Origin of the sequence: Mycobacterium asiaticum DSM 44297 (assembly GCF_000613245.1) — a bacterium.
Taxonomy (GTDB): Bacteria; Actinomycetota; Actinomycetes; order Mycobacteriales; family Mycobacteriaceae; genus Mycobacterium; species Mycobacterium asiaticum.
This window is the reverse complement of sequence record NZ_HG964937.1, coordinates 59,923-145,912: the sequence shown is the minus strand read 5'-3', so window position 1 is coordinate 145,912 and position 85,990 is coordinate 59,923. Positions and strand designations below refer to the sequence as shown.

Annotated in this window: 73 protein-coding genes and 3 pseudogenes; 33 read left to right on the top strand and 43 right to left on the bottom strand. The window is 66.7% G+C overall.

Going from position 1 to position 85,990, the window contains the following annotated elements; translation table 11 throughout:
• Positions 1-622: P-loop NTPase (locus BN972_RS11240; protein ID WP_036357641.1), on the top strand; the 622-nt coding region annotated here is incomplete at its 5' end.
• Between the two features lie 122 nt (positions 623-744).
• Here BN972_RS11240 and tatB read toward each other — a convergent pair.
• The 4 genes and pseudogenes from tatB to sigE all read right to left on the bottom strand — a co-directional run bounded on the left by tatB (position 745) and on the right by sigE (position 4,249).
• Positions 745-1,151 (bottom strand): annotated as a pseudogene (gene tatB, locus BN972_RS28220) (Sec-independent protein translocase protein TatB).
• A gap of 106 nt (positions 1,152-1,257) precedes the next feature.
• Entirely contained in the window at positions 1,258-2,772 is a 1,515-nt protein-coding gene (htrA, locus tag BN972_RS11230; protein WP_036357634.1) for a serine protease HtrA, read from the bottom strand.
• A 151-nt stretch (positions 2,773-2,923) separates the two neighbouring features.
• On the bottom strand, positions 2,924-3,316 hold the full coding sequence (gene rseA / locus BN972_RS11225; RefSeq protein WP_080696927.1) for an anti-sigma E factor RseA: 393 nt from the start codon (positions 3,314-3,316) through the stop codon (positions 2,924-2,926).
• A gap of 153 nt (positions 3,317-3,469) precedes the next feature.
• Complete coding sequence (gene sigE, locus BN972_RS11220) at positions 3,470-4,249, bottom strand: RNA polymerase sigma factor SigE (RefSeq protein WP_036357627.1); 780 nt, start codon at positions 4,247-4,249, stop codon at positions 3,470-3,472.
• A 203-nt stretch (positions 4,250-4,452) separates the two neighbouring features.
• Here sigE and BN972_RS11215 point away from each other — a divergent pair, with 203 nt between their 5' ends.
• Positions 4,453-5,142: an O-methyltransferase gene (locus BN972_RS11215; RefSeq protein WP_036357625.1), complete on the top strand. Its 690-nt coding sequence runs from the start codon at positions 4,453-4,455 to the stop codon at positions 5,140-5,142.
• 20 nt (positions 5,143-5,162) lie between these two features.
• Here the strand turns inward: BN972_RS11215 and BN972_RS11210 are convergent, their stop codons facing one another.
• Positions 5,163-7,277 carry a PPE family protein gene (locus tag BN972_RS11210; protein ID WP_036357622.1) on the bottom strand — a complete coding sequence of 705 codons (2,115 nt, stop codon included), beginning with the start codon at positions 7,275-7,277 and terminating at the stop codon, positions 5,163-5,165.
• A gap of 165 nt (positions 7,278-7,442) precedes the next feature.
• Between BN972_RS11210 and BN972_RS11205 the strand changes: the two genes are divergently transcribed.
• Genes BN972_RS11205 through BN972_RS11185 form a run of 5 tightly spaced genes read left to right on the top strand, consistent with a single transcriptional unit; the run spans position 7,443 to position 13,005 of the window.
• The gene (locus BN972_RS11205) at positions 7,443-8,081 is read left to right on the top strand and encodes a TetR/AcrR family transcriptional regulator (protein WP_036357620.1); all 639 of its coding nucleotides are present in this window, start codon (positions 7,443-7,445) and stop codon (positions 8,079-8,081) included.
• Entirely contained in the window at positions 8,071-8,994 is a 924-nt protein-coding gene (locus tag BN972_RS11200) for an ABC transporter ATP-binding protein (RefSeq protein WP_036357617.1), read from the top strand. Before BN972_RS11205 ends, BN972_RS11200 begins: the two co-directional genes overlap by 11 nt.
• A complete protein-coding gene (locus BN972_RS11195) occupies positions 8,991-10,628 on the top strand; it encodes an ABC transporter permease (RefSeq protein ID WP_036357614.1) in 1,638 nt (545 codons plus the stop codon). Before BN972_RS11200 ends, BN972_RS11195 begins: the two co-directional genes overlap by 4 nt.
• Positions 10,625-11,299: a methyltransferase family protein gene (locus BN972_RS11190; RefSeq protein WP_036357611.1), complete on the top strand. Its 675-nt coding sequence runs from the start codon at positions 10,625-10,627 to the stop codon at positions 11,297-11,299. The genes BN972_RS11195 and BN972_RS11190 overlap by 4 nt, the downstream gene beginning before the upstream one ends.
• Positions 11,300-11,325: 26 nt before the next feature.
• Positions 11,326-13,005, top strand: a complete 1,680-nt coding sequence (locus tag BN972_RS11185; RefSeq protein ID WP_036357608.1) for a CocE/NonD family hydrolase — start codon at positions 11,326-11,328, stop codon at positions 13,003-13,005.
• Between the two features lie 62 nt (positions 13,006-13,067).
• On the opposite strand, the gene glgC is transcribed toward BN972_RS11185, so the two are convergent.
• The gene (glgC, locus tag BN972_RS11180) at positions 13,068-14,282 is read right to left on the bottom strand and encodes a glucose-1-phosphate adenylyltransferase (RefSeq protein WP_036357605.1); all 1,215 of its coding nucleotides are present in this window, start codon (positions 14,280-14,282) and stop codon (positions 13,068-13,070) included.
• Positions 14,283-14,378: 96 nt separating this feature from the next.
• On the opposite strand from glgC, the gene glgA reads away from it, so the two are divergent.
• The gene (gene glgA, locus BN972_RS11175; RefSeq protein WP_036357603.1) at positions 14,379-15,542 is read left to right on the top strand and encodes a glycogen synthase; all 1,164 of its coding nucleotides are present in this window, start codon (positions 14,379-14,381) and stop codon (positions 15,540-15,542) included.
• Between the two features lie 23 nt (positions 15,543-15,565).
• Here glgA and BN972_RS11170 read toward each other — a convergent pair whose 3' ends face one another.
• The 7 genes from BN972_RS11170 to BN972_RS11140 all read right to left on the bottom strand — a co-directional run bounded on the left by BN972_RS11170 (position 15,566) and on the right by BN972_RS11140 (position 21,132).
• A complete protein-coding gene (locus tag BN972_RS11170; RefSeq protein ID WP_003406247.1) occupies positions 15,566-15,733 on the bottom strand; it encodes a DUF3117 domain-containing protein in 168 nt (55 codons plus the stop codon).
• A 177-nt stretch (positions 15,734-15,910) separates the two neighbouring features.
• Positions 15,911-16,492: a DNA-3-methyladenine glycosylase I gene (locus BN972_RS11165; RefSeq protein ID WP_036357598.1), complete on the bottom strand. Its 582-nt coding sequence runs from the start codon at positions 16,490-16,492 to the stop codon at positions 15,911-15,913.
• Entirely contained in the window at positions 16,489-16,851 is a 363-nt protein-coding gene (locus BN972_RS11160) for a DivIVA domain-containing protein (RefSeq protein ID WP_036357596.1), read from the bottom strand. Before BN972_RS11160 ends, BN972_RS11165 begins: the two co-directional genes overlap by 4 nt.
• A 37-nt stretch (positions 16,852-16,888) precedes the next feature.
• A complete protein-coding gene (locus BN972_RS11155; protein WP_036357593.1) occupies positions 16,889-17,842 on the bottom strand; it encodes a glucosyl-3-phosphoglycerate synthase in 954 nt (317 codons plus the stop codon).
• A complete protein-coding gene (gene folP, locus BN972_RS11150) occupies positions 17,839-18,663 on the bottom strand; it encodes a dihydropteroate synthase (protein WP_099051072.1) in 825 nt (274 codons plus the stop codon). The genes BN972_RS11155 and folP overlap by 4 nt, the downstream gene beginning before the upstream one ends.
• 107 nt (positions 18,664-18,770) lie before the next feature.
• Positions 18,771-20,549 carry a long-chain-acyl-CoA synthetase FadD6 gene (gene fadD6, locus BN972_RS11145; RefSeq protein ID WP_036357587.1) on the bottom strand — a complete coding sequence of 593 codons (1,779 nt, stop codon included), beginning with the start codon at positions 20,547-20,549 and terminating at the stop codon, positions 18,771-18,773.
• The gene (locus BN972_RS11140; protein WP_051545373.1) at positions 20,542-21,132 is read right to left on the bottom strand and encodes a TIGR00730 family Rossman fold protein; all 591 of its coding nucleotides are present in this window, start codon (positions 21,130-21,132) and stop codon (positions 20,542-20,544) included. Before BN972_RS11140 ends, fadD6 begins: the two co-directional genes overlap by 8 nt.
• Before the next feature lie 71 nt (positions 21,133-21,203).
• Here BN972_RS11140 and BN972_RS11135 point away from each other — a divergent pair, with 71 nt between their 5' ends.
• On the top strand, positions 21,204-23,327 hold the full coding sequence (locus BN972_RS11135; protein ID WP_036357584.1) for an AAA family ATPase: 2,124 nt from the start codon (positions 21,204-21,206) through the stop codon (positions 23,325-23,327).
• On the opposite strand, the gene dapE is transcribed toward BN972_RS11135, so the two are convergent.
• Complete coding sequence (gene dapE / locus BN972_RS11130; protein WP_036357581.1) at positions 23,324-24,388, bottom strand: succinyl-diaminopimelate desuccinylase; 1,065 nt, start codon at positions 24,386-24,388, stop codon at positions 23,324-23,326. The two genes, BN972_RS11135 and dapE, sit on opposite strands and share 4 nt — an antisense overlap.
• A 92-nt stretch (positions 24,389-24,480) precedes the next feature.
• Here dapE and dapD point away from each other — a divergent pair, with 92 nt between their 5' ends.
• A complete protein-coding gene (gene dapD, locus BN972_RS11125) occupies positions 24,481-25,434 on the top strand; it encodes a 2,3,4,5-tetrahydropyridine-2,6-dicarboxylate N-succinyltransferase (RefSeq protein ID WP_099051071.1) in 954 nt (317 codons plus the stop codon).
• A gap of 5 nt (positions 25,435-25,439) precedes the next feature.
• On the opposite strand, the gene BN972_RS11120 is transcribed toward dapD, so the two are convergent.
• The 4 genes from BN972_RS11120 to BN972_RS11105 all read right to left on the bottom strand — a co-directional run bounded on the left by BN972_RS11120 (position 25,440) and on the right by BN972_RS11105 (position 30,000).
• On the bottom strand, positions 25,440-26,705 hold the full coding sequence (locus BN972_RS11120) for an MFS transporter (protein WP_036357578.1): 1,266 nt from the start codon (positions 26,703-26,705) through the stop codon (positions 25,440-25,442).
• A 169-nt stretch (positions 26,706-26,874) separates the two neighbouring features.
• Positions 26,875-28,284, bottom strand: coding sequence for an acyl-CoA synthetase (locus BN972_RS11115; protein WP_036357575.1), 1,410 nt, complete (start codon positions 28,282-28,284; stop codon positions 26,875-26,877).
• A 13-nt stretch (positions 28,285-28,297) separates the two neighbouring features.
• Entirely contained in the window at positions 28,298-29,089 is a 792-nt protein-coding gene (locus BN972_RS11110; protein ID WP_051545371.1) for an esterase/lipase family protein, read from the bottom strand.
• Positions 29,090-29,091: 2 nt separating this feature from the next.
• Positions 29,092-30,000 (bottom strand): alpha/beta fold hydrolase, encoded by a 909-nt coding sequence (locus BN972_RS11105; protein ID WP_036357573.1) that lies wholly within the window; start codon positions 29,998-30,000, stop codon positions 29,092-29,094.
• Between the two features lie 133 nt (positions 30,001-30,133).
• On the opposite strand from BN972_RS11105, the gene BN972_RS11100 reads away from it, so the two are divergent.
• Positions 30,134-30,643, top strand: coding sequence for a DUF4232 domain-containing protein (locus BN972_RS11100; RefSeq protein ID WP_080696813.1), 510 nt, complete (start codon positions 30,134-30,136; stop codon positions 30,641-30,643).
• A gap of 3 nt (positions 30,644-30,646) precedes the next feature.
• On the opposite strand, the gene BN972_RS11095 is transcribed toward BN972_RS11100, so the two are convergent.
• Positions 30,647-32,122, bottom strand: coding sequence for an aldehyde dehydrogenase family protein (locus tag BN972_RS11095; RefSeq protein ID WP_036357570.1), 1,476 nt, complete (start codon positions 32,120-32,122; stop codon positions 30,647-30,649).
• 167 nt (positions 32,123-32,289) lie between these two features.
• Here BN972_RS11095 and BN972_RS11090 point away from each other — a divergent pair, with 167 nt between their 5' ends.
• Genes BN972_RS11090 through BN972_RS11055 form a run of 8 tightly spaced genes read left to right on the top strand, consistent with a single transcriptional unit; the run spans position 32,290 to position 39,001 of the window.
• The gene (locus BN972_RS11090) at positions 32,290-33,492 is read left to right on the top strand and encodes a cytochrome P450 (protein ID WP_051545369.1); all 1,203 of its coding nucleotides are present in this window, start codon (positions 32,290-32,292) and stop codon (positions 33,490-33,492) included.
• A gap of 4 nt (positions 33,493-33,496) precedes the next feature.
• Positions 33,497-34,684 carry an acyl-CoA dehydrogenase family protein gene (locus BN972_RS11085; RefSeq protein WP_036357567.1) on the top strand — a complete coding sequence of 396 codons (1,188 nt, stop codon included), beginning with the start codon at positions 33,497-33,499 and terminating at the stop codon, positions 34,682-34,684.
• A 17-nt stretch (positions 34,685-34,701) separates the two neighbouring features.
• Positions 34,702-35,244 carry an FAS1-like dehydratase domain-containing protein gene (locus BN972_RS11080; protein WP_036357564.1) on the top strand — a complete coding sequence of 181 codons (543 nt, stop codon included), beginning with the start codon at positions 34,702-34,704 and terminating at the stop codon, positions 35,242-35,244.
• Complete coding sequence (locus tag BN972_RS11075) at positions 35,244-35,642, top strand: Zn-ribbon domain-containing OB-fold protein (protein ID WP_036357560.1); 399 nt, start codon at positions 35,244-35,246, stop codon at positions 35,640-35,642. Before BN972_RS11080 ends, BN972_RS11075 begins: the two co-directional genes overlap by 1 nt.
• A gap of 5 nt (positions 35,643-35,647) precedes the next feature.
• Positions 35,648-36,754, top strand: a complete 1,107-nt coding sequence (locus tag BN972_RS11070) for an acyl-CoA dehydrogenase family protein (protein ID WP_036357558.1) — start codon at positions 35,648-35,650, stop codon at positions 36,752-36,754.
• Complete coding sequence (locus BN972_RS11065) at positions 36,751-37,221, top strand: MaoC family dehydratase (RefSeq protein WP_036357555.1); 471 nt, start codon at positions 36,751-36,753, stop codon at positions 37,219-37,221. Before BN972_RS11070 ends, BN972_RS11065 begins: the two co-directional genes overlap by 4 nt.
• Complete coding sequence (locus tag BN972_RS11060) at positions 37,218-38,387, top strand: lipid-transfer protein (protein ID WP_036357552.1); 1,170 nt, start codon at positions 37,218-37,220, stop codon at positions 38,385-38,387. The genes BN972_RS11065 and BN972_RS11060 overlap by 4 nt, the downstream gene beginning before the upstream one ends.
• A 5-nt stretch (positions 38,388-38,392) precedes the next feature.
• Positions 38,393-39,001 carry a TetR/AcrR family transcriptional regulator gene (locus tag BN972_RS11055; protein WP_036360629.1) on the top strand — a complete coding sequence of 203 codons (609 nt, stop codon included), beginning with the start codon at positions 38,393-38,395 and terminating at the stop codon, positions 38,999-39,001.
• 2 nt (positions 39,002-39,003) lie between these two features.
• On the opposite strand, the pseudogene BN972_RS31000 reads toward BN972_RS11055, so the two are convergent.
• From BN972_RS31000 to pruA, 3 genes and pseudogenes are all read right to left on the bottom strand, one after another.
• Positions 39,004-40,535, bottom strand: a pseudogene (locus BN972_RS31000) (PE family protein).
• 33 nt (positions 40,536-40,568) lie between these two features.
• Positions 40,569-41,528 (bottom strand): proline dehydrogenase family protein, encoded by a 960-nt coding sequence (locus BN972_RS11045; RefSeq protein WP_036357549.1) that lies wholly within the window; start codon positions 41,526-41,528, stop codon positions 40,569-40,571.
• Positions 41,528-43,159, bottom strand: a complete 1,632-nt coding sequence (pruA, locus tag BN972_RS11040; RefSeq protein ID WP_036357546.1) for an L-glutamate gamma-semialdehyde dehydrogenase — start codon at positions 43,157-43,159, stop codon at positions 41,528-41,530. Before pruA ends, BN972_RS11045 begins: the two co-directional genes overlap by 1 nt.
• An 83-nt stretch (positions 43,160-43,242) precedes the next feature.
• On the opposite strand from pruA, the gene BN972_RS11035 reads away from it, so the two are divergent.
• The gene (locus BN972_RS11035; RefSeq protein ID WP_036357543.1) at positions 43,243-44,817 is read left to right on the top strand and encodes a PucR family transcriptional regulator; all 1,575 of its coding nucleotides are present in this window, start codon (positions 43,243-43,245) and stop codon (positions 44,815-44,817) included.
• Here BN972_RS11035 and BN972_RS11030 read toward each other — a convergent pair.
• Genes BN972_RS11030 through BN972_RS11020 form a run of 3 tightly spaced genes read right to left on the bottom strand, consistent with a single transcriptional unit; the run spans position 44,779 to position 47,155 of the window.
• Positions 44,779-45,681 carry a sucrase ferredoxin gene (locus BN972_RS11030; RefSeq protein WP_036357540.1) on the bottom strand — a complete coding sequence of 301 codons (903 nt, stop codon included), beginning with the start codon at positions 45,679-45,681 and terminating at the stop codon, positions 44,779-44,781. The genes BN972_RS11035 and BN972_RS11030 overlap by 39 nt on opposite strands.
• 6 nt (positions 45,682-45,687) lie before the next feature.
• A complete protein-coding gene (locus BN972_RS11025; protein WP_036357538.1) occupies positions 45,688-46,902 on the bottom strand; it encodes a cupin domain-containing protein in 1,215 nt (404 codons plus the stop codon).
• 10 nt (positions 46,903-46,912) lie between these two features.
• A complete protein-coding gene (locus BN972_RS11020; RefSeq protein ID WP_036357535.1) occupies positions 46,913-47,155 on the bottom strand; it encodes a hypothetical protein in 243 nt (80 codons plus the stop codon).
• A gap of 205 nt (positions 47,156-47,360) precedes the next feature.
• Here BN972_RS11020 and stf0 point away from each other — a divergent pair, with 205 nt between their 5' ends.
• From stf0 to BN972_RS27700, 5 genes are all read left to right on the top strand, one after another.
• Positions 47,361-48,164 carry a trehalose 2-sulfotransferase gene (gene stf0 / locus BN972_RS11015; protein ID WP_036357532.1) on the top strand — a complete coding sequence of 268 codons (804 nt, stop codon included), beginning with the start codon at positions 47,361-47,363 and terminating at the stop codon, positions 48,162-48,164.
• Positions 48,161-49,078 carry a sulfate adenylyltransferase subunit CysD gene (gene cysD / locus BN972_RS11010; RefSeq protein ID WP_036357529.1) on the top strand — a complete coding sequence of 306 codons (918 nt, stop codon included), beginning with the start codon at positions 48,161-48,163 and terminating at the stop codon, positions 49,076-49,078. Before stf0 ends, cysD begins: the two co-directional genes overlap by 4 nt.
• On the top strand, positions 49,078-51,003 hold the full coding sequence (gene cysC, locus BN972_RS11005; RefSeq protein ID WP_051545367.1) for an adenylyl-sulfate kinase: 1,926 nt from the start codon (positions 49,078-49,080) through the stop codon (positions 51,001-51,003). The genes cysD and cysC overlap by 1 nt, the downstream gene beginning before the upstream one ends.
• A gap of 145 nt (positions 51,004-51,148) precedes the next feature.
• Positions 51,149-52,270: a YeiH family protein gene (locus tag BN972_RS11000; protein WP_036357527.1), complete on the top strand. Its 1,122-nt coding sequence runs from the start codon at positions 51,149-51,151 to the stop codon at positions 52,268-52,270.
• 45 nt (positions 52,271-52,315) lie between these two features.
• Positions 52,316-52,825 carry a PE family protein gene (locus BN972_RS27700; RefSeq protein ID WP_051545365.1) on the top strand — a complete coding sequence of 170 codons (510 nt, stop codon included), beginning with the start codon at positions 52,316-52,318 and terminating at the stop codon, positions 52,823-52,825.
• 22 nt (positions 52,826-52,847) lie between these two features.
• Here BN972_RS27700 and BN972_RS10990 read toward each other — a convergent pair whose 3' ends face one another.
• The 6 genes from BN972_RS10990 to fdxA all read right to left on the bottom strand — a co-directional run bounded on the left by BN972_RS10990 (position 52,848) and on the right by fdxA (position 59,456).
• Positions 52,848-53,366, bottom strand: coding sequence for a DUF4334 domain-containing protein (locus tag BN972_RS10990; protein WP_051545362.1), 519 nt, complete (start codon positions 53,364-53,366; stop codon positions 52,848-52,850).
• 235 nt (positions 53,367-53,601) lie between these two features.
• Positions 53,602-54,066, bottom strand: coding sequence for a hypothetical protein (locus BN972_RS10985; protein ID WP_036357524.1), 465 nt, complete (start codon positions 54,064-54,066; stop codon positions 53,602-53,604).
• A 244-nt stretch (positions 54,067-54,310) separates the two neighbouring features.
• Entirely contained in the window at positions 54,311-55,579 is a 1,269-nt protein-coding gene (locus tag BN972_RS10980; RefSeq protein ID WP_036357521.1) for an alpha/beta hydrolase, read from the bottom strand.
• A gap of 44 nt (positions 55,580-55,623) precedes the next feature.
• Positions 55,624-57,951, bottom strand: a complete 2,328-nt coding sequence (locus tag BN972_RS10975; protein WP_051545618.1) for an APC family permease — start codon at positions 57,949-57,951, stop codon at positions 55,624-55,626.
• A 60-nt stretch (positions 57,952-58,011) separates the two neighbouring features.
• Positions 58,012-59,106: a succinyldiaminopimelate transaminase gene (gene dapC / locus BN972_RS10970; protein ID WP_099051120.1), complete on the bottom strand. Its 1,095-nt coding sequence runs from the start codon at positions 59,104-59,106 to the stop codon at positions 58,012-58,014.
• A gap of 26 nt (positions 59,107-59,132) precedes the next feature.
• Positions 59,133-59,456 (bottom strand): ferredoxin, encoded by a 324-nt coding sequence (gene fdxA / locus BN972_RS10965; protein ID WP_036360621.1) that lies wholly within the window; start codon positions 59,454-59,456, stop codon positions 59,133-59,135.
• Positions 59,457-59,856: 400 nt separating this feature from the next.
• On the opposite strand from fdxA, the gene BN972_RS10960 reads away from it, so the two are divergent.
• On the top strand, positions 59,857-60,189 hold the full coding sequence (locus BN972_RS10960; RefSeq protein WP_036357510.1) for a hemophore-related protein: 333 nt from the start codon (positions 59,857-59,859) through the stop codon (positions 60,187-60,189).
• Between the two features lie 80 nt (positions 60,190-60,269).
• Here the strand turns inward: BN972_RS10960 and BN972_RS10955 are convergent, their stop codons facing one another.
• Entirely contained in the window at positions 60,270-62,804 is a 2,535-nt protein-coding gene (locus BN972_RS10955; RefSeq protein ID WP_099051119.1) for a bifunctional FO biosynthesis protein CofGH, read from the bottom strand.
• 271 nt (positions 62,805-63,075) lie between these two features.
• On the opposite strand from BN972_RS10955, the gene BN972_RS30995 reads away from it, so the two are divergent.
• Positions 63,076-64,023 carry a PE family protein gene (locus tag BN972_RS30995; protein ID WP_036357508.1) on the top strand — a complete coding sequence of 316 codons (948 nt, stop codon included), beginning with the start codon at positions 63,076-63,078 and terminating at the stop codon, positions 64,021-64,023.
• 12 nt (positions 64,024-64,035) lie between these two features.
• On the opposite strand, the gene BN972_RS10945 is transcribed toward BN972_RS30995, so the two are convergent.
• Together BN972_RS10945 and mshB are read right to left on the bottom strand one after the other, a co-directional pair.
• Positions 64,036-64,497, bottom strand: a complete 462-nt coding sequence (locus BN972_RS10945; protein ID WP_036357504.1) for a hypothetical protein — start codon at positions 64,495-64,497, stop codon at positions 64,036-64,038.
• A gap of 92 nt (positions 64,498-64,589) precedes the next feature.
• On the bottom strand, positions 64,590-65,489 hold the full coding sequence (gene mshB / locus BN972_RS10940; protein WP_036357503.1) for an N-acetyl-1-D-myo-inositol-2-amino-2-deoxy-alpha-D-glucopyranoside deacetylase: 900 nt from the start codon (positions 65,487-65,489) through the stop codon (positions 64,590-64,592).
• Between the two features lie 85 nt (positions 65,490-65,574).
• Between mshB and BN972_RS10935 the strand changes: the two genes are divergently transcribed.
• Complete coding sequence (locus tag BN972_RS10935; protein WP_036357500.1) at positions 65,575-66,204, top strand: TetR/AcrR family transcriptional regulator; 630 nt, start codon at positions 65,575-65,577, stop codon at positions 66,202-66,204.
• A gap of 203 nt (positions 66,205-66,407) precedes the next feature.
• On the opposite strand, the gene BN972_RS10930 is transcribed toward BN972_RS10935, so the two are convergent.
• The 8 genes from BN972_RS10930 to BN972_RS10895 all read right to left on the bottom strand — a co-directional run bounded on the left by BN972_RS10930 (position 66,408) and on the right by BN972_RS10895 (position 79,817).
• Positions 66,408-68,546 (bottom strand): PE family protein, encoded by a 2,139-nt coding sequence (locus tag BN972_RS10930; RefSeq protein ID WP_051545360.1) that lies wholly within the window; start codon positions 68,544-68,546, stop codon positions 66,408-66,410.
• A gap of 201 nt (positions 68,547-68,747) precedes the next feature.
• The gene (locus tag BN972_RS10925; RefSeq protein ID WP_036357498.1) at positions 68,748-70,661 is read right to left on the bottom strand and encodes an ABC transporter family substrate-binding protein; all 1,914 of its coding nucleotides are present in this window, start codon (positions 70,659-70,661) and stop codon (positions 68,748-68,750) included.
• 23 nt (positions 70,662-70,684) lie between these two features.
• Entirely contained in the window at positions 70,685-72,574 is a 1,890-nt protein-coding gene (gene typA / locus BN972_RS10920; RefSeq protein WP_036357495.1) for a translational GTPase TypA, read from the bottom strand.
• A gap of 77 nt (positions 72,575-72,651) precedes the next feature.
• Positions 72,652-73,383 (bottom strand): respiratory nitrate reductase subunit gamma, encoded by a 732-nt coding sequence (narI, locus tag BN972_RS10915; RefSeq protein WP_036357492.1) that lies wholly within the window; start codon positions 73,381-73,383, stop codon positions 72,652-72,654.
• Positions 73,380-74,027: a nitrate reductase molybdenum cofactor assembly chaperone gene (gene narJ, locus BN972_RS10910; protein ID WP_036357489.1), complete on the bottom strand. Its 648-nt coding sequence runs from the start codon at positions 74,025-74,027 to the stop codon at positions 73,380-73,382. Before narJ ends, narI begins: the two co-directional genes overlap by 4 nt.
• Complete coding sequence (gene narH, locus BN972_RS10905; protein ID WP_036357486.1) at positions 74,024-75,616, bottom strand: nitrate reductase subunit beta; 1,593 nt, start codon at positions 75,614-75,616, stop codon at positions 74,024-74,026. Before narH ends, narJ begins: the two co-directional genes overlap by 4 nt.
• A gap of 1 nt (position 75,617) precedes the next feature.
• Positions 75,618-79,310 (bottom strand): nitrate reductase subunit alpha, encoded by a 3,693-nt coding sequence (locus BN972_RS10900; protein WP_036360615.1) that lies wholly within the window; start codon positions 79,308-79,310, stop codon positions 75,618-75,620.
• A gap of 111 nt (positions 79,311-79,421) precedes the next feature.
• The gene (locus BN972_RS10895) at positions 79,422-79,817 is read right to left on the bottom strand and encodes a (deoxy)nucleoside triphosphate pyrophosphohydrolase (RefSeq protein WP_036357483.1); all 396 of its coding nucleotides are present in this window, start codon (positions 79,815-79,817) and stop codon (positions 79,422-79,424) included.
• Between the two features lie 26 nt (positions 79,818-79,843).
• Between BN972_RS10895 and BN972_RS10890 the strand changes: the two genes are divergently transcribed.
• The 3 genes from BN972_RS10890 (at position 79,844) to BN972_RS10880 (ending at position 83,246) form a co-directional block, all read left to right on the top strand.
• A complete protein-coding gene (locus BN972_RS10890) occupies positions 79,844-80,128 on the top strand; it encodes a 4a-hydroxytetrahydrobiopterin dehydratase (RefSeq protein WP_036357481.1) in 285 nt (94 codons plus the stop codon).
• Between the two features lie 86 nt (positions 80,129-80,214).
• Positions 80,215-81,765: an alpha/beta hydrolase gene (locus tag BN972_RS10885; protein WP_051545358.1), complete on the top strand. Its 1,551-nt coding sequence runs from the start codon at positions 80,215-80,217 to the stop codon at positions 81,763-81,765.
• Between the two features lie 62 nt (positions 81,766-81,827).
• Positions 81,828-83,246, top strand: a complete 1,419-nt coding sequence (locus BN972_RS10880) for a serine hydrolase domain-containing protein (RefSeq protein WP_051545616.1) — start codon at positions 81,828-81,830, stop codon at positions 83,244-83,246.
• Positions 83,247-83,317: 71 nt separating this feature from the next.
• Here BN972_RS10880 and BN972_RS10875 read toward each other — a convergent pair whose 3' ends face one another.
• On the bottom strand, positions 83,318-84,592 hold the full coding sequence (locus BN972_RS10875) for a mannosyltransferase (RefSeq protein WP_200869744.1): 1,275 nt from the start codon (positions 84,590-84,592) through the stop codon (positions 83,318-83,320).
• Positions 84,593-84,751: 159 nt separating this feature from the next.
• On the opposite strand from BN972_RS10875, the gene BN972_RS10870 reads away from it, so the two are divergent.
• A complete protein-coding gene (locus tag BN972_RS10870; RefSeq protein ID WP_036357478.1) occupies positions 84,752-85,564 on the top strand; it encodes a hypothetical protein in 813 nt (270 codons plus the stop codon).
• Positions 85,565-85,581: 17 nt separating this feature from the next.
• Positions 85,582-85,990, top strand: a pseudogene (locus BN972_RS30305) (hypothetical protein); the annotation flags it as partial.

Here is an 85,990-nt window from a genome sequence, read left to right as displayed (position 1 = left end):
GTCGATGATCCTGCCGCCGATCGCGCACGACGTGAAGGTCATCTCGATCGCCCAGTTCACCCAGGACAACTCCCCGGTGGTGTGGCGCGGACCGATGTTGCACCGCGCGCTGCAGCAGTTCCTGGCGGACGTCTATTGGGGCGACCTGGACGTGTTGCTGCTCGACCTGCCGCCGGGTACTGGTGACGTCGCGATCTCGCTGGCTCAGCTACTTCCCAACGCCGAGATCCTGGTGGTGACGACACCGCAGGCGGCCGCCGCCGAGGTCGCCGAGCGGGCGGGCAGCATCGCCATCCAGACCCGTCAGCGCATCGTCGGCGTCGTGGAGAACATGTCCGGCCTCACGCTGCCGGACGGCACAACGCTCCAGGTATTCGGCGAGGGCGGCGGCCGGCAGGTGGCCGAGCGGCTGTCCCGGGCGGTTGGCGCCGATGTGCCGCTGTTGGGTCAGATTCCGCTGGATCCCGCGCTGGTGGCGGCCGGCGACGCCGGCGTACCCGTGGTGCTCAGCACCCCCGACTCGCCCGTGGGCAAGGAACTGGCCCGCATTGCCGACAGCCTGTCCTCGCGGCGTCGTGGTCTGGCCGGCATGTCGCTCGGTCTGGACCCGACCCGCCGTTAGGTCGCGCGAGCGCTGGCTCGCCCACGCTGGCTCGCTCACGCTGGTCGCCGAGCGTGAGCCCTACGTACCAAAAGTGCGCCGCAGGAGTACATAACCCCCACGCTCGGCGCGTAGCCGTGCGCTCAGGTGGCGTCGGTGTCGAACGGCGTGCGTTCGGGCGGCGGGGCCGGCGTGGACGGGGTGCTATCGGTAGCGGGCTCCTGGGCCGGGGCGCGGGAGTGTTACTGGTCGGCTTGTCGAAGTTGCCGGTGAAAATCGAGTCGTCCCCGTCGAGCAGGTGCTTGGTCAGGGCCGCGCGCGGCGTCATCCCCCGCAGCTTTTGCAGCTCACCGAGCTGGCCACGGAGGTCGTCGAATTCCGGGCCCATGTCCTCACGCAGCTGATTGGACACACCACTGAGGTAGTCGCGCGCCTGCCGCAGCGCACCCGCCGTCCAACGAATCGCCCCGGGCAACCGCTCCGGCCCAAGCACTACCAGCCCGACCACGACGAGGACGAGCATCTCCCCCCAGCCGATGTTGGCGAACATCAGGTCAACTGGTGATGACCCGCCGCGCCCGGTTGCGCCGCGCTTGCGATCATCAGGGTCCGATGGTGATGACCCGCCGCGCCCGGCTGCGCCGCGCTTGCGATCATCACGGGCTCGTATCGGGGTCGGGTTTGACCGTCAGCGTCACATGCCGACCGTCGCGGACCACCTCGATCGGGGCGTCCTGGCCGATCGTCAGCTGCCGTGTCGCCACGACCGCCTCGTCGGAGTCGGCGACGTTGCGGTTGCCGATCTTGACGATCACGTCGTTCTCCAGGATCCCGCCCTTCTGAGCGGGCCCACCCGCCTTCACGTTGGCCACCTGCGCACCAGAGGCGATCGCGTTGCTCACCGAACGAGTGCTGATGCCCAGCGTCGGGTGCAGGATCTTGCCGTCCTTGATCAGCGTCTGCGCCACCAGCTTCATCTCGTTGACCGGGATCGCGAAACCCAGCCCGCTGGCGCTGTCGGACAGCGACTTGCCGGCGGTGTTGATGCCGATCACCTGTGAGTCCATGTCGATCAGCGGACCGCCGGAGTTGCCGTGATTGATCGACGCGTCGGTCTGCAGGGCGTCGATGACGGTGTCGGTGTCCGACCCTTCGCCGGACAACGGGACCGGCCGGTGCAGCGCGCTGATGATGCCATGCGTGACCGTACTGCGCAGTCCTAACGGAGCGCCCGCAGCCAGCACCTCGTCACCGACCCGCACCTTGTCCGAGTCACCGAGCCGGGCCACGCTTAAGTTGTTGACGTTGTCGACCTTGAGTACGGCCAGGTCGGTCTTCGGGTCGCGACCGACCAAGCTGGCCGGCACTTCCTTGCCGTCGTTGAACACCACCGTCGTCTTGAACTGGCTGGGATTGTTGGCGGCTTCGGAGATCACGTGATTGTTGGTGACGATGTAGCCGCGGCCGTCGATGATGACGCCCGACCCCTGCATGCCTTCCTGGTCACTCTTGGACTCAACGGTCACCACCGAGTCCGCTACCGCGGCCGCGACCCGGGTAAACCGGCCGGCCGGCTCCTCGGCGTTGCCCGCGGTCGACAGCGTCACCTTCGAGGTGGTGAACGCTTCCACCACCTCCGCGGTCTTACGGCCGATCACTCCACCAATCACACCGATGACCAGCGCGATCAGCAGCAGCACCGCCAAGGCCAGGTAGGAGACCTTGCCACCGAACAGCACGTCGCGAACACCGAGTTTGCCGCTGTGCCTCGACTCGCCGTGGCCGACCTGCGGGGGTAGCGCCGGGGTGCCCAGGGCGGCGGCGGCGCCGGGGTCGCGCCACGGATCATCGGGTTCGTCGTGCTGGTCGCCGTTCTTCTCGGCTGCCAGCGCGCTGGCGTCAATGGGATGGCGTTGCAGTGTCTCGGTGCCACCGAACGGGCGGCCGAAGGCCTCCTCCAACACTGGGTCGGCCGGTTTGTCGTGCGGCCGAAATTCGGACTGTTCCTGGAACTTCTGCGGCCGCACCCGCTCGGCCACGAAGGAGCCTTGCTGTCCGGCCGGACGCCCGAACGCTTGCCGCGAGGCGGGATCGACCGGCGGACGATAAATGGGCCGCGGCGCCAGCCGTTCGGTTTCCTGGCCGCTGTTGTTGCCTTCGTCGGAGGTCACGGTTCCTCTTCTAGATCCATTTCGAGCCCAATACCGGGCCATGTGCCCAGCGACACACCGGCACGAGGTTGTTCGTCCACCCTAGTATCCACGGATCCCGGACGGTCGACATGAGCGCGCGCCCGGGCCGCCGGGGATAGCAAAACTCAAGCTAGCGGCGCTTCCGCTGATCACGTGCGTCGGACTCGGAAAAGGCATCCGACAGCGAGGGCGCGTCGTCGTGCGGGTGATGCGGAATCTCGGACAGCAACCCGAGCAGCGAGCTGGGGATCCGGATGGGATGGGAGTCGCGCAGCGCGGCGCGAGCACGGGTGTGGTCCTCCACCTCGGCGGCGCACTGGGGGCACAAGGACAGGTGGTGCGCGGCCCGCAGGTGCGCATTCATCCGCAGCTCGCCGTCGACAAAAGCGGCGATGGCCTCGATGGACAGATGCTCGGTGGACCCGAAGCGGCGCGGCGCACCTATCGGCGCATCACTCTGGGAGGCGAACTGGGTCGGAAGCCAGGAGAACGCGCGCCGAAACACCTGCCCCCGGTCGGCCATCATCAGCTCCCTTCGCGCCTTTTCGAGCCATGGATATTTCGAATGTAGCGCGGCGTTGTGCCTGATAACCATGTTCTGCCTTCAAAACCCCGGTATTTGGGACCAGTTGGCAACCATGCAGTGGCCATTCGATTATTTGGCCACGCAGGTTGCTTAGCTGGCGGACCTCAGCACGCGGTCATCGGGACGCAGCCCGTGTTCGGGGTGGGCGGCCAGGTAATCCCGCAGGGCCTGACGCCCGCGGTGGATGCGGCTGCGGACGGTGCCGAGCTTGACCCCCAGCGTGGCGCCGATCTCCTCATAGGACAGGCCCTCGATGTCACACAGCACGACCGCGGCGCGGAACTCCGGCGGCAGCGAGTCAAGTGCGGCCTGCAGGTCCGGCCCCAGCCGGGAGTCGTGGTAGATCTGCTCGGGGTTCGGCTCGTCGGCCGGGACCCTGTCGTAGTCGTCGGGCAGCGCCTCCATCCGGATACGTGCCCGGCGGCGGACCATGTCGAGGAACAGGTTGGTAGTGATGCGGTGTAGCCAGCCCTCGAATGTGCCCGGCTGGTAGTTCTGGACGGACCGGAAAACCCGGATGAACGTCTCCTGTGTCAGGTCCTCCGCGTCGTGCTGGTTGCCGGAGAGCCGGTAGGCCAGCCGGTAGACGCGGTCGGCGTGCTGGCGCACCAATTCGTCCCAGGACGGCATAGCCGACTTGTCCCCGGTCGCGTCGAAAACCGCTGTCCCGAGCAGCTTGTCAGCCGGCTCAGCCCAGTCGTCGTCGCGCACCTGTTGGGGGTGGGACATGGTGGTGGTGCTCACGGTGGTGATGTTCACTTCCTTCTGCTTGTTCCTGATTCCCAGGATCGGCATTTCCTCACTTTTCGAAACACGGAGATGCCATTCCACATTCCCGTCGTCTTCACCCCACAGTGCGCCGCGTTCCATAGCACTCACCGTTGCCTACCCGGGTGTGGGCGAGGTAGGAGCAGTCTGAGCTTTGGCTGAGAAACCATACTGTTACCTGTGTTTTCCAGCGCTTATCGCTTGTCCAATTAGCACCCGTGGGGCTTGCCCGGCCGGCGTGTCGCCGTCGGCTCCACCGGGCGCGCCTGAAGGACGAGCGAGCCCGTTCGGCATACTGTGCGGACATGGACGGCACCCCCACTTCCGGCCTCGACTCCGGCTCCAACACCCCAGGTGACGCGACCCGTAGCCGGGCCGAATCATTGGTGTCGCACGCCGAAGCGTCTATATCCGAGGACTCGATCCTGGCCGGCGCCCGCGAACGAGCCGTAGACAGTGGTGCGGGCGCCGTCACACCCGCGGTCGGCGCGTTGCTGAGCATGCTGGTCAAACTCAGCGGCGGCAAGGCGGTCGCGGAGGTCGGCACCGGGGTGGGGGTCAGCGGACTGTGGCTGCTGTCCGGCATGAGCGACGACGGCGTGCTGACCACCATCGACATCGAACCCGAATTCGTCCGGCAAGCCAGGCAGGTGTTCGCCGAGGCCCACATCGGGCCGTCGCGCACCAGGCTGATCAGCGGTCGCGCCCAGGAAGTGCTGACCCGGCTCGCCGACGAGTCCTATGACCTGGTGTTCATCGATGCCGATCCGATCGACCAGCCTGAGTATGTGGTGCAGGGCGTGCGCCTGCTGCGCTCCGGTGGGGTCATCGTGGTACACCGGGCTGCCCTGGGCGGCCGCGCCGGTGACCCCGGCGCCCGCGACGCCGAGGTGGCCGCGGTGCGCGAGGCGGCCCGGCTGATCGCCGAGGACGAGCGCCTGACGCCGGCCCTGATTCCGCTGGGTGACGGATTGCTGGCGGCGGTTCGCGACTGAGTCGAGGCGCTGGGCGGACGCTATGCGCGATTGAAGAAGCCGGATTGCCCGACGCCCGCGTTGAACCCGCCGGAATCGGCGCCGGGGCCGGTGTTGCCGACGCCCGAACTGTGCTGGCCGGAGTTCAAAAAGCCGGTGTTGTAATAGCCCACGTTTCCGAAACCGATGTCGTGATCACCGGCGTTGGAGAAGCCCACCTGCAACCCGCCGGCCCCGCGATTGAAGAATCCGGTGTTGGTGCCGCCGTCGCTGGCGTTGAAGAAGCCCACATTGTCCTCGCCCCCGCCGGCGTTGCCCCAACCCGAGCTGTATCCGCCTAGAGCCGCGTTGTACAGGCCGGAGCTGTAGTTGCCGAGGTTGAAGAACCCGGAGTTGCCGGTCCCTGAGTTGCCGAATCCCGAATTGCCGCTGTAACTTCCGGTGCCGCCGAGGCCGGTGTTGACGTCACCGGCATTCCACAGACCGGTATTGGTGTTGCCCGAATTGAACAACCCGGTGTTGGTGAAGCCGGTGTTGAAGAACCCGGTGTTGCCGGCCTCGCCGACGTTACCCTGCCCGAAGACGGGATCGCTGCCGTTGCCGCCGGCGTTGAAGCCGCCGGTGTTGCTGATGCCGGTGTTCGACCAGCCCACGTTGCCGAAGCCGGCGTTGAACGAACCCACGTTGTGATTGCCGGCGTTGAAGAACCCGACGTTGTGACCGAACAGCGAGGTGCCACCGGAGTTGAAAGCGCCCAGGTTGCCGTTACCGGCGTTCGCCAAGCCCATGTTCGTGCTGCCGGCATTGAACGACCCGGTGTTGAAGCTGCCCGCGTTGAACAGACCGGTGTTGGTGGAGCCGCTGTTGCCGATACCGGTATCGGCCACCCCCGAATTCACCAATCCCACGTTGTGGCTGCCCGTGTTGCCCAGGCCCCAGTTCGCGGCACCGGAGTTGAACAGCCCGACATTGCCATTGCCCGAGTTGAATAGTCCGACGTTGCCACCGCCGGAATTGAAGCCGCCGAAGCCGATCTGATGGTCGCCGGTGAGCCCGACGCCGATGTTGCCGTTACCGGTGTTCGCGAGGCCGAAATTGCCGTCACCGGTATTGGCCAGTCCGAAGTTGAAACTGCCGTTGTTGCCCAGCCCCACGTTCCAGCCGACGTTGTTGGCATTGAACCCGCCGATGCCGATCTGGTTGTTGCCGGTGAGCCCGATACCGATGTTGTTTGTGCCGACGTTGCCGAAGCCGATGTTGCCGACACCGACGTTGCCGATGCCGGTGTTGTTGCTGCCGAGGTTGCTGAGGCCGAGGTTGAACGACCCTGGGATGCCGGCGACCGCGGCGGCCAGGTTTCCGTTGCCGAAACCGATGTTCCCGGTGCCGACGTTGCCGGCGCCAAAGTTGAACGAACCGATATTGCCCAGGCCGAAGTTGTAGGAAGCCGCGCCCGGATAGGGTGCGCCGACGGCCCCCAAAACGGCGTTTCCGTTGCCGGCGCCGATGTTGAACGAGCCGTAGTTGCCCAGGCCGAAGTTGCTTCCACCGCTGTTGCCGCCGCCGATGTTGAAGCTGCCGGTGTTACCGCTTCCGAGGTTGAATCTGCCGATGTTCCCAATGCCCAGGTTCAGCTCCCCCAGCACCTGCTGGAACGGCACCAGTTGCTCGGCCGCCGCCACGACGCCGCCGTAGTAACTGGACATGGCCGCCACATCCTGGGCCCACATCTGCTCGTACAGCGCCTCGACGGCGGCGATCGCCGGGGCGTTGAAACCGAACAGATTCGATTGCACCAACGCCAGCAGCTGACTCCGGTTGGCGGACACAAAGTCTGGATGCACGATTGCCGCGCGCGCCGCTTCGAACACCGAAGCCACCGCCTTGGCCTGCCCGGCCGCGAGCTCGGCGTGCGCCGCGGTCGCGCTCAGCCACAGCGTGTACGGCGTCGCCGCGGCCATCATTGCCGACGCCGCGGCACCTTGCCACGATGCCGCGGTCAGCCCTGACGTCACTGCGCCGAAGGACGACGCGGCCGAACCCAACTCGACCGCCAGCCCGTCCCAGGCCGCCGCGGCAGCCAGCATCGGCCCAGTTCCCGCGCCGGCGAAGATCTGCGCTGACGTGATCTCCGGCGGCAGCACGGCAAAGTTCATCAGCCCCCCAAAAGTTGGTGTGCCCCTCCTGGCCCGGCACAACGTATCGAAAAGCGCGGCGGCGCGGGCCCTTTGCGCACATCCAGTTGAGCGCGTTGCGTTTGCCGGACTTTTCTGACGGAGAACGCTTGACGTCGAACTGAACACCCGTTTAGTCTACTGAACATGCGTTCAGCCGACTTGACTGCGGTCGCCCGGATCCGTGATGCGGCGATCGAGCAATTCGGCGAACACGGCTTCGGTGTCGGGCTGCGAACCATCGCCGAGGCGGCCGGGGTGAGCGCCGCATTGGTCATCCACCACTTCGGTTCCAAGGACGGCCTGCGCAAAGTCTGTGACGAATACATCGCCGAAAAGATCCGCAGCGAGAAGTCCGAGACCATTCAGTCCAACGACCCGGCGACCTGGCTGGGCGCGATGGCAGAGATCGAGTCCTACGCACCGCTGATGGCGTATCTGGTCCGCAGTCTGCAATCCGGCGGTGAGCTGGCAAAGATGCTGTGGCATAGGATGATTCAGAACACCGGAGAGTACATGGCGGAGGGTGTTGCGGCCGGCACCATCAAACCGAGTCGTGATCCGCAGGCCAGGTCCCGGTACCTGGCCATCACCGGCGGTGGGGGTTTCCTGCTCTATCTGCAGATGCACGAAACCCCGACGGATGTCCGCGCGGTCCTGCGCGACTACGCACGTGACATGGTGCTGCCCGCCCTTGAGATCTATTCCGAGGGTCTCCTGACCGATCGCACCATGTACGAGGCGTTTCTCGCTAGAGAAAACCAAGGAGAGGCAGATGTCAGCTAACCACTCGGCGCCCATCGAGATTCGGGGGCTCACCAAGAACTTCGGATCCGTGCGAGCGCTCGATGGCCTCGATCTCACGGTGCGCGAAGGTGAGGTGCACGGCTTTCTGGGGCCCAACGGTGCCGGCAAATCGACGACCATCCGCATCCTGTTGGGCTTGGTGAAAGCCAACGGCGGTACCGCGCGCCTGCTGGGTGGTGACCCGTGGACCGACGCCGTTCGGTTGCACCGCGAGATCGCTTATGTGCCTGGCGATGTCACGTTGTGGCCATCGCTGACTGGCGGCGAGACCATCGACCTATTGGCCCGTATGCGAGGTGGCATCGACCCAGCGCTGCGCGCGGATCTGATCGAGCGCTTCGAATTCGATCCGCACAAGAAGGTGCGGACCTACTCCAAAGGCAACCGGCAGAAGGTCTCGTTGATCTCGGCCTTCTCCTCACGGGCCCGACTGCTGCTGCTCGACGAGCCGACCAGCGGGCTTGACCCGTTGATGGAGAACGTTTTCCAGCAATGCGTCCGCGAGGCGCGTGACCGCGGCGTGACGGTGCTGCTGTCCAGCCACATCCTGGCCGAGACCGAGGCGCTCTGTGAGCGCGTGACCATCATCGCTGCCGGCCGGACGGTCGAGAGCGGGTCGCTGGAGTCCATGCGGCACCTCAGCAGGACCTCGATCAAGGCCGAGATGATCGGCGATCCGGGCGACCTCACGCGAATCAGAGGTGTGGAGGACGTCAGTGTCGAGGGCAAAACGGTGCGCGCTCAGGTCGATAGCGAAAGCCTGGGCGAATTGATCCGGGTGCTCGGGGACGCGGGCCTGCGCAGCCTGGTGAGCCAACCGCCCTCCCTCGAGGAGCTGTTCTTGCGGCACTACAGCACCAACGGGTCGCGCGAGCAGGTGGCGACGCGATGAGCACCGCCGTCCTGGATCGCCCCACCCAACACCGCGGGCCGCAGCACAGCTCGAATTTCGTCGGCACGCTCGGTCTCCTACGGCTCTATCTGCGCCGGGATCGGATTTCATTGCCACTGTGGGTGTTACTGCTGTCGGTCCCGCTGGGCAGTGTCTACATCGGCAGCATCGAGAAGGTGTACCCCACTCAGGCCGACCGGGCCGGCTTCGCCACCTCGATCATGGCCAGCCCGGCGCAGCGCGCGCTCTATGGCCAGATCTACAACGACAGCCTTGGCGCCGTGGGCATTTGGAAAGCCGGGATGTTCCATGTGCTCATCGCGGTTGCGGTCATTCTCACCGTCATCCGGCATACCCGCGCCGACGAGGAGAGCGGCCGGGCCGAACTGATCGACTCGACCGCGGTAGGGCGTTACGCCAGCCTCACCGCGGCGCTGTTGTTGTCCTTCGGAGCGTCGCTGCTGACCGGCCTCATCGGCGCCGCCGGGTTGCTCGCCACTTCCGTCCCGGTGGACGGCTCCGTGGCCTTTTGCGCGGCTTTGGCCGCGTCCGGGTTGGTGTTCACGGCGGTGGCGGCGGTGGCTGCGCAGCTGTCCCCGAGCGCCCGGGTCGCGCGCGGCGTGGCGTTCGCTGTCCTGGGCATTGCATTTACCTTGCGGGCCGCGGGTGACGCGAGTTCTGGTGGATTGTCCTGGTTTTCGCCCCTGGGGTGGTCGCTGCAGGTTCGCCCGTTTGCGGGTGATCACTGGTGGGTGCTGCTACTGCACGCAGTGACCACGGTGGCGCTGACCGGCGCCGCGTACTGGCTGCTCGCCGGCCGCGATGTCGGGGCCGGCCTGATCGCCGAACGCGCAGGCCGTGGCAACGCCCCAGCCTGGCTCGGCAGCGTTTTCGCGCTGGCGTGGCGGCTGGATCGCGGCGCGGTGTTGGTGTGGACGGTGGGCCTGAGCCTGTACGGCTTGTTGATCGGCAGCGTGACGCACGGCATCGGTGATGAACTGGGCGGCGCGTCCGGGCGGGAGATCGTCGCACGCCTCGGCGGCACGGGTGCGGTAGAGCAGGGCTTCATCGCGGTGGGGTTCACCATGCTGGGCATGATCGCCGCCGCGTTCGCGATCTCCCTGTCCCTGCGGCTGCACCAGGAAGAAGCCGAGCATCGGGCCGAAACCCTGCTCGCGGGAACGGTTTCCCGCATCCGGTTGCTGGCAAGCCATTTGGTGATTGCGCTGGGAGGGTCGACGTTCGCGATCCTGCTGTCGGGGCTGGCCGCCGGGCTCGCCTACGGCGCCGCAGCCGGGGACGTCGCCGGCAAACTGCCCACTGTCCTGGGCACCGCCGCGGTGCAGCTGCCCGCGGTTTGGCTGCTGGCGGCGGTGACCGTCGCACTGTTCGGCCTGGCGCCGCGCCTCACTCCGGCGGCGTGGGCTGTGCTGGTCGGCTTCGTCGCTTTGTACCTGCTCGGTTCGCTGTCGGGCTCACCGCAGTGGCTGCTGGACCTGGAGCCGTTCACCCACACCCCGCGGGTGGGTGAGGGTGAATTCAGCGCCGTACCACTGCTTTGGCTACTGGCGCTAGACGCGGCCCTGATCACGGTGGGCGCCAAGGTTTTCCGTCGGAGGGACATGCGATCATGAATATCGGTTTGAAAGCAATCGTGTCGGGACTGGTCGGCACGGTCTTTTTCGGCATGGTCGTGTTCTACCCGGCCGGCACGCTGAGGTATTGGCAGGGCTGGGTTTTCGTGGCGATCTTCGCGGTCGCCAGCCTGGTACCCAGTGCTTACCTGGCTCGGACCAACCCGGCCGCCCTCCAACGCCGCATGCACGCCGGTCCGAGGGCCGAGACCAGGACCGTTCAGAAGTTCATCATCGTGGGCGCTTTCGCCGCATTGTTCGCCCTCATGGCGCTGAGCGCACTCGACCACCGGTTCGGCTGGTCCGCGGTACCGGCGGCGGTGACGGTGCTCGGCGATGTGATGGTCGCGGTGGGTTTGTCCATCGCCATGCTGACGATCATTCAGAACAACTACGCGGCCGCGACCGTGACGGTCGAAGCCGGCCAACCGGTGGTCTCGACCGGCCTCTACGGCTTCGTGCGGCACCCGATGTATTTCGGAAACCTGATCCTGATGTTTGGGATTCCGCTGGCGCTGGGGTCCTATTGGGGTCTGGTGGTGTTCGTCCCCGCAGTGCTGGTTCTGGTGTTCCGCATCCTCGACGAAGAGCGTGCTCTGGTTGCCGGGCTCAACGGCTACCGCGACTACACCCACCGTGTGCCCTACCGGTTGGTGCCGCACGTGTGGTGATCGCCACCACGCTCTAAGGTAACGGCGTGGCGCGAGACCCGTCACCTGCCCTGGACCGGCCGTGGCGTCGACCCGGCGCCCTGAGCTATGCGCGGGAGCGAATCCGCGGGATCGCCAAACCACCGGTCACCGTCACGGATCCCCCGGCGGACCTGTCCGTCGAGCGGGACGTCGAGGTGCCGACGCGCGACGGTACGGTGCTGCGCGTCAACGTGTTCCGGTCATCTGGCGGCACCGCGCTGCCGGTGATCCTCAGTATTCATCCCTATGGCAAAGACGAGCTGCCGAAGCGGCGACGCAAGAAATGGGCGTTCTCCCCGCAGTACCGGGCGTTGCGGCAGCCCGCGCCCGTGCGCTTCTCGGCGCTCACCAGCTGGGAGGCGCCCGATCCGGCCTGGTGGACGGCTCGCGGCTTCGTCGTGGTCAACGCCGACTCCCGCGGCTGCGGCCGCTCCGACGGAACAGGGAACCTGCTGTCCCGGCAGGAGGCCGAGGACACCTACGACCTGGTGCAGTGGTTGGCCGAGCAGCCGTGGAGCGACGGCCGGGTCGTCATGCTTGGAGTGTCCTATCTGGCCATCAGCCAGTACGCCGTGGCGGCGTTGCAGCCGCCGGCGCTGCGGGCGATCTGCCCGTGGGAAGGCTTCACCGACGCCTACCGGGACCTGACGTTCCCGGGCGGCGTGCGCGAATCCGGGTTCACCAGAATGTGGTCGCGCGGAGTGCGGCGACGCACTCGTCAGCAATACGACCTTGAGCAAATGCAGACCGAACACCCGCTGCGCGACGACTTCTGGCGTTCCATCGCACCAGATCTGTCGGCGATCGAGGTGCCGATGCTGGTCTGCGGCAGCTTCTCGGACAACAACTTGCACAGCCGCGGCTCGATCCGGGCATTCACCGACGGCGGCGGTAGCCATGCCCGGCTCTACACCCATCGGGGCGGCAAGTGGGCCACGTTCTACTCGGACGAAGCGCGGGACGAGCAGCTGCGATTTTTCCGCGCCGTGCTGAACGGGGCGCCCGCGGGCCGCAGCGTCCGGCTGGAGGTGCGCGAAGACCGCGACACGATTGTGGCGGTGCGCGAGGAGAGCGAGTGGCCCCTTGCCCGCACCCACTGGCGGCCCCTATATCTGGCCGGGGCAGGTCGGCTAGGCGCCGACCCACCGGGGTCGGCGGGCAGCATCACCTTCGAAACGCATTCTCGCGCAGCGGCATTCAACTGGACGGTGCCCGAGGATGTCGAGCTGAGCGGTCCCATGGCGGCCCGGCTCTGGGTGCAGCTGGACGGTTGCGAGGACGCGAATCTGTTTGTCGGCGTGGAGAAGTGGCGCAACGGGCGGTACGTCGAGTTCGAAGGGTCTTATGGTTATGGCCGCGACCGGGTGGCCACCGGGTGGCAGCGAATCCTGTTGCGTGAGCTGGACATCGAGCGGTCCAAGCCATGGGATCCGGTGCCGGCGCTGAATCGTATACAGCCCGTCAAGCCGGGCGAGGTCGTCGCGGTCGACGTGGCGCTGGGCCCGTCGGCGACGCTGTTTCGCGCCGGCGAACAACTGCGCCTGGTGGTTGCCGGCCGCTGGCTCTGGCCGCGCAACCCGTTGATCGGTCAATACCCCGCGGCCTACCCCGACCCGCCGCTCGGCCTGGTCACCCTGCGCTGGGGGCGGCGCTATAACTCGCACCTGCTGGTCCCCCAGATATAGCGCGTGCAGGTACGCGAACAGGCATGAGGCGCCGACCTCGCGGGCAGGACTCCGGAGGACCGCTAGATCCAGACGCCCTTGCCCACCGCAACCACGCCGCCGCTGCTGATGGCGAAGCGCTCCCGGTCCCGCTCCAGGTCGACGCCCACCATCTCCCCCGGGCCGACGACGACGTTCTTGTCCAAGATCGCGTGCCGCACCACGGCACCGCGGCCGACCCGCGCGCCGGGCATGATCACGCTGCCCTCCACGATCGCGCCGTCGTCGACCACGACGTTGGATGACAGCACCGAATTGCGCACCGAAGCGGCCGAAATAATGCTGCCGGCGCCCACCACGGACTCCTGTGCCGAACCGCCGTTGACGAACTTCGCCGGCGCCAGGTTCTCCGACTCCCCGCGGATCGGCCAGCGCTTGTTGTACAGATTGAACACCGGGTGCACCGAGACCAGGTCCATGTGGGCGTCGTAGAACGCGTCCAGGGTCCCGACGTCCCGCCAGTAGGCCCGGTCGCGGTCGGTGGCGCCGGGCACCTCGTTGTCACTGAAGTCGTAGACGGCGGCCATCCCATCGGCGACGAGCCTGGGAATGATGTCCCCGCCCATGTCGTGATCCGAGTGGTCGTCGTCTGCGTCGGCACGGATCGCGTCGATCAGAACCTTGGTGGTGAAGATGTAGTTGCCCATCGACACGAAGGTGGCGGCGGGGTCATCGGGGGTCCCGGGCGGGTCGAGCGGCTTCTCGACGAAATTGTGGATCCGGCCGGATTCGTCGGCGTCGATGCAGCCGAAGGCGGTCGCCTCGGACCGCGGCACCCGGATTCCCGCCACCGTTGCCCCGGCGCCGCTGTCGATGTGGAACCGCACCATCTGCTCGGGATCCATCCGATACACGTGGTCGGCACCGAAAACCACTATGTAGTCGGGGTCTTCGTCGTAGATCAGGTTGAGCGACTGGTAGATGGCGTCCGCGGAACCGGTGTACCAGCGCGGGCCGAGGCGCTGCTGGGCGGGCACCGGGGTGATGTACTCACCGGCCAGGCCTGACAACCGCCAGTTCTGAGAGATGTGGCGGTCCAGCGAGTGCGACTTGTACTGGGTGAGAACACAAATCCGCAGATAGCGGGCGTTGACGAGGTTGGACAGCACGAAGTCGATCAACCGGTACGCGCCGCCGAAGGGAACCGCGGGCTTGGCCCGGTCGGCCGTCAACGGATAAAGCCGCTTGCCCTCGCCACCGGCCAGGACAATGCCCAGCACATGTGGCGCTTCCCTCATGACGTCAAACCTATCGGCAGCCGCAAACAGCTGCCACCCGCAGCCCCCGGATCACCCGCGATGCGGGCTGCATCGTCGCCGAACTAACGTGCGGGTATGCGGGTGGCGATGATGACTCGGGAATACCCTCCGGAGGTCTACGGCGGAGCCGGTGTACACGTCACCGAACTGGTAGCCCAACTACGCAAGCTGTGTGCGGTCGACGTGCATTGCATGGGCGCCGACCGCCCGGGTGCTGTCGCGCACCAGCCCGACCCTCGGCTGCGCACCGCCAACGCGGCACTGTCGACGCTGTCGGCGGATCTGGTGATGGCCAACGCCGCGAGCGCGGCGACCGTCGTGCATTCCCACACCTGGTACACCGGCCTGGCCGGGCAGCTGGCCAAGTTGCTCTTCGGCATTCCGCATGTGCTGACCGCACACTCGCTGGAGCCGATGCGACCGTGGAAGGCGGAGCAACTTGGTGGCGGCTACCAGGTGTCCTCGTGGGTGGAGAACACCGCGGTGCTGGCCGCCGACGCCGTGATCGCCGTGAGCTCCGGCATGCGCGACGACATCCTGCGCGTCTATCCGACGCTGGATCCCAATGTGGTGCACGTGATCCGCAACGGCATCGACACCGAGGTCTGGCATCCCGCCGGCCCGGTTCGCACCGGGTCGGTGCTGGCCGAGCTCGGCGTCGACCCGCGCCGGCCGGTGGTCGCCTTCGTCGGGCGAATCACCCGGCAGAAGGGCGTATCCCACCTGGTGGCAGCCGCGCACCACTTCAGTCCGGACATCCAGCTGGTCTTGTGCGCGGGCGCACCCGACACCCCCGAGATCGCCGAGGAGGTGCGGTCCGCGGTGGCGGGGCTGGCGCGCACCCGCACCGGCGTATTCTGGGTGCGCGACATGCTGCCGATCGGCAAGTTGCGTGAAATACTTTCGGCCGCAACGGTATTCGTATGCCCGTCGGTGTACGAGCCGCTGGGTATCGTCAACCTTGAGGCGATGGCCTGCGCGACGGCGGTGGTGGCTTCCGACGTCGGCGGCATCCCCGAGGTGGTCGCCGACGGCGTCACCGGCTCACTGGTGCACTACGACGCGGACTTCCCCGACGCCTATGAGGCCAGGCTGGCCGAGGCGGTCAATGCCTTGGTCGCCGATCCCGCACGGGCACAGCAATACGGCCACGCCGGACGTCAGCGTTGTATCGAGGAGTTCTCCTGGGCGCACATCGCCGAGCAGACGCTGGACATCTATCGGAAAGTGTGCGCGTAACGCCGTCCGATGGCCGGGTGGAACTAGCTGGTGACGCCCTTGAGCTCGTCGCCCAGCGCGGCGGCTTCGTCGGGCGTCAGCTCGACGACGAGGCGGCCACCACCTTCGAGTGGTACCCGCATTACGATGCCGCGCCCCTCCTTGGTTGCTTCTAGTGGACCGTCGCCGGTCCGGGGCTTCATCGCCGCCATCGACTGCTCCCTCCAGATTCGAGCTGGCCCGCGCCTGCGGACCTGGTCGGCGCCGAGCATGCCCCGCCAGCGGATTCCCAGCCATACCCGACATTGAACTGCCAAATCACGCCTCTATTGTTCCCTATCCGGGTTAGCAGGTGCACAAAGACCCGCTTCTGGGGCGATTCGGGCCACTCAACGAACTGCCGGCTGCACCCAGCAGCCGCTGATGTGGTCGTCGACCATGCCGGTGGCCTGCATCAACGCGTAGGCGGTGGTTGGCCCTACGAACCGGAATCCGCGCCGTTTGAGCTCACGTGCCATGGCTTTCGATTCCGCACTCGCCGAGGGGATTTCGGACAGGTCAGCGAACCTGGGCCGCGGTGACGGCGCGAAGGACCACAGCAGGTCGGACAGGTCTTGCGGTGATCCGAGCTCGGCGGCGGCGCGTGCGTTGGCAATCGTCGCCTCGATCTTGGCCCGGTTGCGCACGATGCCGGGATCGGCCAGCAGTCGTTGCACGTCGGCGTCGGTGAAGCCGGCGACCGTCGCGATGTCGAAGTGGTGGAAAGCCTGCCGGAAGTTCTCTCGTTTCCGCAGGATGATCAGCCACGACAGGCCGCTCTGGAACGCCTCCAGACTCATCCGCTCGAACAGCGCGACCCCGTCACGGAGCGGTTGGCCCCATTCGGTGTCGTGGTAGGTGCGGTACATGTCCGCGTCGGGGCCCGGCCGGATGACCGCCCAACCGCAGCGCACCAGGCCGTCGTCGCTCATGTGGGGCCGGACCGCTCTTGCACGACGATCTCCTCGTCGGGCATCGGTGCGCTGTCGCTTCTGAGGTCAGGCCCGTTTTGGTGGGTGGCTGCCAGCTCCTCGCGCAGCCGCTCCAGCTCGGCGCCGAGGCGGGCCAGCACCCAGTCCACCTCGGTGGTGTTGTAGCCCCGGAAGACCTGGGTGAACTTGACGGCCTCGACGTCTGCGCCGGTGATGCCGAACGCGGGCAGCACCGTCGCCGTCGTGGCCCGCGGCAGTGGCGGCAACTGCTCGCCGCGGCCGAACAGCAAACTCGCCGCGCCGAACAGCACGATCGCGACCAGGATCAAAACCACCAAGTAAAGCAAGACCAACGCCACGGGGACGATCTTGCCCTACGGCACTGACACGGGGTTCTCAAGCAGGCCGGAGCACGCTCATCGGCGGCCGGTCGGCCAACGACACCGGCAAGGTGTGCTGGGTGAAACCGTCCGGGACCGGGAAGAACTGGGTGAGCCCGACACCGGAGTCCGGAATCCCGCACCGGGACAGCAAGGTGGCGATCACCTGCCGGCTCATTGCGCCCAGTTCTTCCAGCGGGCGGTTGCGATGCGCTCGCACACCCAAGTTGACCTGGGCGATCGCGTCCAGGCCCAACCGGTCGAAGGTGTCGACGAGCAGACCGATCTCCACGCCGTAACCGGGCGCGAATGGCAGGGACGTGAGCAGCTCGCGGGTGGCGGCGTACTCCCCGCCCAGCGGCTGCAGCACGCAGCCGAGCTCGGGTCGCAGCGCCGCCAGCAACGGCCGTGCCACCAGCTCGGTCACCCGGCCACCGCCGGTCGCGCCGGCACTGCCGCTCGCGTCGGCGACGTTCAATGGACGTCGGTAGAAGCCCTTGACCAGGTGAATGCCCTCGCCGGTGAGCAGCGGGCCGACCAGGTACGGCACGAACATCGGGTGCGGGTTGATCAGGTCGGAGTCGATGAATACCACGATGTCGCCGCTGGTGGCCGCCAGGGAGCGCCACAGCGCCTCACCCTTGCCCGGCCGGGTGCCGACCTCGGGCACGGCCTGCTCGCGGCTGACGACGCGTGCGCCGGCGGCGATCGCGCGGATCTCGGTGTCGTCGGTGGAGCCCGAATCGAGCACGATCAGCTCGTCGACCAGCCCGTCCACCAGCGGTGAGATGCTGTCGATGACGGAAGCGACGGTCTCTTCCTCGTTGAGGGCGGGAAGCACCACCGAAATCGTCCGGCCGGCCTTGGCCGCGACCAGTTCGCTGATTGTCCAGCGCGGCCGGTTCCAGCTGCGTTCGGCCAGCCAGGTGTGATTGATCAGATCACCGGTGAACAGTTCCGACGCCGTCATGCGAGCCCCCTCACCGTGCGCTTCGGCGGACGCATCCCCTGGATCGAGGCCACCATTTCCAGGACCCGGCGGGTCGCCGCCACCTGATGCACCCGAAACATGCGCGCGCCGGCGGCCGCCGCCAGCGCGGTCGCTGCCAGCGTTCCCTCTAGCCGTTCGGTCACGTCCACGCCAAGAGTCTCCCCGACGAAGTCCTTGTTGCTCAAAGCCATGAGCACAGGCCACCCGGTCTTAACAAGATCGTCCACGTGCCGCAACAGCAGCAGCCCGTGGAAGCTGTTCTTCCCGAAATCGTGGGCCGGATCGATCAAAACCCGCTCGCGGGCCACTCCGACCGCGACGGCCCGCTCGGCGGCGGCGGTGACCTGGCGAATCACGTCATCCACCACGCCTCGGGTAGTCGTACCGTAACTCACCCGGAACGGCCGCGTGCGCGGTAACGCTCCCCCGGTGTGAGCGCATACCAGGCCGGCGCCGAACTCGGCGGCCACTTCCTGCAGTCGTGGGTCGACCCCGCCCCAGGTGTCGTTGATGATGTCGGCGCCCGCCGCGCAGGCCAGTTCGGCCACCTCGGAGCGCCAGGTGTCGACGCTGATGAGCTGCTGGGGGTAGGCGTCGCGTAACCATTCGACGAACGGCACCAGGCGGGCGACCTCGGTTTCGCTGTCGACGTGTTCGCCGGGGCCGGCCTTGACTCCACCGATGTCGATGACGTCGGCGCCTTCGGCGACGGCTCGGTGCACCGCCTCGCGCGCGGCGCCGTCGGCGAACGTCGCCCCCCGGTCGAAGAACGAGTCCGGGGTGCGGTTGACGATCGCCATGATCAGCGCACGATCGCGCGCAACTGGGCGACCGCACAGGGTTGACTGCACGCCTCCATAGTGCCTGGATGTGCGCGGGCCCTCGAAATCGCGGTGCCCGCGGTTATTCAGCCCTGCGGTCGCTTCCCGGCGGAAACTTCCTCGGGGTACTCGTCGTAGAACGGCACGTACCCCTCCTTGCGCCCCGCCAGCACGTACAGCGGGTCTTCGACGTCCGAGCCGTACCCCTGCTTGCGCAGCTCCACCTTGCGGCTCTTGAACGTCGTCGTGTGCTCGAGCGACTCGACCAGCCGCACGAACAGCGGCAGCGCGTAGGAGGGCAGCTGGTCATAGACCGCCCGCGCCAGGGACCGGCCGTCGAACTCCTTGCCCTCGCGCAGCTTGATTGCGGCCATGCCGGCGCGCCCCCCGGTGTTGGGCACCTCGACCCCGAACACCGTGCACTCCTCGACATTGGGATCGGTCGCCACCGCCGCCTCCACCTGCGTGGTGGCCACGTTCTCGCCTTTCCAACGGAAGGTGTCGCCGAGCCGGTCGACGAACGCGGCGTGGAACATGCCCTGCGGGCTCATCACGTCACCGGTGTTGAACCAGGTGTCGCCTTCCTTGAAAGCGTTGCGCACCAGCTTCTTCTCGGTCGCCGACTTGTCGGTGTAGCCGTCGAACGGCTGCAGCCGATTGACCGGGCTGAGCAATAGACCCGGTTGGCCGGCGGGCACGCGGCGGACTCGCCCGTTCTCGTCGCGCACCGGCTCGCCGGTGTCGGGGTCGTATTCGACGTAGGCCAGCGGCATCGGCGAGATCCCGGTGCTGCGCGGCACATTGAAGATGTTGATGAACGCCGTGGTGCCCTCGCTGGCGGCGTAGAACTCGCAGACCCGGGCGATGCCGAACCGTTTGGTGAATTCTTCCCAGATGTCCGGCCGCAGCCCGTTGCCGGCGATGACGCGGACCTTGTGCTTGCGGTCGGTCGGCTTGGGCGGCTGGTTGAGCAGGTACCGGCAGACCTCGCCGATGTAGATGAACGCCGTCGCGTCGGCAGCGATCACCTCGTCCCAGAACCGCGACGCCGAAAACGACTTGCCCAGCGCCAAAGTCGCACCGGAGTTGATCACCGACGACACGGCGACGGTCAGCGCGTTGTTGTGGTAGAGCGGCAGGCAGCTGTACAGCGTGTCGGAGGACTTGAGCCGAAGTCCGATACCGCCGAAGGCCCCTAAAGCTTTGAGCCACCGGTAGTGCGTCATCACGCTGGCCTTGGGATATCCGGTGGTGCCGGAGGTGAAGATGTAGAAGGCGGTGTCCTTGGCGCGCACCGCCGAGGCCGACGACGGGTTCGTGGCCGGCGCCGTGGTCGCGAATCGCTCCAGGTCTTCGATGGTCAGCACCTCACCCGCCGACCCGCCGGATTCGCTGACCGCGCTGACCAAGTCGGATTCGGCGATAAGCACCTTGGCGTCGAGCAGTCCCAGGCTGTGTTTGAGGACGTCGCCGCGCTGGTGGTAATTGAGCATTCCGGCGATTGCGCCGCACTTGACGACGGCCAGCATGGTCAGCACCGCATTCGGAGAGTTGCGCAGCATTACGCCGACGACATCGCCTGGGCCGACGCCGCGCGCGGCCAGCACGGCGGCGTATCGGTTGGCCGTTGCGTTGGCGTCGCGGTAGGTGAGCCGCTGGTCGCCGAACTTCAGAAAGATCCGGTCGGCGTAGCGTGCGGCCCGGTCCTGGAACACCGACGCGATCGACACCTTGGACCCCGGCCTGGCAAGCAGGCCGCTTACCCCGCGCAGGATCGACGGCGCGTCGGCGATGAGGCCGGGCACTTGCGCGGCGATGTGGGTGAGCTTGACTTGGGTGCGCGCGCCGCCCTGATGATCAGACACCTGATTCCTCGATTCTCAGCCTCGTCAACCCGGGCGCGCACGCCTGCAGCGCCTCGCCGACCTTATCCACCACAACTAGCCGATCGACCGCCGCCTGGGAGATGTAGCCGCTGTCGATCAATCCGTATACCCAGGCCAGAAACCCGTCGTAATGCCCCCAGGGATCCAGCAGCACGATCGGCTTCTCGTGCACGTCCAGGTAGCCCTGGGTCCAGGCGCTCAGCAACTCGTCGAGGGTGCCGACACCGCCCGGCAACGCGATGAAGGCGTCCGCTCGCTCCTCCATCACCCGTTTACGCTCGCTCATCGTGTCGGTGACGATCAGTTCGTCGGCATCGCGGTCGGCCAGTTCGCGGTTCTGCAACATCGTGGGTATGACCCCGACGGTCCAGCCCCCGGCCGCCCGCGCCGCCGATGCCACCGCGCCCATCGCCGAGACATGCCCGCCGCCCCACACCAGCTTCCAGCCGCGCGAGGCGATGCTCGCCCCGAGCGACGCGGCAAGCTCGAGTAACTCCGGGTGCGTTGGCGAAGCGGCGCAGTACACCGCCACCGTCCACTGACCGTTGGTCTCTGCGGGCATACACCGAAAGGTAGACCAACCGCACAAGCCCTGCGCACGGCCGGGGTGAAGGTCACCATAAACTCACAACGGTGCCGATTCGTTGGAACGTCCCACAGCACGCGGCCGCCCTGGAACGGCTGGACACCGCGCTCGAGGACGCAGGCGGCGGCGTCGTCCTGGGACCCGACGGGGTCGGCAAATCCACCCTGGCCCGGCTGGCCGCCGAACGATTTTGCGAACGGCATCCCGGCACGCTGATCCGGTGGGTCATCGGCACTCCCGCCGAGCGGGTGGTGCCGTTCGGCGCCTTCGGCCATCTTGTCGACATCGCCGAGATCGGTAAGCCGGCGGCGTTGTTGCGGGCCGCGCGTGCGTCCCTGACGAGGGCCGCCGAGAAAGGCGATCTGCTGCTCGTTGTCGACGAGGCGCACGACCTCGACATCCTGTCGGCCACGCTGGTGTACCAGCTGGCGCTGACACGCACCGCCCGGATGGTCGTCACCGCTCGCGCCGACGTCGCCCCCGCCGCGATCGCGGCGTTGTGGACCGATGGCCTGCTGGAACGGATCGACGTCGAGCCGCCGGACACGGCGCGCACCGCAGCCGATGTCGACGAATTCCTGAGCCAGTTGCCCGCGCCGGCGCGCGCGGTGGTGGACTACCTGGCCATCTTGGAGCCGTTGACAGTGGCCGATCTGACCGTGCTGGCCGGTGCGGGAGCTGTCAGCCAGGCCGAGGACCTCGGCGCCGCCGAGACCCGGGTACGAGGCGGCAGCGCCACCGACCCGGTGGTCTACACCGCGCACCCGCTGTTCGGCGAACGCGCGCGGGCGGCTCTGGGTCCGGACGGCTCGCGGCAACGCCGGACCGATCTGGTCAACCTGCTCTCCCAGCACCCGTGCGAGCGATTGAGCGACCGGCTGCGGCTCGCCTCGTTGGCGCTGAATTGCGATGCGCCGCAACCGATCACCGAAGTCACCGAGGCGGCGCAGCAGGCGCTGCGACTAGGCGACTTACTGCTGGCCGAGCGGCTGGCGCGGGCGGCGGTGGATCGCTCGGGCGGCCTGGCGGCACGGCTGGTCCTCGGCCAGGCACTGGCCTGGCAGGGACGCGGCCGGGAGGCCGGGGCGGTGTTGTCGGCGGTGGATCCGGCGGGCCTGTCGGAACCCGACCTGATGGCGTGGGCGGTACCGACGGCCGCCAACCAGTTCTGGATGCTCGGCGAGCCCGAGCGGGCCACCGCTTTCCTGCAGACCACCCGCAACCGGGTCACCCAGCCTGCGGCCCGCGCGGTGCTGGACGGGCTGACCGCCACGTTCGCGATGAACTCCGGGAACGTGCAGCGCGCCATCACGTTGGCGACGTCAGTGCTGGACGGGCCGGCCGACAGTGACATGGCGGTGGCGTGGGCGGCCAGCGCCGCCGCGCTCTCGTCGGCGCGGATGGGCCGGTTGGGCGACGTTGCGCGGTTCGCCGAAACCGCTGCGGCGGCCGAGCATCCGGGACTCTTGCGATTCACCGTCGGCCTGAGCCAGATCATCGCCCTGCTGATGGCCGGCGAAGTCGGACAAGCCCAGACGTTGGCTCAGCAGTTCACCGACTTCGCCGAGCTGCAGCAGCCGGGGCGGTCCATCGGCGAGTCGTTGCTGGCATACGTATTGCTGTTCAGGGGCGAATTTGCCGCTGCCGCAGCGTTGTTGGAGCCGGCCGCGGCAGAGCTCGAACGCAGCGGCTATTCCTGGGGACCGTTCTCCCTGATGCTGTTGACGACGGCGCTGGCCCGGCAAGGTGACATACCCGGCTCGGCAAAAGCGCTGCGCCGAGCCGAAACCCGGCACGGGACCAAATCGGCGTTGTTCGCCCCGGAGCTCGGCATGGCCCGCGCCTGGACCAGGGTGACCGCGCGGGACAACACCGGCGCGATCAGCGCCGCACGCGAGGCCGCTAGAACCGCCGAGCGGGCCATGCAGTCGACCCTGGCCCTGCTGGCCTACTACGACGCGGTCCGCCTCGGCGATCTGCGCGCGGTCGACCCGCTGGCCCGGCTGGCCGCCGAAATCGATTGCAAAATCGGACATCTGGTGATCCGTCATGCCCGCGCATTGGCCGGCCGTGACGTGGCCGCCCTGAGGGCCGTTGCCGAGGAATTGGCCGCGATCGGGATGGGCGCCGCGGCAGCCGACGCGGCCGCACAGGCTGAGCGCGTCGGCTAGCCACTCAGGTAGGCGCGCAACATCTCCACCGCGGCGGTGATGTTGGCCACCGGCACCCGTTCGTCGCGCTTGTGTGCCAGGTTGGGGTCACCGGGGCCGTAGTTGAGCGCCGGAATACCCAGTGCGGCAAAGCGAGACACATCCGTCCAGCCGTACTTCGCGCGCACCTGGCCGCCGGCGGCCTCGACCAACGCCTTCGCGGGTGGCGCCGTGAGCCCGGGCAGCGCACCGGCGGCCGAGTCGGTCAACTCGATCCGCACGTCGAGTCCGTCGAGCACCTCGTGGACGTGCCGCAGCGCGGCCTGCGGTGACCGGTCCGGGGCGAACCGGAAATTGATCGTCACCGAGGCGGCGTCGGGAATGACGTTGCCCGCCACGCCGCCGTCCACCCGGACGGCCGACAACCCCTCGCGATAAACGCAGCCGTCGATGTCCACGCTGCGCGCAGTGTACGAGGAAAGCCGGTCCAGTACGGCGCCGAGTTTGTGAATAGCGTTGTCGCCCAACCAGGATCGAGCCGAATGCGCGCGAGTCCCGGCGGCGCTGACGACGACGCGCAGCGTGCCCTGGCAGCCCGCCTCGATGAACCCGGCGGTGGGCTCGCCCAGGATCGCCACGTCGGCCGCCAGCCATTCCGGCATTTCACGCTCTAGGCGGCCCAAACCATTTGCGGCCGAATCGATTTCCTCGCAGTCGTAGAACACCAGCGTCAAGTCGTGCGCCGGTTCACCCACGGTGGCGGCCAGGTGCAGAAAGACCGCGTCACCGGATTTCATGTCCGCGGTGCCGCAGCCGTACATCTGGTCGCCCTCGATCCGGCTGGGCAGATTGTCGGCCACCGGGACGGTGTCCAGGTGTCCGGCGAGCAGCACCCTAGACGGCAGGCCCAGCGCCGTACGCGCCAGCACGGCGTTGCCGTTGCGGACGATTTCGAAGCCCGTCGTTTGTGCCCGCAGCGCCGCCTCGACCTCGTCGGCGATGCGCCCTTCGTCGCGTGACTCGCTGGGGATGTCGACCAACGCCGCGGTCAGCGCGACGGGATCTCCGGATAGGTCCAGCACAAGGTCAAGCCTAGCCACCGCGAGCAGACACAGAATCGCACTGCCGCGGGCAGTGGGATGCGATTCTGTGTCTGCTCGGCGGCCAAAGTAACCTGACCGCCGTGACTGGAGCTGCAGGTATTGGCCTGGCGACCCTCGCCTCCGACGGATCTGTCCTGGACGCCTGGTTCCCTGAACCAGAACTGACCGAATCTGACACCACTGCTACCACGCGGGTGGCGTTGTCGGACCTGCCCGCCGTGCTCGGCGCGCTGGTCGGCCGCGACGACGATAGGCAGACCGAGACCATCGCCGTGCGCACCGTCATCGGTGACCTCGACGATCAGGCCACCGACCCTTACGACGCCTACCTGCGGCTGCACCTGCTCTCGCACCGGCTGGTGGCGCCGCACGGGCTGAACGCCGGCGGCTTCTTCGGGGTGCTGACCAACGTGGTCTGGACCAACCGCGGCCCGTGCGCCATCGAGGGCTTCGAGGCGGTGCGGGCGCGGATGCGCCGCCACGGTCCGGTGACGGTGTACGGCGTCGACAAATTCCCGCGGATGGTCGATTACGTGCTGCCGACGGGTGTGCGCATCGCCGATGCGGACCGCGTGCGTCTGGGCGCGCATCTGGCGCCGGGCACCACCGTGATGCATGAGGGCTTCGTCAACTACAACGCCGGCACTCTCGGCGCGTCCATGGTGGAGGGCCGCATCTCGGCGGGCGTGGTGGTGGGCGACGGGTCCGACGTCGGCGGCGGCGCCTCGATCATGGGCACGCTGTCCGGTGGCGGCGAACAGGTCATTTCGATCGGCAAGCGCTGCCTGCTGGGCGCCAACGCCGGGCTGGGCATCTCCCTGGGCGACGACTGCGTGGTCGAGGCCGGCCTGTATGTCACGGCCGGGACCAAGGTCGCGCTGCCCGACGGCACCTCGGTCAAGGCCCGCGAGCTATCCGGTAGCAACAACCTGCTGTTTCGCCGCAACTCGCTGACCGGGGCGGTCGAGGTGGTGTCCCGCGACGGTCAAGGCATCGCGCTCAACGAGGAACTGCACGCCAACTAGCGAAATTAGAGATCGGCGATCGCCGTCGCGCCGGTCTCGGGCAGCAGGTAGGTGCACACCAAACTGGTCCCGACCAGCCCCGCCAGCAGCAGCCCCACCGACCAGCTGCCATAGGCGGCCAGCAGCGTCCCGGCGATGAGCGGCGGGACAGCACCCCCGGCGATGCCACCGAAGTTCACCGCCAGCGCCGAAGCGGTGTAGCGGTAGCGGGTGGCGAACAGCTCCGGGATGAACGACGCGGTGGGTCCCGAGCTGATGCCGACGATGGCGTAGACGCCGATGATCGCCACGGCATAGCCGGTCGGACTGCCGGTCCCGATCAGCGGCATCACTACCAGCGACCACGGCAGGCACGCTCCGAACCCGATCAGCATGATGCGGCGCCGGCCGTACCGGTCCGACAGGATCGCCGAGACCGCGACGGAAGCCATGCTCGCGATACCGCCCAGCACCCCGATGGACAGGATCAGACAGCGCGAGTAGCCGAGATGGTGCAGGGCGTAGCTGGGCAGAAAAGTGCTGGCCATGTACACCATCCCGAACGCCGTCAGGACCGTGCCGGCGGCCAGGGCGACTTGGCGGCGCTGCAGCCGCAGCACCTCCGACACCGGTGCGTCGGGCACCAGGTTGCGGGCCTTCTCCGCCGCGAACACCGGGGTCTCTTCGATGTTGAGCCGCACATACAGGGCGATGAAGATCATCGCCGCGCTGATCAAGAACGGGACCCGCCAGCCCCATTCCACGAACGCCGGGCTGTTCTCGCCGATGGTGTAGTCCACCGCGAGGAAGGTGAGACTGGCGAGCACGGTCGCGCTGCCGCCGCCGATCAGGGTGAACATGCCGTAGCGTCCCCGCTTGTCCGGCGGCGCGTACTCGGCGCTCAGCAACGCCGACCCGGCCCACTCGCCGCCGACGGCGAATCCCTGCAGCAGCCGCAGGGTGGTCAGGATCAACGGCGCGGCGACGCCGATGGCGGCCGTGCTGGGCACCAGCCCCACCGCCACCGTGGAGCAGGCCATGATCAGCAGGGTGGCAATCAGGGTCTTCTTACGGCCCAACCGGTCCCCGTAGTAGCCGAACACCGCAGCGCCCAGCGGGCGGGACAGAAAGGCCGCGGCGAACGTCCCCATGGAAGCGATGGTGGCTACCGTCGCGCTCAGATGCGGGAAGAACACGACCGGGAAAACCAAGGCCGCGGCGGTGCCGTAGATCAGGAAGTCGTAGTACTCGATCGCCGACCCGACATAGCAGGCCACCGCGATGCGTCTCATCGATGTGCCCCTGGGAGCGGGCGCAACCGTCAGCACGGTGACTCCCGGACAGCATTCCCCCGTCGATACACCCTGACGACGTTAAGTGACGCCGCGCCGTCCTGCCCGTCGAAGAACCTGCCAACATGCTGCGAGTCCGGTAACGAATACGCTACGGCCGGTGCGGGTCTCAGAATTCAGACAATAGTTGCTTCTTGAGCACCTTGCCCAACGCGTTGCGCGGCAGCGAATCCACAACCCGCACCTCGCGCGGACGTTTGTGCACCGAAAGTTGTTCGGCGACATACTGGATGAGTTCCTCGGACTTTGTCCCGGGCGAGCCGACGACGTACGCAACGATCCGCTGGCCGAGATCGTCGTCGGGCACCCCCACCACCGCCGCCTCGGTGACGTCCGGATGACCGAGCAGCACGGTCTCGATTTCGCCTGCGCCGATGCGGTATCCGCCCGATTTGATCAGATCGACGGATTCGCGTCCCACGATGCGGTGCATGCCGCCGCTGTCGATGACGGCGACGTCTCCGGTCCGGTACCAGCCGTCCGGCGTGAACGCCTCGGCGGTGGCCTCGGGCCGGTTCAGATAGCCGTCGAACAGTGTCGGACCCCGAACATGAAGACGCCCAACGGTTTCCCCGTCATGGACAGCAAGCTGCCCGTGGTCGTCGACCAGCCGGGTCTGCACACCCGCCAACGGCAGACCGACCCAGCCCGGGCGGCGTTCACCGTCGGCGCGAGTGGACACCGTGATCAGCGACTCCGAGGCGCCGTAGCGCTCGATGGGTCGGTGCCCGGTCAGTTGCTCCAGCCCCTCGAACACCGGCACCGGCAGCGCCGCACTGCCCGAGACCAACAGCCGCGCCGGTTTGAGCGCTTCGGCCGCGGCCCGGTCGGCCACCACGCGCGACCACACCGTCGGGACGCCGAAGTACAGGGTGCCCTTTGCGGCCGCGTATCCGGCTGGCGTGGGTTTCCCGGTGTGCACGAAGCGATTTCCCACTCGCAACGACCCGAGCAGACCCAACACCAGCCCATGGATGTGATACAGCGGTAGGCCGTGCACCAGTACGTCGTCGGGCGTCCATTGCCAGGCTTGCGCCAACGCATCCAGGTCCGCGGCGATGGCCCGCCGGCTGACCTGCACGCCTTTGGGCAATCCCGTTGTGCCCGACGTGTATACGATCATGGCCGGGGAATCTGGCGCTGGTTCGGGATAACGATGCCAGGACCGGGCGTGTAGCCGCACCGGGATGTGCGGCAGGCCTTCGGGCTCGTCGGGCTCCGGCCCAAGCCAGGCCTGGGCACCCGAATCGGTGAGCATGTGGCGGCGTTCGGCGACGCCGACGTCGGCGGGTACCGGTACGACGGGGACGCCGGCGATCAGGCATCCGGTGATCGCCAGCACGGTCGATGCGGTGGGCGTCGCCAGCACCGCGACCCGCTGTGCGCCGGCCACCCGCTCGGCCACCGAAGTGGCCGCGCCGACCAGATCGCTGCGGCTCAGCGTGAAGCCGTCGATCTTGACCGCGTCGGGAATGTCGGTCTGGGTGACGACCGCGGGATTGAGCGAGGTCAGCAGCACGTCAGCGAGGGTATTACGCCGAGCGGACCGGATGCGCCACGGGCCGGGGAAACAGCGGCCGCAGCGCCGCCGGAGGCCGGAACGGCGTCCAGGTCCCCGCCGGCTGGGCCAGCCGGTCCGCGATGGCCCAGATGGTCGCCGGATGGTGGCCGTAGCCGATGTGGCTGCTCAACACCGCGATGTTCTCCGCGCGCTCCGACGACGCGTCGATGCAGGTCTGCCAGGCCACCATGCCGTCGTAGCGCGAGTAGATCGAGGTCGCCGGCACCGGTAGGGGTTCGTTCTCGATCGCCAGCGGCAGCTCGTGCCGCTCGGCGTGCAACCTCGCGAACAGGTTGAAGCTTGCGGTGGCGCGCGACTGGCCGGCGTGCTGCATCCGGTACGGGCTGCCCAGGGTGATCACCTGACGGACCGCCGCCGGATTGCGACGGGCCAACCGGCGCGCGAAGATGCCGCCGAGGCTCCAGCCGATCAGGCTGACCGGCGCGTCGTATCGGGTGTGCAGCTCGTCTAGCAACTCCGAGATGCCCGCCACCACCTTGGGCGTCGGGCCGATATTGACGCCCAGCCCCCAGCCGTGGGCCCGATATCCGAGCCGGCTCAACACCCTGCGCAGCGTGCACGTGGTGCCGTCGCCCGCGAGCAGACCTGGCAACACCAACACGGGGTGCCGATCGCCGACCGGCAGCTTGTGCTGGAGCGGCAGCACGCTGAGCAGCTGGCCGTACTCGACCACCGCCCGCGGGATGTCAGTGAGGTAGAGCCCCAGTGGGGGCGCGGCATCGGTTGTCCGGGCTGGCTCCATCGTCACGCCTCCTCATCCCAGATCTTCATCAGGGTGGCCAGGATCTCCTCACCGCGGCCGAGCCCGGCCAGGTGGCTCTCCTCGGGCAGATGGAACAACTCGGCGTTGGGCAGCCGGGACACCGCGTGCTCCCCGTGCGCGAACGGGATGATGTGGTCGTGGTCGCCGTGCCACCAGCGCACCGGGACTTTCACGTCTGCAAGCCGGAAGCCCCAGTCCCGGGCGAACAGGATGACGTCGTTGAACGGCGCGGCCAGTTGCTTGCGGCTGCCGTTGAGCAGGTCGTCGAGGAACATCGCCTTGAACTCGGGCCGGGTCAGCAGGTGCCGATCGGCTTGCGGGGACAGCAGGGCGTAGATGTCGAGCGCCGGGGAGGCGATCGGCCGTACCGCCTGGATCAGGAGGCTCGCGCCGATGCGCAGCGGGCTGCCGCCGAATTTCAGCAACGGCGCGACGCGCAGACCCAGGTCCATGGCTCCGCCGCTGATCGCGTCGGGTCCCTGCGTGGGCGCGACACCGCCGAGCACGCCGACGGCCACGACGCGCTCAGGCAGTCCGGCGGCACAAGCCAACGTGTAGGGGCCGCCACCGGACAGGCCGACCACCGCCATCTTCTCGATGCCCAGTGTGTCGGCGATGACGCGCAGGTCCTCGGCGAACGCCGAGAGGGTCTCGTATTGATGCGGGGTCGACGAGCCTATGCCCGGACGATCGACGCCGATCAGCCGGACGTTGTGGTGCTCGGCGTAGACCCGCGCCTCGGTCGGGATCTGCCGACGGGCGCCTGGGGTGCCATGCAACCAGAAGACCGCTCGCCCCTGCGGCGCACCGAACTCCGCGAACCCGATCTGGCGGCCTTCACCTACGGCGATGTTTCCTTCGAGCTTGGGTCGGTCGATCGCGACGGCCATGCCAAGCAACCTTTCGTCATCGGATACATCGTTGCATCCGATATCATAACAGTGCCGGGTCCACGTTCAGGAGCTAATCCGCGACCGCGCGCTCTTGGGATCGGTAGCAATCCGCGGCTGGTGAACTCCCCGCATGAAAACGCTCCCGATCTGGACGCTGTCCGTCGCGTCGATATTTGCGGTCGCGACCGGGTGTCCTGCCGTCGGGCACGCGGACGACTCCGCACCGCCCTGCCAGTCCGGACAGGTGGTGGTCGGGGCCTCTCGTACGCAGGCCGCCGCGACGCACCGAGCCGTACTGCTCACCTTCGAGCTGGCGGCCTATGCCCCGCCATGCACGGTCTCCGGCTACCCCGGAGTCGACTCGGGAATTGGGGGTCCACAACTGCATGCACAGCGCACCCTGCGCGGATACCTCGGCGGCCTGCCCACCAGCTTCGACGAGCCTCCGACGATCGCCCTGTCCAAGTCCAGCCCTGCGCACGCGGTGGTGGAAAGCGTCGCCGTCGACGGGAGCGGCGGCCAGTGCCCCAGCTATACCTCGCTGCGCGTGACTCCGCCGGACAACACCGATACGCAGAATGTGCCCGTGGCTATCGACGGTTGCGCATTGCAGGTGCACCCGATCGGCAGCGGGCTCTAACGCTCAGAGCGGCACCCCGATCGCCATCGGCTCCATGTACTGATGCAGCCCACCGACACCGCCGCCCTCCCGGCCCAGACCGCTGAGCTTGAACCCCCCGAACGGCGCGGCACCGGGGCCGATGCCGTTGACCGCGATCTGGCCGGTGCGGATGCGGCGGGCGACACCCACCGCCCGGTCCACGTCCGCGCCGTACACCGCGCCGGACAGGCCGTAGCGTGAGTTGTTCGCGATGGCGACCGCGTCGTCGTCGTCGCGGTAGCGGATCACGCTCAACACCGGCCCGAACACTTCTTCTTGTGCGATTACGGAATCGGCCTGCACCCCGTCCAGAATTGTCGGCTCGAAGTAATAGCCGACGTCCAGGCCCGCCGGCCGGTGGCCGCCGGTGACCAGGCGGGCACCGTCGTCGAGCGCCCCGGCGACGTGGGCCTCGACCCGGCCGCGCTGCGCGTCGCTGATCAGCGGGCCCATTTGCACGTCGGGATCCGTCGGATCCCCGACCTTGACCGCCCGGGCCAGCGCGGCGAGCCGGTCGACCACGTCGTCGTGCAAGGAGTCCGGCAGCAGCAGCCGGCTGTGCAGGATGCAGGCCTGCCCGGCGTGCAGCGAGCAACAGTCGAAGAGCATCTGTTGCAGCATCTCGTCGGTGATTTGCGCGTCGTCCAAGATGATGCACGCCGACTTGCCCCCCAGCTCCAGCAATAGGCGCTTGAGCGTGTCGCCCGCGGCCGACATGACCTGCCGGCCGACCACCGTGCTGCCGGTGAAGCTGACCATGTCGATGCGGGGATCGGTGGTCAGCAGCTTGGCTGCGTCAACTCCCGATGGGGTGACAACGTTAACCACACCCGGCGGGAAATCGGTGTGCTCGTCGATGATCCGGGCTAACGCCAGACCGGCCAGCGGGGTCAGCGGCGACGGCTTGAGTACCACTGTATTACCGGCCGCCAATGCGTGATTGAGCTTCATGACGTTCAGGCAGTGCGGGAAATTCCACGGAGTCAGCACCGACACGACACCGAGCGGCGCGTGGCGCAGCAACGTGGTACCGGCGCCGATGCCGGTGACTTCCTCGTCAGCAAGTTGGGTGGCAAGTTGAGCGGCGTGCATTGACATGAACGCGGCACCGTCGACCTGCATGACCCGTTCGTTGGCGATGCAACCCCATTCCAGTTGGGACAGCGCGAAGAATTCGTCGGCGTGTTTGAGCAGCGCGTCGCCGAGTTGGCTCAAGCAATTGGCGCGGTCCGCTGCGGTCATGTCCGCCCACGGCCCTTCGTCGAAGGCGCGGCGCGCAGCGCCGATCGCCGCACCGACCTGGTTGATGCTCGCGTCCGGGGCGGTGGCGATGACCTGCTCGGTGGCCGGTGAAATGTCTTCGTAGCGACCGTTTTCCGGTTCGACCCACCTCCCGTCGATGTAGAGCTGGTAGGTGTCGATCAGTCCCGGGAGTTCCGTAGCTTGTGGCGCAGTCATCTGCTTCCTCACCCAAAGTCGGTCATCTATCCCCTTGGTGTACACCCACGGGACACGGGCGTCAATTGTCTATCTGCTGAAATACAGACCAAATCAACGGCAGTGTGTCCTTATTGACAGGGACATCCAGCTCAGAGTAGACACGATGCGCAGGACACTTTGTACCTATGTGTCGGATCGGAGGACCGCTCGCCGTGCACACCGACACCCCCCTGCATTCCCCCGACTTCTACGCCGGCGACCCGTACCCGGCCTACCGGGAGCTGCGGGCAAACTCGCCGGTGCACTGGAACGACGTCACTAAATTCTGGGCTCTGCTCAAATACGAGGACATCCGCTACGTGTCCAGCAACCCGGCGCTGTTCACCTCGACCAAGGGCATCTCGATACCGGACCCACAGATGCCCAACCCGGTGCAGGAGGGTGCGCTGATCTTCACCGATCCGCCCCGGCACCGGCAGATGCGCAAACTGATCAACTCGGGCTTCACCCGGCGCCGGGTTGCGATCCTGGAGCCGAAAATCCGCGAGATCGTCAGCGGCATCCTCGACGGGGTCGAGGCCGGCTCCGTGCACGAATTCGCCGAGGAGATCGCCGCCCCGCTGCCGACCCGCATGATCGCCGAACTGATCGGAGCGCCCGCGGAGGACTGGGAACAGTTCCGGGCCTGGTCCGACGCGGCCACCGGTACCGCCGACCCGGAGATCGAACTGGACTCGTTCGTCGCGATCGGCCAGCTCTTCGAGTATTTCCAGAAGCTGATCGCGGCCCGGCGCCAGGAACCCCGCGACGACTTGTTGTCGGTGCTCGCCGAGTCGGAGATCGACGAACATCGCCTCACCGACGAGGACCTGCTGAACTTCTCGTTCCTGTTGTTGGTAGCCGGCAACGAAACCACCCGCAACCTGATTGCGCTCGGCACGCTGGCATTGATCAACCACCCCGACCAGTGCCGTCTGCTGGCGGAGGACCCGACGCTGATTCCCAGCGCGGTCGAGGAGATGCTCCGCTGGACCAGCCCCGTCGTCAGCATGTCGCGCGTCGCCACCGCGGATGTCGAAATCCGCGGCCAACCGATCCGGGCAGGTGATGTGGTGACCATGCTGTACGGGTCGGCCAACCGCGACGAGGACGTATTCGGCTCCAGCAGCGAGGAATTCGACGTGCGACGCCATCCCAATCCGCACATCGCCTTCGGTTGCGGTGAACATTCCTGCATCGGAGCGCAATTGGCGCGACTGGAGGCGACCGTGTTCTTCGACGAATTCCTGCGCCGGTTCCCCAACCTGGAACTCGTCGGCGACGTCGACCGGATGAAGGCCACCATGGTGCCCGGAGTGAAGCGCATGCCGGTCCGGCTGGGGGTCTGAGTCGATGGATCTTGAGTACTCCCCGGAGCAGGAACAGCTGCGCGTTGAGATGCGCGCCACGCTGCAACAGGTCATGACCCCCGAACGCGTCGCGGCGATCGCCGAGAACATCGAAGGCGGTCCGGCGGTGCGCGACTGTGTGCGCGCGCTGGCGGCGGCCAACCTGCTCGGCGTCGGTTGGCCCAAAGAATATGGCGGGCGCGGGTTCTCGGCCATCGAGCAATTCATCTTCTCCGAAGAGGCGCGCCGGGCGGGCGCCCCCATTCCGCTGGTGACGCTCAATACGGTGGGCCCGACGTTGATGCAGCGCGGCACCGAGGAACAGAAGCGAAAGTTCCTGCCGGCGATCCTGGACGGCAGCGTCGAGTTCGCCATCGGTTATTCCGAGCCGGGAGCGGGTAGCGACCTGGCGTCGATCCGCACCACCGCGGTACGCGACGGCGACGAATACGTGATCAACGGCCAAAAGATGTTCACCAGTGGCGCGGCGTATGCGGACTACGTCTGGCTGGCCGTGCGCACCGACCCGAATGCCAAGAAGCACAAGGGGATTTCAATCCTCATCGTGCCGACGTCGTCGCCCGGATTCTCCTGGCAGCCGCTGCACACCATGCCGGGCATTTCCACCTTCTACACGTTCTACGACAATGTGCGAGTGCCCCTCAGCGCGCTGGTCGGCGAGGAGAACCAGGGGTGGCAGCTGATCACCACCCAGCTGAATTTCGAACGCGCGGCCCTAGGCAACCTCGGCGCCCTCGAGCCGCTCTTCGAGAAGACCCTGGATTGGGCCACCACCACCGAGCTCGACGACGGCCGCGTCATCGACCAGCCGTGGGTCCAGCTCGCGCTCGCCCGGGTCGAGGCTCAGGTCGCGGCATACAAGCTCGTAAATCTGCGGGTGAACGCGGCCATGACCAAGGGGGTGTTGAACATGGGTGAGGCGTCGGCGGCCAAAGTGTTCGGCACCGAGCTCACCCAGCAGGTCGCCCGGCAGCTGCTGGAAGTCCTCGATGGGAACGGGGTACGCCGCGGCGCGGACGCTCCGCTGCGCGGCGCACTGGAAACCGCGTACCGGCAAGCCGTGATCAACACCTTCGGCGGCGGGGCCAACGAAATTCAACGCGACATCATCGCCATGGCCGGGTTGGGCATGCCACGCGCCCCCCGTGACCTGCGAGCCACAACGAAATAGTAAGGAAGGCAAGGTAGATGACAGACACCGAGCTGCTGAGCAAGGTGCGCGCGCTCGTCGGGAAACCGACCGGCGGGAGCGGAAAGCCATCGGTGGCGCCCGATCCGGTCAACCAGCCGATGATCCGGCACTGGGCCTATGCGCTCGCCGACTTCAACCCGGTGTACATCGACCCGGAATTCGCGGCGACGTCCAGGTTCGGCGGCATCGTCTCGCCACCGGTGATGCTGCAGACCTGGACGATGCCGGCGCCCAAGCTCGAGGGCATCGGTGAGCGCGGCGGCGCGCCAATGGAGATCAAGTCGAATCCCACGGCGTTCCTCGACGAAGCCGGTTACACCAGCACGGTGGCCACCAACTCGGAATTCGAAATCGAACGCTACCCGCGGCTGGGCGACGTGATCAGCGCGACGACGGTCTACGAATCGGTGTCCGACGAAAAGACCACGGCGCTGGGGACGGGGTTCTTCCTGACCTGGCTTACCACCTACACCGACCAGCACGGTGAGGTGCTGGGCCGGCAGCGTTTCCGGGTACTCCGATTCAGGCCGGCGAACTGATGGCGACGCGGCTGCCTCCGACGATCAGCGCGGACACCAAGTTTTTCTGGGATGGCCTGCGCGAGAATAAACTTCTGATCCAGCAGTGTGACGGCTGCGGCACGCTGCGCCATCCGCCCCGGCCGATGTGCCCGCAGTGCCGATCGCTGGACTGGACGGCTATCGAGTCGAGCGGCCGCGGCACCGTGTACAGCTACGTGATGCCGCACCAGCCGCGGTTTCCGTTCTTCGACTATCCCTATGTCGTCGCGCTGGTCGAACTGGAGGAGGGTGTGCGGCTGGTGTCCAACCTGACCGACATCGATCCGGCGGACATCACCGTCGGGATGCCGGTCGAGGTCTATTTCCAGACGTTCGACGGAGACCTTGCCCTGCACCAATTCCGGCCGCGCGGGTAGACATCATGGATTTCACGTTCACCGAAGAGCAGGAGACGATCGCCAAACTCGCCCGGGACCTGTTCGAGCGCCGCGCCACCCCGGAGCGGCTCACCGAGCTGGAAGCCGGTGATGTCCGGTATGACGAGGCATTGTGGCAGGAACTGGCCGCCGCCGACCTGCTCGGCACCGCTTTGCCGGAATCGGTGGGCGGTAACGGCGGTGGGTTCGTCGAACTCGGCGTCCTGCTCGCCGAGGTCGGCTGGAGCGTGGCCCCGGTGCCCGTTTACGCCACGCTGGTACTGGGCGCCGACCCGATTGCCCGACACGGGACCCCCGATCAGCGGAGCCGATTCCTGCCCGACGTCGTTGCAGGAAAACGCATTCTGACGGCCGCGCTGACCGAACCGGGTCGCTCGGACCCGACCCGCCCGGCAACCAACGCGCGCCGCGACGGGCCGAACTGGCGGCTGGACGGGGTCAAGGAGTTGGTGCCGGCCGCCCAACTTGCCGACACGGTGTTGATCCCGGCTCGCACCGACGATGGCGATGTCGGACTGTTCCTGCTCGCGACCGACGCGAACGGGGTGGACATCCGTCCGGCGAAGACCACCCACCGCGAGCCGCATGCCGACGTATCGCTGGACGGCGCAACCGTTTCCGACGATGACCGCCTCGCCGGCGGGATCGACTCGCTCTACACGCGCGCCCTGATCGCCCTGTGCGCCATCCAACTCGGTGTCGCGGATCGGGCTTTGCACATCGCGGCCCGCTACACCACCGAGCGCGAGCAGTTCGGCCGGCCGATCGGCAGCTTCCAGGCCGTCCAGCAACGGATGGCCGACGCATTCATCGACGTCGAGGCGATCCGGTGGACCACCTGGCATGCGGCGTGGCTGGTTGCCAACGGGCGCCCGGCCGATCGGGCGGCGCGCATCGCGAAGTTCTGGGCCGGTGAGGCCGGCGCGCGAGTCGCCGCCACGGCTCAGCAGGTCCACGGCGGCATCGGCATCGACACCACCTATCCTCTGCACCGCTACTTCCTGTGGGCGAAGTACAACGAGCTCATCCTCGGTTCGGCGTCCCAGCAACTTGCCTGTCTCGGTGCGACGTATTCGGAAGGACAAGCATGACTACCACCGCAACCTCGACCCGGAAAACCCTGGCGTGGCAGGAGATCTCGGAAGGTGACGAGGTCACAGCTCTGGAGGTCCCGATTACCACCACCATGATCGTCGCGGGCGCGATCGCGTCGCGTGACTTCATGCCGGTACACCACGACCGCGACTACGCCAACAAGCAGGGCTCGCCGAATCTGTTCATGAACATTCTGACCACCAACGGGTACTGCGTGCGATTCCTCACCGAATGGGCGGGGCCGGAGGCGATGGTCAAGAAACTGTCGATTCGCCTTGGCGTGCCGAGCTTTCCGGACGACCCACTGCGTTTCAGCGGCTCGGTGACCGGTAAGACCGAAGGCACGGGTGGTGAGAATTTCGTCGAGGTCACGTTCCAGGGAGCCAACAGTCTCGGCAACCACGTCTCGGGCACCGCGGTGCTCAGCCTGCTCGACAAGACCTCGGAAGGGGGCCAGGCGTGAGCAGCGCGCTGCCCGGCGCCGCAGCAATCGTCGGGATCGGTCAGACCGAATTCTCCAAGGAATCCGGCCGCAGCGAACTTCAATTGGCCTGTGAGGCGGTCAGTGCAGCGCTGGACGACGCCGGGCTGGCGCCCAGCGACGTTGACGGCATGGTCACGTTCACCATGGACTCCAGCGACGAGATCGACATCGCGCGCAACGTCGGCATCGGTGACCTGAGCTTCTTCAGCCGGGTGCACCACGGCGGCGGGGCGGCCGCGGGCACCGTGGTACACGCCGCGATGGCGGTCGCCACCGGTGTCGCGGACGTGGTGGTGTGCTGGCGCGCCTTCAACGAGCGTTCCGGCTTCCGGTTCGGCGGCAGCGGACGCACCAGCGCCGAAACGCCGTTGTTCATGGCGCATTACGCGCCGTTCGGGCTGATCACTCCGGCCGCGTGGGTCGCCATGCACGCCCAGCGCTACATGTCGACCTACGGCGTCACCAACGAGGACTTCGGCCGTATTGCGGTCGTGGACCGCGCGCACGCGGCCCGCAACCCGGATGCGTGGTTCTACGAACGGCCGATCACGCTGGAAGACCACCAGAATTCGCGGTGGATCATCGAGCCGGTGTTGCGTCTGCTGGACTGCTGCCAGGAGAGCGACGGCGGTGTCGCGCTGGTGGTGACCAGCGCCGAACGAGCTCGAGATCTTCGCCAGCCGCCGGCGATCATCACCGCGGCGGCCCAGGGCGCGGCGGCCAACGGCGAGATGATGACGAGCTACTACCGCGACGACATCACCGGGCTCCCCGAAATGGGTGTGGTGGCCGACCGGTTGTGGCGTGATTCCGGCCTCAAGCCCCAGGACATCCAAACCGCCTTCATCTACGACCATTTCACGCCGTTCGTATTCAGCCAGCTGGAGGAACTCGGCTTCTGCGGGCGCGGCGAGGCCAAGGACTTCGCCACCGTCGAGCGGCTGTCGCTCGGTGGCGAGTTCCCGATCAACACCAATGGCGGACTGCTCGGTGAGGCCTATATCCACGGAATGAACGGCATCACCGAAGGTGTTCGTCAGGTGCGGGGCACTTCTTACAACCAGGTGGAGAATGTCGAACACGTGCTGGTGACGTCCGGGACGGGCGTGCCCACCAGCGGGCTGATTCTGGCCAGATCCAGCTAGGTTTGCTGATGACCCAGGCGACCTCCACCGAAACTCGTGACCTCATCCTCGAGTCCGCTTATGCCTGCTTCCGCAAGCACGGATTATTGAAGACGACGATCGTCGATATCGCCCGCCTGGCCAACGTCTCCCGCAGCACGATCTATGAATACTTCCGGGACAAGGGCGAGATCTTGGAGGCTTGCGCCGAACAAGCCTCCGAGCAGTTTTACCGGGAGATGTCCCGAGCCATGGACCGCGGCCGCTCACTGGAGGAAAAGCTCTCCAACGCAGCGGTTTTCGTGTCGCAGGCGCGACGGGCGATCGCATCCGAGGAATACTTCGACGAGGATGCGATCAGCCTGCTGCTCACCAAGGACGCAGCCGTGCTGCTGCGAGAATGCATCGACTTCTTCGCGCCATACCTTTCGGCGGCCAAGCTCACCGGCGAGGTCCGCAAGGATCTCGATGTGCAGGCGGCCGGTGAATGGTTCGCACGAATCCTGTTCTCGCTCTTCAGCACCCTGTCCCCGGTCCGGGACATGGACGACCCCGAGGTGGTCGCCGAGTTCGTCAGCTCGTTTGTGGTGCGCGGCTTCGCCGCCGAACGCGCGCGGCCGCGGCGGGCGACGTAGCGTTACGACCCGGCCACTCCGTCGCTACCGAACAACCGCCCGCCCGATCCGCCAGCGCCGCCCGGTTGGGTTCCGCTGCCGTTGCCGCCGTTACCGCCGTTGCCGATCAGCAGCGCGTTTCCGCCGCTGCCGCCGTTGTTGCCGTTGGCGCCACCGGTGCCCGCATTGCCGCCATTGCCGCCCCAGCCGTACAGCAGACCGCCGTCGCCGCCGCTGCCGCCCGCCCCGTTCAGGATGCCGCTCCCCCCGCCCGAGCCGCCGGCTCCGCCCGCACCGATGATCCAGGCGGCACCGCCGAATCCGCCGTTGCCGCCGTGCAATTGGCCGAACCCGCCGGTACCGCCCGACCCGGCGTCGCCGATCACCCCGCTTCTGCCGCCGGAGCCGCCCGCGCCGCCCACCTCGCCAGTGCCGGTGCCGCCGGTCCCGCCGTTTCCTCCGCCGCCATACAGCGACCCACCCCCGCCGCCGCTGCCCCCGGCTCCACCCACGTCGTTGCCCATACCGCCGGTGCCGCCGGCGCCGCCCTTACCGATCCACTGCGCTGAGCCGCCCTGACCACCTAACCCGCCTTGCGTGGTGAGCCCGTCGCCTCCGGCTCCCCCGGCACCGCCGTCACCGATCAGCCCGCCACCGCCGCCGTATCCGCCGGTGCCGCCGACGCCACCGGTGCCACCGGCCCCGCCGGTCCCTCCGCTGCCGACCAATCCCGCCGCACCACCCGCGCCACCTGCTCCGCCGTCGAGGACAGAGCCCACGCCGCCCGTGCCACCGGTCCCGCCGTTGCCATAGAACAGCCCGCCGAGGCCGCCGGATCCCCCGGACCCCCGCCCTGCCGGTGCCGCAACCCGCCGTTGCCGCCGTGACCGAAGAGGACCGCGTCGCCACCGGCACCGGCGATGCCCCCCGGAACCACTATGGTGCCGGTGCCGCCATTACCGCCGGCGCCGCCATTGCCATACAGGATCCCGCCGATACCGCCCCTACCGCCGGCGGCCCCGGCGCCACCACCGCCGCCCGGGCCGCCGTTACCGATCAACCCGGCGCTACCGCCATTGGTGCCTGCCACTCCCGCGGTTGTACTGGTGTACCCGGCGCCACCATTGCCGTACAGAATTCCGCCGGCGCCACCGGCCTGCCCCGCCGTGGTCGCGTTGGCCCCATCGCCGATCAGCGGGCGCCCAAAGACAAGCTGAGTCGGGGTGTTGATGGCGATGAGCAACTGCTGCTGGAACATCTCGAGCGGGGAGACGCTCGCGGCCTCCGCACCCGCATAGGTGGCCGCCGCGGCGTCGAGCGCTTGCAGGAATTGTTGCCGAAACGCTTCGGCTTGCGCCGCGAGCGTTTGATAAGCCTTGCCCTGCACGGAGAACAGCGACGCGATGGCCAGCGACACCTCGTCGGCACCCGCCGCCAGTATCCGCGTCGTCGGGACGACGGCCGCGGCATTGGAGGCGGTCAGCGCCGACCCGATATTCGTCAACTCTCCCGCGGACGACGCCAATATCTCCGGGACCACCATCAGAGTCGACATCGCGGCCCTCCTCAACGGCCAGCACTATCGGCATCAAGCATAAGCTCGTAGGGCCCGCAGAAAGAATCCTAAATTTGCTGGTCGCTCGGCTAACCGCCGCATGAAATACCCGTACCACTCGGTGCCGAACGGCACGTACACCCTTACCTGGTTGCCGGCCCGGGCCAGACGCCGCTGTTCGTCGTCGCGGATGCCGTAGAGCATCTGGTATTCGAATTCCGTTTGGTTGTACGCGAATTCGCGAGCCAGTCGCGGGACGGCTTCGAGGATCAGCGGATCGTGCGAGGCGACCATCGGATACCCGCGACCCGCCATCAACACCCGCAGGCAGCGGAGGTAGGAGTCGGTGATCTGATCGTCGGCGCGGTACGCCACCGATGCGGGCTCATCGTAGGCGCCCTTGCACAGTCGCACCCGAGCTCCAACGGCGGCCAATTCTTCGCAATCGGCGAGGGTGCGGCGCAGGTAAGCCTGCAGAACCGTACCGAGCCAGGGGAAGTCGACCCGCAGATCACCGGAGATCGACAGCGTCGAGTCGGTCGTGGTGTGGTCTTCGGCGTCCACCGTCACCCACACGCCGAGCTGACTGGCCCGCTCGCAGATGGTCCGCGCATTGTCCAGCGCGATCTTCTGACCATCGCGATCCAACGCCTGCCCCAGCGCCGAAAGCTTGACCGAGACTTCCAGCGGACGGACCCCGTCGCTCGGCGAGTCCCCACCCAACGCGTCGAGCAACTCGAGATAGGCCCGCACCGTAGCCGCTGCGCCGTCGGCGTCGTCAACGTTCTCACCGAGGAAATCTACGCTGACAAAGCGGCCGGAATCTCGCAGTGCGGCAACGACAGTCAGTGCTTCTGGGATGGTTTCTCCGGGCACGAACCGGTGCACCACCCGCCGGGTGAGCGTTGACCGCTGCAGCGCCCGGCGTAATCCGTCGGCTCGACTGGCCGCGAGCAGGGCCGGCCGTACGGTGTGCGCAAACAGGCCGCTCATCACTCGGCAGCCATGTGTGGGTAGGTGTGGTCGGTGGCCGGCACAAACGTCTCCTTGATGGTGCGCGCCGACGTCCAGCGCAGCAGGTTGAGCAGCGAACCGGCCTTGTCGTTGGTGCCCGAACCACGTGAGCCACCGAACGGTTGACGTCCAACCACCGCGCCGGTCGGCTTGTCGTTGATATAGAAGTTGCCCGCCGCGAACCGCAGTCGCTGCAGCGCGGTGCGCACTGCCGCGCGATCGTCGGCGATCACCGCTCCGGTCAACGCGTACCGCGAACCGGTGTCAACCACATCGAGGATCCGCTCGTACTGGTCATCCGGGTAGATGTGCAGTGCCAGCACCGGACCGAAGTACTCGGTGGCGAACGCCTCGTCGGTGGGGTCATCCGACAGCAGCACGGTGGGGCGCACGAAATACCCTTCACCGTCGTCGTATTCGCCGCCGACCGCGATCGTCATCCTGGGCGCGCCTTTCGCCCGTTCGATGGCGTCCACGTTCTTGACGAAAGCACGCCGGTCGATCAGCGCACCGCCGAAATTGGACAGGTCGGTGACATCACCGTAGCTGAGTTCGGCTGCCGCGCCGAGGAATTCGTCTCCCATCCGCTGCCATACCGAGTGTGCGACGAAGGCCCGGGACGCGGCCGAGCACTTCTGGCCCTGGTAGTCGAAGGCGCCCCGAATCAGCGCGGTGCGCAGCACATCCGGGCGGGCCGAAGCGTGCGCAACCACGAAATCCTTACCGCCCGTCTCACCGACGAGTCGTGGATAACTCTGGTAATGACCGATGTTGGCCCCCACCTCCCGCCACAGGTGCTGGAAGGTGGCGGTCGACCCGGTGAAGTGAATGCCGGCCAACCGCGCGTCACTTAGCGCCACATCCGAGACCGCCAGACCGTCGCCGGTGAGCATGTTGATGACGCCAGGCGGCAACCCTGCCGCCTCGAGCAACCTCATCGTCAGGTAGGCCGACAGGGTCTGCGTGATCGACGGCTTCCACACCACGGTGTTACCCATCAGCGCCGGTGCCGTGGGCAGATTGGCGGCGATTGAAGTGAAGTTGAACGGGGTGATCGCGTACACGAAGCCGTCCAGCGGCCGGTAGTCACTGCGGTTCCATTCCCCCGGGCCGCTGACAGGCTGCTGGGCCAAGACCTGGCGGGCAAAGGCGACGTTGAACCGCCAGAAGTCGATCTGTTCGCAGGGCGCATCGATCTCGGCCTGGTACACGGACTTGGACTGGCCGAGCATGGTTGCGGCTGCGATCTTCTCGCGCCAAGGCCCGGCCAGCAGGTCGGCCGCTCGCAGGAACACCGCGGCGCGTTCCTCGAACGGCGTGGCAGACCACTCCGCCTTCGCCGCCACCGCGGCCTCCACGGCGGCGGACGCGTCGGCGTGCACAGCGTTGGTGAGGGTCCCCAACTTGGCCGCATGCCGGTGCGGCTGAACCACGTCAATCCGTTGCCCCTCACCCATGACGTGCCGTCCGGCGATGACGTGCGGCAGATCGATCGGATTCTCGGCCAGGGCTGCCAGCTCGCCACGCAGTCGGTCACGTTCGGGTGAGCGCGGTGCGTAGTCGTGCACCGGTTCGTTGACCGGCGTCGGCACCTGAGTGATCGCGTCCATACGGCCAGGGTCCCCTGGTTGGTAGCCCGAACTGTTAGCCGATCAGACAACATGGGCTGCCCGCTCTAGTAGAATCCGACAACATGGGTAGGCCGGGAGTAAGCCTCGGCAAACTGCTGCTCGCGCTCGACGCAACGATGGTGAGCCTGGTCGAGGCGCCTCGCGGTCTGGACCTGCCGGTGGCGTCGGCGGCCTTGATCGACTCCGACGACGTCCGGTTGGGTTTGGCGACAGCGGCCGGCTCGGCCGACGCCTTCTTCCTGCTAGGGGTCTCGCAGGCCGAAGCGTTGCGCTGGATCCGCAACCAGGTGGACGCCCCGGTGGCCATCTTCACCAAGGAGCCGTCGGAGGCATTGACCGCCGCGGCGGTCCAGGCCGGGTCAGCGGTCGTCGCCGTGGAGCCGCAAGCCCGCTGGGAGCGGGTATATCAGCTGGTCAACCACGTACTCGCGCATCACCGGGGCGCCGACCCGCAGGAGGACTCCGGCACCGATCTGTTCGGGTTGGCGCAGTCCCTGGCCGATCGGATCCACGGCATGGTCAGCATCGAGGACGCACAGTCACATGTGCTGGCCTATTCGGCATCCAACGACGAAGCCGACGAGCTGCGGCGGCTGTCGATTCTCGGTCGGGCCGGGCCGCCCGAGCATCTGCAGTGGATCGGCCAATGGGGCATCTTCGACGCGCTGCGAGCGGGCGACGAGGTGGTGCACGTCGCCGAACGGCCGGAGCTGGGACTGCGCCCACGCCTGGCCATCGGCATTCATCAGCCCGCTGAGAGTCCGCGGCATTCCCCGGTGTTCATGGGCACGATCTGGGTGCAACAGGGTCTACAGCCGCTGGCTGAAGATGCCGACGAGATGCTGCGGGGCGCGGCGGTGCTGGCCGCCCGCGTCATGGCCCGGCTGGCGGCCCGGCCGTCCACGCATGCCCGGCGGGTGCAGCAACTACTCGGCCTGCGCGCGGACGACGCCGTCGACGTCTCCGCCATCGCCCGCGACCTCGGCATGTCGATCGACGCAACAGGCGCCCTCGTGGGGTGGGACTCGGCGACGGCCAATTCTCGGTTGACCGATGCTTTAGCGTTGAGTGCCAGTGCATTTCGCCGGGACGCCCAGGTGGCATCGAACCGTTCCAGGATTTACGTGCTATTGCCCCAGGTAACCTCCAGCCGATCATTGCACTCCTGGGTCCGCGGCACCATCGCCGCCCTGCGGACCGAATTGGGCGCGCAATTGCGTGCAGTGATTGCCACCCCGATCGCCGGACTGGCTGCCGTCGCTGCGGCGCGCAGCGAGGTGGACCGGGTGCTGGACAGCGCCGCACGCCATCCGGTTTCCATCGGTCAGGTCACCTCGCTGGCCGAAGCGCGTACCACCGTGCTGCTCGACGAGATCGTCACGATGATCGGCAATCATCCTCGGCTCGTCGACCCACGGATAGGTGAGTTGCGCGAACGGGATCCGGCATTGGTCGAAACATTGCGGGTGTACCTGGACAGCTTCGGCGATGTCGCCACGGCCGCACACGCGTTGCGGGTACATCCCAATACGGTGCGCTACCGGATCCGGCGCATCGAGCAGCTGTTGGCGACGTCCTTGACGAATCCCGATGTACGGCTATTGTTTTCGCTCGGGCTTCGGGTTGATGCCTACTAGCGTGAAGGTGCGGACGCGGCCGGGCACCGACGCATGGCACATGGACAGCAGCGGCTCGGACATCTCTTCGGCCAGAACGACTTCCACCGGGCCGGAGTCGCCGGCGAGCAACACGCGGATCCGATGCTCGGCGCGCTGGACATCAAGCGGTGACAACGCGGCGATCCGATCCTCTCCGGACGCCGCCCGCACAAAGTACTGTGCCGCCTGAACCGGGTGCGGCAGGCAGGTGCGCCCCCGCAGGAACCTGTTGTCCAGTCGTCCGTCGAAGTACAGCCGGACAAGTCCGGCAGCATCGGCCGAGTCAACCCGCCCGTAGCACAACCCTTCGGGCAGAACCAGCATGGTTGCAGCGAACCTGTCCCCACCCAGATGCGAACACTCCCAGGTCAATTCGGGATATTCCGCAGCGATCGCCGCGGTCGCGGCGCGACCGCGCACCGCGCAGCACTGGTCGTGCTTGCCATGGGCGCAGACCGCAATCAACGGAGTGGTCAAGGGTCGGCCATCGGAACCGTCGAGCGCGATGTCGAGATACTCCTGCGGCCCGCTGACCTCACCGTGATGCAACTCCTCCGCACCCTCGTCCGACCGCGCCAGAAACCAGCGCCATCGGGGCTGCGCGGGACGGCGGCCGGGTTTGCGTATCGCGGCGACCCGCATCCCGGCCGCCTCGACGCGCCGGGCGATCGCGCGACCCAGCTTGGGGTCGAGGATCGTCTCGGAATTCAAAAACGCTGAATGTCCCCAGGCGCCCGGTATTTCGAACATGGCCCAGGCATGGCCGGCCGATGCCGTGCCGTACATCGGGTCGTTGCGAGCCAGTGATTGGTCACTGCACGGGGAGCGCTTCCCAGCGGCCATTCCCACTCATTCCCGGCCTGGCGCGGGTGACACGACGGCCTCACGCAGCAACCGCCGAATCAGCACCGTCGCGTCGTCGCGGTCCAGACCAGGTGTGGACCCCGCTTCGATCGTCGCCCCCTCGTGCAATGCCCGGATCGCCGGCGCGCACGCCTGCGGGAAGGTCATGGTCCGGTCCGGGAGTCGCAGAACCAGACGGCCGCCGTCGTTTTCGATCGTTCCGCCCAGCCCGTGCCGCCACTGAACCGGCGTACTCCCGGCCGACTCCGCCGCCCGCAAGGAAGCCAGCGGCCGGACCGGGGCCGGCCGGGTGCGCTGCGCGTGGCGCCGCGTCAAGCGCGCCGCCGCTTGCTCGCCGATCTCGGTCGCGTTCTGGCGCATCCACTCGGCCGCCTCGGCCATGACTTTGGTTGTCATTGCGGCCATTTCGTCACGGTCGGTGGGATCAGCCCCCAGCGGCAAGGAACGGCGGAACTCCCCGGAGACGGCGAGGGCGTCCACCACGGCCTGCATCACGTCCAGCTGGGTCACCGGAGCGACACCCACGGTGAGATGGATCGTTGTCGAATCCGTCGAATGCGCCGAATGCAGCCAGCCCCGCGGCAGATACAGCGCGTCGCCGGCGGCCAGCACGGTGTCGATAACCGGCTCCCCTGCTGCGCGTTCGGCGATCGCCCCGCGGTGGTCGGTCCACGGCTGCGACGGCAGTGGGTCCGGATGCACGGGGTCGTGGACCACCCATCGCTTCTCCCCCGCGATCTGCAGCACGAAGACGTCGTGAACGTCGTAATGCGGATCGAACCCGCGGCTGTTCGGCGGCGTGATGTAGGCGTTGGCCTGCACCGGGTGACCCAGGTCGTCGACCATGCCGCGTACGAAGTCGATGACGGGCGGCCACAGGCGATGCAAACCCTGCAGCACGATCGTCGCACCGGCCGCGAACTGGGTCAGCACCTTCGCCGAGTCCACCTGGTCGGGCATCTCGGCGCCGAACCCTCCGGGGCCGAGATAGCACTCCCGCGCCAACAAGTCGCCGCGTTTGGCCATCCGGATGAACGGTGCCCGAACCCCACGTTCGGCGATCAGCTCGTCCACCGCCGCCGGGGACAGTAGATCGCTGAAGTCCCGCGGCAGGGCGCCGGCCCGGCTGAGCAACGGCCGGCGCCCCCAGTGTTCCGCGGCGAACGATTCGAGACCAGTGGCGACGCAGCGAGTCAGCATCGCCGATCGTTCACGCCGTCCCGTCCGCGCCGCCGTCGTGACCCTCCGGGTTCGACCCACCGTCGGCCGGGCCTTCGCCCGCGGTGCCGTCCGCACCACCGTCGTGGCCTTCCGGGTTCGACCCGCCGTCAGCTGGGCCTTCGCCCGCCGAACCGTCCGCGCCGCCATCGTGGCCCTCGGGGTTGGAGCCGCCGTCAGCGAGGCCCTCCCCGCCGTTGCCTGTGGTGGTGATGTCCTCGTCGTCGAGTGGCATGGTGATTCCCTTCGTTTCGGTGCAAGACTGCTGCCCTTAGGTTGTTTCCCGCGAATTCGACGGCCAAACGGCGAAACACCGGCCAATTCCCGAATCACTTACTGCCGCAACATCGACCGTGGCACGCACGGTCGGCAAGAGTTATCTTCAGCATGAGGCTAAATGGCTGTGTTGCACACGTTTTCACTGCCGCTAGGCTGCGTGGGTGGCCGATCATCCGTCGTCGTACCTGGTGCTGGCATCGCAGCGCAGCGGCAGCACGCTGCTGGTGGAATCCCTGCGCGCTACCGGCGTGGCCGGCGAGCCGCAGGAGTTCTTCCAGTACCTGCCTACCACCAGCCAGTCCCCACAGCCGCGGGAATGGTTCGCCGATGTCGACGATGAGTCGATCCTGGCACTGCTCGATCCGTTGGACGAAGGAAAGCCCGACCTCGCACCGGCCGAAATCTGGCGGGACTACATCCGCACCGTGGGCCGTACCCCGAACGGCGTGTGGGGCGGCAAGCTGATGTGGAATCAGACGCCGCTGCTGCTGGAGCGGGCCGCCGGCCTGCCCGACCGATCCGGCGAGGGCCTGCTGTCCGCCATCCGCGACGTCGTCGGTGAGGATCCGCTGCTGATCCACATCCACCGCCCGGATGTGGTGTCCCAGGCGGTGTCGTTCTGGCGCGCCGTGCAGACCCGGGTGTGGCGGGGCAGACCGGACCCGGTCCGCGATGCCCGTGCGACCTATCACGCCGGGGCGATCGCTCACGTCGTCAAGATGCTCCGCGCCCAGGAAGAAGGCTGGCGGAACTGGTTCATCGAGGAAAAGGTCGAACCGATCGAAATCTCTTACCCGGTGTTGTGGCGCAACCTCACTCAGGTGGTGGCCGACATCCTGGAGCGGTTGGGCCTCGACCCGCGATTGGCGCCCGAACCGGTGTTACAGCGCCAAGCCGACCAACGTTCCGACGAATGGGTGGACCGCTACCGGGTGGATGCGGAGAAGGAAGGATTACCAACATGACCGTCCACGTTGAGACACGCCGCGTTGACGAACTGCGGCTGCTGGAAGCCGAGGCGGTGCACATCATCCGCGAGGTCGTTGCCGAACTCGAGCGGCCCGTCCTGCTGTTCTCCGCGGGCAAGGACTCGATTGTGCTACTTCGATTGGCGGAGAAGGCTTTTCGTCCGGTTCCGTTGCCATTTCCGGTCATGCATGTCGACACCGGCCACAACTTCCCCGAAGTCATCGAGTTTCGCGACCGCCGGGTTACCGGTCAGGGTCACAAATTGATCGTCGCTTCCGTCCAGGAATCGATCGACAGGGGCCGGGTGCCGGATCCGGGTCCCGGCGCGTCACGCAACCGGGCACAGACCCGCACCCTGCTCGACGCGCTGGAGGAGGGCGGCTTCGACGCGGCGTTCGGCGGTGCCCGCCGCGACGAGGAACGCGCTCGCGCCAAGGAACGAATCCTTAGTTTCCGAGATGAATTCGGCCAGTGGGACCCGCGCGCCCAGCGGCCCGAGCCGTGGACGCTGTACAACGGCCGGATCAAGAAGGGCGAGCAGGTCCGGGTGTTCCCGTTGAGCAACTGGACCGAGCTCGACATCTGGCGTTACATCGAGCTGGAAGGCCTTGAGATACCGTCGATTTACTACGCGCACGAACGCGAGGTGTTCGAACGCGATGGCATCCTGCTGGCGGTCTCCGAGTACGCCAGTCCGCAGAACGGCGAAACCGCCAACACCGAATGGGTGCGCTATCGCACGGTCGGTGACCTGACCATCACCGGAGCGGTGCGGTCCAAAGCCACCGACATCAGCGGCGTCATCCGGGAGATCTCCGCGGCAACGGTGTCCGAGCGCGGCGAAACCCGAGCCGATGACCGCACTTCGGCGGCTGCAATGGAAGACCGCAAGCGAGAGGGGTACTTCTGATGACTGTCTCCGACCAGACTGACAAGGCCGAGAAGATCGTGCACCCCAAGGGCGTGACGAGGCAGCTACTGCGCATCACCACCGCCGGCTCGGTGGACGATGGCAAGAGCACCCTCATCGGGCGACTCCTGCACGACACCGACAGCCTGCCGCTGGACCACCTGGAAGCTGTCACGGACGAAGAGGGGGTGGCCGACCTGGCCGCGCTCTCGGACGGGCTGCGGGCCGAACGCGAGCAGGGCATCACCATCGATGTGGCCTATCGCTTCTTCTCCACCGAAACCCGTAGCTACATCCTGGCCGACACACCCGGCCACGAGCGCTACACCCGCAACATGTTCACCGGTGCCTCCAACGCGCACGTGGCGATCCTGCTGGTCGACGCCCGGGCCGGGGTGCTGAGGCAGACCCGACGGCACGCACGCATCGCAAAGTTGTTGGGGATCAACCACTTTGTCGCGACAGTGAATAAGATCGACCTGGTCGACTTCGACGAAGGCGCGTTCCAGAAGGTCGCGGACCAACTGGAGCAGGTAGCCGGTCGACTGGGCGCGGTCGACATCACCGTCATCCCGATCGCCGCCAAGCACGGCGACAACGTCGTGCATCGCTCCGATCGCACCCCGTGGTACGACGGCCCCACCCTGCTCGAGTATCTGGAAGGCGTCGAGTTGGCCGCGCCACAGGCCGAGGCCTCGCGGCTGCGACTGCCGGTGCAGTGGGTGTCACGTCCCACCGACAATGTGCGCCGCCGCTACACCGGACGGCTCGCGGCCGGCACCCTCAGCGTCGGAGATTCGGTGGTGTCGCTGCCCGCCGGCACCCGCTCGGAGGTGACGGCTCTGGACACGCTGGACGACGAGCGCACGACTGCCGTTGCGCCCCTGTCTGTTTCGATTGAACTCGCGGACGACATCGACGTCGGTCGCGGTGACGTGTTCGTCAGCGGTGCCGAGGATGCCGCGCTGCCGGTGCTGGCGCGCGAAATCGACGCCAACGTGTGCTGGTTCATCGACTCCCCGCTGCGCGCCGGTGACCGGCTGGCGCTGAAGCAGACCACCAAGACCGTGCGAGCGACGGTGCAGGAGCTGCACACGCGATTGGACCCCGAGACGCTCGACGAGTTGGATCAGCCGGTCGAGTTGACGCTCAACGACATTGGCACGGTGACGTTGCGGACCAGCTCGGTCATCATCGCCGACCCTTACGACGACAACCGCGACAGCGGCTCGTTCATCCTGATCGACGAGACCAGCAACGACACCGTCGGTGCAGGCACCATCATCGAGGCACGCGAGGTCAAGCCGGGCACCCATTCCCGCAGCGATATTCGCTGGCATCCCTCAGCGTTGGACCGCAAGCACCGCTGGCAGGCCACCGGCCAGCCCGGCGCCACCATCTGGTTCACCGGGCTGCCCGCATCCGGCAAATCGACGGTCGCGGTTGCGGTGGAGCGCGCGCTGGTCGAATCCGGCCGGATGGCTTACCTTCTGGACGGCGACAATCTGCGGCACGGCTTGTCCGACGATCTCGGGTTCTCCCCCGGTGACCGCACCGAAAACATCAGGCGGGTCGGGCATTTGACCCGGCTGCTGGCAGATGCCGGTGTGGTGGCGCTGGCGTCCCTGGTATCTCCGCTGAAGTCGGATCGGGAGACGGCACGGGCCCTCAACGACGCCGCCAAGCTTCCGTTCATCGAGGTGCACGTTTCCACCTCGTTGCAGGAGTGCGAAAAGCGGGACCCCAAGGGCCTTTACGCACGCGCCCGCAAGGGTGAGCTCAAGGGCCTGACGGGTGTCGACGCACCCTATGAGCCGCCGGAGGAGCCGGATCTCGTTCTGGACACCACCGGTGCCGACATCGACGAACTCGCGGCCAAGGTCATCGAATTGCTTAACGAACGCAGTCCGCGGCCGGGGAACTAGATTCAGCGCGATCCAATTGCTTGGTCTGACTGGACTCGCACGAAACGATTCCGGGAATGTATAGGGTTTCGCTGGATTGGTGGGCAACCTTGCTCGCCGGGTTGGTCGTGGCGCTGGCGGTGGCCGACGTGCTGCCCCGGGTCCCGTGGTGAGCGACGTCGGCGTCGCAGCCGACGAGACGGCCGTCGACGACACGTTCACCAGTCGCCGGCCATTGGATTACGTCCCGGGCATCTTGCTCCTGATCGGCGTCGGAGTGCTGGGCAAGTACGCCCAGATCTGGTGGAATGCGTTGGCCAAGCGGCAGCACTGGACCGTGCCGGATATCGAGTACGTCTTGTGGGCCATCCTGATCGGCCTGCTGATCGCCAACACCGTTGGGCTGCACCGAATATTCCGGCCAGGCGTGCTGACCTACGAGTTCTGGCTGAAGATCGGGATCGTGCTGCTGGGCTCGCGGTTCGTACTGGGGGACATCGCGAAGCTGGGTGGGGCCAGCCTGGTGCAGATCCTGGTGGATATGACGGTCGCAGGGACCATCATCCTGATCGCCGCTCGCGCATTTGGGTTGTCCGGCAAGCTCGGCTCGCTGCTGGCCATCGGGACCTCCATCTGCGGGGTGTCGGCCATCGTTGCCGCCAGAGGCGCGATCCGCGCCCGCAACTCCGACGTCAGCTACGCGATCGCCGCAATCCTGGCTTTGGGAGCGGTGGCGCTGTTCGCCCTGCCGCCGCTCGGTCACCTGATCGGGCTCAGCAACTACGAATTCGGCTTGTGGGCAGGCCTGTCGGTGGACAACACCGCCGAGACCACCGCCACCGGTTACCTCTACTCCGAGCAGGCCGGCAAGATCGCCGTGCTGGTCAAGTCGACGCGTAACGCGCTGATCGGCTTCGTCGTGCTGGGTTTCGCGTTGTACTGGGCGGCCCGCGGCCAGGCCGATGCGATCGCGCCGGGCGCACGGGCCAAGGCGGCGTTCATCTGGGAGAAGTTCCCCAAGTTCGTGTTGGGGTTCCTGGCCGTGTCCGCGGTTGCGACGCTGGGCTGGTTGAGCAAGGGACAGACTGCCAGCCTGGCCAATGTGTCGAAATGGGCGTTCCTGTTGACCTTCGCCGGGGTCGGACTGACTACCGACATCCGCCAGATCACCCGAACCGGTTGGCGCCCATTGCTCGTCGCGATCGTCGGTCTGGTCGTCGTAGCGACGGTGTCGCTGGGGCTGGTTCTGCTGACGTCCCGTGTCCTGCGCTGGGGCGTCGCCGTTTAGCGTTCTCTCTGGTGGTCTGGCCGGGGATCATGCGATGCTTTTGCCGTGTCCTCGCTGATTGCGGCGCCGGAATTGATGGCGGTGGCGGCCACGGACCTGGCGGCCATCGGTTCGATGCTCCGCGCGGCGCACGAGGCCGCGGCGCCCCGCACACTGGGAGTTCTGCCAGCCGCTTCCGACGAGGTGTCGGCGGGTATCGCACATCTGTTTTCCGAGCACGCCCAGGAATACCAGGGGCTGGCCGGGCACGTAGGGACGTTCCATGACCGGTTCGTCCAGCAATTGAGTGGCAGCGCAACGGCTTACGCGAGCGGCGAGGCCGCCAATATTGTGTTTCTGCAATCGTTGGAAGCGTTTGCGACTTCGGTGTCGCGTGCCATTTCCGGGGCGATCGACGGCACCATCAATCAATTCGTTGACTTCGTGTCGTACCTCTTGTCGCTTGCGTTCCGGCCCATCTTCTACGCGCTCCTGGACCCCATCCTCGATCTGTACACGTGGGTGGTGTTGCTGGCGCTGTATGCAGCCCTGTATGGGGCGCTCACCGGCGCATAGAACGCGTCAGTCGCCGTGGGGATTAGACCCGTTCCAGATAGAAGTAGGCATGGCGACCATTGTCGAGGGCGTTCTTGCCGTTCATGATTCCCATCACGGCGCGGTCGTCGATTTTCTTGAAGTGGTCGTGAACGGGCTGCTGGTCGAAAATCATCGTCGCCGTTACCTCGCCGCGGAATTCCTCCATCCATAGGCTGGCTTCACCGTTTACGGTGTTGGAGTACTTCTTGCCGTCGGCGTCCAAGCAGACCAGCGGCTGCGCGTCGGTAGCGGAATTGAAGGTCTTGCCGAACCAGTTGATCTGTGCCAAAGTCCCGTTCTCACGGTGGCCGGTGTCGAACTCGCCGCCTTGCCATTCTCCGATCATGAAGTCGATGGTGGCCGGCTCCAACGCAGCCCAGAATTCGTCGAGGTCGGCGTCGGGGATCAGCATTCGCTGTGGCCCGGTGACCAGGCGCTGCCCGGCGCGCGCCTTGAGTTCGTTGAATTTCTCGCGGGCCGTGCCGGCTGTCGGTTCGTCGGTGACTGTTGAAATGTTCATGGCATTGATGGTTGATCTTTTTAGGGCGCCGCAGTAGCGCGTGTGTCTTTGTAGGGCTACAAGTCCGCTTTGTAAGTTCGGCCGCCCAGGTCGCCGCCGCCCACCACATCAGCCACGCCAAAGCCTCCGCATTGATGTATCTGGCCTGCGCCCTACGCCACCGACTGCCCCGCGTCCAGGCTCTGCTGGCCGCCGACGCCACCCGCTACGGACCCCTGTCGGCCGACGTCGTTCGCTACCGGCGACCCGTCGGGTCCTGCCTTTTTCGAAGACTCCGTACGATTTCGCGGAGGCCGCTCAAGGCATAAGTCGCCGCCCACAACGAAATCAGAATGAGGACAACAAACATCGGTACCCAGCTGCTCTTGTGATGGTCGACGCTCCACCAGACCCCGGTAAAGAGAATCGCGCAGATAAGCAACAAAACGTCACGCAGGCCGGCGCGATACGAGCCGGCCGCTCTTCGCAGGGGCTGGTATCGATTGGCGGCAGCGACAAGGTCTTTGATCCGGCTATTGATGCTCTGCCGGAGCTCGGCACGCAGCTCCTCTTCCTCCGAAGGTAAAGCGTCCAAAAGCTCTAAATCCTGCTTGATGCCTTTGCGAACATCCGGCCCCTTCAGGTACCCGGCGGCGATGCCGACAGCCAACCCCCCGGCGATGGGAGCTATCCCCATGGCCATATCGGCCACAGCGGGCATGGCTTCGTCTCCTTCGACCTTGAATGATGTTCTACGGTGGCCGATGTTCGGGCGGGGCTAACGGATGTGACGAATGGTACCAATAGTCAGGTGTCTCTGACGGCGAGCCGAACCTGACTGCGATATCTGGCCGTCAAATTCGCGGTGTGGTTCGGTTCGCGAGTCTGGCATGAGGGTCTCGCGGACAGCGCATTTAATTGGCTCCATACGCATTCGCACCGCTGATTTCGAGGCCCGGCCGCAGTTAACCCGCCTGGTGGCTGAGGCTGCCCGCACGTGTAGACGCGTATACCTCGGCCAGAAACTGCTCGACCGCAACCGCGGCGTGCGACGCCCGCACCGACCCGAAAATATCGAAAGCGTGTTGCGCGTAAGGCAATTCGGCGTAGACCACCGGCTGCCTGCTGACCTCGCGCAACCGTGCCACGAAACTGCGCGCCTGCTCGACCGGGATCAGCGAGTCGTTGACCCCGTGCAGGACGAAGAATGGCGGCGCGTCCTCGGAGACATGGGTGATCGACGACGCCAGGCGAAACGGTTCGGCGATCTCATTGCGGCTCAGCTTGAATACCCGCTTGCCCATCATCGCCGGCATCATCGGATGCACCGCGTCGTCGCGGGTGAAGTCGTAGAACCCGTAGAACGGCACTGCCGCCTGCACGCGGGTGTCCAGTTCCTCGAAGCCGGGCTGGAACAGCGGGTAGTTCGGCGTGACGGCGGCCAGCGACGACAGATGCCCGCCGGCCGAGCCGCCGGTGATCGCAATCCAGTCCGGATCCCCGCCGTATTCGGCGATGTGCTCCTTCGTCCACGCGATCGCGCGCTTGACGTCGGCGATCTGGTCGGGCCACGTCGAGCGCGGGCTCAGCCGATAGTTGACCGACACACATACCCAGCCCAGCTCGGCGAGATGGCTCATCAACGGATGCGCTTGTCCCCGTTTGTTTCCCACCATCCAGGCGCCACCGTGGACCTGCAGCAGCACCGGCGCTTTACCCCCGCGGTCGAGGTCAGGTCGCCGCCAGATGTCGAGCTGGTTCCGGGCGCCGAACTCTCCGTAGCTGATGTCGGTGTCGTGCGCGTAGTCGCGCCAGATCCGCAGCATGCGGGCCGGGCCGGGCTTCTTCGCGGTCGCGCCGTTCGGTGCCGGCCGCTTCCATAGATCACCCGCCTCACGGCGACGCTCGGCACCCAGCCCTTCGTCCAGTGCCGCGGTCAGCGTTTCGTCGGACCGCTGACCGAGGCGGTGCAGACCGAACAAGCCCAACCAGGACAGCCCCGACACAAACCAGCTGAAACCGAGCAACCGGACGGGGACCCAACGCGACACCGTCGCCAGTGCGGTCGCATGAGCTGCCGCGGACTGCAACGGGAGTTCGGAGGCGAACAGGCCGAAGGCGAAGGCATGGCCCGCGCCATACCCCTTCTTGCTCAGCGGCCGGTACCCGTTCAACGTGAACACCGACCCCAACACCGCCAGCAACGCGGCCCCGACCGCGGCCAATCGTTTCAAAGCTGCCTCCTCGCGCGACTACCCAACGAATCTAACCGGCCGGCTCAGCCGATTTCCCCGGCCGCCCCTGAACCACCGGCGTCCCGGGTCTCCGCGGGCTCCTCGACCACGGTGTATGCAGGGTCGACCATCCACATTGGCCGGTCGCCGCTCTGCCGCGCCTTGCCGGTCACCCGCAGCAGCTGGCCGGGCTGAATGTCCGCGCCACCACGGTCCGGCCGGAACCTGATGCGCACTTCGCCGCTGTCGTCGCCGACCACGATCCAGCGGAACGTGCCCCGCCGCTTGGCGATGTCCTCGACCTCGTTGACCCGCCCTTCGATGGTGGCGCGCTGACCGGGGATCAGGCTTGCCACCGTGATCACCGAGGACCGACGCTCGGGATGCTCGTATGCCTCGACATTGCGATCCTCGGCTTGGGAAACCCACGCCTCGACCCTGTCGAGTTCACGGCCGATCCGCTGCTCGAGCCGTTGCGGGTACGCGTCCTTGATTCGGGACTGCACGTCGTACGGCACGATCGTGGCGGCAGCGTCGGGGATCAGGCTCACCGCGCGGGCGATCTTGTCCGCGGTCCGGTCGTGCAGCAGGCGTCCCAGCAGCGGCGCATAGGTGCGACGCGGCAGCAGCACGGTCACGTTGGTGTCAGGGTTCTCCTTGCTGGTCCGCGCCACCAGGATCTGTGCGGCGCGGGTGACGCGTCGATCCGGACAATCGATCACCCGCAGCCGGGTGTCCAATTCGAAATCGTCCCAACGCTTTCGTAACTGCGCGGCGTGCACCGCGTCGACCATGAAATGCACGGCGATCAACTCGTCGGCCCGTAATCCCTTCCCGTATCGCAGCGCCTCGATCACCGCCAGGTCGACCGAGTTCACGAAGATGAACACCCGGTGCCGCGCGTACTTCACCAGCTCCGGCCGGTCGGTGCGGAACATCTCGAGAATGGCTGCCTCGGCGCGGTATTCGCGATTCAGCCGGATCAGAGCGAACACCAGCAGCGGGAAGACAACGACGACGAGCCATGCCCCCTCGGTGAACTTCGCGACCGCGAAGATGCCTACCACGATCGTCGACATGATGCCCGCGGACAGGTTGATCGCCAGCCGGTGCCGCCAACCCGGTTCCCGGTGCGTCAGATGATGTTTGGTCATTCCGTACCCGGCCATCGAGAAGCCGGTGAACACGCCGATCGCGTAGAACGGCACCAGCGCGTTCACCGACCCCCCGGTAGTCAGCAACAGCAACACCGATAGCGCCGTGAGGGCGATGATGCCGTTGGAGAACACCAGTCGGTGACCGCGTTTCATCAGCTGGCGCGGCAGGAACCGGTCCTCGGCAACGAAACTGGCCAGCGCCGGGAACCCATTGAAGCTGGTGTTGGCCCCGGTGAACAGAATGGCGGCGGTGGACGCCTGCACCAGGATGAAGCACACGTGCCCGACCACGCCGGTGCCGAACACCGCCCGGGCGATCTGGGACAGAACCGACGGGTATTCGGTCAGGTACGGCGTGGCGTGCGTGGCGTATGCGAGGTAGGCCACGCCGGCCAGCAGGAACCCCAGGATGCACGCCATCGCGGTGAGCACCCGGCGCGCGTTGCGGCCCTGCGGCTTTCGGAATACCTCGACGGTGTTGGAAATCGCCTCGACGCCCGTCAACGACGAACCTCCGTTGGCGAACGCGCGCAGCAACACCAGAATGGTCGCGCCCATCACCAGGCCGTTGCCCTGATGCACCGCGACGGTTCCGGGCAGCTGATGCGGATCGTATATCGGCAGACTCCAAAACAGGTGGCGCACAACGCCCGTCACGATGGTGGCCGACACCATGATGATGAACAGGTAGGTCGCCGCCGCGAACGGCTTTCCCGCTTCCTTCAGTCCGCGCAGGTTCAGGTAGCAGATGAAGATCACCACACCGATGGTGATCTCCAGGCTGAACGGGCCCAGCGCCGGCAATGCCGACACCACGGCGACCGTGCCCGCCGCGGCCTGCACTGCCACCGTCACCACATAGTCGATCAGCAGCGCCGCCGCGGCCACCTGCGCGATCTTCGGCCCAAAGTTGTCCCGCGCCACGATGTAAGAGCCACCGGCCCGGGTGTAGGCCATCACCACCTGCCGGTACGACGCCGCCACCAACACCAGGATCAGCAGGATGACGCCGGTGATGGGCAGCAGCAACGCGAACGCCGCCAACCCCGCCTGGGGCAGCAGCTCGATGAGGATCTGCTCGGGGCCATAGGCCGTAGACGAGATCGCGTCCGGCGACAGCGCTCCCAGGGCGACGCGGTTGGACAGTCGCTCGTCGGCCAGTTCCTCGGTGATCAGCGGCTTGCCCAGAAACACCCGCTTGAGGACGTCGCCCATCGTCAGCGGGATTCGCAGCTTGCCGGTCGAATCGCTCGCCGCTCGCGTCACCGATGAATCCTAAGAAAGGTGGGCGAGGCGCCCAACCGCGGCGGCGATGCGCTCGTCGGTGGCGGTCAGCGCGACCCGCACGTGCCGGGCACCGCCGGGCCCGTAGAAATCGCCCGGCGCCACCAGGATGCCGCGCTCGGCCAGCCAGGCGACCGTCTCGTGGCATCCCTCGTCCCGACTGGCCCACAGATAAAGACCGGCTTCGGAATGGTCGACGGTGAACCCCGCCGACCGCAGTGCCGGGAGCAGCACCGCACGCCGCTGCGCATAGCGCTCCCGCTGCAGCTTCTCGTGGTCGTCGTCGTCCAGCGCGGCCACCATGGCGGCCTGCACCGGCGTAGGCACGATCATCCCGGCGTGTTTACGCACCGCAAGCAACTCGGCGACCAGGCTCGCATCGCCGGTGACGAATCCGGCCCGGTATCCGGCCAGCGACGAACTCTTGGACAGCGAATGCACCGCCAGCAGTCCGCGGTGGTCGCCGTCGCAGACCGACGGGTGCAGCACCGACAGCGGTTCAGCTTCCCAGGCCAGTCCCAGATAGCACTCGTCGGAGGCCACCAGCACGCCGCGCTCACGGGCCCACCCGACGACCTTGCGCAGGTGGTCGACACCCAGGACCCGGCCGGTCGGATTGCTCGGCGAGTTCAGGAACACCAGCGCTGGGGTCTGGGGGCCGAGCTGGGTGAGCGAATCCGCGCGCACCACTTGGGCTCGCGCCAGTCGCGCGCCCACGTCGTAGGTCGGGTACGCCAGTTCGGGCACCACCACCACATCCGCGGGGCCCAGCCCGAGCAGGGTCGGCAACCACGCGATCAATTCCTTGGTGCCGATGACAGGCAACACCGCCGACTCGGCCACCCCGGTGACGCCGAACCGGCGCGCCAGGGCCGCGACCGCCGACTCACGCAGCTGCGCGGTCCCGGCGGTAGCCGGATAGCCCGGCTCGGCACTGGCCGACGCCAGTGCGTCCTGGATCAGCGGCGCGACGGGGTCCACCGGGGTGCCGACCGACAGGTCGACGATGCCGTCGGGGTGAGCGGCGGCGGCGGCCTTCGCCTCGGCCAGGGTGTCCCAGGGGAACTCCGGCAGGGACGCCGACACGGTCTGCCGGCGTGGCATCGGCGCGGTCAGTCCTCGCCCTGCGGGGGCAGATCCTTGACCACCTGCGGGTCGTTCTCGGTGAGGCCGACCTTGGCGGCACCACCCGGCGATCCCAGCTCGACAAAGAAGTCGGCGTTGATCTGGGTGTACTCGCTCCACTGGTCGGGCACGTCGTCTTCGTAGTAGATCGCCTCGACGGGACAGACCGGTTCACAGGCTCCGCAGTCGACGCATTCGTCGGGGTGGATGAACAGCATCCGGGCACCCTCGTAGATGCAGTCGACCGGGCACTCTTCGATGCACGCCTTGTCTTTGATGTCGACACAAGGCTGGGAAATCACGTACGTCACGGACGTCTCCTCCATGTACGGCTCAAGGGTGGGCTGCTAGTAGTTACCCGAGGGGCTCCCGGGTAAGCATTCGGTTACTGATACTAGACGTTGCATATACAAGCCCGGCAATTGGCACGCCCGGCGAGATGTCAAGTCGGTCCCAACCTAATGCCCGTGCGCTTTGCGCAGGCGTCGAGGCGCTTCTTAAGGCCTCTCGGCCTCGATTTCGCCCACCGCGAAATTTTGCGAAACAAGCGCCTGACCTGCACAGAGTTACGTCTGCGCCGGGTCCGGCGATAACAAAGTCGTGAAGAGCAAGTCCGCGGTGCCTGGTAGCCTTTACGCAGACGGCAACCGCTGGGCAGATGTCGTCGCCGTTGTGTCTGACGGTGCAATATTTTGGGGAAGGTGTCCGAAAATGAGGTTGTCGCTTACCAAGATGGCCGTGGTTACTGGGGGTCTGGCAGTGTCGCTGGGCCTGGGGACTGGAATCGCCTCGGCCGATCCAATGGACGTCGCTGTGAACACGACGTGCAGCTACCCGCAGGTGATCGCCGCGCTCAACGCGACGAACCCGGGAGCCGCGGCGCAGTTGAACTCGTCGCCGATCGCGCAGAGCTACCTGCAGCGGTTCCTGGCTTCGCCGCCGCCGCAGCGCGCGCAGATGGCCGCGCAGCTGCAGGCCATGCCGGGTGCGTCGCAGTACGTCGGCGTGGTGGAGTCCGTCGCCGGAGTTTGTAGCAGCTACTGAGTTCGACCCGCGAGCGTAACGCCGCGGCTGACCTCCACTCGGAGTGACGCTGGCGTTGCGCTCGCGGTTTTTTGGCGGGCTCAGGCGGCTAGCGAGGCGTACGTCGTGGTGCGCTGACGCGCGGGCCGGCCGATGCCCTCGGCGATAGCTGTCAATTCCGCTACCGACTTCGCCGATCCGTGCTCCGAACCTGCCATCCGCGAGATGGTCTCTTCCATCAGCGTGCCGCCCAAATCGTTGGCGCCGCCGTTGAGCATCACCTGCGTGCGCTCCACGCCAAGCTTCACCCAGCTCGTCTGGATATGCGAGATGCGGCCGTGCAGCATGATCCGCGCCAGCGCGTGCACCGCCCGATTGTCCCGGTGGGTGGGCCCCGGCCGGGCCGCGCCGGCCAGATATAGCGGTGAATTCTGATGGACGAACGGCAGCGGCACGAACTCGGTGAACCCGCCGGTGCGATCCTGGATGCCCCGCAACACGTTCAGGTGACCCACCCAGTGCTTCGGGCTGTCCACGTGTCCATACATCATCGTCGACGACGACCGCAGCCCCACCTCGTGCGCGGTGGTCACGATTTCCACCCACAGCGACGTCGGTAGCTTGCCCTTGGTGAGCACCCACCGGACCTCGTCGTCGAGGATCTCAGCGGCCGTGCCGGGAATCGTGTCCAACCCGGCTTCCCGCAACCCGGTGAGCCACTCCCGAATGCTCAGGCCGCTCTTGGTCACGCCGTTGGCGATCTCCATCGGCGAGAAGGCATGCACGTGCATGGACGGCACCCGCGCCTTGACGGCCCGCACCAGATCGGCGTAGCCGGTGACCGGCAACTCCGGATCGATACCGCCCTGCATGCAGATTTCGGTGGCGCCGGCGACGTGGGCCTCCCACGCGCGGTCGGCCACCTCCTGCGCCGACAATGAATACGCGTCGGCGTCCCCTTTGCGTTGGGCGAAGGCACAGAACCGGCAGCCGGTGTAGCAGATGTTGGTGAAGTTGATGTTGCGGTTCACCACAAACGTCACTTCGTCGCCGACCACCTCGCGGCGCAACGAATCCGCTAGCGCCGCAACAGCGTCCAGCGCAGGACCGTCGGCGGTGGCCAGCGCCAGGTACTGCTCGTCGGAGCAGCCGCCGGGATCGCGCTCGGCCGAGCGCAGCGCGGCGAGCACGTCGGTGTCTAGGCGTTCTGGCGCTTTGGCGCCTTGGGCGGCCAGCTCGTGCACCCGCGACCGGATCGATTCCCAGTCGCCGAACGCACTGTCGAGGTCGCTGCGGGCTTCGCTGTTGCGGCCCTCGGTGTCGATCGCGGCGTTCAGGTCGACCCGGCCGCTGGAGGCCACCTCGTCCGGCTCCTGCCAGGGCGCACCCACCGGGTTGACGTCGCGGGCGAACCCGGTGGCCGGATCGGCCAGCGCGACAACGTGTCCGCGCACCCGCGGATCGATCCACGCCGCGCCCGCCTGTACGTACTTCGGCTGCGCGGTGAGCCGCTGCACCAGGTCATAACCGGCCTCGGCGGTGACGGCGGCCAGGTCGTCAAGCGCGGGCCAGGGCCGCTCGGGGTTGACGTGATCGGGTGTCAAGGGCGAGACGCCACCCCAGTCGTCCACGCCGGCGGCCACCAAGGCCAGGCATTCGTCGCGGGACACCAGGTTCGGCGGCGCCTGGATGCGCATGCCGGGCCCGAGCACCAGCCGGGCAACCGCCACGGTGGCCAGGTAGTCCTCGATGCCCGCGTCGGGTACGGCCGCCATTGCGGTGTGTTCCTTGGCCCGAAAGTTCTGCACGATCACTTCCTGGATGTGCCCGAACTCCTTGTGCGACTTGCGAATAGCATGCAACGTGTCGGCCCGCTCCGCCAATGTCTCGCCGATGCCCACCAGCAGCCCGGTGGTGAACGGGATGGACAAGCGGCCGGCGTCGGTCAGCGCACGCAGTCGCACCGCCGGATCCTTGTCGGGACTGCCGTAGTGTGCCAGCCCCTTGGTCTCGAAGAGCCGTCGCGACGTCGTCTCGAGCATCATGCCCATCGAGGGCGCCACCGGCTTCAGCCGCGACATCTCCGACCAGGTCATTACGCCGGGGTTCAGGTGCGGCAGCAGGCCGGTCTCCTCCAGCACCCGGATCGCCATGGCCCGCACGTAGGACAGCGTGGAGTCATAACCCCGTTCACCCAGCCACTGGCGCGCTTCCGGCCAGCGGTCCTCCGGCCGGTCACCCAGAGTGAACAACGCTTCCTTGCAACCCAACTCGGCTCCACGACGCGCCACGTCGAGAATCTCGTCGGGTTCCATGTACATGCCCATTCCCTGGGCCCGCAACCGCCCCGGAACGGTGACGAACGTGCAGTAGTGGCAATTGTCCCGGCACAAGTGGGTGATCGGCAGGAAGACCTTGCGCGAGTAGCTGATCGGCAATCGGCCTTCCGGCCCGCGTCGCCCCGCAGACTCGAGGCCCGCATCACGTACCCGCGCCGCGCTCGCACACAGATCGGCCAGGTCGTCGCCGCGCGCGGTCATTGCGATAGCGGCCTCATCAATATTCAGCGCTACGCCGTCGCGGGCCCGGCGCAACACGCGTCGCAATGCCGACCCACTCGGGGCCGCAGCAGGCATGACGGGATTGGGCAGAGCCGTCGGCTCGGGTGTCACCGGCACGTTGGTGTAACTTCCCCGCGCTCGATTTTCATCCGCACGTCCCACCAAGTGAAAACCTGGGCATCCCGGCTGCCATACGCGCAAGGGTAGCGGCAGGCCATGGTTGGCACACGACTGACCAGCGTCGGCAAATCCGCAGAGCCATTCCGCCGACTCCGGCAAAATCTGGACTCGATCGCGATACGATCGATTCGTTTCGTAGTCGCACGCCAGCGAAAAGGTGATTGGAATGTCGTTCATCCATGCGGCGCCCGAAGCGCTGGCGACGGCGGCTTCCAGCATCGCCGGCATCGGCTCCGATATCACCTCGGCCAATGCGTCGGCGGCCGTCCCTACCACCGCGGTCCTGGCGGCCGCAGGCGACGAGGTTTCAGCCCAGGTCGCGGCGCTGTTTTCTAGCCACGCCAAGGGTTACCAGCAGCTCAGTGCGCAAATGGCGGCCTTCCACGAAAAGTTTGTGGGGGCCCTGAGCGCGACCGCCAACGCGTATGCGGCAACCGAGGCGAGCGCGGCGCGGAACCTGGTGAGCGCCGTGGACGCACCCGTCCAGAAACTGCTTGGTCAGCCGCTGATCGGTGGTGGTGCAGTGCCGGGTGCCGGTGTCGTGTCCAACGCCATAAGCCAGCTGCAAGGCATCTTTGGTGGCACGGGCATCTTCGGTGGCACGGGTGGCTTCAGTGGCATCCGCGGATCCATCGCGACGGCCCTAAGTCAAGCCCGCGCTAGTATGCCCGCGCCGCCGCCCACCGGCGGGTTTAGTGCTCTGACGGCTGCGAGCGCGCTGCTGCAGCCGGCTGGCATCACTGGCGCCACAGCAGCGGCATTGCCGGCGGCATCGGCGTTCGGCGACGGAATCAAAGCTCTTTACAACGCCATCGAGCCGTGGGTGGCGTACGGATTCGACGTGGCCTCATGGGCGGCGGGTTGGATACCTTGGATCGGCTGGATAGTGGCACCCCAGATTCAGTTCTTCTACCACTGGATTGAACCCATGGTGCAGAGCGGTCTGTTCAACATCCTCGACTGGCTGGGAGGGTCGATCAGCTTCGGCCAGGGGCTGAACAATTTCTTGAATGTCGCCTGGGATGAAACCTGGCAATTCTTTTACGACGAGTTCTACTGGATCTTCGGCTCCATCTTGCCGCCGCTGCCGCCGCTGCCGCCGTGGCCGTTCTAGTAATCCTCCGGCTCAGCTGGGACGTCTAAGGCGGAACAGCACCCACACCGGTGGCGCGACGCCCAGCACGATCAACAGCAGCGCGGCGTAAGCCATTACTCCCTGGCCGCCGAGGACCACGTCGCCGCCGGGCCCGCCAAGGCTCAGCACGGCGACCGTCAGCAACCACGTCCACAATGGCAACGCGGCCAGTCTGGTAGAGGTGGTCCAGCGGCTCGCGGCCCACACCAGCGCGGCGTTCAGCAGGCCGCTGAACAATGCGCTCACGGGAAAGGGAACCGAGCCGATATATGAGGGCAGCAGCAGCGCTGCGGCCAGAGCCGACAGAACCCCGTCGACGGCCAACAGCGTTAAAACGACAAATCGGATAGCAGGATCCGTCGCGCCGGTCTCCTCGATAGGGGCCGCGCGTGACGTGGTGTCTGTCAGGTTGGGACGCTGTCGATCTGGGACGCGATCGAACCGATCACCCACTGCAGACTGTCGAGGCGGTCTTGCCAGTGCTGCAGGTTAGGGTCCAAGTCCGGGTCCATGCGAATTCCTTCCGTGGCTGCCTGTTTGGCAGTTTACGTGTCCCCACCAGCGATGCCCAGACCGGCCAACAGATCCGTCTCCCAGCCTCGCGCATCGCGGGGCCCCGGTTCGCCGGCGACGAGAATGTAATGCTCCTCGGCCAGAATCGGCAGCGCCAGGTTGTTGGACAGGGCGGCGGCGCGTCCGGTGGCACCGACGACGAGTTGCGTGGCATGCGCGGCGAGTGCGGCAACCTTGGCGGCATGCGCATCGGCATCAGCTTCGATGACGGCACTGATCCGCTCGTTCGGGTAGGTGAATGGGATCATTTCCGCGGGCGGCAGCACCCACTCCGGCCGCAGATCCTCGGGAACCAGACCCTGTATACCGGCAGCCAGGGCATCCCGCGACAACACAGTCCAGTAGAACTTCGGTACCGACCACGGCTCGCCCGGGTAATCGTCGCCTGCCGCGGCGGCCACGGCGGCGGTGGTGACGACGTGGGTGTGGATGTGGTCGGGATGGCCGTAGCCGCCATCGGGGTCGTAGGTGACCACGACATGCGGACGCAGGTCGCGGATCAGCGCCACCAGCGCTCCGACCGCCTCCCGCTGGTCGGCGTCGACGAACCGGCGCCGGTTACGCGGCTCGGTGCCGGCCATACCGGAATCCCGCCATCGTCCCGCGCCGCCCAGATAGATGGGATCCCGGACACCCAGCGCATGCAATGCCCGACTGAGCTCGCCGATCCGGTAACCCCCCAACTGATCCGCGTGGTCGACGGCGAGTTGAGCCCATCGTTCGCCGATGACTTCGCCCTCTTCGCCGAGGGTGCACGTGATGACCTGGACCTGCGCGCCACGTGCGGTGTAATGGGCGATGGTGGCGCCGTTGGCCAGGCTTTCGTCGTCGGGATGTGCGTGCACGAACAACAGCCGCGGTGTCTCAGGCATGGACGAACCCTACCCGCCACCGTCCCACCGACAGCAAAAACCAACTTCAGTGAATAATAGGAACGCTTGCGGCTACTATCGACTCATGGCGCAGGCGACCCAAACGACAGCCAGCCGCAGACGCCGGCGCGGGGAAGTACTTGAACGTGCACTCTACGCGGCGACTTTGGCCGAGTTGACCTCGGTCGGGTACGGCGGTCTGACGATGGAAGGCATCGCGGCGCGGGCCCGCACCGGCAAGGCCGCCCTTTACCGGCGTTGGGCCAGCAAGCACGATCTCGTCCAGGCTGCCATGACCCACACCGTGCCGCCACTGCCTGAGCCGCGCGCCGGCCGGTCGGCGCGGGAGAACCTGCTTTCGGTGTTCACCGCTCACCGTGATGTGCTGGCGGGCAAGACCGATTTCCCCGGCCTGGAGATCATCGGTCAGCTGTTGCACGAGCCTGAGTTGCGAGCGATCTTCGCCGACGCCGTAGTTTGCCCTCGGTTGAAGATCATCGAGTCGATCCTCAATAGTGCTGTGCGGGAAGGGGATATCGACGCCGAGTCGCTGACGCCACTGACCTCCCGGATCGGGCCGGCGTTGATTAATCAGCACTTCATGCTGACCGGGACGCCGCCGACCCGGCGTGAATTGGCGCTCGTCGTCGAGACGGTAATACCGCCGAGACCATCGGCGAAGACAACATCGAATCAAGCTGTGCACGGTCCGTGATCAAGCCGACGAAGTCGGCGCCAGCCATCAAAATCTGATCGAGAGCGCCCCCTGCTGACCGGTACCCAACAGCAAGTTCGCGGCGGTCAAACTACGGTCCAACCGCCCACCAGGCGTCCGCTTCGCAGCTCGGCGCAACGCTATCGGCCCGCCACCTCCCCGAGGTGACGGGCCGATCGCGAACTGCTGGTGGTGAGTTATGCCTAGGGTGTGACGTTGGCGTTGGCGTCGACCGTGACCTGCCCGGTCAGGACGGCGTTGATGTTGGCGAGCACCCCTGGCAGATCGCCGTTCAGAACCACCTGAATTGGCGTGAAGAGGTTGCTCAGCACCGCGCCGTCGAACAGGAATTTCTGTTCCAGGGCACCCAACAACCCACCGGCCGTGACGCCGCCGAACACGTCCCCCGTGGCGCTGACCAGCAGACTGCCGGTCACGTCCGTGGCGGGAACGCCGATCAGGGCGTTGATGACCGTCTGGGGCAGACCGACAAAGGCCAGGTTCAGGCCGTTGAAGGCGTTGTTCACCGCACCGTTGAGGGCGCCGCCAGTACCGAAGATGGCCAGTTGCAGTGCCTGCTCGTTGGCAACCAGGTTGGCATTGAACGCCAACTGGGCATTGGCCAGAGCCTCCAGGGCGGCTGGAGTCAGGCCGAGTTGGGTCATCAAGGCCGCGTCCAGACCGGGCACGCCACCCAGGGCCGCGTTGAGCGACAACAGTTGCTGCACAACACCGGTCAACCCGCCGACCGGCGTGAAGCCGCCGCCCAGCGTCAGCGCCGGATTGAACAGCAGGCTGCCGGTCAAGTCCACCCCCGGCGCACCGACAACGGCGTTGAGCAGCTGCTCGCCAGTACCCAGGAAGAGGTTGCCGGCGTTGAATACATACCCCACCGGACCAAGCACGGCGCCGGGTCCGAGCAATGCCGACACCAGCGCCTGCTCGTTGGCGACGAGGTTGGCGTTGAACGCTAGTTCGTGTATGACCAGATTGGCCAGGATTCCGCTCTGGATTTGCTCGAGGCCCGCTACCCCGGTCGTCGGAAGTGCTGCGAGGTTGTTGACCAGCGCGCTGAGGCCGGCCGTATTGCCGCTCAAGGCACCCGAGAGGGCCGCGTTGATCTGGGCACCGAGGGGTCCGAGAGCACCGTTGATGTTGGCCGCCAGCGCGGGCAGGTTCAGGTTGAAGCTGCTTGCCAGAGTGTTGAATCCGGCGGTGAGATTCGCGGTCACCGACTCGAAGGTGGGCAGCGGCGGCAGCACCAGACCGAGGTCGAGGTCACCCGCAAGCAATCCGTTCAGCGCCGTGTTCAGGCTGGCGCTGAGGGCCGGGAGGTTGAACCCGAATCCAGCCAGGGCGGAGTTGAAGTCAGCCACCAGCGTGGCACCCAGTGCGGGCAGGTCGGGCAGCCCGAGGTTGAGGTTCCCGGACAGGGCGGCATTCAGCGCGGCGTTGATCTGCGCCCCCAGGCTGGACAGGTCGCCACCGAAGATAGCGGACAACGACCCGCCGGTCTGGGTGAGCGCGTTGATGTTGGAGATGAAGTTGTTCGCCAGCGCGCCGCCGGTCTGCACGAGACTGTTCAGGCCCGCATTGATGTTGGCCCCCAACGCATTACCGGCCTGCACAAGAACGTTGAGGTCGGGCAGCGCGGCACTCAGGTTGCCCGACAAGGCCGCGTTGAGTTGGGCGCCAAGGCCGTTGAACGCCGCGTTGAAGGAACCGGCCAGGCCGCCCAGTCCGAGGTTCGCGTCCAGCGAGCTGTCGACCACAAGGCTGGTGCCGAAGTTGGCCGGAACCTGTGCTCCAAGAAGAGTATTGAGGGCTGTCTGACCCGCACCCACGAACGAGTTGGCGACGTTCAGGCCGGAATCCACCGCGGCCGACAGCGCGTTGCCGCTTCCGAAAAGGGCCTGCCGCAACGCCACTTCACCGCCGACCAACGCCTGGTTGAACGACAACTCGGCATTGACCAAGTTCGCGGTGAAGCCGGCATACGCCTCCGCGAAACCCTCGAGCGACAGGGTTGGCGCGGCCAGCCCATTCACCAGGGCTTGCGCGGTGCCGAGTTCGGCTGTCGCATAGGCGTTCGCACCCGATGTCACCGCCTGCACGAACCGCTCATACGAAGCCGCCACCTGGGCGCTGATCTGCTGATAGCCCACCGCGTTCTCGGAGAACAGCGCGGCTATTCCCTCCGAGACCTCGTCGGCGGCCGCAGCAAGCACGCCAGTGGTTGACGCGGCGGCTGTCGCATTGGCGGCGGTGAGCGCCGAACCGATGTTGGACAGATTCGTCGCGAATGCCGCCATTATTTGCGGCTCGACAAAGACAAACGACATTTCGGACCCCTAACCGCACCAATGAATGCTGGCTACCCCTGTGCCCGATCAGGTGCCCCCTGGCCGAGCGTATCGCCGGGGTTGCCCGCGCGCGCGATTTCCAAACGCAAATTTCATAACAATTTGTCACGAGCCGAACGCCGAGGTCAGCTGGTGCGTTCCCAGCCGGCTAGATGGATTGCCAGACAGGGTTTTTGCGTTCTATGGCCCGGTTTTCACCCACTGGCTGGCGTCGGCGACGATGCCGACCGGGACGGCACCGGTCAGGCTGACGTTCTGCACGCTGGGCCCGGCGGCCACGATCGTAGTGTCCTGCAGGATGGGCAGGACCGTCGACATGTTCCACAGCCGCGGCTCCACCGCGGTGATCACGTCGCTGATGTTCTTGGTCCCGTTGAGCGCCGCCTCGATGTTGGGCTGAATGCTGCGATCGCAGATTCCGGTCAGGTTCGACGGCGCTTTCACCAATGCGCCGGGTTCCGGCGGCCGACTGGGGGTTGTCGGGGGCACGGTGGTGTCCGGCCCGGCCTGGGTGGTGCTACCGGTTGTTCCGGTAGTCGATGCCTGCGCGGTCGGCGACGCGCTCGGGTTGGGGATCTCGGAGGCCTGCAGCGCGGGGCAGCCGAATCGGGACGCGAGCGAGGTGGCCAGATTCCCGCCGGCCTGATGCCAGCCCACCAGCGCGTCCACTTGGTGGTTCTTCAATGCGTCGCGGTACAGCGTCACCGGATCCAGGGCCAGCACGCTGGCGGCGATGCCGACGTTGCGCAGCTGGTCGGCGGCGGTGTTGGCCACCGCCACCGAGGTCGGATCGTTGGCAGCCACACCGATGACCAGGGTCAGTTGCTTGCCGTCCTTGCTGATCTGGCCGTGGATCAATTCCCCGGTAGGCAGGGTGCTGACCGGCGTGGTCGTCGAATTTGCGCCGGGGGTCGAGGTCACCGTGTTGTTGCTCTCGATCTGGAACCCGGAGGCTTCCAGCAGCCCCAGTGCCGCCGTGCGGCTCATCGCCGGTGGTGCCGTGGGCACATAGCCGGGATCGCTGGGTGACCGGATCTGCGCCTGGTCCAGGGTGACGGTGTTATCGCTACCGGCCCCCACGGCGGCGAGCAGGTCGACGTCGAGCAGACCCAGGATCGCCTTACGGACCTGACTGTCGGCCAGCTTCGGCTCGTTGGCACGCAGCGTCATTTGCATGACACGTGGCGTGACGATGCGGGCGGTCCGCACGTCGGGGATGGCCGAGAGCTGAGCGAAGGCCGCCGAACCGCCGTGCACCTGCGCTACCTGGGTGTCGCCGTTGCGCACCGAATCGGCCAGTGCGGCCGGCGCACCGGCCCGCCGGAACTGGATCAGGCCGGGTTTTGCGGGCAGCCCCCAAAACCGGTCGTTGCGGGCGATCAGGATCTCGTCGCGCTGGGGATCGATGTTCTCGACCCGGAACTGTCCGCCGGTCACGGGCAAGGCACGGGCCAGCCCGGCCGAGAACCCGCCCGATACATCTTTGACTATGTGTGCCGGCAGCAGGTTGTTGAACAGTTCCCGCCACGCGGGGTACGGCTGGCTGAAGGTCACGACGGCCTGCTTGCCGCCATCCAGCGACTGCACTGCGGTGATCAGGTCGTAGCCGGCCGGATCCACGACGCCTGGCTGGGTGGCCATCTGCTGCCACAGGTACCAGAAGTCATCCGCGGCAATCGGGGCGTTGTCGGTCCACTGCGCCTCCGGCCGGATCTTGTAAGTCACGGTGAACGGATTCTCGTTCGTGACATCGGCCGAGACCAGCAGTGTGGAATCCATCTCCCACCGCGAACCGGTCGAGGAGCTGGGGTCTGGGACGGGGCGGAACGCGCTCGGCAGCACCAGCGCAGCGATCGCCGCATTCACCGGCGAGAGATCCGACAGCAAGTGCGGATTGAAGCCGGCGCCGATCGAGTCGATGCCCATGATGATCTGGGTGGGACGTTGCGGTGGCGGCGGCGTGCTGTGTGGTGTGTCGGTGCTCTGCGGCGCCGGCGGCGGACTCACCGTGCAGCCCGATAGCACCAGTCCGATGGCCGCGACGAGGACGCCGACCGCTAACAGAACGTGCCGGGCCCGGTGCAACACGCCCATCAGGGTATCGAGACCCACCCGGCCTACCCGCGGGCCTTAGCGCGGGCCTTCGCGCGGGCGCGCAAGGTGGCATCCAATTCGACCTTGCGGACCCGCACGATCTCCGGCGTGACCTCGACGCATTCGTCGGGCGCGCAAAACTCCATGGCCCGCTCCAGGTCGAGCTCGAGCGGTTTGGCCAGCGTTTCCATCACATCGGCGGTCGAGGACCGCATGTTGGTGAGCTTCTTTTCCCGGGTGACGTTGATGTCCAGGTCCTCCGGGCGCGGATTGATGCCGACGACCATGCCTTCGTAGGTGTCCTGACCGGGCTCGACGAAGAACTGGCCCCGGTCGGCGAGTTGCAGCAGCGCGAACGGGGTGATGACGCCGGAACGGTCCGACACCAGCGACCCGGTGTGCCGGGCGCGAATCTCACCCGCCCACGGCCGGTAGCCGTCGAAGACGGCGTTGGCGATGCCGGTGCCGCGGGTGAGGGTGAGGAAGTCGGTGCGAAAGCCGATCAGTCCGCGGCTGGGCACGATGAAGTCCATCCGGACCCACCCGGCGGCGTGGTTGGTCATTTCTTCCATCCGGCCCTTGCGACCGGCCATCAGCTGGGTGATCGCGCCGACGAACTCCTCCGGACAGTCGATCGTCATCGCCTCGAACGGTTCGTGCAGCTTTCCGTCGATGGTTCGGGTGACCACCTGCGGCTTGCCGACGGTGAGCTCGAAGCCCTCGCGGCGCATCGTCTCGACGAGCACGGCCAACGCCAGCTCGCCGCGGCCCTGCACCTCCCAAGCGTCGGGGCGCCCGATGTCGACCACGCGGATGGAGACGTTGCCGACCAGCTCGGTGTCCAGTCGGCTGCGCACCATGCGCGCCGTCAGCTTGTGCCCGGACACCTTGCCGGCCAGTGGTGAGGTGTTGGTGCCGACCGTCACCGAGATGGCGGGCTCGTCGACGGTGATGCGCGGCAACGCGTGCGCGTGGTCCGGATCGGCCAGCGTGTCGCCGATCATGATCTCGGGCAACCCGGCGACGGCCACAATATCGCCGGCGACGGCCTCGTCGGTCGGAGTGCGTTCGACGCCCTCGGTGGCCAGCAATTCGGTGATCTTGGCGCTGGTGATGACGGGCACCGCGTCCACTTCGCGCATCCACGCCACCTGCTGGCCCTTGCGCAGCTTGCCGTTATAGATGCGGATCAGCGCGAGCCGGCCCAGGAAGGGCGAAGCGTCGAGGTTGGTGACCAGCGCCTGCAGCGGAGCCTCCGGATCGCCCGAGGGCGGCGGGATGTGCTCCATCAGCACGTCGAACAGCGGGTCGAGGTTGTCACCGGCGGGCGCCTGGCCGTCTGCCGGTTGTTCGGTGCTCGCGATGCCGGCCCGCCCGGACGCGTAGAGCGTCGGCAACCCCAGCGCGTGCTCGGCGGCGGCGGCCGCTTCTTCGTCGAGGTCGGAGGCGACGTCGAGCAGCAGGTCGTGACTCGCCTCGACGACCTCCTCGATGCGTGCGTCCGGTCGGTCGGTCTTGTTCACGACGAGGATCACCGGGAGATGCGCCTGAAGAGCCTTGCGCAGCACGAACCTCGTCTGCGGCAGCGGGCCCTCGGACGCGTCGACCAGCAGCAGGACGCCGTCCACCATGGACAGGCCGCGCTCCACCTCGCCCCCGAAGTCGGCGTGACCGGGAGTGTCGATGACATTGATGACTGTCACCGTCCCGTCACCGTTATGGCGGTGCACGGCGGTGTTCTTGGCCAGGATGGTGATGCCCTTTTCCTTTTCGAGATCACCGCTGTCCATGATGCGTTCCTGGGTGTCGTCGCCGCGGTGGGTCAGGGCGCCGGACTGCCGCAGCATCGCATCGACCAGGGTGGTTTTGCCATGGTCGACGTGGGCGACGATGGCGACATTACGGAATGGCACGTCGGTGATTGTTTCAGCGCAGGCCCGCCAATGGCGAACTGAGCAGCTCAAGGGGCTATTGAGCGGGTGCGGCGCCCTCACCAACCGCGCCGGCGCGGCGCTGAACCGATCAATTGGTGTTTGTCGGCCACGTCGCGGCTGCGGTAGACGATGTAGGGCCGGAACAGGTAGGCGACCGGCGCGCTGAAGGCGTGCACCAGGCGGGTGAAGGGCCACAGCGCAAACAGCAGCAACGCGATCAGCACGTGAATCTGGTAGTACACCGCAGCCTGCGCCATCAGGTCTCCGCGCGGGTCCAGGATCCAGATCGACCGGAACCAGACGGACACCTTCTGCCGATAGTCGTGCAGTTCGCCGAAGTGCGTGGCGCCCATCAGGGTGCAACTCAAACCGGCCACCAGCGCACACACCAGCGCCACGTACATCAACTTGTCGTTGCGTGTGGTCGCCAGCCGGACCGGTCCGCGGGTGCGCCGCCGGTAGACGAGTAACCCGATGCCCAGCAGGGTTGCGAAACCCGCTGGCGCGCCGAGCATCAGCGCCTGCAGGTGATAGAGGTGATCGCTCATCCCGATCGCCCTGGTCCAGGACTCTGGAATGAACAGACCGCTGATATGGCCCATGATCACTGCGAGGCTGCCGAAGTGGAACAACGGGCTGCCGATCGTGAGCAACCGTGATTCGTAGATCTGGGACGAGCGGGTGGTCCAGCCGAACTTGTCGTAGCGGTAGCGCCACCAGGTGCCGACGATCGCAATCGCCAGCACGACGTACGGCGCATCGTCCCAGAAGATTTGCAGTAGGTTCATGCCGAGTCTCGTCGGGCTGGAACGGTCAGGGTGAATGGTTGCAGGCCAACCGCTTCCGCGGGTGGGCCGCACTCGGTCAGGTGCTGCACCCGGTTCGGATCGCCGGGCGGCAACGTCTCGCACACCGCCGCCACCGCGTACTGGTACGGCGACCCCGCATCGGCCAACGCCTTCTGCAGCACATCGATCGACGTCCGATGTGTGGCCAGCAACTGATGCCCGGCCCGCGAGTCGACGGTGGCGGCGAATTCCAGCACGACGGGCAGGTAGTCGGGTGACTCTTTAGCCGGCGGCTCGACGCCCGCATCCCGATAGGCACTGGCGAAGTCCAGCATCTCGCGCCCGCGGTTGCGGGTGTCGCCGGCGGTCCAGTACGTCAGGTACATCGTGGCGCGTCGCCGCAGGTCGAAGGTTTCGACATAATGTATTGCAGCATCTAGGGTTTCGTACCGCCACAAGCCCGCGACCGTTTGTCTGAGCAGGTGCTGCGCCCGGCCGCGGAGGTGACCCGACAATTCCTCGACAAGCTGCAGCCGCCGGATGAAGCCCTCATCGGGGTAAGCCAGCAGCAATGAGGCGGCCTGCCACACCACGCGATCCCGCATCAGTTGAGCGCGTTGTTTCCCGCGCGACAACGCTTTCATCGGTTCACCCGCATCGGGAAGAGTTCGGAGGGCGTGCCGGTCCCGTCCCAGTTCAGTAGGTTTGTTTGCCGTTGCTGCATCGCGTGGAACGTCTCCACCGACACCGGCGTCGGTCCGGATTCGTACATGCCCGGTCCGCCGTCGAATGACAACGAGCAGCCCATCTCGCGGCCCTCCGCGGCGCCGGGCAGGTCCGCTGAGTATGCGGTCGGGATGACATAGCGCTCTTCGTATTTGGCGATCGCCAGCAACCGGTACATCTCGTAGACCTGTTCCTCGGTCATCCCGACGGCGTGCGGGATGTGCGGCTGGGTTTCCCGGCCCAGGTTGATGTCGCGCATGTAGGAGCGCATCGCGGCCAACCGTCGCAACACCCCGGCGACGACGTCGGTGTCGCCCGCGGTGAACAGCTCGGCCAGGTACTGGATCGGAATGCGCAACGCTTCCAGGGCGCCGAACAGGTTGCCCAAGTCCTCGCCGTCGTGCCCGCCGTGGCTGACCGCGTCGACCACCGGAGACAGCGGCGGGATGTACCAAACCATCGGCATGGTGCGGTATTCCGGGTGAAGTGGAAGCGCCACCCGGTAGGTGTTGATCAACGCATAGACCGGTGATCGCTGCGCGGCCTCGATCCATTCCTCCGAAATGCCTTGCGCCCGCGCGCCGGCGATCACCTCGGGATCACGGGGATCCAGGATGATCCGCCGCTGCGCCTCGTACAGATCGGTGTCCTTCTCTACCGATGCGGCTTCGAGCACCCCGTCCACGTCGTAGAGCACCAGCCCCAGATAGCGCAGCCGTCCCACGCAGGTTTCCGAGCACACGGTGGGCAGGCCGACCTCGATGCGCGGGTAGCACATCGTGCACTTCTCGGCCTTACCGGTCTGATGGTTGAAATACACCTTCTTGTAGGGGCATCCGGACACGCACATCCGCCAGCCACGGCAACGGTCCTGGTCCACCAGCACTATGCCGTCCTCGCTGCGTTTGTACATCGCACCCGACGGACAGGATGCGACGCATGACGGATTGAGGCAGTGTTCGCAGATCCGTGGGAGGTAGAACATGAAGGTCTCTTCGAGCTTCAGCCGCACCTCTGCGCCGATCTTCTTCAGGATCGGGTCGTCGGGCACGATTTCCGTTGAGCCGGCGAGGTTGTCGTCCCAGTTCGAGCCCCAGGACACCTTCATTGGCTCGCCGGTGAGCTGGCTGCGAGGTGCGGCCGTCGGGAAAGTGTCTCCCGCCGGTGCCTGGGTCAGGTTTTCGTAGTCGTAGGTCCACGGCTCGTAGTAATCCGAGATGGTAGGCAGGTTAGGGTTGGCGAAAATGCGCAGCAACTTTGCCAACCGCCCGCCGTCCCGCAATCGCAAGCGCCCGTTGTTGTCCCGCACCCATCCCCCGCGCCACCGACTCTGATCTTCATAGCCACGGGGATAACCCACGCCCGGGCGGGTTTCGACGTTGTTGAACCACACGTATTCGGTGCCCGAGCGATTGGTCCATGCCTGCTTGCATGTCACCGAGCAGGTGTGGCAGCCAATGCATTTGTCGAGGTTCATCACCATCGCCAATTGCGCCATCACCTTCATGTCAGTACCTGACCTCCTGGCTGCGGCGCCGCACCACGGTGACCTCGTCACGCTGGTTCCCGGTGGGACCGAGATAGTTGAACGCGAACGAGTGCTGCCCGTAGCCACCCGCCAAATGACTGGGCTTGATTCGCACCCGGGTCAGCGCGTTGTGGTTGCCGCCGCGCTTGTTGTTGGTTTCGGTGCGAGGCGTGTCGACGGTGCGCTCCTGCACGTGGTAGACGAACACGACCCCGTCGGGCATCCGGTGCGAGACAATCGCCCGGCACACGTAAATGCCGTTCGCATTCACAGCCTCGACCCAATCATTGTCGCGCACTTGAATCTTGGCAGCGTCGGCCGGGCTCATCCACATGGTCGGACCGCCCCGCGACAGTGACAGCATGTAAAGGTTGTCCTGGTAGGTCGAATGGAACGACCACTTGGAGTGCGGCGTCAGATACCGCACGGTGAGGCCGATTCCGCCCGAACCGTCCGGGGTCGGGCCGAGCTGCGGTTGATCGAACAGCCGCGCCATATCCAGCGGTGGCCGGTATACCGGCAGCTGTTCGCCGAGTTCCTCGATCCAGTCATGGGCAAGGTAGAAGTGCATCCGGCCGGTCAGGGTGTGAAACGGTTTGAGATGCTCGATGTTGATGGTGAAGGGGGCGTAGCGACGGCCGCCGGTTTCGCTGCCCGACCATTCCGGGCTGGTGATCACCGGGACCGGCCGCGCCTGAGTGTCGGCGTAGGTGATCCGCTTCTCCTCGCTGCCCTCGGCCAGCTGCACCAGCCGCTGGCCGGTGCGTTTCTCCAATTCCAGGAAGCCCTCGACGGCCAGCCGGCCGTTGCAGGTTCCGGACAGGGCCAGGATGGTGTCAGCCATCCGCTGGGCCGTGGTGATCGCCGGACGCCCGGCACCTGCTCCGGAGTTCATGACGCCGAATTTGCTTGCCAGCTCGCTGATTTCTCGGAACGGGTGCACCGTGTAGCCCTTGACGGTCATGCCGAACTTGTCGACCAGCGGTCCCAGCGTCAACCACTTGTCGTAGATCGCGGTGTAGTCGCGCTCCACCACGGTTAGCTTGCTCATCGTCCGGCCCGGGATCGGGAGTTCGCCGGTGTGTAACCAATCGCGTTCGGTCCCGTCGGGACAGGCCATCTCGTCCGGGGTGTCATGTTGCAGCGCGGTCAGCACCACGTCCGTGCGCGAGCCCAGGTGGCGTCGGGCCAGCATGCTGAAGGTGCGCGCGATGGCGGCGAATGCGTCGAAGTCCGACCGCGTTTCCCAGGGCGGGTCGATGGCCGGGCTGAACGCGTGCACGTACGGGTGCATGTCGGTGCTGGACAGGTCGGCCTTCTCGTACCATGTCGCGGCGGGCAGCACCACATCGGAGACCAGCGTGGTCGACGTCATGCGGAAGTCGATTGACATCATCAGGTCGAGCTTGCCCTCGGGAATTTCGCAGTCCCACAGAATGTCCCGCGGCCTGGCGCCATCAGCCGGCGGTTCGGCCTGCACGTTGGAGTCGGTGCCCAGCAGGTGCCGCAAGAAGTACTCGCCACCCTTGCCCGAGGAGCCGATCAGGTTCGACCGCCACACCGTCAGCACCCGCGGCCAGTTGACCGGGTTGTCGGGGTCGGTGACCGAGAGCTTGAGCTTGCGATCGGCCAGTTGCTCGGCCACATACTCTCCGACGTCACGGCCGTCGGCCTTCGCCTCGTCGGCGACATCGAGGCTGGACCGGTCGAACTGCGGATAGAACGGGCTCCAGCCCATCGCCGCGGCCGAGGCGAGCAGGTCCATCGTGTGCTTGCCGGCGAACCTGCCGCGGCCCAGCGGGCTGGTCAGCTTGTCCGCTGCGTAGCCGTCGTAGCGCCACTGGTCGGTGTGGGCATACCAGTACGAGGCGCCGGGCACCTGTCGCGGCGGGCGCGCCCAGTCCGTGGCGTTGGCCATGGTCTGCCACCCGGTCAGCGGGCGAACCTTCTCCTGACCGACGTAGTGCGCCCAACCGCCGCCGTTGCGTCCCATCGACCCGGTCAACATCAGCAGTGCCAGCACCGACCGGTACATCACGTCGCTATGGAACCAGTGGCAGATTCCGCCACCCATGATGACCATGGACCGGCCGCCGGATTCCTCTGCGTTGCGCGCGAATTCCCTGGCAATGCGAACGGCCTGCGCGGCCGGCACCCCGGTGATGGGCTCCTGCCATGCGGGTGTGTTCGGTTGCGTCGCATCGTCGTAACCGGTCGCCCAATCGCCGGGCAGTCCAGGGCGCCCAACCCCGTACTGGGCCAGCATCAGGTCGAACACCGTGCACACCAAATGGTTGCCGACCCGGCGCACCGGCACACCCCGTGACACGGTCTGCCCGCGGCCGTCAACGGTGTCGAAGTGGGGCAGGCTGACGAGTGCTGCACTCCCGTCAGAGTTTTCGACGCTCAGCGCCGGGATCACCGCACCGAGATCGAGGTTCCACTTCCCCACCCCGTCTTCGCCGAACCGGAATCCCAGCGAGCCCTGCGGGATCACCACGGTGTCGGTGACCTGATCCAGTAGGGCGGGCTTGAAGGCCGAGTTCTCGACTTCAGCGCCGATGTCGGCCGCAGTCAGAAATTTCCCGGGCACCAGTCGTTCGCCCCGGGTTTCCAGCTTGATCAGGAAGGGCAGGTCGGTGTATCGGCGCACGTAATCGGTGAAGAACGGAACCTGTTTGTACACATAGCATTCCGAGAGGATCACGTGGCCCATCGCCATGGCCAGCGCGGTGTCGGTGCCTGCGGCACACCGCACCCACTCGTCGGCGAATTTGGTGTTGTCGGCGTAGTCGGGACTGACGACCACGACCTTGGTGCCCCGGTAACGCACCTCGGCCATCCAGTGCGCGTCGGGGGTGCGGGTGATCGGGACGTTGGAGCCCCACATCACCAGATACGAAGCGTCCCACCAGTCTCCGGACTCCGGCACGTCGGTCTGATCGCCGAATACCTGCGGCGAGGCCACGGGCAGGTCGGCGTACCAGTCGTAGAACGACGTCATCACGCCACCGATCAGCTCAATGAATCGCGAGCCCGCGGCGTGGCTGACCATCGACATGGCCGGGATCGGGGTGAAACCGGCGACCCGGTCCGGGCCGTAGGTCTTGATGGTGTGCACGTGGGCCGCCGCGATCATCTCGGTCGCCTCGGCCCAGCTCACCCGGATCAGTCCGCCTTTACCGCGGGCCTGCTGGTAGCGGCGCCGTCGCTGCGGATCGGCTTGGATGTCTGCCCAGGCCAGCACCGGGTCACCCAAGCGGGCCTTGGCTTCCCGGTACATCTCCACCAGCACACCGCGGGCATAGGGGTAGCGGACCCGGGTGGGCGCATAGCTGTACCAGGAGAACGACGCACCGCGCGGGCAGCCCCGAGGTTCGTACTCGGGGCGGTCCGGGCCCACCGAGGGATAGTCGGTTTGCTGCGTTTCCCAGGTGATGATCCCGTCTTTGACGTAGATCTTCCACGAACACGATCCCGTGCAGTTCACCCCGTGGGTGGATCGCACCACCTTGTCGTGACTCCATCGGTCGCGGTAGAAGACGTCGCCCTCGCGACCGCCACGCCGGGATACGGTGCGCAGGTCGGCCGATACTTCGCCAGGGGTGAAGAAGCGCGCGCTGCGTGCCAACAATTCCTCGAGGCGTCCACCGACATGCGGGGTCACAGTCAGGACGACCTCCTCCTCGTCAGCGCATCGGTTTCGAGTTGCCCTTTTCAACAGTTGATGTCGGCAACCTTCAGCCGCCCTGGATGTCCGCTGTATACGGACTGTGGAATCACCTCAGGACAACGCGCGCGTCAGGTCGGCAAGCCACTCGCGATCCGCCGGCACCCAGTCGACGTCACCGAGTTCTTCCGCGGTCACCCAGCGCAACGCGCGGTGGTCGTGGGCGCGCGGCTCGCCCGTCAGCAGCCGGACCCGATAGGCCCGCAGGGTCATCGAGCCGCTCAGGTCGACATCACCGCCCAGGCGTTCATCCACCACGACGTCACCCGCCCGCAGGCCCAGTTCCTCGACGAGCTCACGCGCCAACGCGGCCGGTTCGGTTTCCTCGTGGCCGACCTTGCCGCCGGGCAGCTCCCAGCGGCCCGCCAGTTCCGGCGGACGAGCGCGTTGTGCCACCAGGACCGTATTGCCGCGAATGATCGCTCCAGCGACGACGATCTGGGTCGACATGGCCAGTGACGGTATACGGTCGAGAGATGGCTGTGTTAACCGATGAGCAAGTAGACGCCGCACTGCCCGAGCTCGACGGCTGGGAACGTGTCGATGGAGCATTGCGACGGTCGGTCAAGTTCCCGGAATTTCTGGCCGGTATTGACGCTGTGCGCCGGGTGGGCGAACACGCCGAGGCCAAGGACCACCATCCGGATATCGATATCCGCTGGCGGACAGTGACTTTCGTGCTGGTCACCCACTCAGAAGGTGGCATCACCGGCAAGGACATCGATATGGCCCGCGATATCAACGGAATCGTCGGTAGCTGAGCGCCCTGCGCGAACCCAACCACACCGCGAAACCGCGGGCCAAAAACGGCAACCAGGTTCGGCTCGCGAATATAGGGTGATCCGCGATGACGCTCCATGGCTCGTTGCGGTTGGCTCTTGCCATCACCATCGCCGGTGCGGGCGCTGCCTGCTCGCATCCGGACACATCCGGCGGCGCTCAACCGGGGCCGCCGACCACGGTGGCCCACTCACCCGCCGGCTACGAGCCGGGCCCCTGCCCCGCGTCCGCCGCGCCGGAGTTGGCCGCCGCACACTGCGCAACCCTGGTCGTACCCGAGAACCGGGCCAAACCGGGCGGGCGGACATTACGGCTCGCCGTTGCCGTCATTCCGTCGCAGACTCAACCCCCGACCGGCGACCCGATCCTCTTCATCACCGGCGGCCCTGGTGAGGACGCCATCATGGATCCGCCGATCGCGCAGGACGTCGGCCTCAACCGCAACCGGGACCTGATACTGCTTGCGCAGCGCGGCAATCACTCGTCGCAACCCGCGCTGACCTGTCCGGAGATCGATCAGTTCTTCGCCCGCAGAGCGGGCCTGGTGTACGACGCGTCCGGCACCGGAGACCAGTACGTGCAGGCCGCCAGGACCTGCCACGACCGATTGGCCGGCATCGCCGATCTGGCCGCGTTCAACTCCAGCGAGAGTGCCTACGACCTGATCGATCTGCGCAACGCGTTGCACCTCAAGCAGTGGAATCTGTTTTCGCACTCCTACGGCACCGACCTGGCTCTGATCTATTCGCGGCTGGATGCACCGGCCATCCGCTCGCTGGTGCTCGACGGAATGACGCCGCCGTCGATCGCGAGCCCGAGCTGGACCTGGGGCAGTGCGCGTGAAGCGTTCGACAACATGATGAGCGCCTGCACCGTCCAACCGGACTGCCAGGCGCGTTATCCGAACCTGGGTGACACGTTCGTGCGGCTGGTCAATGAACTCGAGGCTCATCCGGTGACCACCACGGTCAACGTCGAAGGTGTTGGTGACACGAAGATCGTGCTCGACGGTGGCGCCCTGCTTAACTGGTTCGTTCCGATGGCCACCCACTTCCCGGCCGAGATGCCCGCCGCGATAGACGAACTCGCGCACGGCAACCCCACGCGGGTCGCCAAGCAATGGGCGATGGCGTGGGTGAACCCCGCCAAGGTCGGGGTCATGGGCTGGGGCCTGACGTTGAGCATCTGGTGCAGTGAGTGGGTGCCGTTCGACTCCGCCGACGACCAGAATCGGGCGGCCCGACAAGCTTTCGCCGCGCTGCCCGAATCGGTGCGCGCCCAGGCGCCGCAACTGCCGTTCCTGCGGCAGGCCTGCGCGGCATGGAACGTGCCCAAGGCCTCCGACTGGGTACGCGGCGTCAGCGACGCAACGATGCCGGCGCTGGCCCTGTCCGGCAGCTACGACGGGCAAACCGGCGCTGCGTCCGGACAGTATGTGGCCCAGCATCTTCCGCATGCCGTCTCGGTGACCGTTCCGGGCGTCGCGCACGGCATCTACGCCGACCGCTGCGGCGCTGCCGTCATCGCCTCGTTCTTCGACAACCCTCAGCAACCCGACACCAGCTGTATCAACGCGACCCAACCGGCGACCTACGCGATCAACCCGCCGCCACCATGACCGGGGTGTTTGACCGAAGGTTGTTGCTGAGCGGCGCGCTGGCCGGAGCGGCGACGCTCGTAATGTCCTGCGCCTCACGGCCCGCCAAGCCGACGTTGTTTGACGAGCTCGACGCCAAGATCACCGCGGGGATGAAGGCCTACGGGATACCGGGTGTCGCGGTGGGCGTCTGGACCGGCGGCCGGGAGTACATCAAGGGCTACGGCGTCACGAATGTCGACCATCCGGTTCCCGTCGACGGCGACACCGTGTTCCGGATCGGCTCCACCACAAAGACCTTCACCGGCACCGCGATCATGCGTCTGGTGGACGCGGGCAAGGTCTCGCTGGATGCCCCGGTGCGCAGGTATCTGCCCGACTTCGCCGTCGCCGATCCCGAGGTGAGCGCCGCGGTGACGGTGCGCCAGTTGCTCAACCACACCTCGGGCTGGTTGGGCGACGACGTCCAGGATTTCGGCAACGGCGATGATGCGCTGGCCCGGTACGTCGCCTCGCTGAAGCGGCTTCCGCAGCTCAACCCGCCCGGTGCGGTATTCGCTTACAACAATGCGGGATTGGCGGTCGCGGGCCGGATCGTCGAAGTGGTGTCCGGTACGACCTACGAGTCGGCCGTGCAGAACCTGCTGCTGAATCCCCTGCAACTGGGCCACACTCACTTCTTCTCCGACCAGCTGACGGGTCTGAGCGTGGCGGCGCCGCACAATGTGGTTGACGGCAAACCGGTTGTCGACAACGGTTTCTGGGCCTTCCCGCGCAGTTGCAATCCCACCGGCGGGCTGATATCCAGTGTGCGGGATCAGTTGCGCTATGCCAGGTTCCACCTCGGCGACGGGACGGCCCCCAATGGCACCCGGCTGCTGGGTGAGCAGGCGCTGCAGTCGATGCGTGCCAATCCCGGCGCCGGCGGCACGCTGCAGGTCGAGCTGACCGGAATGGGTGTGGCGTGGATGCTGCGCCCGTCTGCCGAGGACAAGCTGATCGTTCAGCACGGCGGAACGTGGAGCGGGCAGCGTTCCGGGTTCTTCATGGTGCCGGCCCGCGACTTCGCGATGACGTTGCTGACCAATTCCGAAGGCGGCGCGCAACTCACCGTCGACCTCTTCGCGGATGACTGGGCGCTGCGCCACTTCGCCGGCGTCAGCAACCTGCCCGCCACCGTCCAGCACTTCAGCGCGGGCGACCTTGCGCCGTACGAGGGGCGCTATGTCGCCGAGTCGATTCCGGAGTCCGGTGAGCTTGAGCGCGTGATCATCGAATTCCGTTCCGGGAATGGGCAACTGGACGGTACGACGGGCTCCGATGATCCTACTGCTGGTAGCAGCCGGATGGGTCTGGCGTTCTACCGGCCGGACTACGGGCTCGATCTCGGGCCGGACGGCAAGCCGGTGGGTACCCGATCGAATTTCGTCCGTGATCCGGTGGGCAACATCATCTGGTTCCGCAGCCACGGACGGCTGTTCCGGCGCGAATACCCTGCTTAACTCCCGCCGCGCCCGCCGAGCGTCACCAAGCCGTCACCAAGCCGTCGTCGAGCGTCACGCCAGCGTGGCTCTCACCGCCGACCGTCACGCTGGCGTGACGCTCGGCGCAACGATAAGCCATTGCCCGACAGCGCGATCCAGCCAAGCGTCGCCAACGCCGCCAGCGCGTAGACCAGCCCGGCCCAGGCCAGATACCAGGGCCGGCTTATCACCCAGATGGTCGGCTGCGCGAAGCTCAGCAGCCACGGCACGCCGATCAGAGTCAGCACCAGCCAGCCCCACCCCAGAATCTTGGCGCCGAGGCGTTCCCGCAGCGGCCCGTGCAGCAACCACATCATCAGCGGCACCAGCCATACCCAGTGGTGCGTCCAGGAGATCGGCGAGAGCAGCAGCCCGAACACTTCGACGACCAGCAACCGGCCGAGCGCATCGGAAGCGTCCAGCGCGCGCCAGGCCAGTACGGCAAGCACCAGCGTCACACCGATCGCCGTCAAAACCAATGGCCCGTAGCCCGCGTCGTATCCGAGGATGCGCGAAATTGCGCCGCGCCAGGACTGATTGAACGAGGTGGCGATCGGCCCCACCCGGCGCGCATCGCCCAGCAGGTCGGTGAAGTAGTACCGAGCCTGGTCGCCGACGACAAACAGTGATATCCCGATCGTCAACAGAAAGGTGGACAGCGAGGACAGCGCCGCCGACCAGCGGCGGGCCCCGAGCAGATAGACCCCGGCGATCGCCGGCGTCAGCTTGACACCGGCCGCGAGCCCGACCAGCAACCCCGACAGCCACCACCGGGTGGTGTAAACGGCCCACAGCACCGCCAACACCAGGAACACATTGATCTGGCCGTAGTCGAAGTTGCTGCGCAACGGTTCGATCCAGATGGTCACCGCGGTCCACAGCATTGCGGCGCGCCGGTCTGCTGCGGTGCCCATCAATCGCTGACTGACCCGCACCACGCCGTACAACGCCGCCACGATGGCCGCCTGCCACAGAAAGGCCAGCAACCCGAACGGCACCACGTGCAGTGGGTAAAAGACCACCGCGGCGAACGGCGGGTAGGTGAACGGCAGCGGGAAGTCCGGCGTCTGGTCGGCGTAAACGTAGCTGTACAGGGTGCCGGGATGGTTGAGCGCCGCGGCACCGCCCACGTAGACGTGCAAGTCCACGAAGTTGGCGCCGTTCGGCGCCAAATACGTCCAGGCGAACCTCGCAACAACGCTGATGATCAGTAGCGGCGCCGCCAGGCCGGCCTTCCGGGCGGGTGCCGCCGCGGCGGCCGAAGTGGTGTCGATTTGACCGACTTTAGCGACCGCGCCGGGTGTCGGGCCGTTGATAACGGCCAGGACACAAATCGCAGGTGGTCGATCACCGCCGCCACTCGTATCGGTAACGATCAAATAAATGCCACACGTGTCACTTGAGTCACTTCTGTACCACGATAGCTTCGGCTTCAGGTCCTGTGGGGGCCTGGAATAGCCCGTTGAAGACAACCAGGGAGAGTCATGCCAACCATCTGGACTTACGTACGTGCCGGCGCAGTATTGGTCGGTTCGTCCGCCGCATTGCTGACGGGCGGTATCGCCCACGCCGACCCGGCGCCCGCCCCGGCGCAGCCCAACATTCCGCAGCAGTTGATCGCTTCGGCCGCCAACGCGCCGCAGATTCTGCAGAACCTGGCGACCGCCCTCGGTGCGACCCCGCCCGTGCAGGGCACCTCGCCGGCACCCCAGGGTGTGCTGCGCGCACCCGACCCGGCTCCAGCTGCCCCCGGTGGGCTGAACCTGCCGTCGGTGCTGCCCGGCGCCAGCGCACCAGGTCCCTCGACGGCTCCCGCCACAGTTCCGCAGATTCCCGGCGTGAACACCCCGATCCCGGGGATCACCGCGCCGGCGGCGGCCGCACCCGCGCCCGCACCTGCTGGAGTGCCGTCCATTCCCGGTGTGAACACGCCCATTCCGGCGCTCGCGGCACCGGCACCGGCCGCACCAGCGCCGGCCGCAGTGCCGTCGATTCCAGGAGTGAACACCCCGATCCCGGGGATCACCGCGCCGGTCACTCCGGCGGCCGCGCCCGCGCCCTCGATTCCGGGCCTGGCGTCAGCGATTCCGGGTCTTGCCGCTCCGGCGGCAGCGGCACCGGCGGCTCCTGCGTCCGCACTGCCGGGGTTGGCCTCGGCCCTGCCCGGCTTGGCGCAGGCAGCACTGCCGGGCCTGACGTCCAGCATTCCTGGATTGGCACCGGCGTCTCCGGCCCCAGGGGCCAGCGCGCCCGCACCCGCGGGACCGCCGCAGACGCTGCTCGCTGCGTTGCCCTGAGCCATCTCATCTGACGGCTGACCTACCACCAACAACGGGAGAGAGAACACACCGTGGCAAGCACTTGGAGTCTGTCCAAAGGTTTGGCCGCAGTCGTCGTCACATCGGCTGCCGCGTTCGCGCTTTGTCCGAGCGCGGCAGCCGACCCGGCGACGCCGCCGCCCAACCCCACCCAACAGCTCCCTGGGCTGCCCGCGTTGGCCGAGTTGAGCCCGATCATCCAGCAGGCGGCGGGCAACCCGGCGCAGGCGACGCAGCTGCTGATGGCCGCGGCTCAGGCGTTCACCCACAACCCGACGGCACCCGCCGAAGCCAAGAACGTCGCCACCTCGGTCAACCAGTTCGTGGCGGATCCGGCGGTTCCGGTCGCCGGTACGCCCCATCACGGCGGACCGGCGACCGTGGCCGGTGTGACGCCGCCGGCGG

Excerpts from the sequence above, each read along its gene's own strand:
- rseA (WP_080696927.1), bottom strand. The coding sequence starts at position 3,316 with ATGGCCGACCGGGGGCAGGTGTTTCGGCGCGCGTTCTCCTGGCTTCCG.
- sigE (WP_036357627.1), bottom strand. The coding sequence starts at position 4,249 with ATGGAACGCGGCGCACTGTGGGGTGAAGACGACGGGAATGTGGAATGG.
- BN972_RS11215 (WP_036357625.1), top strand. The coding sequence starts at position 4,453 with ATGGACGGCACCCCCACTTCCGGCCTCGACTCCGGCTCCAACACCCCA.
- BN972_RS11210 (WP_036357622.1), bottom strand. The coding sequence starts at position 7,277 with ATGAACTTTGCCGTGCTGCCGCCGGAGATCACGTCAGCGCAGATCTTC.
- BN972_RS11205 (WP_036357620.1), top strand. The coding sequence starts at position 7,443 with ATGCGTTCAGCCGACTTGACTGCGGTCGCCCGGATCCGTGATGCGGCG.
- BN972_RS11200 (WP_036357617.1), top strand. The coding sequence starts at position 8,071 with ATGTCAGCTAACCACTCGGCGCCCATCGAGATTCGGGGGCTCACCAAG.
- BN972_RS11195 (WP_036357614.1), top strand. The coding sequence starts at position 8,991 with ATGAGCACCGCCGTCCTGGATCGCCCCACCCAACACCGCGGGCCGCAG.
- BN972_RS11190 (WP_036357611.1), top strand. The coding sequence starts at position 10,625 with ATGAATATCGGTTTGAAAGCAATCGTGTCGGGACTGGTCGGCACGGTC.
- glgC (WP_036357605.1), bottom strand. The coding sequence starts at position 14,282 with ATGAGGGAAGCGCCACATGTGCTGGGCATTGTCCTGGCCGGTGGCGAG.
- glgA (WP_036357603.1), top strand. The coding sequence starts at position 14,379 with ATGCGGGTGGCGATGATGACTCGGGAATACCCTCCGGAGGTCTACGGC.
- BN972_RS11170 (WP_003406247.1), bottom strand. The coding sequence starts at position 15,733 with ATGGCGGCGATGAAGCCCCGGACCGGCGACGGTCCACTAGAAGCAACC.
- BN972_RS11165 (WP_036357598.1), bottom strand. The coding sequence starts at position 16,492 with ATGAGCGACGACGGCCTGGTGCGCTGCGGTTGGGCGGTCATCCGGCCG.
- BN972_RS11155 (WP_036357593.1), bottom strand. The coding sequence starts at position 17,842 with ATGACGGCGTCGGAACTGTTCACCGGTGATCTGATCAATCACACCTGG.
- folP (WP_099051072.1), bottom strand. The coding sequence starts at position 18,663 with ATGGCGATCGTCAACCGCACCCCGGACTCGTTCTTCGACCGGGGGGCG.
- BN972_RS11140 (WP_051545373.1), bottom strand. The coding sequence starts at position 21,132 with ATGCCCGCAGAGACCAACGGTCAGTGGACGGTGGCGGTGTACTGCGCC.
- BN972_RS11120 (WP_036357578.1), bottom strand. The coding sequence starts at position 26,705 with ATGAGACGCATCGCGGTGGCCTGCTATGTCGGGTCGGCGATCGAGTAC.
- BN972_RS11110 (WP_051545371.1), bottom strand. The coding sequence starts at position 29,089 with ATGGAGCCAGCCCGGACAACCGATGCCGCGCCCCCACTGGGGCTCTAC.
- BN972_RS11105 (WP_036357573.1), bottom strand. The coding sequence starts at position 30,000 with ATGGCCGTCGCGATCGACCGACCCAAGCTCGAAGGAAACATCGCCGTA.
- BN972_RS11100 (WP_080696813.1), top strand. The coding sequence starts at position 30,134 with ATGAAAACGCTCCCGATCTGGACGCTGTCCGTCGCGTCGATATTTGCG.
- BN972_RS11095 (WP_036357570.1), bottom strand. The coding sequence starts at position 32,122 with ATGACTGCGCCACAAGCTACGGAACTCCCGGGACTGATCGACACCTAC.
- BN972_RS11090 (WP_051545369.1), top strand. The coding sequence starts at position 32,290 with ATGTGTCGGATCGGAGGACCGCTCGCCGTGCACACCGACACCCCCCTG.
- BN972_RS11085 (WP_036357567.1), top strand. The coding sequence starts at position 33,497 with ATGGATCTTGAGTACTCCCCGGAGCAGGAACAGCTGCGCGTTGAGATG.
- BN972_RS11080 (WP_036357564.1), top strand. The coding sequence starts at position 34,702 with ATGACAGACACCGAGCTGCTGAGCAAGGTGCGCGCGCTCGTCGGGAAA.
- BN972_RS11075 (WP_036357560.1), top strand. The coding sequence starts at position 35,244 with ATGGCGACGCGGCTGCCTCCGACGATCAGCGCGGACACCAAGTTTTTC.
- BN972_RS11070 (WP_036357558.1), top strand. The coding sequence starts at position 35,648 with ATGGATTTCACGTTCACCGAAGAGCAGGAGACGATCGCCAAACTCGCC.
- BN972_RS11065 (WP_036357555.1), top strand. The coding sequence starts at position 36,751 with ATGACTACCACCGCAACCTCGACCCGGAAAACCCTGGCGTGGCAGGAG.
- BN972_RS11045 (WP_036357549.1), bottom strand. The coding sequence starts at position 41,528 with ATGAGCGGCCTGTTTGCGCACACCGTACGGCCGGCCCTGCTCGCGGCC.
- pruA (WP_036357546.1), bottom strand. The coding sequence starts at position 43,159 with ATGGACGCGATCACTCAGGTGCCGACGCCGGTCAACGAACCGGTGCAC.
- BN972_RS11035 (WP_036357543.1), top strand. The coding sequence starts at position 43,243 with ATGGGTAGGCCGGGAGTAAGCCTCGGCAAACTGCTGCTCGCGCTCGAC.
- BN972_RS11030 (WP_036357540.1), bottom strand. The coding sequence starts at position 45,681 with ATGGCCGCTGGGAAGCGCTCCCCGTGCAGTGACCAATCACTGGCTCGC.
- BN972_RS11025 (WP_036357538.1), bottom strand. The coding sequence starts at position 46,902 with ATGCTGACTCGCTGCGTCGCCACTGGTCTCGAATCGTTCGCCGCGGAA.
- BN972_RS11020 (WP_036357535.1), bottom strand. The coding sequence starts at position 47,155 with ATGCCACTCGACGACGAGGACATCACCACCACAGGCAACGGCGGGGAG.
- cysD (WP_036357529.1), top strand. The coding sequence starts at position 48,161 with ATGACCGTCCACGTTGAGACACGCCGCGTTGACGAACTGCGGCTGCTG.
- cysC (WP_051545367.1), top strand. The coding sequence starts at position 49,078 with ATGACTGTCTCCGACCAGACTGACAAGGCCGAGAAGATCGTGCACCCC.
- BN972_RS10990 (WP_051545362.1), bottom strand. The coding sequence starts at position 53,366 with ATGAACATTTCAACAGTCACCGACGAACCGACAGCCGGCACGGCCCGC.
- BN972_RS10985 (WP_036357524.1), bottom strand. The coding sequence starts at position 54,066 with ATGCCCGCTGTGGCCGATATGGCCATGGGGATAGCTCCCATCGCCGGG.
- BN972_RS10975 (WP_051545618.1), bottom strand. The coding sequence starts at position 57,951 with ATGGGCGACGTCCTCAAGCGGGTGTTTCTGGGCAAGCCGCTGATCACC.
- BN972_RS10960 (WP_036357510.1), top strand. The coding sequence starts at position 59,857 with ATGAGGTTGTCGCTTACCAAGATGGCCGTGGTTACTGGGGGTCTGGCA.
- BN972_RS10955 (WP_099051119.1), bottom strand. The coding sequence starts at position 62,804 with ATGCCTGCTGCGGCCCCGAGTGGGTCGGCATTGCGACGCGTGTTGCGC.
- BN972_RS30995 (WP_036357508.1), top strand. The coding sequence starts at position 63,076 with ATGTCGTTCATCCATGCGGCGCCCGAAGCGCTGGCGACGGCGGCTTCC.
- mshB (WP_036357503.1), bottom strand. The coding sequence starts at position 65,489 with ATGCCTGAGACACCGCGGCTGTTGTTCGTGCACGCACATCCCGACGAC.
- BN972_RS10935 (WP_036357500.1), top strand. The coding sequence starts at position 65,575 with ATGGCGCAGGCGACCCAAACGACAGCCAGCCGCAGACGCCGGCGCGGG.
- BN972_RS10930 (WP_051545360.1), bottom strand. The coding sequence starts at position 68,546 with ATGTCGTTTGTCTTTGTCGAGCCGCAAATAATGGCGGCATTCGCGACG.
- BN972_RS10925 (WP_036357498.1), bottom strand. The coding sequence starts at position 70,661 with ATGGGCGTGTTGCACCGGGCCCGGCACGTTCTGTTAGCGGTCGGCGTC.
- narI (WP_036357492.1), bottom strand. The coding sequence starts at position 73,383 with ATGAACCTACTGCAAATCTTCTGGGACGATGCGCCGTACGTCGTGCTG.
- narJ (WP_036357489.1), bottom strand. The coding sequence starts at position 74,027 with ATGAAAGCGTTGTCGCGCGGGAAACAACGCGCTCAACTGATGCGGGAT.
- narH (WP_036357486.1), bottom strand. The coding sequence starts at position 75,616 with ATGAAGGTGATGGCGCAATTGGCGATGGTGATGAACCTCGACAAATGC.
- BN972_RS10895 (WP_036357483.1), bottom strand. The coding sequence starts at position 79,817 with ATGTCGACCCAGATCGTCGTCGCTGGAGCGATCATTCGCGGCAATACG.
- BN972_RS10890 (WP_036357481.1), top strand. The coding sequence starts at position 79,844 with ATGGCTGTGTTAACCGATGAGCAAGTAGACGCCGCACTGCCCGAGCTC.
- BN972_RS10885 (WP_051545358.1), top strand. The coding sequence starts at position 80,215 with ATGACGCTCCATGGCTCGTTGCGGTTGGCTCTTGCCATCACCATCGCC.
- BN972_RS10880 (WP_051545616.1), top strand. The coding sequence starts at position 81,828 with ATGTCCTGCGCCTCACGGCCCGCCAAGCCGACGTTGTTTGACGAGCTC.
- BN972_RS10870 (WP_036357478.1), top strand. The coding sequence starts at position 84,752 with ATGCCAACCATCTGGACTTACGTACGTGCCGGCGCAGTATTGGTCGGT.